At 34.7% G+C, this 115,343-nt stretch carries 116 protein-coding genes, 3 tRNA genes, 1 riboswitch and 1 other annotated feature (2 of these 121 running past the window's edge); of the genes, 76 read left to right on the top strand and 43 right to left on the bottom strand.

Annotation, left to right across the window (positions count from 1 at the left end; all coding sequences use genetic code 11):
* From RBQ61_RS03610 to RBQ61_RS03560, 11 genes are all read right to left on the bottom strand, one after another.
* Positions 1–113 carry the beginning of a hypothetical protein gene (locus RBQ61_RS03610; RefSeq protein ID WP_308139158.1) on the bottom strand. It extends 250 nt beyond the left edge of the window, so 113 of the gene's 363 nt are visible here — the first part of the coding sequence; its start codon is at positions 111–113; its stop codon lies beyond the left edge, outside the window.
* A complete protein-coding gene (locus RBQ61_RS03605; protein ID WP_308139157.1) occupies positions 113–1,642 on the bottom strand; it encodes a DUF1538 domain-containing protein in 1,530 nt (509 codons plus the stop codon). The genes RBQ61_RS03610 and RBQ61_RS03605 overlap by 1 nt, the downstream gene beginning before the upstream one ends.
* 105 nt (positions 1,643–1,747) lie before the next feature.
* The gene (gene hisIE, locus RBQ61_RS03600; RefSeq protein WP_308139156.1) at positions 1,748–2,371 is read right to left on the bottom strand and encodes a bifunctional phosphoribosyl-AMP cyclohydrolase/phosphoribosyl-ATP diphosphatase HisIE; all 624 of its coding nucleotides are present in this window, start codon (positions 2,369–2,371) and stop codon (positions 1,748–1,750) included.
* Between the two features lie 35 nt (positions 2,372–2,406).
* Positions 2,407–3,165 (bottom strand): imidazole glycerol phosphate synthase subunit HisF, encoded by a 759-nt coding sequence (hisF, locus tag RBQ61_RS03595; RefSeq protein WP_213924066.1) that lies wholly within the window; start codon positions 3,163–3,165, stop codon positions 2,407–2,409.
* Between the two features lie 18 nt (positions 3,166–3,183).
* Positions 3,184–3,900: a 1-(5-phosphoribosyl)-5-[(5-phosphoribosylamino)methylideneamino]imidazole-4-carboxamide isomerase gene (hisA, locus tag RBQ61_RS03590; RefSeq protein ID WP_308139155.1), complete on the bottom strand. Its 717-nt coding sequence runs from the start codon at positions 3,898–3,900 to the stop codon at positions 3,184–3,186.
* A 16-nt stretch (positions 3,901–3,916) separates the two neighbouring features.
* Positions 3,917–4,522: an imidazole glycerol phosphate synthase subunit HisH gene (hisH, locus tag RBQ61_RS03585; RefSeq protein WP_308139154.1), complete on the bottom strand. Its 606-nt coding sequence runs from the start codon at positions 4,520–4,522 to the stop codon at positions 3,917–3,919.
* On the bottom strand, positions 4,522–5,100 hold the full coding sequence (gene hisB, locus RBQ61_RS03580) for an imidazoleglycerol-phosphate dehydratase HisB (RefSeq protein ID WP_308139153.1): 579 nt from the start codon (positions 5,098–5,100) through the stop codon (positions 4,522–4,524). The genes hisH and hisB overlap by 1 nt, the downstream gene beginning before the upstream one ends.
* A complete protein-coding gene (hisC, locus tag RBQ61_RS03575) occupies positions 5,097–6,134 on the bottom strand; it encodes a histidinol-phosphate transaminase (protein WP_308139152.1) in 1,038 nt (345 codons plus the stop codon). The genes hisB and hisC overlap by 4 nt, the downstream gene beginning before the upstream one ends.
* Before the next feature lie 36 nt (positions 6,135–6,170).
* Complete coding sequence (hisD, locus tag RBQ61_RS03570) at positions 6,171–7,463, bottom strand: histidinol dehydrogenase (RefSeq protein WP_308139151.1); 1,293 nt, start codon at positions 7,461–7,463, stop codon at positions 6,171–6,173.
* Complete coding sequence (hisG, locus tag RBQ61_RS03565; RefSeq protein ID WP_213924072.1) at positions 7,444–8,085, bottom strand: ATP phosphoribosyltransferase; 642 nt, start codon at positions 8,083–8,085, stop codon at positions 7,444–7,446. Before hisG ends, hisD begins: the two co-directional genes overlap by 20 nt.
* The gene (locus RBQ61_RS03560; protein ID WP_308139150.1) at positions 8,082–9,032 is read right to left on the bottom strand and encodes an ATP phosphoribosyltransferase regulatory subunit; all 951 of its coding nucleotides are present in this window, start codon (positions 9,030–9,032) and stop codon (positions 8,082–8,084) included. Before RBQ61_RS03560 ends, hisG begins: the two co-directional genes overlap by 4 nt.
* A gap of 429 nt (positions 9,033–9,461) precedes the next feature.
* Between RBQ61_RS03560 and RBQ61_RS03555 the strand changes: the two genes are divergently transcribed.
* From RBQ61_RS03555 to RBQ61_RS03545, 3 genes are read left to right on the top strand one after another with little or no spacing between them, the layout of a single operon-like run.
* On the top strand, positions 9,462–10,229 hold the full coding sequence (locus tag RBQ61_RS03555; RefSeq protein WP_308139149.1) for a polyphosphate polymerase domain-containing protein: 768 nt from the start codon (positions 9,462–9,464) through the stop codon (positions 10,227–10,229).
* Positions 10,211–10,888, top strand: a complete 678-nt coding sequence (locus RBQ61_RS03550) for a DUF4956 domain-containing protein (protein WP_308139148.1) — start codon at positions 10,211–10,213, stop codon at positions 10,886–10,888. Before RBQ61_RS03555 ends, RBQ61_RS03550 begins: the two co-directional genes overlap by 19 nt.
* 8 nt (positions 10,889–10,896) lie before the next feature.
* Positions 10,897–12,756, top strand: a complete 1,860-nt coding sequence (locus RBQ61_RS03545; RefSeq protein ID WP_308139147.1) for a carbohydrate-binding domain-containing protein — start codon at positions 10,897–10,899, stop codon at positions 12,754–12,756.
* Positions 12,757–12,802: 46 nt separating this feature from the next.
* Here the strand turns inward: RBQ61_RS03545 and RBQ61_RS03540 are convergent, their stop codons facing one another.
* Positions 12,803–13,720 carry a DUF2156 domain-containing protein gene (locus tag RBQ61_RS03540; RefSeq protein WP_308139146.1) on the bottom strand — a complete coding sequence of 306 codons (918 nt, stop codon included), beginning with the start codon at positions 13,718–13,720 and terminating at the stop codon, positions 12,803–12,805.
* Positions 13,721–13,929: 209 nt separating this feature from the next.
* On the opposite strand from RBQ61_RS03540, the gene RBQ61_RS03535 reads away from it, so the two are divergent.
* From RBQ61_RS03535 to trxA, 4 genes are all read left to right on the top strand, one after another.
* Complete coding sequence (locus RBQ61_RS03535; RefSeq protein WP_308139145.1) at positions 13,930–14,631, top strand: cytochrome c biogenesis CcdA family protein; 702 nt, start codon at positions 13,930–13,932, stop codon at positions 14,629–14,631.
* An 80-nt stretch (positions 14,632–14,711) separates the two neighbouring features.
* Positions 14,712–15,143 (top strand): helix-turn-helix domain-containing protein, encoded by a 432-nt coding sequence (locus tag RBQ61_RS03530; RefSeq protein WP_308139144.1) that lies wholly within the window; start codon positions 14,712–14,714, stop codon positions 15,141–15,143.
* 13 nt (positions 15,144–15,156) lie between these two features.
* Positions 15,157–16,008: an NAD(P)/FAD-dependent oxidoreductase gene (locus RBQ61_RS03525; protein WP_308139143.1), complete on the top strand. Its 852-nt coding sequence runs from the start codon at positions 15,157–15,159 to the stop codon at positions 16,006–16,008.
* A gap of 1 nt (position 16,009) precedes the next feature.
* Positions 16,010–16,339, top strand: a complete 330-nt coding sequence (gene trxA, locus RBQ61_RS03520; protein ID WP_308139142.1) for a thioredoxin — start codon at positions 16,010–16,012, stop codon at positions 16,337–16,339.
* Positions 16,340–16,402: 63 nt separating this feature from the next.
* Here trxA and RBQ61_RS03515 read toward each other — a convergent pair whose 3' ends face one another.
* From RBQ61_RS03515 to RBQ61_RS03500, 4 genes are all read right to left on the bottom strand, one after another.
* A complete protein-coding gene (locus RBQ61_RS03515; protein WP_308139141.1) occupies positions 16,403–17,224 on the bottom strand; it encodes a methyl-accepting chemotaxis protein in 822 nt (273 codons plus the stop codon).
* Positions 17,225–17,328: 104 nt separating this feature from the next.
* Complete coding sequence (locus tag RBQ61_RS03510) at positions 17,329–17,889, bottom strand: GNAT family N-acetyltransferase (protein WP_308139140.1); 561 nt, start codon at positions 17,887–17,889, stop codon at positions 17,329–17,331.
* A gap of 334 nt (positions 17,890–18,223) precedes the next feature.
* Positions 18,224–18,646 (bottom strand): PPC domain-containing DNA-binding protein, encoded by a 423-nt coding sequence (locus RBQ61_RS03505; protein ID WP_308139139.1) that lies wholly within the window; start codon positions 18,644–18,646, stop codon positions 18,224–18,226.
* A gap of 11 nt (positions 18,647–18,657) precedes the next feature.
* Positions 18,658–19,026 carry a VOC family protein gene (locus RBQ61_RS03500; RefSeq protein ID WP_308139138.1) on the bottom strand — a complete coding sequence of 123 codons (369 nt, stop codon included), beginning with the start codon at positions 19,024–19,026 and terminating at the stop codon, positions 18,658–18,660.
* A 386-nt stretch (positions 19,027–19,412) separates the two neighbouring features.
* On the opposite strand from RBQ61_RS03500, the gene RBQ61_RS03495 reads away from it, so the two are divergent.
* The 3 genes from RBQ61_RS03495 to RBQ61_RS03485 all read left to right on the top strand — a co-directional run bounded on the left by RBQ61_RS03495 (position 19,413) and on the right by RBQ61_RS03485 (position 22,272).
* Positions 19,413–20,594 carry a GGDEF domain-containing protein gene (locus tag RBQ61_RS03495; RefSeq protein ID WP_308139137.1) on the top strand — a complete coding sequence of 394 codons (1,182 nt, stop codon included), beginning with the start codon at positions 19,413–19,415 and terminating at the stop codon, positions 20,592–20,594.
* A 225-nt stretch (positions 20,595–20,819) separates the two neighbouring features.
* Complete coding sequence (locus RBQ61_RS03490) at positions 20,820–21,368, top strand: RNA polymerase sigma factor (RefSeq protein WP_308139136.1); 549 nt, start codon at positions 20,820–20,822, stop codon at positions 21,366–21,368.
* Positions 21,352–22,272 (top strand): DUF3298 and DUF4163 domain-containing protein, encoded by a 921-nt coding sequence (locus RBQ61_RS03485; RefSeq protein WP_308139135.1) that lies wholly within the window; start codon positions 21,352–21,354, stop codon positions 22,270–22,272. Before RBQ61_RS03490 ends, RBQ61_RS03485 begins: the two co-directional genes overlap by 17 nt.
* A 195-nt stretch (positions 22,273–22,467) precedes the next feature.
* Here the strand turns inward: RBQ61_RS03485 and RBQ61_RS03480 are convergent, their stop codons facing one another.
* From RBQ61_RS03480 to dnaA, 10 genes are all read right to left on the bottom strand, one after another.
* A complete protein-coding gene (locus tag RBQ61_RS03480; protein ID WP_308139134.1) occupies positions 22,468–25,305 on the bottom strand; it encodes a UPF0182 family protein in 2,838 nt (945 codons plus the stop codon).
* 70 nt (positions 25,306–25,375) lie between these two features.
* Positions 25,376–26,137, bottom strand: coding sequence for a SigB/SigF/SigG family RNA polymerase sigma factor (locus tag RBQ61_RS03475; RefSeq protein ID WP_308139133.1), 762 nt, complete (start codon positions 26,135–26,137; stop codon positions 25,376–25,378).
* A 10-nt stretch (positions 26,138–26,147) separates the two neighbouring features.
* Positions 26,148–26,525: an ATP-binding protein gene (locus RBQ61_RS03470; RefSeq protein ID WP_308139132.1), complete on the bottom strand. Its 378-nt coding sequence runs from the start codon at positions 26,523–26,525 to the stop codon at positions 26,148–26,150.
* Positions 26,526–26,529: 4 nt separating this feature from the next.
* The gene (locus RBQ61_RS03465) at positions 26,530–26,844 is read right to left on the bottom strand and encodes an STAS domain-containing protein (RefSeq protein ID WP_213924092.1); all 315 of its coding nucleotides are present in this window, start codon (positions 26,842–26,844) and stop codon (positions 26,530–26,532) included.
* 17 nt (positions 26,845–26,861) lie between these two features.
* Complete coding sequence (gene gyrA / locus RBQ61_RS03460; protein WP_308139131.1) at positions 26,862–29,330, bottom strand: DNA gyrase subunit A; 2,469 nt, start codon at positions 29,328–29,330, stop codon at positions 26,862–26,864.
* Positions 29,331–29,346: 16 nt separating this feature from the next.
* Positions 29,347–31,257 carry a DNA topoisomerase (ATP-hydrolyzing) subunit B gene (gene gyrB / locus RBQ61_RS03455; RefSeq protein ID WP_308139130.1) on the bottom strand — a complete coding sequence of 637 codons (1,911 nt, stop codon included), beginning with the start codon at positions 31,255–31,257 and terminating at the stop codon, positions 29,347–29,349.
* An 11-nt stretch (positions 31,258–31,268) separates the two neighbouring features.
* Positions 31,269–32,390: a DNA replication/repair protein RecF gene (recF, locus tag RBQ61_RS03450; RefSeq protein ID WP_308139129.1), complete on the bottom strand. Its 1,122-nt coding sequence runs from the start codon at positions 32,388–32,390 to the stop codon at positions 31,269–31,271.
* The gene (locus RBQ61_RS03445; RefSeq protein WP_308139128.1) at positions 32,387–32,605 is read right to left on the bottom strand and encodes an RNA-binding S4 domain-containing protein; all 219 of its coding nucleotides are present in this window, start codon (positions 32,603–32,605) and stop codon (positions 32,387–32,389) included. The genes recF and RBQ61_RS03445 overlap by 4 nt, the downstream gene beginning before the upstream one ends.
* Before the next feature lie 47 nt (positions 32,606–32,652).
* The gene (dnaN, locus tag RBQ61_RS03440; RefSeq protein ID WP_308139127.1) at positions 32,653–33,753 is read right to left on the bottom strand and encodes a DNA polymerase III subunit beta; all 1,101 of its coding nucleotides are present in this window, start codon (positions 33,751–33,753) and stop codon (positions 32,653–32,655) included.
* 243 nt (positions 33,754–33,996) lie between these two features.
* A complete protein-coding gene (gene dnaA, locus RBQ61_RS03435; protein WP_308139126.1) occupies positions 33,997–35,337 on the bottom strand; it encodes a chromosomal replication initiator protein DnaA in 1,341 nt (446 codons plus the stop codon).
* 463 nt (positions 35,338–35,800) lie between these two features.
* Between dnaA and rpmH the strand changes: the two genes are divergently transcribed.
* The 15 genes from rpmH (at position 35,801) to RBQ61_RS03360 (ending at position 49,453) form a co-directional block, all read left to right on the top strand.
* Entirely contained in the window at positions 35,801–35,935 is a 135-nt protein-coding gene (gene rpmH, locus RBQ61_RS03430) for a 50S ribosomal protein L34 (RefSeq protein ID WP_308139125.1), read from the top strand.
* A 58-nt stretch (positions 35,936–35,993) separates the two neighbouring features.
* The gene (rnpA, locus tag RBQ61_RS03425) at positions 35,994–36,335 is read left to right on the top strand and encodes a ribonuclease P protein component (RefSeq protein WP_308139124.1); all 342 of its coding nucleotides are present in this window, start codon (positions 35,994–35,996) and stop codon (positions 36,333–36,335) included.
* Positions 36,328–36,537 carry a membrane protein insertion efficiency factor YidD gene (gene yidD, locus RBQ61_RS03420; RefSeq protein WP_213924111.1) on the top strand — a complete coding sequence of 70 codons (210 nt, stop codon included), beginning with the start codon at positions 36,328–36,330 and terminating at the stop codon, positions 36,535–36,537. The genes rnpA and yidD overlap by 8 nt, the downstream gene beginning before the upstream one ends.
* Before the next feature lie 12 nt (positions 36,538–36,549).
* Positions 36,550–37,368, top strand: coding sequence for a YidC/Oxa1 family membrane protein insertase (locus tag RBQ61_RS03415; RefSeq protein ID WP_308139123.1), 819 nt, complete (start codon positions 36,550–36,552; stop codon positions 37,366–37,368).
* Positions 37,369–37,995, top strand: a complete 627-nt coding sequence (jag, locus tag RBQ61_RS03410) for an RNA-binding cell elongation regulator Jag/EloR (protein ID WP_308139122.1) — start codon at positions 37,369–37,371, stop codon at positions 37,993–37,995.
* A 168-nt stretch (positions 37,996–38,163) separates the two neighbouring features.
* Positions 38,164–39,543 carry a tRNA uridine-5-carboxymethylaminomethyl(34) synthesis GTPase MnmE gene (mnmE, locus tag RBQ61_RS03405; protein ID WP_308139121.1) on the top strand — a complete coding sequence of 460 codons (1,380 nt, stop codon included), beginning with the start codon at positions 38,164–38,166 and terminating at the stop codon, positions 39,541–39,543.
* Positions 39,544–39,560: 17 nt separating this feature from the next.
* Complete coding sequence (mnmG, locus tag RBQ61_RS03400; protein WP_308139120.1) at positions 39,561–41,450, top strand: tRNA uridine-5-carboxymethylaminomethyl(34) synthesis enzyme MnmG; 1,890 nt, start codon at positions 39,561–39,563, stop codon at positions 41,448–41,450.
* Between the two features lie 14 nt (positions 41,451–41,464).
* Positions 41,465–42,178: a 16S rRNA (guanine(527)-N(7))-methyltransferase RsmG gene (gene rsmG, locus RBQ61_RS03395; protein ID WP_308139119.1), complete on the top strand. Its 714-nt coding sequence runs from the start codon at positions 41,465–41,467 to the stop codon at positions 42,176–42,178.
* A 13-nt stretch (positions 42,179–42,191) separates the two neighbouring features.
* The gene (gene noc, locus RBQ61_RS03390) at positions 42,192–42,980 is read left to right on the top strand and encodes a nucleoid occlusion protein (RefSeq protein ID WP_308139118.1); all 789 of its coding nucleotides are present in this window, start codon (positions 42,192–42,194) and stop codon (positions 42,978–42,980) included.
* 11 nt (positions 42,981–42,991) lie between these two features.
* The gene (locus RBQ61_RS03385; protein ID WP_308139117.1) at positions 42,992–43,753 is read left to right on the top strand and encodes a ParA family protein; all 762 of its coding nucleotides are present in this window, start codon (positions 42,992–42,994) and stop codon (positions 43,751–43,753) included.
* 10 nt (positions 43,754–43,763) lie between these two features.
* Positions 43,764–44,612: a ParB/RepB/Spo0J family partition protein gene (locus tag RBQ61_RS03380; RefSeq protein WP_308139116.1), complete on the top strand. Its 849-nt coding sequence runs from the start codon at positions 43,764–43,766 to the stop codon at positions 44,610–44,612.
* A 334-nt stretch (positions 44,613–44,946) separates the two neighbouring features.
* Positions 44,947–45,432 carry an NADH-quinone oxidoreductase subunit NuoE gene (nuoE, locus tag RBQ61_RS03375; RefSeq protein WP_374049907.1) on the top strand — a complete coding sequence of 162 codons (486 nt, stop codon included), beginning with the start codon at positions 44,947–44,949 and terminating at the stop codon, positions 45,430–45,432.
* 10 nt (positions 45,433–45,442) lie between these two features.
* Complete coding sequence (locus RBQ61_RS03370) at positions 45,443–45,805, top strand: ferredoxin (protein ID WP_213926060.1); 363 nt, start codon at positions 45,443–45,445, stop codon at positions 45,803–45,805.
* A gap of 27 nt (positions 45,806–45,832) precedes the next feature.
* The gene (nuoF, locus tag RBQ61_RS03365) at positions 45,833–47,623 is read left to right on the top strand and encodes an NADH-quinone oxidoreductase subunit NuoF (RefSeq protein ID WP_308139115.1); all 1,791 of its coding nucleotides are present in this window, start codon (positions 45,833–45,835) and stop codon (positions 47,621–47,623) included.
* An 18-nt stretch (positions 47,624–47,641) separates the two neighbouring features.
* Positions 47,642–49,453, top strand: a complete 1,812-nt coding sequence (locus RBQ61_RS03360; RefSeq protein ID WP_308139114.1) for an NADH-dependent [FeFe] hydrogenase, group A6 — start codon at positions 47,642–47,644, stop codon at positions 49,451–49,453.
* A gap of 93 nt (positions 49,454–49,546) precedes the next feature.
* On the opposite strand, the gene RBQ61_RS03355 is transcribed toward RBQ61_RS03360, so the two are convergent.
* Entirely contained in the window at positions 49,547–50,203 is a 657-nt protein-coding gene (locus tag RBQ61_RS03355; protein ID WP_308139113.1) for an HAD family hydrolase, read from the bottom strand.
* 417 nt (positions 50,204–50,620) lie between these two features.
* On the opposite strand from RBQ61_RS03355, the gene RBQ61_RS03350 reads away from it, so the two are divergent.
* The 16 genes from RBQ61_RS03350 to RBQ61_RS03275 all read left to right on the top strand — a co-directional run bounded on the left by RBQ61_RS03350 (position 50,621) and on the right by RBQ61_RS03275 (position 63,231).
* Positions 50,621–51,889: a dihydroorotase gene (locus tag RBQ61_RS03350; protein ID WP_308139112.1), complete on the top strand. Its 1,269-nt coding sequence runs from the start codon at positions 50,621–50,623 to the stop codon at positions 51,887–51,889.
* 57 nt (positions 51,890–51,946) lie between these two features.
* Positions 51,947–53,089 (top strand): aminotransferase class V-fold PLP-dependent enzyme, encoded by a 1,143-nt coding sequence (locus RBQ61_RS03345; RefSeq protein ID WP_308139111.1) that lies wholly within the window; start codon positions 51,947–51,949, stop codon positions 53,087–53,089.
* A 146-nt stretch (positions 53,090–53,235) separates the two neighbouring features.
* A complete protein-coding gene (locus RBQ61_RS03340; RefSeq protein ID WP_308139110.1) occupies positions 53,236–54,306 on the top strand; it encodes a DUF5711 family protein in 1,071 nt (356 codons plus the stop codon).
* A gap of 30 nt (positions 54,307–54,336) precedes the next feature.
* A complete protein-coding gene (locus tag RBQ61_RS03335; protein ID WP_308139109.1) occupies positions 54,337–55,002 on the top strand; it encodes a CvpA family protein in 666 nt (221 codons plus the stop codon).
* Positions 55,003–55,011: 9 nt separating this feature from the next.
* Positions 55,012–55,620: a sulfurtransferase-like selenium metabolism protein YedF gene (gene yedF / locus RBQ61_RS03330; RefSeq protein ID WP_308139108.1), complete on the top strand. Its 609-nt coding sequence runs from the start codon at positions 55,012–55,014 to the stop codon at positions 55,618–55,620.
* A gap of 11 nt (positions 55,621–55,631) precedes the next feature.
* Positions 55,632–55,853, top strand: a complete 222-nt coding sequence (locus tag RBQ61_RS03325) for a DUF951 domain-containing protein (RefSeq protein ID WP_308139107.1) — start codon at positions 55,632–55,634, stop codon at positions 55,851–55,853.
* 240 nt (positions 55,854–56,093) lie between these two features.
* The gene (pyrB, locus tag RBQ61_RS03320; protein WP_213926050.1) at positions 56,094–57,020 is read left to right on the top strand and encodes an aspartate carbamoyltransferase; all 927 of its coding nucleotides are present in this window, start codon (positions 56,094–56,096) and stop codon (positions 57,018–57,020) included.
* Positions 57,020–57,445 carry an aspartate carbamoyltransferase regulatory subunit gene (locus RBQ61_RS03315; RefSeq protein WP_308139106.1) on the top strand — a complete coding sequence of 142 codons (426 nt, stop codon included), beginning with the start codon at positions 57,020–57,022 and terminating at the stop codon, positions 57,443–57,445. The genes pyrB and RBQ61_RS03315 overlap by 1 nt, the downstream gene beginning before the upstream one ends.
* Before the next feature lie 17 nt (positions 57,446–57,462).
* Entirely contained in the window at positions 57,463–58,338 is an 876-nt protein-coding gene (gene pyrF, locus RBQ61_RS03310; protein ID WP_308139105.1) for an orotidine-5'-phosphate decarboxylase, read from the top strand.
* Positions 58,335–59,057 carry a dihydroorotate dehydrogenase electron transfer subunit gene (locus RBQ61_RS03305; RefSeq protein ID WP_308139104.1) on the top strand — a complete coding sequence of 241 codons (723 nt, stop codon included), beginning with the start codon at positions 58,335–58,337 and terminating at the stop codon, positions 59,055–59,057. The genes pyrF and RBQ61_RS03305 overlap by 4 nt, the downstream gene beginning before the upstream one ends.
* Before the next feature lie 10 nt (positions 59,058–59,067).
* Positions 59,068–59,970, top strand: coding sequence for a dihydroorotate dehydrogenase (locus RBQ61_RS03300; RefSeq protein ID WP_308139103.1), 903 nt, complete (start codon positions 59,068–59,070; stop codon positions 59,968–59,970).
* Between the two features lie 93 nt (positions 59,971–60,063).
* Positions 60,064–60,630, top strand: a complete 567-nt coding sequence (gene pyrE, locus RBQ61_RS03295) for an orotate phosphoribosyltransferase (RefSeq protein WP_308139102.1) — start codon at positions 60,064–60,066, stop codon at positions 60,628–60,630.
* Between the two features lie 92 nt (positions 60,631–60,722).
* The gene (locus RBQ61_RS03290) at positions 60,723–61,577 is read left to right on the top strand and encodes a polysaccharide deacetylase family protein (protein WP_308139101.1); all 855 of its coding nucleotides are present in this window, start codon (positions 60,723–60,725) and stop codon (positions 61,575–61,577) included.
* Positions 61,578–61,659: 82 nt separating this feature from the next.
* Positions 61,660–61,732, top strand: a tRNA-Thr gene (locus RBQ61_RS03285).
* A gap of 90 nt (positions 61,733–61,822) precedes the next feature.
* Entirely contained in the window at positions 61,823–62,389 is a 567-nt protein-coding gene (locus RBQ61_RS03280) for a helix-turn-helix domain-containing protein (RefSeq protein ID WP_308139100.1), read from the top strand.
* Entirely contained in the window at positions 62,296–63,231 is a 936-nt protein-coding gene (locus RBQ61_RS03275) for an IS3 family transposase (RefSeq protein ID WP_308140090.1), read from the top strand. The genes RBQ61_RS03280 and RBQ61_RS03275 overlap by 94 nt, the downstream gene beginning before the upstream one ends.
* A 143-nt stretch (positions 63,232–63,374) precedes the next feature.
* Here the strand turns inward: RBQ61_RS03275 and RBQ61_RS03270 are convergent, their stop codons facing one another.
* A complete protein-coding gene (locus RBQ61_RS03270) occupies positions 63,375–64,358 on the bottom strand; it encodes a YeiH family protein (protein ID WP_308139099.1) in 984 nt (327 codons plus the stop codon).
* Positions 64,359–64,488: 130 nt separating this feature from the next.
* Here RBQ61_RS03270 and RBQ61_RS03265 point away from each other — a divergent pair, with 130 nt between their 5' ends.
* Both RBQ61_RS03265 and RBQ61_RS03260 read left to right on the top strand, forming a co-directional pair.
* Positions 64,489–65,364, top strand: a complete 876-nt coding sequence (locus tag RBQ61_RS03265) for a LysR family transcriptional regulator (protein WP_308139098.1) — start codon at positions 64,489–64,491, stop codon at positions 65,362–65,364.
* Between the two features lie 279 nt (positions 65,365–65,643).
* Positions 65,644–65,714: transfer RNA gene (locus RBQ61_RS03260), tRNA-Gly, on the top strand.
* 67 nt (positions 65,715–65,781) lie between these two features.
* On the opposite strand, the gene RBQ61_RS03255 is transcribed toward RBQ61_RS03260, so the two are convergent.
* Entirely contained in the window at positions 65,782–68,016 is a 2,235-nt protein-coding gene (locus RBQ61_RS03255; RefSeq protein WP_308139097.1) for an AAA family ATPase, read from the bottom strand.
* A gap of 292 nt (positions 68,017–68,308) precedes the next feature.
* Between RBQ61_RS03255 and RBQ61_RS03250 the strand changes: the two genes are divergently transcribed.
* The 14 genes from RBQ61_RS03250 (at position 68,309) to RBQ61_RS03185 (ending at position 82,528) form a co-directional block, all read left to right on the top strand.
* Positions 68,309–68,866, top strand: coding sequence for a helix-turn-helix domain-containing protein (locus RBQ61_RS03250; protein ID WP_308139096.1), 558 nt, complete (start codon positions 68,309–68,311; stop codon positions 68,864–68,866).
* Positions 68,867–68,979: 113 nt separating this feature from the next.
* On the top strand, positions 68,980–70,254 hold the full coding sequence (serS, locus tag RBQ61_RS03245; RefSeq protein WP_308139095.1) for a serine--tRNA ligase: 1,275 nt from the start codon (positions 68,980–68,982) through the stop codon (positions 70,252–70,254).
* 14 nt (positions 70,255–70,268) lie between these two features.
* Positions 70,269–71,102 carry a deoxyribonuclease IV gene (locus tag RBQ61_RS03240; protein WP_308139094.1) on the top strand — a complete coding sequence of 278 codons (834 nt, stop codon included), beginning with the start codon at positions 70,269–70,271 and terminating at the stop codon, positions 71,100–71,102.
* Between the two features lie 232 nt (positions 71,103–71,334).
* Positions 71,335–72,495 (top strand): D-alanyl-D-alanine carboxypeptidase family protein, encoded by a 1,161-nt coding sequence (locus RBQ61_RS03235; RefSeq protein ID WP_308139093.1) that lies wholly within the window; start codon positions 71,335–71,337, stop codon positions 72,493–72,495.
* Positions 72,496–72,672: 177 nt separating this feature from the next.
* Positions 72,673–72,749 (top strand) — tRNA-Arg (locus tag RBQ61_RS03230).
* A gap of 85 nt (positions 72,750–72,834) precedes the next feature.
* Positions 72,835–74,745, top strand: a complete 1,911-nt coding sequence (locus RBQ61_RS03225) for a peptide ABC transporter substrate-binding protein (protein ID WP_308139092.1) — start codon at positions 72,835–72,837, stop codon at positions 74,743–74,745.
* Positions 74,746–74,846: 101 nt separating this feature from the next.
* Positions 74,847–75,788 carry an ABC transporter permease gene (locus tag RBQ61_RS03220; protein WP_308139091.1) on the top strand — a complete coding sequence of 314 codons (942 nt, stop codon included), beginning with the start codon at positions 74,847–74,849 and terminating at the stop codon, positions 75,786–75,788.
* The gene (locus RBQ61_RS03215; protein ID WP_308139090.1) at positions 75,788–76,759 is read left to right on the top strand and encodes an ABC transporter permease; all 972 of its coding nucleotides are present in this window, start codon (positions 75,788–75,790) and stop codon (positions 76,757–76,759) included. Before RBQ61_RS03220 ends, RBQ61_RS03215 begins: the two co-directional genes overlap by 1 nt.
* A gap of 8 nt (positions 76,760–76,767) precedes the next feature.
* A complete protein-coding gene (locus tag RBQ61_RS03210) occupies positions 76,768–77,847 on the top strand; it encodes an ABC transporter ATP-binding protein (protein WP_308139089.1) in 1,080 nt (359 codons plus the stop codon).
* Entirely contained in the window at positions 77,840–78,784 is a 945-nt protein-coding gene (locus RBQ61_RS03205) for an ATP-binding cassette domain-containing protein (protein ID WP_308139088.1), read from the top strand. The genes RBQ61_RS03210 and RBQ61_RS03205 overlap by 8 nt, the downstream gene beginning before the upstream one ends.
* 184 nt (positions 78,785–78,968) lie before the next feature.
* Positions 78,969–79,511, top strand: a complete 543-nt coding sequence (locus RBQ61_RS03200; RefSeq protein WP_308139087.1) for a hypothetical protein — start codon at positions 78,969–78,971, stop codon at positions 79,509–79,511.
* Between the two features lie 11 nt (positions 79,512–79,522).
* Positions 79,523–79,894, top strand: a complete 372-nt coding sequence (locus RBQ61_RS03195) for a GntR family transcriptional regulator (RefSeq protein ID WP_308139086.1) — start codon at positions 79,523–79,525, stop codon at positions 79,892–79,894.
* Between the two features lie 8 nt (positions 79,895–79,902).
* Positions 79,903–80,799: an ABC transporter ATP-binding protein gene (locus RBQ61_RS03190; protein WP_308139085.1), complete on the top strand. Its 897-nt coding sequence runs from the start codon at positions 79,903–79,905 to the stop codon at positions 80,797–80,799.
* The gene (locus tag RBQ61_RS03185; RefSeq protein WP_308139084.1) at positions 80,780–82,528 is read left to right on the top strand and encodes a hypothetical protein; all 1,749 of its coding nucleotides are present in this window, start codon (positions 80,780–80,782) and stop codon (positions 82,526–82,528) included. The genes RBQ61_RS03190 and RBQ61_RS03185 overlap by 20 nt, the downstream gene beginning before the upstream one ends.
* Before the next feature lie 39 nt (positions 82,529–82,567).
* On the opposite strand, the gene RBQ61_RS03180 is transcribed toward RBQ61_RS03185, so the two are convergent.
* The 3 genes from RBQ61_RS03180 to RBQ61_RS03170 form a co-directional block, all read right to left on the bottom strand.
* Complete coding sequence (locus RBQ61_RS03180; RefSeq protein WP_308139083.1) at positions 82,568–82,987, bottom strand: hypothetical protein; 420 nt, start codon at positions 82,985–82,987, stop codon at positions 82,568–82,570.
* Positions 82,988–83,106: 119 nt separating this feature from the next.
* Positions 83,107–83,814, bottom strand: coding sequence for a DUF4367 domain-containing protein (locus tag RBQ61_RS03175; RefSeq protein WP_308139082.1), 708 nt, complete (start codon positions 83,812–83,814; stop codon positions 83,107–83,109).
* Positions 83,807–84,367 (bottom strand): RNA polymerase sigma factor, encoded by a 561-nt coding sequence (locus RBQ61_RS03170; RefSeq protein ID WP_308139081.1) that lies wholly within the window; start codon positions 84,365–84,367, stop codon positions 83,807–83,809. The genes RBQ61_RS03175 and RBQ61_RS03170 overlap by 8 nt, the downstream gene beginning before the upstream one ends.
* Positions 84,368–84,511: 144 nt before the next feature.
* Positions 84,512–84,732: a binding site (T-box leader), on the top strand.
* Positions 84,733–84,774: 42 nt separating this feature from the next.
* Here RBQ61_RS03170 and ilvA point away from each other — a divergent pair.
* A complete protein-coding gene (gene ilvA / locus RBQ61_RS03165) occupies positions 84,775–86,010 on the top strand; it encodes a threonine ammonia-lyase (RefSeq protein WP_308139080.1) in 1,236 nt (411 codons plus the stop codon).
* A gap of 76 nt (positions 86,011–86,086) precedes the next feature.
* Here the strand turns inward: ilvA and RBQ61_RS03160 are convergent, their stop codons facing one another.
* Positions 86,087–86,353, bottom strand: coding sequence for a hypothetical protein (locus tag RBQ61_RS03160; protein WP_308139079.1), 267 nt, complete (start codon positions 86,351–86,353; stop codon positions 86,087–86,089).
* A 57-nt stretch (positions 86,354–86,410) separates the two neighbouring features.
* Complete coding sequence (locus tag RBQ61_RS03155) at positions 86,411–87,454, bottom strand: S-layer homology domain-containing protein (protein ID WP_308139078.1); 1,044 nt, start codon at positions 87,452–87,454, stop codon at positions 86,411–86,413.
* A 214-nt stretch (positions 87,455–87,668) separates the two neighbouring features.
* Between RBQ61_RS03155 and tadA the strand changes: the two genes are divergently transcribed.
* The 10 genes from tadA (at position 87,669) to RBQ61_RS03105 (ending at position 98,757) form a co-directional block, all read left to right on the top strand.
* Positions 87,669–89,231, top strand: coding sequence for a tRNA adenosine(34) deaminase TadA (tadA, locus tag RBQ61_RS03150; protein ID WP_308139077.1), 1,563 nt, complete (start codon positions 87,669–87,671; stop codon positions 89,229–89,231).
* 22 nt (positions 89,232–89,253) lie between these two features.
* The gene (locus tag RBQ61_RS03145) at positions 89,254–89,442 is read left to right on the top strand and encodes a 4-oxalocrotonate tautomerase (RefSeq protein WP_213926021.1); all 189 of its coding nucleotides are present in this window, start codon (positions 89,254–89,256) and stop codon (positions 89,440–89,442) included.
* A 116-nt stretch (positions 89,443–89,558) separates the two neighbouring features.
* On the top strand, positions 89,559–90,311 hold the full coding sequence (locus RBQ61_RS03140; protein WP_308139076.1) for an exodeoxyribonuclease III: 753 nt from the start codon (positions 89,559–89,561) through the stop codon (positions 90,309–90,311).
* Positions 90,312–90,424: 113 nt separating this feature from the next.
* A riboswitch (purine riboswitch) is annotated at positions 90,425–90,526 on the top strand.
* A gap of 127 nt (positions 90,527–90,653) precedes the next feature.
* Entirely contained in the window at positions 90,654–91,829 is a 1,176-nt protein-coding gene (locus tag RBQ61_RS03135) for a BMP family ABC transporter substrate-binding protein (protein ID WP_308139075.1), read from the top strand.
* A 136-nt stretch (positions 91,830–91,965) separates the two neighbouring features.
* Positions 91,966–93,495: an ABC transporter ATP-binding protein gene (locus RBQ61_RS03130; protein WP_308139074.1), complete on the top strand. Its 1,530-nt coding sequence runs from the start codon at positions 91,966–91,968 to the stop codon at positions 93,493–93,495.
* Entirely contained in the window at positions 93,488–94,582 is a 1,095-nt protein-coding gene (locus RBQ61_RS03125) for an ABC transporter permease (protein WP_308139073.1), read from the top strand. The genes RBQ61_RS03130 and RBQ61_RS03125 overlap by 8 nt, the downstream gene beginning before the upstream one ends.
* Entirely contained in the window at positions 94,582–95,538 is a 957-nt protein-coding gene (locus tag RBQ61_RS03120) for an ABC transporter permease (RefSeq protein ID WP_308139072.1), read from the top strand. Before RBQ61_RS03125 ends, RBQ61_RS03120 begins: the two co-directional genes overlap by 1 nt.
* Positions 95,539–95,761: 223 nt before the next feature.
* Positions 95,762–97,324 (top strand): M23 family metallopeptidase, encoded by a 1,563-nt coding sequence (locus RBQ61_RS03115; RefSeq protein ID WP_308139071.1) that lies wholly within the window; start codon positions 95,762–95,764, stop codon positions 97,322–97,324.
* Between the two features lie 64 nt (positions 97,325–97,388).
* Complete coding sequence (locus RBQ61_RS03110) at positions 97,389–97,820, top strand: NfeD family protein (protein WP_308139070.1); 432 nt, start codon at positions 97,389–97,391, stop codon at positions 97,818–97,820.
* Positions 97,821–97,833: 13 nt separating this feature from the next.
* Positions 97,834–98,757 carry an SPFH domain-containing protein gene (locus RBQ61_RS03105; RefSeq protein ID WP_308139069.1) on the top strand — a complete coding sequence of 308 codons (924 nt, stop codon included), beginning with the start codon at positions 97,834–97,836 and terminating at the stop codon, positions 98,755–98,757.
* Positions 98,758–98,792: 35 nt separating this feature from the next.
* Here RBQ61_RS03105 and RBQ61_RS03100 read toward each other — a convergent pair whose 3' ends face one another.
* Complete coding sequence (locus tag RBQ61_RS03100) at positions 98,793–99,371, bottom strand: DUF5317 family protein (RefSeq protein ID WP_308139068.1); 579 nt, start codon at positions 99,369–99,371, stop codon at positions 98,793–98,795.
* Positions 99,372–99,605: 234 nt separating this feature from the next.
* Between RBQ61_RS03100 and RBQ61_RS03095 the strand changes: the two genes are divergently transcribed.
* The 3 genes from RBQ61_RS03095 to RBQ61_RS03085 are packed head-to-tail and all read left to right on the top strand — an operon-like array spanning position 99,606 to position 102,151.
* The gene (locus tag RBQ61_RS03095; protein ID WP_308139067.1) at positions 99,606–100,907 is read left to right on the top strand and encodes a hemolysin family protein; all 1,302 of its coding nucleotides are present in this window, start codon (positions 99,606–99,608) and stop codon (positions 100,905–100,907) included.
* A gap of 47 nt (positions 100,908–100,954) precedes the next feature.
* Complete coding sequence (locus RBQ61_RS03090) at positions 100,955–101,572, top strand: site-2 protease family protein (protein ID WP_308139066.1); 618 nt, start codon at positions 100,955–100,957, stop codon at positions 101,570–101,572.
* Between the two features lie 9 nt (positions 101,573–101,581).
* Entirely contained in the window at positions 101,582–102,151 is a 570-nt protein-coding gene (locus RBQ61_RS03085) for a 5-formyltetrahydrofolate cyclo-ligase (protein ID WP_308139065.1), read from the top strand.
* 14 nt (positions 102,152–102,165) lie between these two features.
* Here RBQ61_RS03085 and RBQ61_RS03080 read toward each other — a convergent pair whose 3' ends face one another.
* Complete coding sequence (locus RBQ61_RS03080; RefSeq protein ID WP_308139064.1) at positions 102,166–102,882, bottom strand: ComF family protein; 717 nt, start codon at positions 102,880–102,882, stop codon at positions 102,166–102,168.
* Positions 102,879–105,125 carry an ATP-dependent RecD-like DNA helicase gene (locus RBQ61_RS03075; protein WP_308139063.1) on the bottom strand — a complete coding sequence of 749 codons (2,247 nt, stop codon included), beginning with the start codon at positions 105,123–105,125 and terminating at the stop codon, positions 102,879–102,881. Before RBQ61_RS03075 ends, RBQ61_RS03080 begins: the two co-directional genes overlap by 4 nt.
* Positions 105,126–105,417: 292 nt before the next feature.
* Between RBQ61_RS03075 and RBQ61_RS03070 the strand changes: the two genes are divergently transcribed.
* The 5 genes from RBQ61_RS03070 (at position 105,418) to RBQ61_RS03050 (ending at position 110,092) form a co-directional block, all read left to right on the top strand.
* Positions 105,418–107,046, top strand: a complete 1,629-nt coding sequence (locus RBQ61_RS03070) for a polysaccharide biosynthesis protein (protein WP_308139062.1) — start codon at positions 105,418–105,420, stop codon at positions 107,044–107,046.
* 1 nt (position 107,047) lies between these two features.
* Complete coding sequence (gene mazG / locus RBQ61_RS03065) at positions 107,048–108,481, top strand: nucleoside triphosphate pyrophosphohydrolase (protein ID WP_308139061.1); 1,434 nt, start codon at positions 107,048–107,050, stop codon at positions 108,479–108,481.
* Between the two features lie 43 nt (positions 108,482–108,524).
* Positions 108,525–108,800 carry an HU family DNA-binding protein gene (locus RBQ61_RS03060; RefSeq protein ID WP_213926005.1) on the top strand — a complete coding sequence of 92 codons (276 nt, stop codon included), beginning with the start codon at positions 108,525–108,527 and terminating at the stop codon, positions 108,798–108,800.
* Between the two features lie 116 nt (positions 108,801–108,916).
* The gene (locus tag RBQ61_RS03055; protein ID WP_308139060.1) at positions 108,917–109,441 is read left to right on the top strand and encodes an N-acetyltransferase; all 525 of its coding nucleotides are present in this window, start codon (positions 108,917–108,919) and stop codon (positions 109,439–109,441) included.
* A 216-nt stretch (positions 109,442–109,657) separates the two neighbouring features.
* Positions 109,658–110,092, top strand: a complete 435-nt coding sequence (locus RBQ61_RS03050; RefSeq protein ID WP_308139059.1) for a Fur family transcriptional regulator — start codon at positions 109,658–109,660, stop codon at positions 110,090–110,092.
* Positions 110,093–110,104: 12 nt separating this feature from the next.
* Here the strand turns inward: RBQ61_RS03050 and RBQ61_RS03045 are convergent, their stop codons facing one another.
* The 6 genes from RBQ61_RS03045 to glyA all read right to left on the bottom strand — a co-directional run.
* The gene (locus RBQ61_RS03045) at positions 110,105–110,812 is read right to left on the bottom strand and encodes an ABC transporter ATP-binding protein (protein ID WP_308139058.1); all 708 of its coding nucleotides are present in this window, start codon (positions 110,810–110,812) and stop codon (positions 110,105–110,107) included.
* Positions 110,805–111,575, bottom strand: coding sequence for an ABC transporter ATP-binding protein (locus tag RBQ61_RS03040; RefSeq protein ID WP_308139057.1), 771 nt, complete (start codon positions 111,573–111,575; stop codon positions 110,805–110,807). Before RBQ61_RS03040 ends, RBQ61_RS03045 begins: the two co-directional genes overlap by 8 nt.
* Positions 111,575–112,657: a branched-chain amino acid ABC transporter permease gene (locus tag RBQ61_RS03035; protein ID WP_374049906.1), complete on the bottom strand. Its 1,083-nt coding sequence runs from the start codon at positions 112,655–112,657 to the stop codon at positions 111,575–111,577. Before RBQ61_RS03035 ends, RBQ61_RS03040 begins: the two co-directional genes overlap by 1 nt.
* Positions 112,657–113,550 (bottom strand): branched-chain amino acid ABC transporter permease, encoded by an 894-nt coding sequence (locus tag RBQ61_RS03030; protein ID WP_213925999.1) that lies wholly within the window; start codon positions 113,548–113,550, stop codon positions 112,657–112,659. Before RBQ61_RS03030 ends, RBQ61_RS03035 begins: the two co-directional genes overlap by 1 nt.
* Before the next feature lie 177 nt (positions 113,551–113,727).
* A complete protein-coding gene (locus RBQ61_RS03025; RefSeq protein ID WP_308140089.1) occupies positions 113,728–114,867 on the bottom strand; it encodes an ABC transporter substrate-binding protein in 1,140 nt (379 codons plus the stop codon).
* Positions 114,868–115,136: 269 nt separating this feature from the next.
* Positions 115,137–115,343 carry the 3' end of a serine hydroxymethyltransferase gene (glyA, locus tag RBQ61_RS03020; RefSeq protein WP_308139055.1) on the bottom strand. Its footprint extends 1,017 nt past the window's final position, so only the last 207 of its 1,224 coding nucleotides appear in the window; its start codon lies off the right edge, out of view — the gene reads right to left on this strand; the stop codon is at positions 115,137–115,139.

Raw genomic sequence — 115,343 nt, 5'->3', positions numbered from 1 at the left:
ATATTATATGCAACTTTATTTTCTCTGAATAACTCCGCAAGCTTTTCGCCCTTACCTCTGTCAATTATCGTAACAAGTGTCTTAATTTTGCCGGGCACACATTTATCCTCCACTACTCTGCACCTCCTTCAAAGTCGATGATATCAGAATCGGCTTCTGCTGTTTCTATTATTTCTTCTTCTGCTCGTTTATTTCTGTTCATTTTTATTTTATAAATAACACCTAATATCTGAATCGTTATCAGCGGTGTCATTGCCACCATGGCCACAAGTCCGAATGCATCGGTAAGAACATTACCTCCTGATGCCTTGGATGCTCCCATTGCAAAAGGAAGCATAAACGTGGCCGTCATAGGACCTGATGCAACGCCTCCTGAATCAAAGGCAATTCCCGTAAAAATAGGCGGCACAATAAGAGTAAGAATTAAAGCAGCTGCATATCCCGGTATTATAAAATTCCAGATGCTTATTCCTTCTATAACCCTCAGCATTGCTATGCCCATTGATATACCAACACCGATTGATAAGGAAAACAGCATGACTTTTTTAGATATGGCTCCTCCCGTTACGTCTTCAACCTGCTTGTTAAGCACATGAACTGCAGGTTCAGCCGCAACAATAAAGAATCCGATTACTATTCCTATGGGAATAATGATCCAGTTGTTATCCATAGCCCCAAGCGCACTGCCCAGATAATTTCCTGCGGGCAGGAATCCAACATTTACCCCTGTTAAGAATATTACAAGCCCTATATATGTATATACGATACCTACGGTCATTTTAATCAACTGACTTTTTGGAAGCTTCAAGAATATTAGCTGAAAGATACTAAAAGCTACTACTATAGGTACAAGTGCTACTGCAACTTCTTTGGAATATTCGGGAAAAGCATGTGCAAATGCTTCCAAAGCCTCTCTTAAACTGTTTACATCCTTAACAACTACTTCCGTATAGCTCCCTGATGAATTGTAGACCAAGCCAAGAACTAATACAGACAGAATAGGTCCAACAGAGCAAAGGGCTACAAGACCGAAGCTGTCATCGTGAGCGCTTATTCCTCCACGAACCGCTGCAACACCAAGGCCGAGAGACATTATAAAAGGTACGGTTATAGGTCCCGTAGTCACTCCTCCCGAATCAAAGGCAACCGGTACAAAATCATTAGGTGCAAAATATGCAAGAATAAAAGCTATTGCATAAAAAACTATTAAAATATAAGACAACTTTATTTGAAAAACTATTCTGAGAATTGCAATAACTAAAAATATCCCTACTCCCAAAGCAACTGTGCCTATAATTACCATATTGGGAATGGAATGAACCTGCTCGGCAAGAATCTGAAGATCAGGCTCGGCCACAGTAATCATGAATCCCATAAAAAAGCTTATAATAATAAGTAAAAAAAGCTTTCGCGACTTTGTAAGTTCCGCTCCTATTCTTTCTCCCATTGGCATCATGGAAACATCAGCTCCAAGGGTAAAAAGACCCATACCAAAAATCAGCATAATTGAACCTATGGCAAACAAAATAAGCAATCCTCTTGGCATGGGTGACAATGCAAAATGCAGTATTATAACAATAGCCGTTATCGGAAGCACCGAAGACAGAGATTCTTTAATTTTTTCTAAAAGATTTCTGTTCAATTATCTTCCCCCTTTAAGTTTCAAAAACGTAAGTCTGTTATTAATTATAATTCTATATCAAATAAATTAAAGAGTCAAATAATTAAATTTGTAATTCATATAATATTATTTATGTCTTTTCGTCAATTCTTTTTTTAAATCGTCAATCACAACTCCTTCATTAACCATGAGAACCAATGAGTGATAAATTAAGTCACACATTTCATAAACAAGTTCATCCTTATTTTTATTTTTAGCTCCTATAATTACCTCGCTGGTTTCCTCTCCAACCTTCTTTAAAATTTTATCCAGACCCTTGTCGAACAGATAGTTTGTGTATGATCCTTCCTTGGGGTTATCTCTTCTGTTTATTATTTGGCCGTAAACTTTATTTAGAATAGCCTGATCTGTAACATTCTCCTCATAAACTTTATTGAAAAAACATGAGTACGCACCTGTATGGCACGCATTTCCAATCTGATCCACCTTCATGAGAATGGCATCTCCATCGCAGTCGTAGTAAATGCCCTTCAAATACTGTATGTTTCCAGATGTTTCTCCCTTTCTCCAGAGGCTTTTCCTGCTTCTGGAATAATAGCAGGTTCTTTTTTCCTTTAATGTTATTTCAAGCGCTTCCTTGTTCATATACGCAACCATAAGTACTTCATTTGTTTTATAATCTTGTGCTACAGCTACTACTAGACCGTTGTCGTCAAATTTTATTTCTTCTGATAATTTATTTGTATCCATTTTTCCACCTTATATTTTTGTAATTTAATTTTTATTTATAACCGAATTTCTACTCCGTTTTCCCTTAAATACTTCTTTAAATCCATAATCTTGATTTCACCGAAATGAAATACGGAAGCCGCCAATATACCGTCTGCATCTGAATATTTCACAGCATCAAGAAAATGCTCGTACTTTCCCGCTCCTCCGGAAGCAATAACCGGAACATTCACAGCGTCTGTTATTTTTTTTAAGAGCTCAAGGTCATACCCGCCCTTCATTCCATCTTCGTCAATGCTGTTAACCACAATTTCACCGGCTCCAAGCTCCACTCCTCTTTTTGCCCATTCTACAGCATCCAGCAAAGTTTTCTCTCTTCCGCCCTTAACGTATACGCTCCACGATCCTTCCTCATTCTTTTTCGCATCTATGGATAAGACAACGCACTGATTTCCGAAGCGCTCAGAAGCTTCTTTTATTAATTCGGGGTTTTTCACAGCTGATGAGTTGACAGAAACCTTATCTGCGCCGCTCCTCAAAATATATTTAAAATCTTCAAGGGTAGAAACTCCGCCCCCCACAGAAAAAGGGATGTTTATTTCATTTGCAACTTTTTTTACGAATTCCAGAGATGTTTTTCTTTCCTCATTTGATGCGGTTATATCATAAAATACAAGCTCATCGGCTCCTGAATCACTGTAAAACTTACCGAGCCTGGCCGGATCATCTACATCCTTAATATCTTTAAACTTCGTTCCTTTAACAACCCGTCCGTTTCGCACATCCAGACAGGGAATAATTCTTCTCGCAAGCATAATAATAGCTCCTTTCTGTTATATGTTTACGGCCTTTAATGCCTCTGCAAAGTCCATCCTGTTATCATACAGTGCCTTTCCTATTATGGCTCCGTACATGTTCATGCTGCTTAATTTTTCTATGTCAGCAATTGTGGTGACTCCGCCGGATGCAATTATGTCCAGACCTGTTTTTGATGATAGCTCTTCATACACTCCAAAATTCGGTCCTGAAAGCATTCCATCTTTTGAAATATCGGTATAGACTATAGTTTTAATTCCTATGGACTCCAAAAATTTGCATATATCCACAGAGTCAATATCTCCTACGGACTGCCACCCTCTAGTTGCAACTTTGCCGTTTAAAGCATCTATGGAAACCGCTAGATAATCCTTGTATTTGGCCGCAAGCTCTGTCAAAAGCTGCTGATTTTCTACTGCCATCGTTCCTACTATCACTCTTTTCACGCCCACATCCAGCAAATTTTTAATTCGTTCCTCATCTCTGATTCCCCCGCCGGTCTGCATTGGGATATTGACAGATTTAACAATTTTCTCTATTGATTTTCTGTTTTGAAAGCCTTCATTTTTAGCTCCGTCCAAATCCACAACATGGAGGTATTCGGCTCCCATAGACTCCCACTTTTTAGCCATTTCAACCGGGTCTGACGAATACACATTTACCATGTCGAATTTTCCTTGAGTAAGCCTTACACATTTATTATCCTTTATATCTATTGCGGGAAATAGTATCATAATTTTTCTCCAATCATTAATTTTCTATTATTTCTTTATATGCCTTCAAAATATTGTGACCTGTTTCTCCGCTTTTTTCAGGGTGAAACTGTATTCCGAAAACATTATTGTTTCTGACTATAGCAGGAACTTTCTTCCCGTATTCGGCATATGCAAGCACTTCTGAATTATCTGAAACAGCGTAGTAGGAGTGCACAAAGTAAACATACTCACCCTCATTTATATATTTCAGCACCGGATCCTCACGATTGAACTTCAGATTATTCCATCCCATGTGGGGTATTTTCAAATCTACATCCAGATACTGTATGCTTCCGCTTATTAATCCCAATCCATCATATGTTCCGTATTCATATCCTTTATCATACAGCAGCTGCATTCCCAGGCATATGCCAAGTATATACTTGCCTTTTGCAACCTCCTCCTTAATAACAGAACTTAAATTTGATTCATCAAGAAGTTTTATTGCATCTCTAAATGCACCCACACCCGGTAATATAAGGGATTTTGCATTTCTTATATCTTGCTCACTGCTGCTGATTTTTACATCCAATCCAAGCTTCTCAAAGGCTCTTTGAACTGAAGCTAGATTTCCCATTCCGTAATCTATTATCACATGCATTATAGTACTCCTTTCGTTGACTGCAATTTATCAGAAGTTAAAAATGACGCTTTTTTTAAAGCTCTGCCAAATGCTTTAAATACGGCCTCAATTATATGATGGTCATTTTCTCCGTACATCATCTCTATGTGCAGTGTTGTCAGCGAATTTCCGGAAAAACCTCTGAAAAATTCTTTGAAGTCTTCTGAAGCCATGGTTCCCAACCTGCTGTTATTAAATGCAACATTGTACACAAGGTAAGGCCTTCCGCTGAAATCCACAACCACTCTAGCCATTGCTTCATCCATGGGAACAAACATAAACCCGTACCTTTCAATTCCTTTTTTATCTCCCAGAGCATTTAAAAAAGCCTGCCCCAAAGCAATTCCTATATCTTCTGAGGTGTGATGAGTATCAACGTATAAATCGCCTTTGCACTTTATTTTAAGATCAAAGCTTCCGTGAAAAGCAAACAGCGTGAGCATGTGGTCCAAAAATCCTATGCCTGTATCAATTTCCGCAGTTCCATCGCCGTCAATATTAAGCGCTATTTCAATATCTGTTTCATTTGTTTTGCGTTTTATTGAACCTTTTCTCATTTGCTTCCTCCTGTCAGTTTTTTTATTTCTTCTATCAAAATTGAATTTTCTTCTTTAGTACCAACGGTTATACGATTAAAAACTCCGTTTTTATAATTGAATTTTCTGATTAATACTCCACAGTCCATAAGTTTTTCAAATAAATTATCCACAGGTGATTTAACGAACAAGAAATTTGAACCGGACGGATATACTGTAAAATTCAAGCTTCTTAATGATTCCGCAAGCTCTTCTCTCAAATTTCTAACACTGTTGATATATTCATTGACCCTGTCAATATTTTCTAGTGCCATCTCCGCTGCATATTGGGATAATATGTTGATATTGTACGGAACTTTAACTTTCCATATATATTTGATGGTTTCTGCATTTGCAATCATTGCTCCAACTCGCAGTCCGGCAAGTCCGAATGCTTTTGATAATGTCCTCATCACCACTAAATTTTCATATCTGTCTATTAAATCAATTACCGATATTTCCGAAAAATCTGCATATGCCTCATCTATGATTACAAGAGAATTTTTTACACTGTCCAAAAGTTTTATAATGTCCTCCCTTGAAGTAACATATCCCGTAGGGTTGTTTGGAGTGCAGAGTATCACGATTTTCGGCTTATATAAGTCAACAGTTTCTATTAACTTGTCTATATTCTGGGTATAGTCAATTTCTGTATCGATTCCCACATATTCTGTTCCGCATAAATCACAATATGTCTGATACATGCTGAACGAAGGAACAAAACTTACAACTCTGTCTCCCCTGTCACAGTAGGCATTTATTACAACATTAATCAGCTCGCTTGAACCGTTGCCTGCCATTATATTTTCCGCTCTGCATCCATAGTATGCTGCCATTTTTTCTCTTAGCAGCTTTGAATCGCTGTCGGGATATAAATTGGGCTTAAAATCATCCATTTTAAATCCGCCTTCCAGCAGATAGTTGCTTCCTTCATTTGCATCTAGTTTGACTCTGTAGGGTATGTCATTTACAAAGTATGCCTGTAACTTTTCTACGCTAGGTTTTAGCTTTATCATATTATATCCACCTTTACTTAATATCTGACTTAATTCTCATGACCATTTTTGTTTTCTTACTTTTATGGCGTTCGCATGTCCGGTAAGCCCTTCATTTTCTGCAAATCTCACTATATCATCGGCATTTTCCTTTAAGTCGTTCCTGCTGTAATAAATAAGCGATGTTTTTTTAATGAAATCATCAACGGAAAGAGCCGAAGAAAATTTAGCTGTTGAGCTTGTAGGCAGCGTGTGATTCGTACCCGCAAAGTAATCTCCAACAGGTTCCGGGCTGTATTCTCCTAAGAATATTGCTCCTGCATTTTTTATGCTTTTATATATTTCAAACGGGTTTGAAACAAGAAGCTCCAGATGCTCGGGAGCAATTTCATTTGCAATGTCAATGCACTGTTTTATGCTGTCTGTAACTATTATTGCCCCTTGGTTCTCAAGAGATTTTTTTATAATTTCATTTCTCTCTAATCTGCTTACCTGCTCATCCAGCTGCTGCTGAACCTTGTAAGCAAGGGAATAGGATGTAGTTATTAATATTGATGCTGCCATCTCATCATGCTCAGCCTGAGAAATCATATCTGCCGCAATAAATTCTGGATCTGCATTGCTATCTGCTATTATCAAAATTTCACTGGGGCCTGCAATCATATCTATCCCCACAAACCCAGATACTTTCCTTTTTGCCGCTGCCACATATATATTTCCGGGGCCGGTTATCTTATACACTTTGGGAATTGACTCCGTACCGTATGCCATAGCAGCTATTCCCTGAGCTCCACCAACCTTGAATATTCTGTCTACTCCCGAAATTCTTGCGGCAACAAGTATTGAATCTTTAACTTTACCGTCTTTCTGTGGAGGAGTTATCATTATTATTTCATTTACTCCGGCTATTTTTGCCGGCACGGCGTTCATCAGCACCGTTGAAGGATATGCCGCCTTTCCTCCGGGCACATATATACCTGCTTTTTCAATTGGATTTACCAATTGTCCTAGAATAATGTCCTTTCCTTCAGGTTTGAACTTATATCCTTTTATTTTTTGTTTCATATGATAGTCTTCAATATTTTTCTTTGCTTTTTCAATTGTTGCCATAAGGTCTCTATCAATTGTCTCAAAGGCTTCCGCAATTTCTTCCTGGGTGACTTCCAAATTATCCAAGCTCACATTATCAAATTCAAGGGTATATTTTTTAAGTGCCGCATCTCCGTTAATGCGAACATCTTCCAGTATACATTCAACTGAGCTATAAACATCATTATAATCCTGAGCATTACGGTTTCTTATTTCAGCCAGATAGTTTTCTATATACTTATCATCGATTATCCTTGTCATATACATCCTCTTTTCTTATTAATTCAATAATTTCTTTTATTTCTTTTCTTTTAAATTTATAACTTATTTTGTTGGAAATTATTACACCGCTTATGCCAAACATATCCTCAATCACTTCAAGCCCGTTAGCTTTCAATGTATTTCCCGTTTCTACTATGTCGACTATAACATCGGAAAGACCTAATATAGGTGCAAGTTCTATTGAACCGTTTAATTTAATAACTTTTATTTTTTGACCTCTGCTGTTAAAATATTTTTTGGCCGTATCCGGAAATTTTGTTGCAACTTTTATTATTGTATCGTCCTTAAAAACTTTTTTGCTCTTTATACCGGCAATGGACATTTTACATACTCCTATATTCATTTTATAAAGCTCATAAACGTTGCTTCCGCTTTCCATTATCATGTCCTTACCGGAAATTCCTATGTCGGCAACTCCATTTTCAACATATGTTGTAACGTCTGAATTTTTCAACAGTATAAAATCAATATCTCTTTTTTCGTCTCTGAAAACCAGCTTACGAGACTTTTCATCTATGGATTCTCCCACACCTGCTGACTTCAGCATTTCTATCGCCTGGCTGCCTAATCTTCCCTTGGGTATTGCTATTGTCAAGCTCATTGCTGCTCCTCCTTGTACAAAACCTTTATTAATTCATCAAGCTCCACAGTAAACCCGATTGCAGGTGTTTTGAACCCGTATTGTTCTGTAAATGAATCGTACCTGCCTCCCTTAATAATTTCCTTGTTAGAGCCGTATATATATCCTCTGAATATTATGCCGTCATAATAACTTAGTTCTGAAACCATTGAAAGATCATAGGTTATTTTGTCAGTTGTATTTTTAATATAATCATTTATTGTCCTAAGTTCTTCAATCCCCTGCTCCATAAGATCATTCAAATACAGTCCTTCAAGTTCCGCCATAACCTCGTCGAAGGTTCCTTCCAAATCAAATATATTTAAAAGAGTGCTCATAGGTTCCTTGTATGGCAACTTTGACAGATACTCCTTCAGCTCCTGCTTATTTTTTTGATACAGCAAGTCTAAAATATTATCGTAATCTTCTTTTTTAAAGGAACATGCCTGCATTATTCCCTTAAGAAACTTGCTGTTTCCTATTTCAATCAGGTAATCACTGCTGTACATGTTCATTATCTGTCTGGCTGTGCTTAGAACATATTGATCTGTGCTCTGATTTTTTTCCCCTATTATTTCAACGCCCATTTCTCTGTTTTCCTTTATTCCCGTTCCGTTGTGCTTATAAGTTTTTCCGTAGTAGAAAATTCTCAAATTCATCCCGTACTCCCATCTGGGCATAAATTTGTTTATTATACCTGTGGTTATGTCCGGAGACAGAATCAGAATATCACTGTTGTTGTCCAGCAGCTTCACTGTTGATTTTCTGTCAATTCTTGAATTTACTTCTGTAAATTCATCATATTCTTCAAATATGGATGGCTCTATGTTCATGTATCCTTCATTGAACAAGTAATCCTCTATTTCTTTTCTCAATACATACATTTTCTTAAAATATTTCATTTCATCTTCAATATTTAAAAAGTTCATTCTTTCCTCCCCGCAAATAAAAATCTCACGCAGCTGCATAATTAAAATGCTGCCGTATCATTGAAACCTTGTTATTTAACACTAAAAAAGCCATCTGACTTATATCAGATGGCTTCGCTCATATATTCACCACAGATACAAGTCTCTTTAAAAAACGACTAATAGAGCTTGTATCTGTGAATTTAATTTAAATTAAATCACTTACAAACCCTGCACCTATGATGATGATGTAATTGTACGCATAAAAATGAATTTTTCATAATACACCTCTTTGAATTAAATTGATTATACCCTCATTATTTTTTTATGTCAATAATAATTTTTCATGTTTCTTTATATTTTTTATTTTTTACTTTCACATTTATTTCATTTTACCTTCACTTTTCTAACACATTACAAAGTTAACTTAAATACATAAGGAGGTTTGCTATGAATACCAATTATGTTTTTAAAAGAACTGAGAAAAAATATTTAATCCCCGAAAAAAAGTTCAATTTATTCATAAAACGGATTGATTCGTACATGACAGTTGATAAATATGGAATTCACACAATATGTAATATCTACTACGACACCGATACTTTTGATTTAATACGAAAATCAATAGAAAAGCCTTCCTACAAGGAAAAACTGAGACTAAGAAGTTACGGCATTCCTAATGATAATGACAGTGTGTTTCTCGAACTGAAAAAAAAATATGATCACACCGTTTTTAAAAGAAGGGTCGAGCTTACACTTAAAGAAGCTGAAAACTATCTGGAGCACGGGATTATTCCTGTGGAAAAAAACCAAATACTCAAAGAAATTGATTATTTCACCAAGATGTACAAACCGGATAAAAAAATATTTATTGCATATGACAGAATGGCCTTGTTTGGAAAGGAAGATAAAACCTTAAGAATAACATTTGATATGGACATACGAAGCAGGCTGCACGATTTAAATTTAGGCAGTGGCGATTACGGAAATCCTCTGAAAATCAATGGATTCCTCATGGAAATAAAAATACCCGGTTCACTTCCATTATGGCTTGCAAATATACTTTCCCAGCTGAAAATATATCCGGTTTCATTTTCAAAATACGGAACAATTTACAAGGATATAGTAAAAGAAAACTATATAGAATTGTTTGACTACAACAAATCAAATAATTCAACAGATATACGGAGGAAAGATAAATGTTTACAAGTATCTTAAATACAACAACCATAGAAACACTTTCGGCATCTAATGCCATGATATGCACGGCAGTATCACTGATGCTGGGCTTAATAATTTCCCTTACATACATGTCAGGGAAATTATATTCAAAAAACTTTATAAGCACGCTGGTAATAATGCCGGTACTTGTACAAATAGTAATTATGCTGGTTAACGGCAATCTGGGAACAGGCGTTGCCGTAATGGGAGCATTCAGTCTCGTCAGGTTTCGATCCGTGCCGGGAAGCTCAAAAGAAATAATCTTTATATTTTTTGCAATGGCCGTAGGCATAGCCACAGGTATGGGATATATTACATTTTCCATAGCCGTCACGTTAATTGTATGCCTTGTTTTCCTAATTCTCAGCAAGACATCCTTCGGCGAAAGCAAAATATATGATAGAAACCTTAAAATTACAATACCTGAAGATTTAGATTACACACATGTATTTGATGATTTATTTGAAAAATATACAAAGACAGTAAATCTGGAAAAAGTAAAAACAACAAATTTAGGAAGCATGCTTGAACTTCATTACAATGTATCTATTAATAATCCTGATGAAGAGAAAAATTTCATCGATGATTTAAGATGCCGAAACGGAAACCTTACAATAGTTTTAAGCAGGTATTCATCTCAATATGACGAATTATAGGAGGAAGTATGAAAAAAATAATCGCGCTCATTCTTTGTACTGCACTGCTTGCATCCTGCAGCGCAAATCAAAGCACTGAAAGTGGTACGGCAAATAATGTTGAGAACTCAAATGTTCAACTTAACATAAAAACAATGTCCAATAACATTGTCGAATACGAAGAAAATGATTTTTACACTGATTGGGAGGATGAAAATCCAATTTATATTACTTTAAATGATTCATCGGCAGAAGTAGAAGGTAACGGTGCCGAAGTAAATGGAAATATAATAACCGTTAAATCACCCGGGACATTCGTTATAAGCGGAAAGCTTGATGACGGACAGATAATAGTTGATTCCGAAAGCGACAATGCAGTAAGGCTTGTATTGAACAGCGCCGAAATAAACTGTTCCGATAATTCTCCGGTTTATATAAAAAATTCCGGAAAAACAATTATATCTCTGGCGGAAAATACAGAAAACACCGTAACCGACGGCAGCACATACAACATATCTAGTGAAGAAGATGAGCCAGACGCTGCCATTTTCAGCAAAAGTGACCTTACAATCAACGGCCCTGGCTCATTGACAGTAAATGCTAATTACAATAACGGTATTAAAGGTAAAGATAACTTAATAATAACCGGCGGAAACATTGCTGTTAATTCAGTTGATGACGGACTTACAGGACGTGATCTGCTTGCAGTGTCAGATGCAGATATAACAATAACTTCACAGGGAGATGGAATTAAGTCTACAAATGATGAGGATGAAGCCCTGGGAAATATAGTCCTGCAAAGTGGAAATCTTGTTATTTCTTCAGGCGCTAAGGGTATGGAAGCAGAAAATATAATAACTGTAATTGAAGGTAAATTTACAATAACTTCAACAGATGATTCACTGCATTCAAATAAAAGTATCGATATATCAGGCGGCGAATTTGATATAACCTCTGAAGATGACGGAATACATGCAGATTCATCGATTAATATAGATGGAGGAACAATAAACATATTAAAGTCCTATGAGGGAATTGAAAGTGCAAATATAAATATTTCAGACGGTACAATAAAAATTAAGTCATCGGATGATGGCATAAATGTTGCTGGCGGAAACGACGGTTCTTCAATAAACGGCAGAACATCTCAGAGTTCATTTTCATCTGAAGAAAATTATAGTTTGAATATTTTAGGCGGATCAATTTATGTTGATGCCTCCGGAGATGGGCTGGATGCTAACGGTTCAATTTACATGAGCGGCGGAACAGTAATAGTAAACGGTCCGGTGTCAAACGGAAACGGTGCACTGGACTACGATCAGAAATTTGAAATTTCAGGAGGTCTGCTGATTGCAGCCGGAAGCGCTGGAATGGCTCAATCTCCATCAGATAGTTCTTCTCAAAGTTCCGTTATTATTAACTACTCGCAAATACAAAATGGCGGAACAATAGCTAATATTTCTGACGAAGACGGAAACAGCATAGTTACATTTGCGCCAAGCAAAAATTATCAGACATTCTTGGTAAGTTCGCCGGATATTGAACTGAATTCAGCGTACCAGCTGTATACGGGAGGCTCGTCCACTGAAACTGATGATTATGGTCTTTCTATAAACGGAACATATACAAACGGAACTAAATCAGCTGATTTTACAGTTTCTAAATCTGTGTTGTCTATAACAGAAACAGGAGAAGAATCCACAGGAACATTCATGCCCGGACAAAGAGGCGCAGGAGGAAAAGGAAGAGGTATGGGCCCTGAAATGAACGGCACAGGTGAAAATTACAGACCTGAAGCACCAGGCAACTTCGAAGGAGATATCCCTGAAATGCCTCAAAACATGCCTGACTTCGAAAACCAAATGCCTACTGACACAACAGAAAATTAAACATAATTAAAAACAGAAGTATACTCGATGTACTTCTGTTTTTTTATCAGCTCACTTTAATCAAATATTTCTTTACCATTTTTACGGGATGGTATGACCGCTTTGCTTTTCTAAGTCCTAAATTTCCCGTATCTTCCTGCCTGTTTACAAATTCTATGTCGCCAAAGCTCTCCATCAAGAATTGCCTGTTTAAAAATGCGTATACACCTTTATAAATCACTTCTCCTCTTTCCACATGTATAACAGCCATTTTGTCATTGACCTTTTCTCCTACAGCAAACCCTGCTAGATTTCCGTCCACATATATTGCAATTGATTTTAAATCAAAAAAATGCAACTCGCTGAACAAGTCCTTGATTGCATCAATTTCCATAAGCATTTCTTTATCAACTGTTACGGCCACTTCTTCGTGCCACCTATGCAAAAGCTCAAGACAATCTTTTATTACCTTTTCATTATCTATTTTTTTAATTTCATATTCGTATGATTTTCTAAAAGAATTGACATGATTCTTTTTTCCGTGATACTTCTTTCCTCTCAGCTCTATCAAGTCTGCTGTATTATACACATACTCAAAATCATTTACATCCTCAATTGCTTCTATTTTAAAATCTGTGTATTTTTTCAAATCCTCAATAAACTTTTCATCTACATCACCGAAAAGATAGTTTCTGTCTGTATAATTTTCATTTCTCTCAATAAGCTTATCTATAAGATCCGTTAAATTTTCTTTTTCATATTTTAATGGCTGGGCATAGAATGTACCCTTGCCTTCCTCATTTTTTTCTATAACCAATGCGTCATTAATTACTGCATATTTGACATTATTAAGCTTTCTCCACATATAAAGTGAAGAAAACAAGTACTCGTATGACTCAATGTTTTCCTTATCTATATATTGTTCAATTACATCTTTGTCATCAAGAAACAGACATTTAAAATTTATAATAACAATCACTCCCATTAATTAATAATATATATAGAATAACCATCAGCATTTAATATAATTACCCTTTATCCATTATTAATAAACATTTTTTATATATTATACTAACACATAATTATAAAGTTTCAACATCTTTATCACTAATAAACTTATTTTTTAAAGTTACTTGACAATTTAAAGTAACTATGCTATTTTATTTTTATACTAACTAACATATGGGGGATGCCATGAATTTTATACTTGTTTTTCTGGAAGGTTTTTTATCATTTTTCTCACCCTGCGTATTGCCTCTGATACCTGTCTACATAAGCTATCTTGCAGGCAACGGGAAAAAAATCAGTTCTGACGGGACTGTATTGTACGAAAGAAAAACTGTATTTACAAATACATTTGCTTTTGTTTTGGGAATCTCAAGTGTATTTTTTATTTTGGGATTGTCTTTTTCTGCTTTGGGAACATTTTTTAACAAAAACCGAATCTTATTCAGCCATATAGGAGGCATAGTAATCATTATTATGGGACTTGTTCAGCTGGATTTAATAAAACTTAATTTTCTTAAATCCGAAAGAAGATTTCACATGAATTTATCTGATATAAAAATGAATCCTGTCATAGCTTTTTTCATGGGATTCACATTCAGTTTTGCATGGACTCCGTGCGTAGGTCCGGCTCTATCCTCAGTGTTGATAATGGCATCAAATTCCGGCAGTGTTTTTTACGGTAACATGCTGGTATTATTATATACTCTGGGATTTATAATACCTTTTATAATGTTGGGGCTATTTACGTCTGAAGCATTGAATTTTTTCAAAAAGAAAAGGAATATGGTCAAATATACAATCAAAGCAGGAGGAATCATATTAATTATAATAGGTATTATGACATTTACCGGTTCACTCGCGGATATAAGCAAATTACTTGCTTTTTAATAAAATTTATTTTATTTGTTTATAATTAAAATTATCATATGAGCAAATAATAAATGTACTACGAATTACAAGGAGAAAAAATGAAAATTCAATATAATTTACCCTGTAATATAGCTCAGACGCTTAATATAATCGGCGATAAATGGTCGCTTCTCATACTACACAGAATATTTATAGGATGCGAAACATACAAAGATATACAAGAAGGACTTGAAGGAATCGCTACAAATTTGCTGTCAGAACGGCTTAAAAGCATGGAAGCTGATGATCTTATATCCAGAGAGCTTTACCAGGATCATCCTCCAAGATATAAATACACCCTGACAGAAAAAGGTATGGATTTAGTTGATGTCTTTAACAGTCTGATGCTGTGGGGAGAAAAACATCTGAACAAATGCTATAAAAAGCTGGTTCACAAAAATTGCGGAGGCAGTATAGAGCACAGATACTACTGCACCGAGTGTAATAAAAATGTTGATGCAATAGAACTGGACGTAACAGATCCAGAATAATAGGAGAAAATATATGGTAGATATTTTAATAGTAGGTGCCGGGCCGGCAGGTTTATCGGCAGCTGTAAATGCGGTAACAAGAGGAAAGACCGTACGCATTTTCAATAATAAAGAAAACTATTTGTCAAAGGCAGAAAGAGTTGACAACCACCTAGGATTTTACAACATCAGTGGAAAAGATTTAATGAATAAGTTTAACGAACACGCAGAAGCTATGAATATAAAAATCGAGGAAGGAAAAGTTGTAAACATCCTTCCAATGGGCGAAAGTTTCATGGTAAATATAAACGGAGAAATTGAAGAAGCAAAAAAAGTAATACTTGCAATGGGAATATCAAAAGTTAAAGAACTTCCCGGTGAAGGAAAACTGCTGGGCATGGGAGTAAGCTACTGTGCAACCTGCGACGGTATGCTTTACAGAAATAAAAATGCTGTCGTATGGGATCAATCCAAAGATGCCCTTGAAGAGGCAAATTATTTAAGCAGCATAGGTGTCAATGTTACATTTGTTTCAAAAAATCCACGTTCTGAACATTTAAATAAAAGCATAAAATATTATAATGGCGCTCTTACAAAAATTATAGGCGAAGATGTGGTGGAAGCCGTTATTGCAGGTCAAGAAAAAATAGCATCTGAAGCGGTATTTATGCTGCGAGATGCAGTTGCGCCTACAGCACTTATTGACGGATTAGAAACAGAAGGAAACTTTATAGCAGTTGACAGAAACATGGAAACAAACATAAGCGGTGTATATGCAACAGGGGATATAACAGGTAAGCCGCTGCAGCTTTCAAAGGCAGTGAGTGAGGGTTTAATCGCTGCACAGCATGCAGCTTTACAAATAGATAAAATTAAGGAGAATTAAAATGGCAGAACAAATAAAATACGTAAAAAACACTAAGGAATTTGATGATTTACTTGCAAAAGAAAAATATGTACTGGTAGATTTCTGGGCTACTTGGTGCGCACCATGCAGAATGATTGCACCGGTAATAGAAAAATTATCAGAACAATATGACGGAAAAATAACTGTTGCAAAGGTTGATGTGGATCAGCAGCAGGAGCTTTCAATCCGCTATGGAATTCAAAGCATTCCGACAGTGATTCTATATAAAGAAGGAAAAATAGCAGCAAAAGAAATAGGTGTCAAACCTATGGCTTCTTTCACAAAAATGCTTGACAGTCACATAGCTTAATAAAAAAGTGGAACGACATCATTAAAATATTGTCGTTCCTTATTTTTTTTACCAATAACTTTTTTATATTAAATTTTCAGCCATATCAACCAGTTCTTCGGACATTCCGGACAAGGATTGAATTGATGTGCTTATTTCCTCGGTTGATGCAGTTATTTGAGCCAGCGTTGAAGAAAGTTCTTGACTTTGTTTGCTGACCTTCTCATTTTCAGATTTTAGTTTTTCCAATATATCATTTATTTTTTTAGTAGAACTTGAGCTGTTTTCAGCCAACTGGCTGATTTCATTTGCCACTACATTGAAGCCTTTTCCCGCATCCCCTGCACGGGCAGCTTCAATTGCTGCATTAAGACCTAACAGCTTAGTCTGCCTTGATATATTGTAAACCGCATCAACAATTTTATCGGTTTCCTTAACGGATTGAAGGTTTACTTTAGAAATGCTTTCCATTTGGCAGCTTAATCCACCTACCTTCTCTAATCCTGATGCGTTGTCAGTTACAGATGTTGTAATTTGTTCTATAATTGAAGATAAATTCTGAGCCATACTGACCAGCTTTTCTTTAGAATCTAACGATTCTGCAACTACTACACATCCAATAACTACACTATCATCAAATAATGGTACTGCTCTTCCCATGTACGGTATGCCATATAATTCACGCGGAACCTGTCTTATAATAGGCCTTTTTAATTTCATAGCTTCAAAGGCAACTGCACCTTCTTTAAGTATGTCTCCTTCATATACATCAAACCTAATAGTCTTGCCAGGTTTTATTGCAATAATTTTTTCCGTGTCACATACAGTAATATTAAAATCCGCTGTCACTAATTTTTGAAAAATACCTATAAACTCTCCCAATATTTCTAAATGTTCTTTTTTCATTTACCCTCCCAAATACATTATATGTGTATACGTTTTCATGCATTAAATATCGACAGAAAATTATTTATTCATGATGTATTACCATAGTTATCAAAAATAAATATTTAAATCCATTCATATCTTAAAAGGCCATACATGTACAAATCATGCCATTTTCCATCCCTCAAAACAAACTGCCTTAAAACCCCCTCCTTTATAAAGCCTGACTTTTCATACAAAGCAATTGCGGCATGATTAAATTCCAGTACATTAAGTTGTATCCTATGAAAATTCAAATCATTAAATCCGTAACTCAGAAGCAGATCCAAAGATTCTCTGCCGTATCCTCTGCCTCTCGTATTTACATCACCGATGCCGATAAACAAGGTTGCAACTTTATTTTCCCAAATTATATCATCAAATCCCGCAATTCCTATTATTTCATTATTTTCTGCTAGCCTGACTGCAAACACAACAGACTCTTTATTTTTTTCATAACTCTCAAAAGTTTTATCAACATCTTCCTTTTTTTGCGGTATCGGAGGCATATAATCATAGAACTTCAAAAATTCAATGTCTGAAAACCATTTATAAATAACTTCCATATCCTCTTTTTCAATTTTGTTTAAAAAAACCCCCGGAGACGTTTTTTTTCGGAATTGTTTAACTTCATCAGTTGATTTCATAGATTTATCCTTGTGTTTTTATTTCACTAATCTATAAAATATTTTATAGATTAATAGACAAATTGTCAAATAAAAAGAAAGTTTCTTATATTTTAACAAATTTATCTATAAATTGGAAAACAAACTTTAAAAAAATAAAGTAAAAGGATACTTGGTTTCCGCTACTAGCTATTGACGGATCTTTATTTATTTTATACGGAGGCATGCAAAATCCATTGTTTATATATTACGCTTTATTTTGTATGTTAGTAATTGCAGCTGATCTATTATTTTATCAAAAGAATTTATCATTAAAAAAACTGCCTTAAATATTTTCAAAAGGCAGCTTTCATAACTAGTCAAATTTTAAAAGGTTTAGTCCAACCTCGTCATTAAACTCTCTGTCAACTGTACCATCAATTATATTTATAAACAATTCGCATGTTGCACTTACAACCGCTGAATTTAGATGTCCTCCACGAACACTGTATTCTTTGTCTCCCACACTCATATGCAAATGATTATAGAGCTGGCCTTCTTTTGTAGTAATACTTCCGGTTAGTGAAACAATTTCAAAATCTCCTGTGTATTTTTCAGAATGATATTTCTTTTCTTTTGTGTCAAATAATCCAATCACTATTTCACCCACTGCTCCCAGTGCATTGATATTGGCAAGCTTTATATCTTCTTTTGCACATATTTTCATTATTTCTGCAACAACTTCTTCACCCTTATCTATTCTTGCGATTATTGTATTGTTAAATCTCTTGTATTCCATAAAATCCTCTCTTATTTCTTTCTTACTATTTCCACCCAGTACCCATCAGGATCTATAATAAAGTAAATTCCCATTAATTCATTGACAAATTCAACACATCCCATTTCCTTATGCTTTTTATAAGCTTCATCATAGTTGTCAACTGCCATTGCAAGATGAAATTCCTGTTCTCCAAGGTCATATGGCTCTGTTCTGTCCTTCAACCATGTAAGCTCTAATGAAAAATCTGTTTCTCCATCTCCTAAAAAAACTAGAATATAGCTTCCGTCAGCCGATTCTTTTCTCCTTACCTCTTTTAGACCCAATGCTTCTTTATAAAAATTCTTACTTCTTTCTAAATCAAAAACATTGAAATTAAAATGATTAAATTCAAACTTCATATAAGCCTCCTTAATAATAAAAATTTTACTAATTTTGTATAGTTATTTACTCTCGCTTTGTTTTTTTATGATTAAATGCATTATATCATAAAAAAATAATATTATCCAAATCCTTTATTAATAGTGTAACTAAAGTACTTGTTATAAAATAAGCTCTAGACAAAATAATTCATATGTACCTTATCTTGTTTTGCAATAAGAATATATTTAAGAAATATTTTATAATTTTAGTATTTTAATGACATATGACGATTAAAATGATAAAATATATCAGTTGAGCATTAGATGACATTTTCATTTATCAATTCATAATGTCCATTCACGAAATTATAACTATATCAATATGTTTATCGCTATAAAATTTAGAAATTGCAGGAGAAAATGAAATGCAGCAAAGAAAAAATACCTCTAAAAGTAAAATTCAGCTAGAAAATGAAATACTGCAAGAGTATAACAAAATCGATAACAATTGGCTGTTACTGCATTATAAAATTTCAATTGCAACGGTTATTTTTGTGCTGACAGTAGAGTGTATGTTGAGCCCTATTTTTATTTATTCGGACATATTGACAACTACTGTTTCAAAATATGTTATAAAGTTTATTGCTGTGCCAAGTGGTATTAATTTTCTATGCATTGCAGTTGCTACAGCAGTAATGCGGTCTGATATAGTTTCGCAGAAGTTTAAAATATATTCAATATCAATCATTTATGCAATTATATGCTTTGTTTCTTATACGGCACACAGTGCATTCACAGTAACTTATTTTATTTTTTCAGGAGCAATTATACTCACAACAATTTATGCCAGTTACTCAGTTACTTTTTCCACAGCATTTATAAGCATAGGTTTATTTATTATTTCAGAAGTATTTGTTTCCTGGGATGTAGATAAGACCAGTATCTTCGAAAGTACACTTCGTTTAGGCAATTTTCTTGTTTCTCTTCTTATTATTTTTGGATTTTCTGCAGTATGCATGATAATTATTCAATATGAACAAAAAAAAAATACAGCCAGCATCAATATTGAAAAAGAAAGGATTATGCTTTATCACCGTCTTAAACTCGATGAGGTAACAGGCATATTTAACAGAAAAGCACTTCATGATGCAATGCGCGATTTAGAAGAAGATTCAAAAGGAAAATACATATTTGCAATTATTGATATAGACAATTTCAAAACAATTAATGATAGTTTCGGACATCAAATAGGTGATAAATGTTTGGTTGAATTTGCAAGTTTATTAAAAGAACATTCCGAAAAGGCTGTTCCATTCAGATATGGCGGCGATGAGTTTTGTCTGTTGTTTCATAATTCAAATATTGAAGAAGCAGTTAAAATTTGTGAACAAATTCAGTCTAAATTAAATAGCATTAACCTTTCAATAAATTCAGATTTAAAGGTGACTGCCAGTTTTGGTCTAACTGAATATGAAGATGAAATGAATGCAGCAAAATTATTTGTTTGCGCAGATCAGGCCTTATACAAGGCAAAAGTCGAACGCAACAGCATACAGGTTTTTAAAAAGGAATTAATGCTTATGAAAGGCGAAGTAATAAATATTTGACAATAAACTATATTTTTTATGAAATTATTACTATTTTATAAATAGTTTTACAATAAGTAAGAATTAAGCTTATTTAAAGGCTTCCTGTGATAAAATTAAAATCTCAGGAAGCTTTTTAATTAATTTAAATCAATTTATAGTATTAAACCAGAATTGCTATTATATATAATTTTATTTTTTATGAGACTTTTTATTATATTACCCCGTCTAATAAACGTAAGGAGAGTGAGAGAGGAAATGCCTGCAGGAGAAAAAGATACTTACCAAAACTTAGTTAACTTAATAGTTGAAAATCAAAATAGATTCTATTTATTTGCTTACAGTTATGTAAAAAACAAAGAAACCTCTCTAGATATGGTTCAAGAGGCAGTATATAAAGCATTAAAATCTTCAGATCAATTAAAAAATACAAATCAAATGAAAGCTTGGTTTTACCGTATTCTAGCCAATGTTTGTCTGGATGAAATTCGAAAAAGCAAGCATTCAATTGCAACTGATCCCGAAGTATTTATTGAACAGGACTTAAGGATCAATGACAAACAGGAAGATGTATCTCAAGCAGAGTTATTGGATCTGTACAAAGCACTTAATGAGCTGGAGCCGAAAACCAAATCAATAATAATACTGAGATACTTTGAAGACATGAAACTTGCCGATATAGCCAAAATACTTGGAATTAATCTCAGTACGGTTAAATCAACTCTTTATCGTGCTTTGGATTCACTGAAAATACAGTTGAAGGGAGATGTGTTTCAAAATGAATCAATGGGATAATGAGAATATGAGCAAAATCAACGAACTTAAAAAAATATATGAAAATCCGGAAATTCCTCAGGAACTTCCTCAGGTTATTCAAAACGTAATTAAAAAAGTAGAAAACGAAAGAAATGGGGTAATTAACATGACAATCAAAAATGAAAAATCAAAAAAACCTTACTGGAAAAAAATAGTTGCTATTGCAGCAGCAATTACAATCTTTGTTGGAGCTTTCGGAATAGGAGTATCTACAAATGAGGCTTTTGCAGCTTCCATGGAAAATGTACCTATATTAGGTGCTCTTGCGAGGATTTTTACTGCTGAGGAAATTCACGAAACTAACGATGTATCCACTGTAGATATTAAGATTCCTGAAATTGATGGACTTAAAGATAAAGATCTACAGGAACAAATAAATAAAGCTGTTCAGAACGATATGAATAAAGCAGTTGAAGAAACAAAAGTAGTACTTGAAGAATATAAACAGGCAAGAATAGAAACAGGAACTAAAGAGGAAGATATCGTGCTTCCTGAACTTGTTGCCGACTATGATGTAAAATGCAACAGCGAAGATTATATTTCTTTTAAAGTATGGGTTACACAAGATTTTGCCAGCGCATATTATCAAGAATTCTATTACAATTATGATCTTAATAAAAACAGTAAAGTGACATTGGAAGATTTGCTTGGCAAAGATTATGTTTCAGTTGCAAATGAGCAAATATCAGAAGAAATTGCAGAAAGATCAAAAGATGAAAACAATGTTTACTTTGGTGAAAATGATGGAGGCTTTAAATCAATTAAGGAAGATCAGACTTTCTATATCAATGAAAATGGCAACCCCGTTATAATATTTAATAAATATGAAATTGCACCTGGTTATATGGGAATGCTTGAATTTGAAATTAAAAAAGATAAGTAATAATTATTTGCAGTAAAAACACCATGTATTATTGAAATAACCCCTAAGATTAGGCATAAAAGTTTTGATCTTAGGGGTTATTATTATACATAAATTTCATTATTATGGTTTATAAAAAATTGAAGAGCATAAGAATGAAACTGTTTAATTTCATCCTAATTCGCTCTTCAATATTAAGACTTAGTTTAATTTTTTTTATTGCTGCTCTGTTCCTTTGTTCTCTGTAACATTTCCGTCAGGAGTATTGTTTTCATTCGTACTTTGAGCAGTGTTAGTCAGCAAGTTCAATCTTTCTAACACTTCTTCAAGATTTTCTAGGCTATCGCCATATGAAGACCAGTCTCCTTTTTGAGAAGCTTCTGTAGCCTCGTTAAAAAACTGTGTTGCTTGTTTTATCAAATCATTAATATTTGTATCATCATACTCATATTCTTCTTCGACAGGCTGCTCTTCTTCTGTGTAAATTCCAAATATCTTCTCTATTGCCTTTTCAAGTGTAGATTCCATTATGATTTTTTCATCATAATAAACAACTACCATTTTCATTTCAGGGAAATTGCTCTCTGTGTCAGACTTAAGATAAATAGGTTCCACGTAAAGCAGAGATTCTTCTATAGGCACTACCACTGTGTTTCCTCTGAGCACTGTTGAGCCTACCTGACTCCATAACGTCAGCTGAGAAGATATTACCGTATCCTGGTCAATTTTTGTTTCCATCATGCTAGGTCCAGGTATTGTCTTTGTTTTTGGAAACTCGTACAATACAAGATCACCGTAAGCTTCACCGTCATTTCTGGCTGCCAAAAGTGCTATCATATTATCTTTGTTTTGAGGAGTGTATTGAGTAGTCAAAAGAAATTCAACATCATCTTCCTCCGGAAGTTTAAACATTACGTAGTTTGAACCTATAGGTTGTTCTCCGTTATTCATATATTTCTCATTCGCTATATCCCAATAGTCTTCTCTTCCGAAAAATACTGTGGGATTTTCTATGTGATAAAGTCTGTACATATCTGACTGTACGTCAAAATATGCTTGAGAATATCTGATGTGACTTTTTAATCCTTCCGGCATTTCGCTCATAGGTTTAAATAAGTCAGTAAATATTTTACTATATGTTTTTATAATCGGATCGGTCTCGTCTGAAATATAGAAATCTACAGAACCATCATATGCATCTATTACCGCTTTAACTGAATTTCTTATATAGTTTACATTCCAACCTTCAATAAATTTATCTGTAGGCTGAGAATATGCAAATTTGTCGCTTACGGTAAATCCTTCAATTATCCAATAAAGTTTTCCGTCATCCTGGTTAATTACAATGTAGGCATCATTGTCAAAATACATAAATGATGCAATTTCATAAACTCTCTGCATTATGTTTCTGTTTAAAAGTATTCTGCTGTCAGAGTTTATGTTATTAGAAATAAATAGTCTGTAACTTGCTTCTCTCAAGCTGAAAAGCAGTTTGTTCACAAACGAAAGCTTTATACCTGCTTCTCCTTCATACAGTGTCTCAACATTATCTGAACCTGAAGGGTAGTCAAATTCTTTTTCATCAGAATTAACTATTATATAGTCATTTGTACTCTCACCAAAATAAATTTCAGGTCTTGTTATTTTTAAATCCGTGCTCGTAATAGGAGGTATATTTTTCATAAGCATTTCAGGCTGCCCCTGAGAAGTAACTTCATTCACCTGCGATAATGTTATTCCATACCCGTGTGTATATTTCAAGTACTGATTAACCCATGTCCTTGCCTGATCATTTAAACGGTTCTGATCAAGCTCTCTCGCCGATAGAAATACTTGCTTATAATCTCCGTTAATATTGTATCTATCAACATCTACATCATTAAAAACATAGTAGGGTCTGATACCCTGAAGCTGATTATAAACCTGAATTAAAGGTTCCTGATCGTTTATTCTTATATTATCAATAACTTCTTTATTATTGTTTATATCTTCTATAGTTAATTCATTAGTTGCCGGAAATTGAACTATTTTTACATCATCCAAAGCATATGCGCTCTGAGTGCTTTTTATGCTGTACTCCATATACTTCGTCTCTTTAGACAGCTGATCGGGTTCAACAACAAAGTTTTCGACTAATCCGGCTAATCCTGTTCCTGCAATTGAAATAACAATCAATGCAACGGGCATTGTCAATGCAAATTTAAGATTTCTTTTTCTTGCTCCCATGAAAAAAGTAACAGCTGAAATCAAACATCCTATTGCGAGTATTCTATATAAATTCAACGTTACATTTATATCGGTATAACCCGCGCCAAAAACTCTGCCCAATTGAGAATACAAAAGTTCATAACTTCTAAGTACAAATTTTACTCCCAATAGAACAAACACAAAAATTCCTATTACAGAAAGCTGGTTTATAATTTTAGATGCAAATTTTACATTTAAAACAGCACTGAAATCAAATTGGTAATTATTGAATTTCATCTCTGTAAATTGTTCAGTTACATTTTTAAGGCTGTCTTTAATTGTAAGATACCCATAAAACAATACTGTCACAACTATTAGCAAGAATAAAATGTTCATCACAAAATCAATTAATGTATTTATAAGTGGAAGTTTAAATATGTAAAAACTCATATCATTGTTGAAAATTGGATCTACTACGCCAAAGCTTTCACTGTTAAAAAACTGAAGAATCTGAAACCATGTTCCCGATACTACACTTACAGTAAACAAAAAGCTTATGGCCACAGAAATTATCTTCATCCACATTAATGACTTTTTTTTGGATTGCGTATCAATAACTCCCGATTCCAAGTCGTACTTTTTTTTCAGTTTCCTTATAAAAACATACAATAAAATACTTAATAAAAAAAATACAGGAATACCTATTGCAAACTGAGCTTTTATTTTAGTTAAAAAGGTTTCTGTATATCCTACTTCTTTAAACCACGAATAATCTGTTAAAAATTTAATGACACCACCAAATGAATTTACGGCCAAAAATACTATTATAATTAAACCAATAACAAAAAATCTTCCCCTATTTCTCATATTTCCTCCTTTAAGAATAATTTATGGTATATAAATAAACAGCACAATGTTTTTATTTTTAATTAAATTTCTATTTATTAAATTCAATTCTTAATTTTTCCAAAGATTTTTTTTCTATTCTTGATACGGTCATTTGAGAAATATTAAGTTCTTTTGCAATTTCACTTTGTGTCTTTCTTAAATAAAATCTCTTTATTATTATTTGTCTTTCCAAATCATTTAATTTATTCATGGATTTTTGAATAAAATCCTGATTTTCAATCTTTATAAAATGAGCATCCTCCTGCCCAACAACATCCATCAGAGACAAATCACTGTCATCGCCGCTGGAATCAAATTTTTCATCCAATGACTGGGAATTAAACATTTTTCCAGCTTCAAATGCCTCTAATACCTCTTCTTCTGTTACATTAAGATATTCTGCTATTTCTCCAACGGTGGGAGCTCTATTAAGCTGATTGCTTAAAGTGTTGTTTGCTTCATTAACTTTCTTTGATATTTCTTGAATTTTTCTAGGCACTTTAATAGCCCAGCCTTTATCCCTGAAGTACTTTTTAATTTCCCCCAGAATGGTCGGAGTAGCAAAGCTGGTAAATTCAAATCCCTTGGTAATGTCAAACCTCTCAATGGCATAAATTAATCCCATGCAGGCTATTTGAAAAATATCCTCATGTTCTATTCCCTTGTTAGTATATTTCCTAGAAATTATTTCTGCCATGTATCTGTATTTTTCAAAGATTTCATTTCTGGTTTCTAAGTCTTTATTATGCTTGTACTGCAAAAATAAATCCTGATTTTTAATATTTTTTTTATTTTGTATTGCTTCACCCATATATTAACGCCTACTCATAAATATTTATACTCTTTTCAAATACTATCTTTTTACTTTTCGCATCAAATTTATAATTGTCAGCCAGGCTTTCAATAATCATTATGCACATATCCCTATTTGTACTGTTTTCTTCAGAAATTTCACCTGTATTTAAATCAGTTACTTCAACATTCAATTTACCGTCTGTCATCTCATATCTTATATTTAAAGGTTCACTGTTATTTTTAACTATATTTATAAAAAGAGTGCAAACCTCTGATATAATAACTTTTATATCTTCTATTTCATCTACGTTAAACCCGTTCATATTTGACAAAGCAGATGTTGTAAGCCTGATTGTACTCATATATTCAGATTTTTTAGGAATAGTTAAATTTATTTTTTCCATTATATCACCTCTGAATACTAAAAATCTTATTTAATCCTGTTATATCGAATAATTTATATATATTAGGTTTTAGATTTATCACCTTTATGCTAAGATTCTTTTCCTGGAGCTTTTTGTAAATGCCCATTAAAATTCCAAGACCGGTTGAATCAATGTAATCAAGCTTTTCGCCATTAATTACTATATTGCTGTTTTTTTCTTCGATTAACTCAAAAATTTTATTTTTGAGTTCAGGAGAAGTATATATATCTACTTCTCCCACAGGAATTATTTCTAAATTATTTTCCGAAGTCAATTCATATTTAATTTCTAATGACATGATAACCTCCACTAATCTTATTCTTCTTCGTCTTCCAAACTACGGTCCTCTGAATAAATTTTTGCTACAGATACTACTCTATCGTCGCCATTTAATCTCATGGCAATTACTCCTTGAGTATCTCTTCCCATAATTGAAATTTCCGTTGCATGCATTCTTATAATTGACCCGTTGATGCTCAGCATCATTATGTCATCTTCCTTTTCAACAATCAAAGAACCTATTATCGGGCCTGTTTTATTATTTACATTATGTGCCTTCATTCCCTTTCCGCCTCTGTTCTGGCATCTGTATTCCTGAGACAAGGTTATTTTTGCATACCCGTTTTCCGTTACTGTTAAAATATATTTCTTTTCAGTGCTTTCATTGTTTTCATTAATTATGCTCATTGTAACAAGCTCATCTTCATCACTTATGGTTATTGCCTTAACACCCATAGAGTTTCTGCCTGTTGCTCTTACATCTTTTTCATTGAATTTTATTCCCTTACCGGATTTTGTAACTATAAATATATCCTTAGTGCCATCAGTTTTTGAAACATTTATAAGCTCATCATCATCGGCGATTTTTATTGCTACTAAACCTGTTTTTCTTGTTGTATCAAAATCGCTGAGTTTAGTCTTTTTAATAATCCCTTTTTTGGTTACAAATATTAGGTATTCATCGTCATTGAACTCTCTTATTGGAATTATTGATCTTACTTGCTCACCTGAATCTATGCTTATCAAATTTATAGCGGCTGTACCCTTGGCCTGACGTCTTGCTTCAGGAACTTCATATGCCTTAATTCTGAACATTCTTCCTTTGTTTGTCATAAACAGAAGATTATCATGAGTAGATGTTATAAATAAATCCTTTACAAAATCTTCTTCTCTTGTTTTGAGTGCTGTTATTCCCTTGCCCCCTCTATTCTGAGCCTTGTACGTGTCTTCAGGAAGTCTTTTGATGTATCCAAAATTAGTAAGAGTAATTGCAACATTTTCTTCTTCAATTAAATCTTCTACAGTTATTTCGCCTTCGTCTGCAATTATTTCTGTTCTTCTTTCATCATAAAAATTATTTTTAATATCTTTTAATTCATCTTTTATTATGTTGTCCACCAGGTGCTGGTTTGAAAGAATTTCTTTATATTTAGCAATCATTTCCATTAATTCTTTGTACTCTGCATCTAATTTTTCTCTTTCCAGGCCTTGCAGACGTCTAAGCCTCATATCAATGATTGCTCTTGCCTGAATTTCTGATAAATTAAATGCATCCATCAATTTTTTCTCTGCATCGTCATAAGAAGATCTTATTATTCTTATAACTTCATCAATATTATCAATGGCTATTCTCAAACCTTCAACAATATGAGCTCTTGCTTCAGCTTTATTCAAATCATACTTTGTTCTTCTTACTACAATTTCTCTTTGATGCTCAACGTAATAATGAACCATTTCCTTAAGTGTCAACACCTTAGGCTCATTATTTACAAGAGCTATCATAATAATGCTGAAATTATCTTGAAGCTGAGTATGCTTATATAAATTGTTAAGTACTATGTTAGGATTGTAGTCTCTCTTAATTTCAATAACAATCCTCATACCTTTTCTATCACTTTCATCCCTTAAATCGGAAATGCCGTCGATTTTCTTATCTTTTACAAGATTTGCTATTTTTTCAATCAACCTTGCTTTGTTTACCATGTAAGGAAGCTCGGATACAATTATTCTGCTTTTATTATTTTTTATTTCCTCTATTTCAACTCTTGATTTAACCTTTACGAATCCTCTTCCTGTCATATAGGCATTTTTGATATTTTCTTTTCCCTCTATAATTGCACCTGTAGGAAAATCAGGGCCTTTTATATATCTCATAAGCCCAGGAACATCTATGTCCGGATCATCAATGTATGCCATAACCCCATTTATTACCTCTCCTATGTTCTGAGGAGGGATAGAGCTTGCCATACCAACAGCTATACCCTGTGAGCCGTTAACAAGAAGATTCGGAAAACGGCTTGGAAGAACAACAGGCTCTTTCAATGTTTCATCAAAGTTAGGCCTGAAATCAACAGTATCTTTATTAAAATCCCTTAAAAGCTCCAATGCAATTTTTGACATTCTAGCTTCTGTATAACGCATTGCCGCAGCTTGGTCTCCATCAACAGAACCAAAATTCCCATGACCATCTATCAATGGATAACGCATAGAAAAGCTCTGAGCCAAACGTACCATTGCATCATATACAGCTGAATCTCCGTGAGGATGATACTTACCGAGAACGTCACCGACAATACGTGCACTTTTTTTATGAGGTTTATCAGGTGTCAATCCAAGTTCATTTGCGGAATAAAGAATTCTTCTATGAACAGGTTTAAGCCCATCTCTTACATCTGGCAGGGCTCTTGAAACAATAACCGTCATAGCATAATCTAAATAAGATTTTCTCATTTCCTCGGTAATATTTGTTTCTATAATCTTACTTTTATTTTCATTTTCGCTCATTTATAACCTCCAACAGCTATATATCTAAATTCTTTACATATCGTGCATTTTGTTCAATAAACTCTCTTCTGGGAGCAACTTTATCTCCCATGAGTATACTGAATGTTTCATCTGCAGCCATAGCGTCATCTTCATTGACTCTTAAAAGAATTCTGTCTGCCGGATTCATTGTAGTTTCCCAAAGCTGTTCGGGATCCATTTCTCCCAGACCTTTGTAACGCTGAATTTCAATCTTGTTGTCTCTTCCTATTTCTTCTAAAATATCGCTCAGCTCCGAATCGCTGTACACATATTTTTCGAATTTACCTTTTTTCACCCTGTATAAAGGAGGTTGAGCAGCATAAACATGCCCTTGAGTAATAAGCTCCTTCATATATCTGTAGAAAAATGTGAGCAAAAGAGTTCTTATATGTGCACCGTCCACATCGGCATCTGTCATTATAATTATCTTGTGATACCTTAGTTTTGTTACGTCAAAATCTTCTCCGATACCTGTACCAAAAGCTGTAATCATATTTTTAATTTCTTCAGAATTCAGTATTTTATCTATTCTCGATTTTTCTACATTTAAAATTTTTCCTCTCAAAGGAAGTATTGCCTGATACCTTCTGTCCCTTCCTTCTTTTGCAGACCCTCCTGCTGAATTACCCTCAACTATGCATATTTCACACAAAGTAGGATCCTTCTCAGAACAATCTGCTAATTTACCAGGCAGAGACATACTGTCAAGAGCACCCTTTCTTCTGGCAAGATCTCTTGCTTTTCTTGCCGCTTCTCTTGCTCTTGCCGATCTCAAAGATTTTTCAACAATTAATTTTGCTGTCTTTGGGTTTTCTTCGCAATATACGCTCAATGCTTCCCCTGTTATGTTATCAACTATACCTCTTACTTCGCTGTTTCCCAATTTTGTTTTTGTCTGTCCTTCAAACTGAGGATTAGGTATCTTAATGGAAAGAACAGCTGTAATACCTTCCCTTATATCCTCTCCTGTTATGGAAACATCATTTTCTTTTAATAAATTACTTTTTCTTGCATAATCATTAATAACACGAGTAAAAGCAGTTTTAAAACCTATTAGATGTGTACCGCCTTCTATTGTATTTATATTATTTACAAAAGAAAAAATATTCTCAGAATATGAATCCGTATACTGCATAGATAATTCAACTATAACTTTATCCTTTTTACCTTCAGCATAAATTATATCATCGTGTAAGGCATCCTTTTTTCTGTTTAAAAATTGAACAAATTCCTTTATTCCGCCTTCATAATGAAATTCTTCTTTTACATTTTCCCTCTTGTCTTCTAAAGTTATTTTTATTCCTCTGTTCAGGAATGCAAGCTCTCTCATACGATGCTTCAATGTCGTATAATTGTATTCTATAGCATCAAAAATAGTAGAATCGGGCAAAAATGTTATCGTAGTTCCGTTTTCTTCTGTATCAGATATGTATTTAACCTCTGATTTAGGAATGCCTCTTTCAAATTCCTGCCTATATTTCTTTCCGTCCCAGTTTACTTCCGCAACTAAATAACTAGACAGAGCATTAACACATGACACACCTACGCCGTGAAGTCCGCCTGATACCTTGTACGCATCATTATCAAATTTTCCCCCTGCATGCAGCACTGTCAGCACTGTCTCCAATGTAGATTTCCCTGTCTTATTATTTTTCTCTATAGGAATTCCTCTTCCGTTGTCTACAACCACTATTGAATTATCTTCATTAATGGTTACATTGATAGTATTGCAATATCCCGCCAACGCTTCATCAATGCTGTTATCAACAACTTCATAAACCAATTGGTGTAATCCTCTTTCACCGGTGGAGCCTATATACATTCCAGGTCTTTTCCTAACAGGTTCAAGACCTTCAAGCACCTGTATCTGCTCTGCTCCATAATGAATATTATTTCTATCAGTCATTTATATCTCCTCTAATTTGTAATGTTCCCAATTTTTCCTTCGTTTATATAAAATTTATTCTTATTGTAATTTTCAGTCAATACATTCAAATCGTGATCATCCGTTGTTGTGATGAACGTTTGAATTCCTTTGATATAATTTATTAAAAACCCTTTTCTTTTATTGTCAAGCTCTGAAAGAACGTCATCAAGAAGCAAGACGGGATATTCTCCTATCTCTTCTTTTATAATCTCTATTTCAGCAAGTTTTACAGCTAAAATTGCGGACCTTTGCTGCCCTTGAGAACCAAAATACTTACATTCTTTTTCATTTATTTTTATTATAATATCGTCTTTGTGAGGGCCGTACATTGTAGTTCCGTTTTGAATCTCCTGCTGTAAACCAGAATTAATTTTTTCATAAAACATTTTTTTAAAATCGTCTTTATCAATATTATTTAAATTCCCAACATTGCATAAATAATTTAATTCAAACTTTTCTTTGTTGCCTGAAATATTTGCATAAATATCCACAGAATATTTTTTAAGCTTACTTATGTAATCATATCTGTAGTATACTATTTCCGTTCCAATATTAACCAAGTAATCATTCCAAATATTAATAATATCCTTATTTTTCGATTTTGTATAGTAGTTTTTTAATAATATATTTCTTTCAGTACAGATTTTTTTGTATTTATTGAGCAGATATTTATATTTCGGCTTAATTTGAGAAATATCAATATTAACAAATTTGCGTCTTTCACTAGGACTTCCTTTAACGATTTTCATGTCATCAGGAGTAAATATAACATTATTTAAAATTCCTATCATTTCAGATGTCTTATCTAATTTAACGCCGTTGATTAAAACCTGTTTTCTTTTATTTTTCTCAAGCTGAAGCTGAATTTTCATTTCATAGTTGTTTTTTTGTATATTAACTTCAACAAAGCTTCTGTTTTCGTGAAATTTAATAAGCTCATTTTCACTGTTCAATCTAAACGTCCTGCCTATAGAAGTCAAATAAACTGATTCCATTAGGTTAGTTTTACCCTGGCCGTTATCTCCAACAAAAATATTAAGAGAATCATTTAATTCAATTTCTGCTTCCTCAAAATTCCTGTAATTTTTAATCTTTAGACTTTTTACTATCATTTTTCCTCTTTTGAAATGATATACCTTTCTCCGCCGAAATCAACAATATCTCCTTCTCTCAGCTTTTTGCCTCTTTGCAGCATAACTTCGCCGTTAACTTTTACAAGTCCATCAAGAATTACATTTTTGGCCATTCCGCCTCCCTCAACTGCATTGACAAATTTTAATAGCTGATCAAGTTTTATAAATTCTGTTGAAATGATCACTTTTTCCATAATAAATCCTTCTTTCAGACATTATTCTTAATTAAGAAAATACTTGCTTAGCTTATTCTTACAGGCAGCACCATGTACACATAATCTTGTTTGCCCTCTTCAGTTATAAAGCATGGATTATTAACCCCTATTAAATTTAGTGATATCTTTTCGCTGTCAATAATTTTTAGAAAGTCCAATAGATATTTTGAGTTAAATCCTATTTTTATATTTTCTCCTTCTTTTTCAACCGGTACATTTTCTTCTACATTTCCGTATTCGGAAGCAGAATTGATTTTCATACTGTTTTCTTTTACTTCTAAAATAATTAAATTGTTTTTATCATCTTTAGCAAGAAGTGAAGCCCTCTCCACACTATTTCTTATGTCTGAAGTTTCCGCTTTTACTACTGTTACATAATTATCTTTTATTATTCCCTGATAATCAATAAATTTTCCATCCAGAAGATTAGAAATAATAATTGTGTTTTCCATTTTGAAGCTTATATGGCTTTCGGATATAGTTATTTCTGTATTTTCTTCATTTTCTTCAATAACTCTCAAAATTTCCAACAAAGTCTTTGATGGAACAACTACAGAAACTTCTCCTTCAAAATTAATCTTTTCTTTTTTAACTGCCATTCTATAGCCATCCAAAGCCACGAATGTGCACATATTATTTTTAATCTCTACCAAGCACCCTGTAAAAATTGGCTTTATATTTTCCTGTGCAGCTGCAAAACACGTATGTTTAATTAAACTTTTCAATGATTCAAGTTTAATAGAAAATGATTTTCCTTCGTTATCAAATGTGTTATCCGGATATTCCGATGCCGAATTACCTAAAATATTAATTTCAGTATTAAGACACTTAATCTCCATATTGTTATTATCCATTGTTTCAATATGAACATAAGAATTAGCCGGAAGTTTTCTTACAAAATCACCTATAAGTCTTGCCTGTATTACAATAGAACCTTCTTCTTCAACTTCGCATGGAGAATATGTTTTTATACCTAAATCAAGATCTGTTGCCGTAAGTACAAGCATGTTATTTTTAGCTTCAATTAATATGCCTGACAAAATAGGAAGTGGTGTTCGGGATGTTACGGCTTTTTGTACAATATTAATGCTTTTATTAAGTTCATTTTGGTTTATTTTTATTTTCATCTTTTAGCTCCTTTTATAAAAAATGTGCACAACTAAAAAAGTGTAAAATCCTTAGTAGATATAAATAAAATATAATAGTAATTGTAGTAGGCAATGTTAATTTGTTGAAAAGTCATTTTTGCATTTAATTTCTAACTAACTAAGAAAGAAATTTCATGTGGATAGTTTTGAAAATATGAAAAAGTTATTAACTGCCTATATTTTTTTGTCAACAGCAACTAACTTTTTGTCAACAGGTTGTTCCTAATTATTAAGCATGGAAATCAAATCATCAATATTCTTTTTTACTTCCTGACTGTTTTCTATATCTTCTTCCACTTTATTGCATGCATGAAGAACAGTTGAGTGATCTCTGCCTCCAAATTCATCACCTAGTTTAGGAAGAGACAAGTTTGTGAGTTTTCTTCCTATATACATTGCAATTTGCCTTGGATAGGCTATGTTTTTTGTCTTTTTCTTTGATACTATGTCTTCCATCGATATATTATAGTAGTTTGAAACTACTTCTTTTATATCGTTAATAGTAATTTTTTTGTTATTTGAAATTAAATGTTTTAGAGCTTCCTGAGCCAGTTCCAGCGATACTTCCTTTTTATTTGTCAAAGAAGCATATGCGTATATTCTTATAAGAGCTCCTTCAAGTTTTCTTATGTTTGATTGAATATTTTGAGCGATATATGATATAACATCATCTGGAACATCATAATTTTCGGCTTCTGCCTTTTTCCTAAGAATGGCTGTTCTTGTTTCATAATCAGGTGGCTGAATATCAGCTATAAGTCCCCATTCAAAACGTGAACGAAGCCTGTCTTCCAATGTAGGTATCTCACTTGGAGGATTATCGCTGGATACTATTATCTGTTTATTAGCTTCATGGAGGGCATTGAATGTATGGAAAAATTCCTCCTGAGTACTTTCTTTTCCCGCAATAAACTGAATGTCGTCTACAAGAAGCACGTCAGCTCTCCTATAAGTATTTCTAAACTCCTCGTTTTTACCGTCTTTTATTGAGTTAATCAAATCGTTGGTAAATTTTTCAGATGTAACATAAAGTACGTATGCTTCAGGATTATTATCTAGTATATAATGTCCAATTGCATGCATTAAGTGAGTTTTACCAAGGCCTACACCCCCGTACAAAAATAGTGGGTTGTATGCTGTTGAAGGTGCTTCCGCAACAGCAAGTGAGGCAGCATGTGCAAATCGGTTACTGTTTCCTATTATAAAATTATCAAATCTGTATTTTGGATTTAATTTTCTTCCATTACTATTAATAGAATCAGAATCCTCGGTGGAGTTGTTTAAATTATTTTTTTTATTATCTTCCTTTTCAAGATTTTCTCCTGGCACCGTAAAAATAAGTTCAGTATCTTTTTTTAATACATATGTAAAAGCATTTTTCAGAAAGTTGTAATGTCTTTTTTTCAATGTATTTTTTAAAAATTCATCTGCTGTTTCCAAATAAATGGTGTTATTTTTATATGCAACTATTTTAAGGGGTTTGAACCAAGTATTAAAACTGACTTGATTAGTGTCCTCTTTGACAATCTCGAGGACTTCATTCCATAATTCTTCAAAGTTCATAATATCCTCCGGTTGTTGATAAAAAAAATTAACATTTTGTTAATAAAAAGTGATGCTTTTTGATAAAATATATGATATAAACAATTGTTTATAAAAAATATAAACAATCTAAATATATGATTAATCAATGTTTCTCATAATCTGTTAACAAGTTGTCCATAAATGAGCAACATAAAAAAAGTTATCCACAGGTATATATCATAGTAACATTTTTTATCCACAATTTCAATTTTATTTTTTTTATTTTAAAAAATATTTGCAATATTTATGAAAATATAGTATAGTACAATAGCTATAATTTAATTTATGCAAGTTTACTTGCAGTTAATGTGTAGACGTAACTTAATGCGGTAAATTATAATATTTTTAAGAGTTGACACAGTAATTTAAAAATATTATAATTTAAAAACATGAAAATTTAGGATATTGATATAGATATCTGTATTACAAGGAGGTGTTTCCGGTGAAAAGAACTTATCAGCCAAAAAGAAGACAAAGAAGCAGCGAACATGGATTTTTAAAAAGAATGAGCACAAAGTCTGGAAGAAATGTTTTAAAGAGAAGAAGGGCAAAAGGTAGAAAAAGATTGTCAGCATAAGGCCGCATTTGTGGCCTTTTATTCCAATTAGAAATATCTGGACATTTAAGGTAAATAAATGATAATAATAAAAAAAAATACAGAGTATAAAACAGTATACAATTGTAATAATTCGATTTCCGATTATAACCTTGTTCTATTTGTTAAAAAAAATAGTTTCGGAATCAGCAGATTTGGATTTACTGCTGCAAAAAAAATAAAGAAGGCAGTATCAAGAAATTTTATAAGAAGAAGGCTTAAGGAAATAGTCAGGTTAAATGAACAAACTATTAAACAAGGCTATGATATTGTTATAATGGCAAGAGTCAATGCAGTAGAATCGGATTACAGAAGTTTGGAAAAATCATTTAATAAGTTGATGAAAAGAAAAAATTTATTAAAGGGTGATTTAAATAAGTAGAATATTGATTTTTCTTATAAGGGTATATCAGAAATTTTCTTCGAATTACGGAGTCAGACATTGCAGGTTTTACCCGACATGTTCTCAATATTTTGTGGAGGCACTACAAAAATACGGTTTCATTAAGGGATCTTACTTAGGTATAAGAAGAATACTCAGATGCCATCCCTTTAACCCCGGAGGATACGATCCTTTGAAATAATACGGAGGAGTTATGAACTTAGATTTTATCGCAAAGCCCATGGGCATGCTTGTTAAATTATTATACAATATGGTATCCGGATTGGATACGGAGTTTGTTTCTGCATATGCAATTGCAATAATATTATCAACAATAATATTCAAGGCGATTATGCTGCCTCTTACGGTAAAGCAGACAAAATCAATGAAAAAAATGCAAGAAATGAATCCTAAAATAAAAGAGCTTCAAGAGAAATATGGAAAAGATCCTCAGACTCTTCAAAGAAAGCAAATGGAGTTATACAAAGAAGCAAACTACAGTCCTTTTTCGGGATGTTTGCCTATGCTTATTCAATTTCCAATAATTATTGCTTTCTTTTATGTAATAAGAGAGCCTGTGCAATTTGTTTTTCAAGATCAAGCATTTTTTGATTCAATAAACAAATCCTTTTTGTGGATAAAAGATTTAGGTTTTACTGAAAATCATGTCTTTGTTGCTGCAGATGTAGCAAAGGGTGTACATGAAAACTTAGTTGATATGGTTAACGGCTTATCTATGGGCGGTATGGCATTGCCTTTTGTAGGAGCAGCTGTTCCTATATTAGCAGCTGTTTCTGCTCTTACAACTTATTTCACCACAAAGATGACATCATCATCACAGCCTTCAGTTAATGAACAGCAGCAAGCGACACAAAAATCCATGAATATGATGATGCCTGTAATGATTTTTATATTTGGTATCCAGTTCCCTGCAGGTTTGGGTTTATATTGGGTTGTATCTAATGTGTTCCAATTGGCACAACAATATTTTATTATGAATTCGTCCAAAAATCCTAAGGAGGAATTAAAATAGATGAAAAGTATAACTATTGAAAAGGCTACTGTCGATGAAGCTGTTAAAGCTGCGTTAGAAGAACTCGGAGCTGAGAGTGATGAAGTCGAAGTTGATATAATCAACGAACCGTCAAAAGGTTTGTTTGGTTTAATAGGAAGCAAGAATGCAAAAATAAAAGTAACTATTACAAACGGTCCGGAAGAAAGAACAAAAAAGTTTTTTGAAGTGTTATTGAAAAAAATGGACATAGAAGCCGATTACAAGGTAGTTTTATCAGACAATGTATTGAAAGTTGATATAGTTAAAATTGATGAAGATGATAAAGGAATAATTATCGGAAAAAGAGGCAAAAATTTAGACGAAATTCAATTTCTTTTAAATTTAATTGTAAACAAGGGAAGACAAAATTACGTAAGAGTTATTTTTAATGTTGAAGACTATAGAGCAAAAAGAGAAGAAACATTAAAAAAACTGGCAAATAAGATGGCCGATAAATGCAGATACTATAAGCATAAGGTAAGATTGGAACCCATGAATCCATATGAAAGAAGAATTATTCATTCGACTTTACAGGATACGGCCGATATAATAACTTATTCGGAAGGTGAAGAACCTTACAGAAAAGTTGTTATAGATTTAAAATAGCAGAATTTTTAATAACCCGGACAAACCCGGGTTATATTTTTTAAGTAGCGTTTTAGCTTGTTAGCATGATTCTTTAAAAAAGTAATAAAGGAATATAAATACAAATTATTATGTACATTTATTGATTATTAATGTAAAATATATATGATTGAAAGAAGCGGTGGTAAAATGAATTCAGGTACAATAGCAGCAATTGCTACGTTTCCGGGCAATGCAGGCATTAATATCATAAGAATAAGCGGAAGTGATTCTTTAAATATTGCGCATAAAATATTTATGGGTAAAAACGATGAAATGAATAAAAAATTAGCCTTAAAACCAAGGTACCTTCATTATGGTTTTATTGTTGATAAGAACGGAAAGGTTATTGATGAGGTATTATTGTCATACATGAAAGCTCCTCATACTTATACCAGAGAAGATATTGTTGAAATTAACTGTCATGGGGGTATTATCTCCGCAAAGAAAATACTTGAAGTTGTTCTTGAGCAAGGGTGCAGACCTGCGGAAAGAGGAGAATTTACAAAGCGAGCTTTTCTGAACGGAAGAATAGATTTGACTCAGGCAGAAGCTGTTATTGATATTATAAATTCTAAGACAGACACCAGCCATGAAATTTCAGTTAACCATTTGGAAGGAAGACTTTCCAGGGAAATAAACGGACTTATAAGCATAATAATGGATCTTCTTGCAAATATAGAAGTAAATATCGATTTTCCGGAATATGATGAGGACGAAGTAACAATTTCAAAAGTAAAAAGTGAGAGTAAGATTATAATCGAAAAGCTTAAAAGACTCATTAATACTGCAGATACGGGTAAAATTTTCAGAGAGGGCATTAAGACAGTTATTTTAGGTAAGCCGAATGTTGGCAAATCTTCACTTATGAATTTTTTATTGAACGAAAACAGAGCAATAGTTACGGAAGTGCCGGGAACAACAAGAGATACAATTGAAGAGTATGTAAACATCAAGGGTGTTCCTTTGAGAATTATTGATACGGCAGGTATAAGAGAAACCGATGACAAGGTTGAAAGAATAGGTGTCGAAAAAGCGCTGCAAAAAGTTAATGAAGCTGATTTAGTAATAATGATTTTTGATTCTTCGAGAAAAATGGAAGAAGAAGATAAAAAAATACTGGATTATATTAAAAATAAAAAGGTTATATATATAAAAAATAAGACTGATCTGAAAAACATTATTGATTTTAGTGGTTATGAGGATATAGAAACAGAAGCAATAAATATATCAATTCTTAATAATCAGGGTTTGGACGATATAATTGATAAAATAGTACGAATGTTTTTTGAAGGAAGTATAGATGTAAGTGATGAACTTATTATAAACAACGCAAGACATAAAAACTTGCTCATAAATGCAAAAAACAGTCTGGAGGAAGTGTTAAAATCAATTGAAAATCATGTGACTATTGATTTTCTGGAAATTGATTTAAAACAATCTATGGAATATCTGGGTCTGATTGTAGGTAAGTCTGTAAGTGACGACTTAATGGATAAAATATTCAATGAATTTTGCATAGGCAAGTAATTAGAAAGAGGAATGAAATGGAAGACAGAGTAAAAAATTTTCTTGCTGAAAGTGTGGATGTTATAGTTATTGGGGCAGGTCATGCAGGGTGTGAGGCAGCGCTGGCAAGTGCACGTCTTGGAATGAATACTGTAGTTTTGACCATGAGCTTGGATTCTATAGCCATGATGCCTTGCAATCCAAATATAGGAGGCACGGCAAAAGGACATCTGGTAAGGGAAATAGACGCACTTGGCGGAGAAATGGCTTTAAATATTGATAAAACTATGATACAATGTAAGATGCTTAATCGTTCAAAGGGACCGGCAGTACATTCTTTAAGAGCTCAGGCTGACAAAAAAAAATATCATACTGAAATGAAAAAGGTTTTGGAAAACCAAGAAAATCTTAAAATTTTGCAGTCAGAGGCAATAAAAATTGAATTGCTGGAAGACGGGACCTTTAACGTATATACGAAACTGGGATCATATTACAATACTAAAGCCGTTATAGTAACAACGGGTACGTACTTAAAGGGAAAAATATATATAGGCGAACTGAACTATTCGTCGGGTCCTGACGGATTAGCCCCTGCAAATGACCTTTCACAATCATTGATGGATTTAGGAATAGATTTAAGAAAATTCAAAACAGGAACTCCGGCAAGAATACATTCTGATTCTATAAATTACGAAATAATGGAAATGCAGACAGGTGATAAAGAAATAATTCCATTTTCATTTATGAATGACAAAGTAGATATAGAACAGGTACCATGTTATATAACCTACACAACAGAAAAAACTCATAATATTATAAGAAATAATCTTGTCAGATCACCTCTTTACGAAGGTGTTATAAAAAGTGTCGGTCCTAGGTATTGCCCGTCAATTGAAGATAAGGTAGTGAAATTTGCAGATAAAGAAAGGCATCAGCTTTTTGTGGAACCTGAAGGGTTAGATACTAAGGAAATGTATATTCAGGGCATGTCGTCATCTTTGCCGTACGAAGTGCAGATTGCAATGTACAGATCTATGATTGGTCTTGAAAAATCAGAAATTATGAGACCGGCATATGCAATAGAATATGACTGTATAGATCCGACACAGCTTAAATTAAGTTTGGAACTGATTAGTATAAAAAATTTATTTTTTGCCGGACAGGTCAACGGAAGTTCCGGTTATGAGGAAGCGGCTGCTCAGGGATTAATTGCCGGAATTAACGCTTCTATGAGCCTTCAAGGGAGAGAACCTCTTATACTGGATCGTTCGGAAGCATATATAGGTGTATTGATAGATGACTTGGTTACAAAAGGAACGAATGAACCTTACCGAATGATGACGTCAAGGGCGGAATACAGGCTTTTATTAAGACAGGACAATGCTGACGAAAGACTTACTGAAAAGGGGCATAAAATAGGTCTTGTGACAGAAGAGAGATATAAAAAGTATGAAAATAAGAAAATGCAAATTGAAAGTGAAATTGGCAGGCTGAAGAGTATAAAAATAACTCCGAAGTCTGAAGTTAATAAAATATTAGAGAAAATAGGAAGTGTTCCGCTTAAAATGCCTACAACTCTGTATGAGCTTATAAAAAGAGTGGAATTGAACTATGATAATACATCTGAGCTTGATGAAGAAAGAATGCCGTTAAAGAAAGAAATTAAGGATTATGTAGAAACGGTCATAAAATATGAAGGATATATATCCAAGCAGATAAATCAGGTAGAACAGTTTAAAAAGCTTGAAAACAAGAGAATTCCAAAGAGTATTGACTATGACAATGTAAAGAGCCTGAGATTGGAAGCAAGGCAGAAGCTTAATAAAATCAGACCGGATTCAATCGGCCAGGCTTCAAGGATATCGGGAGTATCACCTTCAGATATTAATGTGCTTTTAATTTATTTAATGACTTACAATAACGATTAAATAAGGAGAATGCCTTGATAAAAACATTGGAAGAGGGATTTAAACAACTAAATATACCATACAACGATGAAATTGAAAATAAATTTGTAAAGTATAGAGATCTTTTGAAAGAATGGAACCAGAAAATTAATATAACATCCATAGATGATGATGAAGAAATTTATGTTAAACATTTTTTAGACAGTATTTTACTGTTGGAAAACAACCGCAAAAATGAAATAAAAAGCCTTATAGATGTAGGTACAGGCGGTGGTTTTCCTGGATTTCCTTTAAAAATTGTCAATGATGGCTACAAAGTCACTCTTTTAGACAGTTTGAGAAAAAGAATAGACTTTCTTGATGAAGTAAAAACAGAACTTATGCTTGAAAATGTTGAACTGATACACGGAAGAGCTGAAGATTACGGCCAAAGCAAAAAATACAGAGAGAAATTTGATATCTGCGTATCCCGTGCTGTTGCACCTTTAAACATACTTTGTGAATATTGCCTTCCGTTTGTTAATGTAGGTGGTTACTTTGCCGCATACAAAAGTGAAAATATTTCCTCGGAAATTTCTGATTCTGAAAATGCCATAAAAAAATTGGGGGGAAGAATAAAAGAAGTAAGGGAAGTCAGTTTGCCGACCACAGATATTGTCAGAAAGATAGTTATAATTGAAAAGTATGAACAAACAAACGCAAAATACCCGAGAAAAGCGGGAAAACCAAGTAAAGATCCATTAGTGTAAGGGGGAGAGTTATTTGATAAGCAATATAGTCAATATAGATGTTAATAAAATAATTCCTAACAAGAATCAACCAAGAAAAATTTTTGATGGTAAAGCCTTGGAGGAGTTGAGCCAATCTATAAAAAACTATGGTATTATACAACCTATAACTGTCAGAAAAATTTATGATGATATTTATGAAGTAGTAGCCGGTGAAAGACGCTTGAAAGCTGTAAAACTGTTAAGTATGGAAACAATTCCCGCAGTAGTTATTGAGGTAAAGGAAGAGGAATCTGCTGCTATGGCACTTATTGAGAATCTTCAGAGAGAAGATCTTGATTTTATTGAGGAAGCAATGGCATTTGAAAGACTTATCGATGATTTTAACTTAAACCAGACTAAGCTGGCGGAAAAGCTGGGCAAATCACAATCGACTATTGCAAATAAAATGAGAATTTTAAAGCTGCCGGAATCGGTTAAACAAAAAATCAGGCAGGGGGGCTTAAGCGAGCGTCATGCTAGGGCTCTTCTAAAATTAAACGATGAAGAACTTCTTTTAGATATAGTAGATAAAATTATAAATAAGGATCTAAACGTAAGTGAAACTGAAAAGCTTGTAAATTCAATTTCAGAAGATATTAATAAAAAAAAGATGAGGGACAAGCGTTACGTACGGAACTTTATAAATTATAAAATATATATCAATACTATAAAAAATGCTTATAATGAAATTGTCAAAACCGGTATAGACGCAAAATTCGAACAGGGGGAGTCGGAAGACTTCATAGAAATAAAGGTTAAAATTCCTAAAAAAAGTTTGTAGAAGGTGATTAAGTGGCTAAAGTGATAAGTGTATTCAACCAAAAAGGCGGTGTGGGTAAGACAACGACAAATGTAAATCTATGTACTGCGTTGGCTCTCAAGGGTAAGAAAGTTCTCAGCATTGATATAGATCCGCAGGGTAACTCAACAAGCGGTTTTGGCGTAGATAAAAACAGTCTTGAAAATACGATTTATGATGTGTTGATTGAGAATTTTGACATAAATAAGATAGTGTATGCCACAGAAGTAGAAAATCTTGATTTAATTCCATCGAACATACAACTTGCCGGAGCGGAAATAGAGCTTACGAATACGAAGTACAGAGAAAAAACATTAAAAGAAAAAATAAATTTAATTGATAAAAGTTATGATTTTATAATTATAGACTGCCCTCCGTCACTTGGTTTATTATCATTGAATGCACTTACAGCTTCAAACACAGTACTTATACCAATTCAATGTGAATATTACTCATTGGAAGGTGTAGGACAGCTTATAGATACAGTGAAACTTGTCAGAAAAACATTAAATCCAAAACTTGATATAGAAGGAGTTCTTCTTAATATGTATGACGGAAGAACAAACTTATCTGCTCAGGTAGTGGAAGAAGTGAAGAAATATTTTAAAAATAAAGTATACAAAACTGTGATACCAAGAAATGTAAGGTTAGCTGAAGCACCAAGCTTTGGTCAGCCCATAATGCTCTATGATGTAAATTCAAAGGGAAGCGAAGCATATATAAAGCTATCTGAAGAATTAATTAAAAACAATTAGGGAGGACAATATGGCAGCAGCAAAAAGAAAAGCCTTGGGCAGAGGTTTGTCGGCATTGATACCGGAAGATCTGGAAAAAGAAGATAATCAGAGAATTAAAGAAATTGATACGAACTTAATATGTCCGAATCCAAATCAGCCCAGAAAAATATTTGAACAAGACAAGCTTGATGAGCTGACAGAGTCCATTAAAAAGTATGGAATTATACAGCCTATAATTGTTAGAAAAGACGGAGATTTTTATGCCATCATTGCAGGAGAAAGAAGATGGAGAGCATGTAAAAATGCCGGTATTAAAAATATACCCTGCATTGTGAGAGATATAGAAAATAAAAATGCTTCAGAAATTGCGCTGATTGAAAATATACAGCGAGAGGATTTAAACCCAATTGATGAGGCAAATGCATATGAATTTGTTATGCAGCACTATGGTATAACACAAGAAGAAGTTTCAAATATTGTTGGAAAGTCAAGAGTGTATGTTACCAATATAATGAGGCTGTCAAAACTTGATGAATATGTAAAAAATAAAATTGTATCAAATGAAATTTCAGCGGGTCACGGCAGGGCAATGCTGAGTCTTTCTCCTGATAAGCAAGTAGCAATGACAGATAAAATAATAAAAGATAACCTAAGTGTCAGGGAAGTTGAAAATTTAGTAAGGAATTCTAAAAAAACAAGACGAAAAGTTTATCCTGAAAAGGATAAATACATTGTTTATGTTGAAGAAATGTTGACTGAACGGTTTTCTTCTAAAGTTAATATAAAAAAAGCTAAAAATAAAGGGAAAATAGAGATAGAGTACATAAACAACGACGATTTAAACAGAATACTTGATCTATTAAAAATAGAAGAATAATCACTGCATGAGAGCAGTGGTTTTTTTATATGCCAAATTTTAATTATAAATATTTAATGCATAAAGAGATGGAATGTGATATAATATTTGAAAACGATAACACGAGAAGCTGTTTTACAAAAAATACTAAAAATTGAAGAAAATTTAACAATTTAAGTATGATAAAAATAATTATATATGTGGTACAACATATGGAATATTAACAAAAATTTGAATTAGCGATTTTGTTAAAAACTTGTATTAATATTAATTAAGATTAATGATTGACATTATGTTAACAATTTTATATAATGTTGTATATATTTGCGTAAAATGTAGGGAGGTTATTATTTTGATTAAAGGTCTTGATGTAAAAGCCAACGAAAAACAGTTTATAATGCTTAAAGAGTGTATTGATTCAATTAGAGACACTCAAGGTGTTTTAATGCAAACGTTGCATGAGGCACAGAAAATTTTTGGTTATCTGCCAATTGAAGTTCAAAAGTTTATATCACATGAGCTTGATATTCCCCTAGCAGAGGTTTTTGGTGTTGCGACCTTCTATACGCAGTTTTCCATTGAACCCAAAGGCAAGCATACAATAGGTGTATGTCTCGGGACAGCATGTTATGTAAAGGGTGCGCAACAGGTTTTGGACAAGTTATCTAAAGAACTGGATGTGGCTGTAGGAGGAACGACATCAGACAATTTATTTACGCTTGAAGCTACAAGGTGCTTGGGGTGCTGCGGCCTTGCTCCTGTAATGATGATAGACGGTGATGTGTACGGCAAGCTTGAACCTAAAAAAATACCTGAAATATTATCTAAATACAAGGCATAGGAGGCATATTATGAAATCTTTAGAAGAATTAAAAAAGTTAAGAGAAGAAGCGATTAAAAATGTTGAAATGCGAAATTCAGATAAGGATATCAGGGTTGTTGTAGGAATGGCAACTTGCGGTATTTCCGCAGGAGCAAGGCCTGTTTTGACAACACTGGTTGAAGAAGTTGCTAAAAGAAATCTAAAAAACGTGCAGGTAGTTCAGACAGGCTGTATAGGCATGTGCACATATGAGCCGATAGTTGAAGTTTATGCTCCGGGTAAGGAAAAGGTAACATACATTCATGTAAATCCTGAAAAAGCAAAGAGAATTGTATCAGAGCATTTAGCAAACAACAACATTGTACGTGAATATACAATAGGTGCTGAATAGCAGTTCTTAAGAAATGGAGGAGAAACTATGAAAATTTTCAGATCACATGTCTTGGTTTGCGGCGGAACAGGATGCAGTTCTTCTAAATCAGCTTTAATTAGAGAGAGATTTGAAGAAAAAATAAAAGAAGTTAATTTAGATAACGAAGTGCAGGTTGTAGTTACCGGATGTTTCGGACTTTGTGAAGAAGGACCGGTTGTTATTATTTATCCAGAAGGTACTTTTTATGCAAGAATGACGGTTGACAGAGTTGATGAAATAGTTGAAGAACATTTGTTAAAAGGAAGGATTGTCCGTAAGTACCTGTTTGATGAAAGTGCTAAAAATGAGCAAATTACACCTCTTAGTGAGGTTGGATTTTATAAAAAACAAAAAAGAGTGGCATTGAGAAACTGCGGATTAATAAATCCGGAAAATGTTCAGGAGTATATTGCAAGGGATGGTTATATGGCACTTGGTAAGGTGCTCACCGAAATGACTCCTGAAGAAGTTGTTAAACTTGTAAAAGATTCAGGGCTAAAAGGAAGAGGAGGAGCAGGGTTCTCCACGGGGATGAAATGGAGTTTTGCTGCACCTAATAAAGCTGATCAAAAATATGTTATATGTAATGCTGATGAAGGTGATCCTGGAGCATTTATGGACAGAAGCGTTTTGGAGGGCGACCCTCATGCAGTATTGGAAGCAATGGCAATAGCCGGATATGCAATAGGTGCTACAAAAGGATTTATATATGTGAGAGCAGAATATCCCATAGCCGTTCACAGGTTAGAAGTTGCAATTAAACAGGCAAAAGAACTTGGACTTTTAGGAAAAAATCTATTTGGAACAGATTTTGATTTTGATATAGAAATAAGACTTGGCGCAGGAGCGTTTGTCTGTGGGGAAGAAACTGCATTAATGCAGTCTATTGAAGGAAAAAGAGGAATGTCAAGAAATAAGCCTCCTTTCCCGGCTAATAAAGGATTGTGGGGAAAACCTACAATTATAAACAATGTAGAAACGTTGGCAAATGTACCTCAGATAGTTCTTAACGGACCTGAATGGTTCAGAAGCTTCGGTACAGAAAAATCGCCAGGGACGAAAGTATTTGCCCTGGGAGGAAAAATTAATAATACCGGCCTTGTTGAAGTTCCTATGGGAACAACTTTAAAAGAAGTTATATATGATATTGGAGGCGGTTGTCCAAACGGTAAAGAATTTAAGGCAGTTCAGACTGGAGGACCTTCAGGCGGATGCTTGACGAAAGATCACTTGGATATACCTATAGATTATGACAATTTAATCGCTGTGGGCTCAATGATGGGCTCCGGAGGTATGATTGTTATGGATGAAGATAATTGTATGGTTGATATAGCCAGGTTTTTCCTTGATTTCACAGTCGACGAATCATGCGGCAAATGTACACCGTGCCGAGAAGGAACAAAGCGAATGCTTGAAATTCTTGATAAAATTACAGAAGGAAAAGGAACAATGGAGGATTTAGACAGACTGGAAAAGCTTGCAATGAACATTAAAGAAACATCTCTTTGCGGCTTGGGACAGACTGCTCCAAATCCGGTGCTTTCAACATTGAAATATTTCAGAGATGAATATGAAGCACATGTAGTTGAGAAAAGATGTCCTTCAGGTGTATGTCAATCACTGTTAAAATATATTATAACAATGGATTGCAGAGGCTGTACAAAATGTTCAAGAATTTGTCCGGTTGGAGCAATTGAAGGTAAGGTTAAAGAAGTTCATGTTATCGATCAGGATAAATGTATTAAATGCGGTTCATGTATGGATGCTTGTACATTCCATGCCATCATCAAGAAATAAGAAAGGCTGGTGTTAAATATGGATAAAGTGAATGTAACTATAAACGGGATACAGGTAAGTGTACCTAAGGACTACACTGTATTAATGGCAGCCAAAGAGGCTGGAATAGATATACCTACACTGTGTTTCTTGAAAGACATAAATGAAGTAGCTGCATGCAGAGTATGCGTGGTAGAAGTTGATATAAAAGGAGTTCCAATGAGGAATCTTCCTGCTTCTTGTGTTCTGAAGGTACAGGATGGAATGAACGTTAGAACAAATACTGCAAAGGTTAGAAATGCAGTTAGAATGAATGTTGAATTAATTCTTGCAAATCACAACAGAGAATGTCTGACATGCTTGAGAAACGGAACTTGTGAACTTCAAAAATTATGTGATGAGCTGGGGATTAAAGACATAGAATTCCAGGGAGAAAAAAGAGAATCTAAAATTGATAATCTTTCACATTCAATCATCAGAGATGCATCAAAGTGCATACTTTGCGGAAGGTGTGTAAGCACATGCAGAGACGTTCAGGGAATAGGGATTCTTGATTTTACAAAAAGAGGATTTAATACTGAAGTTGCCCCGGCATTTGGATATAGCATGAAAGATGTGCCATGCGTATATTGCGGACAGTGCATACAGGCATGTCCGGTTGCGGCGCTTCGTGAAAGAACCTATATAGATGATGTGTGGGATGCAATAGATAATCCTGATAAATACGTTGTTGTACAGACAGCTCCGGGTGTAAGAGCATCTTTGGGCGAAGAGTTTGGGTATCCTGTGGGAACAGACGTTACGGGTAAAATGGTTGCGGCCTTGAGAAGACTTGGATATGACAAGGTATTTGATACTAACTTTTCTGCAGACCTTACAATATTGGAGGAAGGAACAGAGCTTTTAAGCAGAGTTAAAAACGGCGGAAAACTTCCTATGATAACGTCATGCTCACCGGGATGGATTCGTTTCTGTGAAATAAATTATCCTGATTTTCTTGATAATCTTTCAACTTGCAAATCGCCTCAGCAAATGTTTGGTGCTATTGTAAAATCGTATTATGCAGAAAAAATGGGAATTGATCCGGAAAAAATGGTATGTGTATCTATAATGCCTTGTACTTCAAAGAAAACTGAGGCTAACAGGCCTGAAATGGAAGTCGACGGTGTTCGAGATGTAGATTTTTCTCTTACAACAAGAGAACTGGGAGATATGATAAAACAGGCAAGAATTAACTTTAAAAATCTTCCAGATGAGCAGCCTGACAGCATATTGGGCGAATATACAGGTGCCGGTGCGATATTTGGAGCAACAGGTGGAGTAATGGAAGCAGCACTTAGAACTGTTGCGGATATATTGACAGGAAAAGATTTAGATGACATTGAATATAAAGGTGTAAGAGGTATCGAAGGAGTGAAGGAAGCATCAGTGGTTCTTCCTATAGACGGAAAAGATACAGAGGTGAAAGTTGCTGTTGCACATGGAACTGCAAATGCGGCAAAAGTTCTGGAATCAGTAAAATCCGGCGAAAAGCAGTATCATTTCATAGAGGTAATGGCATGTCCGGGAGGATGCGTCCACGGAGGCGGCCAGTCTCACGTATCTGCTAAGGAAAGACTTGAAGTAAATCCAAAAATAAAAAGAGCAGATGCACTGTACGAGCTTGATAAATCACTTCCTCTCAGAAAATCACATAAAAATCCTGAAGTGATGAAGCTGTACGAAGAATTCCTTAAAGAACCAAACGGACATTTATCTCATAAACTGCTTCATACGCACTATGCTAAGAGAGATGCGTATGTTGTAGAACAAGAAGAAGAATTTGAAAAAATGCTTGAAAAAATAAAATAAATGTTAAACGTCTTTCTTTCAGTATTCCGAAAGAAAGACGTTTTTTTAATTATGATTATATCTGTGTTAAGCTAGGTTGTTAGGTATTTGGAGCTATGATAGGATAATGTCGGTCATTTCAGAGATATCAGAAGCAATATAATCAGCTTCTTCACGTTCTAAAGATTCGCGCGATCTAAAGCCCCATGTAACACCCAATGATTTTGTGCCTGCATTTTTAGCTGTATTTATATCAACTTCAGTGTCACCAATGTAAATGCACTCTTCTTTTTTTAATCCAAGGTCATTTATTATTTCAATCAAAGATGCAGGGTCAGGCTTTGCTTTATAACCTTCTTTTAGTCCGGATACAAGCTGGATTTTATTGCCAAAAAAATGCTTACAAAGCTTTAAGGTAAAATTATGCGGTTTATTTGACAAAATAGCCGTTATAATATTACTAGAATTTAATTTGTCCAACATTTCAATAACACCATTAAAGGGTTTTGTGTTGTCCATCATATGAACATCATAAAATTTATTGAAGTATATAAGAAATTTTTTGACTATTTCATCCTGTTCAGATCCAAAAAATTCATTTACTATTATTTCAATTGATTTAACTCGTCCTAAACCAAGCATTAACATATACTTTTGAGAATCAATCTTTGGAAGGTTAAATTTAGATAAGGCATAGTTACAGGACCTTTCTAAATCTTTAGCCGAATTCATTAATGTACCGTCCAGATCAAATATTGCAGCTTTAAACATTTTAGCCTCCATAAATTTAGTAATTACATATTAACATATTTTAAAAAGGATTATCATCCTTTTATTAAAAATATATGCTAAAATACTGAGTTTCCATCTGATTCAAACTGAGAATTTAATTTATACGGGAGCTGATTTGACTAATGATTTTTTTATATATTTAGAATTTGTATTTATTATAAAAATGAAATATTTTTATAGAAGCCACAAAGCAATAACTTTATGCATTGTTTTAAGCATAATGAAAAAAGCTGAAACACACGTATTTCAATGCATTCAAGCCTTATTTGTTTTTAAAGCGGCCAAAGAAAGGATTATGTGTTAATACGTATCAAAAAGGATTATTAACAATAGTTCTTTTACTAAATAAACGGATATGATATAATAATTGCAAATAAATTAACAGGGAAGAATTGTATGATGCTCATAAAAAACGGTAGAATAATAGATCCTGAGTCTAGAAGAGATGAAGTGGCAGACATCTTGATTGAAGATAAAATTATAAAAAAAATAGATAAAAACATCAATGAAGAAGGTATTGATTGTATTATTGATGCAGAAGGAATGGTAGTTTCTCCCGGTCTGATAGATGTGCATGTGCATTTCAGGGATCCAGGATTAACGTATAAGGAAGATATCACAACCGGTTCAAGAGCTGCAGCTAAAGGCGGATTTACAACAGTAGTGTGTATGGCTAATACTAAACCTGCAATTGATAACATTGATACTATGGAATACGTTTTAAAAAAAGCTGAAGAATCTCCTATTAATGTGCTTCAGACGGCAGCAATAACTAAAGGATTAAAGGGCGTAGAGCTTACTGATATGAGTACTTTGTCAAGGTCAGGAGCAGCAGGATTTACAGATGACGGCTTCCCTTTGATGAATTCAGAAATTGTTTTGAAAGCTATGGAGGCAGCAAAAAAACTAAATGTTCCTGTAAGTTTTCATGAAGAAGATCCAAATTTGGTCATTAATGCCGGGATTAATGAAGGAAAAATCTCAAAGGCTTTAAATATAAAGGGCGCTTCACATCTTGCGGAAGATGTTATGATTGCAAGGGATTGTTTGCTTGCTTTGAAAACAAAAGCAAAAGTTAATATTCAACATGTGAGTTCAGGTGAAGCAGTTGATATTATAAGATATGCAAAATCAAAAGGTGCAGATATTTATGCCGAGGCCTGCCCGCATCATTTTGTTTTGACCGAGGAAGATGTGCTAAAATACGGTACAAATGCAAAGATGAATCCACCCTTAAGAACTGAGACGGATAAGTCAGCTCTTATTGAAGGATTGAAGGATGGAACCATAAATATTATTGCGACAGACCATGCGCCTCACAGCTTTGATGAGAAGCAGGCTGAATTCACAAGCGCGCCAAGCGGAATTATCGGGTTAGAAACGGCATTGGCACTTGGAATAACCTACTTGGTTAGAAATAATAAACTGACACTTATGGAACTGTTGGAAAAAATGACAGTTAATCCGGCTAATCTATACAATTTAACATCTGGGAGAATTAAGGAAGGATTAGCAGCCGATTTGTTAATATTTGATTTTAATGAAAAGTGGGTTGCTGATAATTTTTATTCCAAATCAAAAAATTCTCCGTTTATTGGATGGGAGCTTTACGGAAAGGTTAAATATACTATTTGCGCAGGTGAAACAGTATATGCGGATAAATGATTATCAAACACTTAATTTAAAACATATAATATAATAAAAATATAAGCAGGTGATAGTATGATTTATTTTGACAATGCAGCAACAACGTATCCTAAGCCAAGAACTGTATATCAGAGCGTTATGGCAGCAATGACGGAATATGGAGCAAATCCGGGAAGAGGAAGTCACGCGATGGCCATAGAAGGAGCTAGAGTTATTTATGAAACTCGGGAACTGTTGGCTCAACTGTTTAATTTGGATGACCCTATGAGAGTTATATTTACTTTTAATGCTACAGATGCTTTGAACCAGGCAATAAAGGGAGTATTGAATCCGGGAGATCATGTGGTAACCACAACTATGGAACACAATTCGGTGCTGCGCCCTATTAAGGAGATTGAGAAACAAGGTGTGGAAAATACAATCATCCAATGTGCAAGCGACGGTAGGGTAAATGTAAAGGATATTGAAGCAGCTGTAAAGGAAAATACAAAATTGGTTGTTACCACTCATGTATCAAATTTAACTGGAACAATAATGCCCATAGAGGAAATCGGACAGATGTGCAAGAGAAAAAATTTGCTATATCTTGTTGACGGTTCTCAGAGCGCAGGAGTTCTTGATATTGATATGAAAAAATATAATATAGATTTGTTGGCTGTGCCAGGTCACAAAGGATTACTTGGACCTCAGGGAACAGGCGCTCTTCTTATTAACTGTGATTCTGTAATCAGACAGTTAAAGGAAGGGGGGACAGGCAGTGAATCCAGCAGCATGATACAGCCTGACTTTTATCCTGATAAACTTGAATCAGGTACTCACAATCTTCCGGGTATTGCAGGGTTGAATGCAGGAATAAAGTATATATTAAACAAGGGCACAAAATCGATTTACAGCCACGAAAAAAAACTTATAGACCTATTCATCAATGAAATAAAAAAGAACCCTAAAATTAAAATATACGGCCCTGAAGACATTGACTACAGATGCGGCGTTGTTCCTATAAATATTGAAGGGATAGATTCATCGGATGTAGCTTATAGATTGGATACTGAGTACGGCATAGCAGTAAGGCCGGGACTTCATTGTGCACCTCTTGCTCATAAGACTATAGGAACTGATAAAATTGGCGCTGTGAGATTTGGGGTAGGGCCTTTTAATAAAAAGTCTGAAATTTTAGCAGCAGCAAAAGCTTTAAATGAAATTTCTGCTAATCAATAATTTATCAGAAAAATGGATATTTTAAAAAAATTAAAAACAAGAAAATTTTATTTTGATTTTCTTGTTTTTATTTATTTAATTAATTTTTAATGCAATGTTATAATAAATTTGATATAATATGGTAAATTAATATTTAGGATAAAAATATGAAGAAACTGATTTCATCAATAGTATTTCTTTTTATACTTCTTTTCGTAATAATATTTTTTATATATGGAAAAAAAATATTATATTTATTAGATGAAAAAAAGGTGTATCGTGTAAAAGATATAGAGAACGTCAATATAGAAACTCTTAGTGATAATAAATTTTTTAATAATGGTATTATAACATATAATAATCAAAAAATATTTCACTTTGATTATAGCGGAAATTTAGTATGGTCAAATGAAGATTCAGAATTTTTAAAGCAAGTTTTTGTTATTGAAAATGGGATTTTTATAAATGTAAAGAATACAATAGAGATTCTTGACAAGAACAATCAAAAGTATGTAATACCTGAAATTGATGGAGATATTGTAAATGTTTCACGTGAAAATCATAAAACATTTATGATTACAAAAAATGGCTCAGGGCAAAATTCCCTTTATATTATGAATGAAAACAATGAGCTGGAAGTAGATAACAAAAACTTTGAAGATAATATAACCGGTGTATCCATAAGTGATAAGTCTGAGGCGTATTCAATTATAACCTTGAAATTTAACGATGGAGTGATAAGTAATTCGATATATTTTAATTTACTGGATGATGTTGAACTTTGGAGCGCTGACATAGATGGCGAAATTTTGATAAAAACTAAAATTGTTAATAACAATGTTATTGCAATAGGCACAAAAAATGTTTATTATTTTAATACTAACGGAAAATTGATGTGGAAGAACAGTATATATAATAAAATAACTGACTGTGCTGTAAGCAAGGAAAATAAAAGAATATACATACTGTATGAAAAGGATGGTAGTACTGAATTAATATCGTATAATTTTGAAGGGAAAATATCATCTATATATAAGACACCGGCAGAGGTGAAAAAAATAAAAGCATATAAAGATATGCTGTTTGTGTATAATGATAAAAATATTTACTTGGCGCATGGAACAAAGATAGACAAAGTATATGAGGACTCGCAAAGTGGCATTTTTGATTTCATTACTGAAGACAAAAATATTCGTATCTTATCTAAAAATAAGCTTGTTACCGGACAATTAAAATAAACTATGTACCAATGATAAAAGGAGGTTAAAATGAATTATATTGATATATTGATAATTATTTTCGTGGGTTTTGCATGCTTTCAAGGTTATAGAAGAGGTTTTATAAAGACACTGTTTGATACATTAGGGGTAATAATATCATTCTTCTTAAGCAAGCAGTTCTATTATATAGTTGAGGAATTTCTGCTAAACAACACAAAGCTTTTTGTAAAGGTGCATAATTTTTTAGAAAGCAAAATGTCAGAAAGACTTATGGAGTCATTTCAGGAAAATTCACACATACCTTTGGAACTTAAAAATGTAATCAGTAATATTATTAGTTCAGGAAATGCAGCCGGTACTGATACATTTGCTGTTTATGTAGATAATATAAGCATTATATTGATAAGATCTATAAGCTTTGTAGTAACATTTCTGATAATATATGCAATATTGGTGCTTCTTTCAAACATAATTAATGTTTTATTTAAACTTCCTATTTTAAATATGGCAAACCGGTTTTTCGGAGCTGGAACAGGACTTTTAAAAAGTGCTATAATATTATATATAGTTTTTGCTCTGAGTTCTCCATTGATTGGTTTTATGCAGGAAAGTGCCTTGTCAAAGAGTATTCTAAATTCTGAATCAAGCAAAATATTTTACGATAATAATATAATATTAAATTATTTATCATATAAAGGATTTTATAATAACTAGGAGGTAAAGATGAAAATAGTAGATGCAAGAGGGAAAGCATGCCCACAGCCTGTATTAATGACAAAAAAAGAGGCAGATGCAGGAGAAGTTGAACTAACAGTAATTGTTGATAATGAAACAGCTAGGGAGAATATATTGAAACTTGGAAGCAAACTTCAATTTACCAGCTCGGTTGAGAAAAAAGATGATGGTATCTATATACAATTTGCAAAGGGTAGTTCCGGTTTGCCAGAGGGCTCTGCTACGAACTCAGTAGGTTCAAAGCAGGTTAACATGGCTGGTGAAAAAAAAGGATTTGTCGTTGGCAGTGATAAATTGGGTAAAGGATCAGATGAATTGGGAAAAATATTAATGAAAAGTTTTCTTTACACAATATCAGAAACAAAACCATATCCTGAATTTATTATATTTTTAAACTCAGGAGTTAAGCTTACGGTGTCTGGGTCGGAATCATTGGATGATTTAAGAAAGATTGAACAGGCAGGAGTAAAAATTGTTTCATGTGGAACATGTTTAGATTTCTTTGAAATTAAGGACAAATTAGAGGTCGGTAGCATATCAAATATGTATGATATTGTTGAACTGATTACTGAATCAGATAATGCCGTAATGGTATAAGGAGTTAAATTATGCCAATGCAATTAAATGTAGGTGACATTGTAAAACTAAAAAAGAAGCATCCGTGTGGCGGATATGATTGGGAAATACTCAGAGTTGGAGCTGATTTCAGAATAAAATGCACCACTTGCGAAAGACAAATCTGGTTACCAAGGCGTGAGGTTGAAAGAAGAATAACTAAAATAGTCAGTCAGGCACCGTCGGAACAAGATGATAATGATGCAAACAACTAAATATTCTATTGACATGCTCAGGGAAATAGTATAATATGATTAAAAAGTAAATAACCTTTAATCCGGCACAGAGAGGCTGGGAAGGACAAACAATTATGTAAGATTTTAAAGTCTTCCTTGCTGAGTGCGGAAGACTTTTTTCAATTCAATGTGATTTATGATTAAATTAAATACTGTGAATTAGAATTAATGATATGGTAATACTTTAAAGTAGTCCTGAGAGGCTAAAAAGGAGGATATATGTTAAAAGGAAGAAGCTTGATAGAACCATTAGATTTATCATTAGAAGAATTAGATGAAATATTAAATTTAGCGGATTCAATAGCATCAAATCCGGTTGAGTTTTCCGATGTTTGCAAGGGGAAGGTGCTTGCAACAATGTTTTATGAGCCAAGTACAAGAACCAGGTTAAGTTTTGAAGCGGCAATGATCAGGCTTGGAGGCAGGGTTTTGGGATTTTCATCGGCGGAATCAAGTTCAGCTGCAAAAGGAGAAAGTGTTGCGGATACTATAAGGACAGTTGCATGTTATGCCGATATCGCAGCAATGAGACATCCTAAGGAAGGAGCGCCCAAAGTTGCGGCAATGAGTACAGACATGCCGGTTATAAACGCAGGTGACGGAGGTCATCAGCATCCTACCCAAACATTAACAGACCTATTAACCATCAGATCTTTAAAAGGAAGACTAAATAATTTTACCATCGGTCTTTGCGGAGACTTGAAATTTGGAAGAACAGTCCACTCACTTATAAAAGCATTATCAAGATTCAAAAATATCAAATTTATATTAATTTCACCTGAAGAGCTTAAAATTCCCGATTATATAAGAGAAGAAATCTTAATTAAAAACAATATTGAGTTTGAAGAAGTTGAAAGAATAGAAAATGTTCTGGAAGACTTAGACGTACTTTATATGACAAGGGTGCAAAAGGAAAGATTTTTTAATGAAGCTGATTATGTAAGATTAAAGGACAGCTATATATTAAATGCGGAGAAGCTGGAGAAAGCTAAAAGTGACATGATAATTCTTCATCCTCTTCCAAGGGTAAACGAAATATCTGTAGAAGTGGATAAAGATCCAAGAGCGGTATATTTTAAGCAAATGAAGTTTGGTATGTTTGTAAGGATGGCACTTATAATGAAATTATTGGGGGTGGAGAAATAATGTTAAAAATAGACAGCGTTGAAAAAGGCCTGGTACTTGACCACATTCAGGCAGGCAAGGCAATGGAAATTTATAAATATTTAAATCTTGATAAGATGGATTGTAGTGTTGCAATAATTAAAAATGCTAAAAGTAATAAAATGGTTAAAAAAGATATAATAAAAATTGAAAATAATATTAATATGGATCTTAAAGTTCTTGGGTTTATTGATCCTAATATTACTGTAAATGTAATTGAGCATGGAGAAATTATTGACAAAATAAACTTAGAGCTTCCTGAAGAAGTCGATAATATTGCAAAATGCAAGAATCCACGATGTATTACATCAGTAGAGCGGGGAATTGTTCATAAATTCAAATTAACTGACAAATCAAAGGTAGTATATCGATGCGTTTACTGCGATACAGCGTATGAACAGAATTAATTGATATGGAGGAATAGATGTTAGCAGATAAATTATTTGAACAGGTTTCGGAAAAAGGTCATGTTTGTGTGGGGCTGGATACGGATTACAGTTATTTGCCTAGAAGTTTCGCAGAAAAATTTAAGTCGAAGGGCGAGGCTGTTTTAAGCTTTAATAAAGAAATAATTGATTCTACCGGCGATGTAGCTGCTTGTTTTAAGGTTCAGATAGCATACTATGAAGCTCTGGGATTAGAAGGAATGAAAGCTTATTCGGAAACGCTGAAGTATATAAAGGAAAAAAAATATATTTCGATAGCTGACATAAAAAGAGGAGATATATCTAAGACTGCGGAAATGTATGCAAAGGCTCATTTTTCAGGTGATTTTGAAGCAGATATTGTTACTTTAAATCCATATATGGGCATAAATGACAGCTTGGAACCATTTATTAAGTACATTAAGGAAGGAAGCAAGGGAATTTTCGTATTGGTAAGAACATCTAATAAGGGTGCTAAAGATTTTCAATATATATCAAATAGTGAGAAAACTCCTTTATATGAAACTGTTGCAGAAAAAGTTGAAGAACTGGCTGCGAAAAATTTGGGCAAGCACGGATTCAGCTCAATAGGAGCAGTTGTAGGAGCTACAAATGTTGAAGAAAGTTCAGTTTTGAGAGAAAAGTTAAAGTCAGCCTTCCTGTTGATACCAGGGTATGGAGCGCAGGGAGGAAAAGCTGAAGACATTGCAGCGTATCTTATAAAAGGAAATGGTGCTGTTGTTAATTCATCAAGAGGAATTCTGTTGGCATACAAAAAACAAGAAAACGGAGACAAAAATTTTAGTTTATGTGCTAGGAACGAAGCAATAAGGATGAGAGATGATATAAAATCATTTATCCGGGAGGAGAAATGAAAGTAGTTAGGAGCAAAATAGCGGAGAATCAAGCCATAGCAGATAAAATATTTAGATTATCAGTAGAATTTGAAGGGGAAATTAACCCAGGACAATTTTTTATGCTCAAAACAACTGATAATGCATTTTTATTGCCAAGGCCGATAAGTGTTCATGACAACTGTGAAAGCAGAGCAGTATTTTTGTACAGGGCAGAAGGTTCTGGTACAACTAAAATAAGTACAATGAAAGCCGGAGATGAATTGCAGTTGTTCGGCCCTCTGGGAAATGGATTTGATTTAGGTAAATTGAATGGCAGGATTGCAGTTGTCGGTGGCGGTATTGGAGCAGCACCGCTTTTGTATCTGACAAAAAAGCTAGGAAATAATGCGGATGTTTATCTTGGATTTAAAGATTGTGTGTATACTGTGGAAGAATTCAAAAAATTTGCAAGTAATATGTTGATAACTACAGAAGACGGAAGCTATGGTGAAAAAGGTTATGTGACAGATTATATTGATTATGGTGCTTATGATGTTGTTGTAACCTGTGGGCCGGAGATAATGATGAATAAAATTATGGCCGAGTGCAAAAAAAATAATATTGCATGCTATGTTTCGCTAGAAAGAAGAATGGCCTGTGGCATAGGAGCTTGCCTTGGATGTGTCGTTATGACTAAGAACGGAAATAAAAGGGCATGCAAGGACGGCCCGGTATTTTTTTCAGAAGAACTGATATGAGGGTAAAGAAATGGCTGATTTAAAAACTAAAGTAATGGGCGTTGAGTTTAAAAATCCTGTATTGACAGCTTCAGGAACATTCGGTTTTGGGGAAGAATACTCTGAGCTTTACGATTTGTCTGTACTAGGAGGTATCTGCAGCAAGGGACTTACATTGAATAAAAGAGATGGAAACACCGGTATAAGGGTATGGGAAACTCCTATGGGTTTAATTAATAGCATAGGATTACAAAACCCTGGTGTTGACAGTTTTATTAAAGATGAGCTTCCGAGGATGAAAACATACAATACGGCAATAATTGCAAACTTGGGCGGACATTGTGAAGAAGATTACTTTGAAGGCATTTATAAACTTAACGATTCAGATGTGGATATTATAGAGCTTAATATTTCCTGCCCAAATGTAAAGTCAGGTGGAATGGCATTTGGAATTAAAGCATCAATTGCATACAACATAGTTTCAAAAATAAAAAAAATATGCAAAAAGCCGTTAATGGTAAAATTATCTCCTAATGCCGAAAGTATTTCAGAAATGTCAATTGCATGTGAGGAAGCAGGAGCAGACGGATTGTCGCTCATAAATACAATACAGGCTATGGCAATAGATATAAGAAAAAGAAGAGCTGTGTTTAATAATACCTACGCAGGGCTATCAGGTCCGTGTGTAAAGCCTATAGCTCTTAGAATGGTCCATGAAGCGGTTAAATCAGTTAAAATACCTGTTTGTGGACTAGGAGGCATAATGACTGCAGAGGATGCGGTTGAATTCATAATGGCAGGTGCCTCATTAATTCAAATAGGAACAGCAAATTTTGTAAAACCTGATATTGCAGTAGATATAATTAAGGGTCTTACAGAGTATATGGATAGAGAAGGAATAAAGAATCTTGATGAAATAAGAGGAATAGTATAACAGAATTAGAAAATGTTTATAAATTTGATTATTATTCGCGGTAGCGATGTGATGTAATGTAAAAAATATTAAAATAACAGTGCGGAGGTAGCAATGAATATAGATGTTGTTCAAATATTAAAAGACAGTGAAGCTTTGCTTGAAGGGCATTTTCTTTTGTCATCGGGTAAACACAGCAACAGGTACTGCCAATGTGCAAAACTTATGCAATATCCTGACAGAACAGAAAAAGTAGTAGCCCTGGTAGCAGATAAGGTGAAGAACCTAGGAATAGACGTTGTGGTAGGGCCGGCAATGGGAGGCATAACAGCAGCCTATGAACTTGGCAGACAGATGGGAATAAGAGCTATTTTTACTGAGAGAGAAAATAATGTAATGACACTTCGCCGGGGATTTGAGATTAAGCCGGGAGAAAAAATACTGATTATGGAAGATGTAGTCACTACAGGCAAATCATCTATGGAAACTGCAAAAGTATTAGAAAACCTTGGTGGAAAGGTTGTTGGAATAGGATGTATTGTCGACAGAAAGTCAAGTGAAATTGATCTGCCAATTTATAGTGCTATAGAGCTTGAATTTGAAGTGTTTGATGCTGGTAGCTGCCCGATGTGTGCTCAAGGCACTGAGCCTGTTAAGCCGGGAAGTAGAAAAATGCAGTAGTTTTTAGTAATGATATAAGTATTGAAATGAAAAGTGTTATAAATAGATAAATCACCTCATATTATTAATATTATACTATATGAGGTGATTTTTTGTTATCAATTCGAATTAAGAATATAGTAATTGCAGTTTTATGCTTAATATTAGCTGTATCGGCATTTAAATTGCCAATTGAGAGTGTTATTTCGACGGCTGCTAAGCCGTCGGTAAGTATGCCTATAATTATGTATCATCACGTGTTAAAGGATAAAAAAAAGCTGGGGAAATATACGGTGTCTCCAAAGGAAATTGAAAATGACTTAATTTATATAAAGCAGCAAGGGTATACCACAGTTGATATGGAAGATGTTATAGATTATGTGTATAACAAGGCGGAATTCCCAGAGAAGCCAATAATGCTCACATTTGATGACGGCCATTACAGCAACTACACATATGTGCTTCCGCTTTTAAAAAAATATAATTGCAAGGCTGTAATTTCTATTGTTGGTGAATTTGTCGACAGAAGCACTGAAGAAGGAGAATTAAATACTTCATATTCTTATTTATCATGGGACCTAGTAAATGAGCTGATAGGATCTCCCTATGTGGAAATTCAAAATCATTCATACGGAATGCATGATATTTGTGAAAGAAAAGGATGTATGATAATGAAGGGAGAGGATTACGAAGAATATACAAAGCAAATGGAAAATGATGTGGGTAAGTTGCAGGAAATAATTGAAGAGAAAACAGGATACAGACCAACAACATTCACATATCCATATGGTTTTGTTTGCGTAGAATGCAATCAGATACTAAAAGAACTGGGATTTAAAGCTACATTATCCTGTTATGAAGGTATTAATGTATTAACGGGCAAAGAAAGCGAACTGTTTGAATTGAAGCGTTTCAACAGGCCCAGCGGCATAGACTCAAAAAAATTTTTTAGTAAATTTGAAGAATAAAATGTTTACAACAGGCTGAGAAAGTATTATCATATATATGTTAGCCTGACGAGAGCAGGCTGGCATATATAATGTACCGTGTGCTACTGTGGCGCAGCTGGTAGCGCAACTGATTCGTAATCAGTAGGTCAGCGGTTCAAATCCGCTCAGTAGCTCTATTAAAAAATACAAAAAAGCCCATATCAAATGAACCGACCCCCAAAAGTTAGACCTAAAAATCTAACTGATGGGAGGTCGGTTTTTGAATGGCAAAATATAGTTATGAATTTAAGATGAAAGTTGTGCAAGAATATTTAGCTGGAAAGGGCGGATTCGCTTTTCTATCTAAAGAATATAATATCTCTTCTACGAGGGACTTACAAAAATGGGTTTCTGCATACAATGAATTTGGCTCTGATGGCTTAATGAGAAAACGAAAAAATCAAACTTACTCTTTCGAATTTAAGCTTCATGTGGTAGAGTTGTATCTAACTACAGAGGTTTCTTATCAGGATTTAGCGCTTTCGGTTGGAATTAATAATCCACCATTAATAAGCAAATGGGTTAATGATTATCGTATTGCTGGACCTGATGCCTTGAAACCTAAACAGAAGGGGCGGCGACCAAAAGTGGATAAACCAAAAGATACTAATCTTGATAAGAGTAAAAAAATAAATGTAGAAACGGAGTATCTTAAACAACTTGAAGATGAAAATCTTAAACTACGAATTGAGAATGCATATTTAAAAGAATTGAGGAGGCTGCGTTTAGAGGGAACACCTCAGAACAAAAAGCGAGAATCATCCACAACCTCCGAGGATCCTTCAAATTAAAAGATGTTCTCGCAGTTACAGGTTTCCCAAAATCAACATATATGTATTGGCAAAAGCGCTTTGAAATGGAGAATCCAGATCAGGAGATAGAACAGAAAATTTTAGATATACGTAAGGAACATAAGGATTTTGGCTATCGCCGGATTCATGGCGATTTAAGAAAGCAAGGACTGCTCATCAACAAGAAGAAGGTTCAGCGTATTGTGCAAAAGCTAAATATTCAGGTGACTGCTTTCACTCGCAAAAGTCGTAAGTACAGCTCATACAAAGGGAATGTTGGTAAGATTTCACCTAACAGAATTAATAGACGTTTTGATACAAATATTCCTCACCAGAAGATTACAACTGATACGTCGGAATTCAAATATTATGAGGTGGATCAAAAAGGGAGAATGCTTATCAAAAAGCTCTACCTGGATCCATTTATGGATTTATGCAATAGAGAAATCCTAAGTCATAGCATTTCTCTAAGACCATCAGGCCAAAATGTAATGCAAGCCTTAAATGAGGCAATAGAGATTACCTCAGATTGTAAATACAGGAGAACATTCCATTCTGATAGAGGTTGGGCATATCAGATGAAAGCATATAGTCGTGTACTTGAATCAAACAGAATATTTCAGAGTATGTCGCGTAAAGGAAACTGCATTGATAATTCTCCTATGGAAAACTTCTTTGGAATTATGAAACAGGAAATGTATTATGGTATGGTTTACTACAGTTATGAAGAACTTAAAAATTCGATAGAAAAATATATTAAGTATTACAACGAGAAAAGGATTAAAGAGAAGCTTGGATGGATGAGTCCTGTAGAATACAGACTTAGCCTTTCGGCTGCATAAAAAATAGCGTAGCAGTTCACAAAACTACTACGCTACAAAGTCTAACTTATTGGGGTCACATCAAAATATATGTGCTTTTTTGTTTTATTTAGTTCTTTGGATTAACCAAGGCTTCTGCCTAAAAAGCGTTATAAAATCAACTTTTATACATTCAAAATCAAATACTGAACCGCAATTGAGGTAACCGATAAAGCTATCCAGCAACATAAGCCAAGGAAAATCGGCTTCCATCCGTTTTTGACCAATTTTATGAGGTTTGTATTAAGCCCAATTGCAGACATAGCCATAATAATAACATACTTGCCTGTTTTTACTAGTAAATCAGATATTTCCCCGGGAATAGGAGTGAATGTACAAAGTATTGAAGCTACTAAAAATCCAACTACAAACCATGGAAAAATCTTTGAAAATTGATAATTGGATTTGGCTTGTCCTCGAGATGTTGTAAAAGCAAGTACAAGAGTGACAGGAATAATCATGAGTGTTCTTGTAAGTTTTACTATTACAGCCAAGTTTCCGGCTGCATCGCTAAAAGTATACCCGGCTGCAACTACAGAAGATGTGTCATTTATTGCTGTTCCTGCCCAAAGACCAAAGCTGTAATCGCTCATATGTAATATATGGCCGAGGAAAGGAAAAAGAAAAGCAGCTATTACATTAAAAAGGAATATTGTTGAAATTGACACAGCAACCTCCTCATCTCGGGCACGTATTACGGGAGCTGTTGCAGCAATGGCAGAGCCTCCACATATGGCAGTTCCCACGCCTATAAGTATATTTGTGTTTTTTTGAACTGACAGGCTTTTACCTGCAATATAGGCCGTAAGAAATGCAGCTGTGAGTGTAAAAGCCATAAGAGAAAGGGTTTGCTTTCCTACAGAGAAAACATTGAATAGGTTCATGTTAAATCCAAGCAGTATTATAGAATATTGAAGCATTTTTTTTGAAGTGTACTTTATTCCTTTTTCAAGTACGGCAGGTCGTTTAAAAAAAGCAAGAATCATTCCAAAAAGTATTCCCAAAACCGGGCCACCTACAACAGGAAACATCTTTCCTAGTTTCCATGCGGGAAGAGCTATAGCAAATGCAACTATGACTCCAGGCACATTATCAATTATTTTTTTCATTAACTACTCCTCATTTCTTGTGGAAGAATGACTTCCTTAATATTATTTAAAGTATAAATCTTGACATAGTATAAGTAAAATATTATTATCTTATATAAGTAATAAGTAAATACTTATAGGAGGAAAAAATTTGACACTTCGGCACTATCAAATCTTTGTAACGGTATGCGATGAAATGAGTATGACTTCAGCTGCTGAAATTCTCTTTGTGTCTCAATCTGCTGTAAGTCAAGCAATTGCGGAAATGGAAAAGCACTACGGAGTAAAATTGTTTGAAAGGTTATCAAGGAAATTATATATTACCTATGCAGGTAAAAAGCTTTTAAATTATGCAAGGCATATTATAAGCCTTAATAAAAATGTAGAAAATGATATGGCTTCTTTAAATGAAAGGTCACTTATAAGAATAGGTGCAAGTGTGACAATAGGAGCATGTATTTTGCCAGGTCTCGTGTCTTCATTTGCTTCATATTACCCTAAAATTCAAGTTAAAGTAGTAGAAGATAATACTTCAAAAATACAGCAGCTTATAGCACAGGACAAAATTGATATGGGAATTGTTGAGGGGGAGGTTTCGTTGCCGGATATTGTAAACAGACCATTTGCAAAAGATTATCTGATATTGATATGCGGAAAAAACCATCGTTTTTGTACGCTTAAATCTATTAAGCCTTCCGAATTAAAAAATGAAAAATTTATACTGCGTGAGACTGGGAGCGGAACTAGAAAAACATTTGAAAATGCCATGTTAGAAAGAGGACTGAGTTGGACAGAAATCTGGACATGTAATAATGCTGATACTATAAAAGCAGCAGTTGCGGAAGGTCTTGGAGTATCAGTTATTTCTCAACGAGCAGTAGCAAAAGAAATTGAAGATGGGAGACTTTTCAGTATTCCTATAGAAGGAATTTCTTTTGTTCGTGATTTCAAAATAATATACCATAAGAATAAGTATATAACAGAATCCATGCATAAGTTCTGGGATGCTTGCTTTAAAATAAAGTAGATAATATTTATGTATAAAAATTGGCATACGGGAGAGAGTCCCGTATTTCTATTTATATTCTTTGCGGAAGCACATAAACCAATCAAGACAATATTGATCATTACTTTGATTATTCATTCTTTCCTTTGCAGTGTGTCAATTTTTTTTTTGAAATTTTTTTTAAAAATTTTTGCCCGCATATTGATATATAGCTGTAATAGTGCTATAATGTGACAGTATTAAGTAAACTTTATATAAATGTTGTAGATATGCTGTAAAGGATAGGTTTTATATATTAATGCGGGTGTAGCTTAGTGGTAGAGTTCCGGCTTCCCAAGCCGGCTGTGTGGGTTCGATTCCCATCACCCGCTTACGGTTTTATTTAAAAGTGAGCATTAAAAAACCATCAATTATGAAAGCTCATAATTGATGGTTTTATTATTTTAAAAGTTTGCTGATTTTTCCTGTATAGTATAGTGATAGTCTGTGCAACGCTCGGGAGCACGCAACATATAACAAATTTTTATCAAAACTGGTTAAATAGTTTTTGTTATCAGTTCCATATACGATTACGGCATCAAACTCTAAACCTTTTGCCAGGTACACGGGAACAATTATTGAACCACTTAGGTTTTGTTCACCTTGATAATCAACTAATTTAATGTTTATCTTTCCTTTTATTTTAAAATATAGATCAGATGCCTGCTTTCTGTTTTTGCATATTATCGCTATAGAATTATAACCTTGAGACGAATATTCGTTAACTTTGTTGATTAATTTATTTTCAAGGGTTTCTTCATCTTTACAGCATACTACTTCAGGGGCTTCTTCGCTTCTTTTGAAGTATTCGGTATGAATATCTTCCTTCAAAAACTTTTCACAAAATTTACTTATTTCGTAGGAGTTGCGATAACTCTTATTCAAAAATATTTTATTATATTTTTCAAAATTTAGTATAGAAACAATGTCATCGTAAAGAGACAGATCACTTTTCTTTTCAACTGCTTGATTAATATCACCTACGATTGTGAATCTAGCTTCTCTAAAAAGATTTTTCAACAAATAGTAATGTATAGGATAATAATCCTGAGCTTCATCTACAATTACCTGCTTAATGTCGCTGAATGAATCAGCACCTTCGGCAATAATTTTTAGATACATCATTGCGATACCGTCAGAATAAGGAATATTGTACGAATCGGTAATATTTTCTTGTGTATATCTAATGATTTCATCTATATTTTTAGGAAGTTCTAAACCTTTAGCTAAATTTAAGATTAATTTCTTATCACTGAACAGTTTCTTGTACAGCTCATAAGAGTCTAATTCGGTAAATTTTCGTATTCTGTTTATAAATGAAGAAGTTTCTTTTGCAGCCAGCACCCTTGTAAAAGCTTTAATCTCAAATTCATGCTCCTTTGACATATTGACTGCGGTTTCAATTTTTTCTCTTCTGGCAAATTTCTTGTCATGAACTTTATCTAATAGTCTGTTTTCAATAATTTTTAATTTTTTTGCTGTCGGCATATTCAATTTATTACTTAGCAAAAAAGCCCTTAAAAGTTGGCGGTTTTCAATTATTTCTCCATCAAAATATACATCTTCAAACGGAATGATTTTTCGCTCGAAAAATTTTACGAATCTTTCTAAAATTTTAATAAATGTCTTTGAGCCCTTAAATTCATCGCATGATCTTAAAAAGCTTCGTTTTTCTTCGGTTTCGGCACATATAATTTTTTCAAAGTTTTCGCTTTTGCTTTTAACGGATAAATTATTGTCAAAAAGTTTTAAAAATATATTTTCAAATGTATATTCTCTAATGTTATCTTCACCAAGTTCTGGCAGTACATTAGATATATACTTTGAAAATAAAGAGTTTGGTGAAATTACAATAACATTGTTGGCACTTAATTTCAAATTTAGCCCTCTGTACAGTAGAAATGCAATCCTATGCAGGGCAACCGATGATTTTCCGCTTCCTGCCACTCCCTGAACTACAAGCAGATCATTATCTAAATCTCTGATAATTAAATCCTGCTGCTTTTGAATTGTCTCAACAATGGTTTTCATTTTAGGAGCCATGTTTTTAGAAAGTGCTTCCATAAGCATTTCATCAACAATATTTACGTTGCTGTCAAAAAAATATTCTAGCTTGCCTTTTGTAATTTTATACTGTCTTTTTAAAGATATGGAACCTTTTATTATGCCGGACGGTGCTTTATATTCAGCAGGGCCGAGTTCGGATCTGTAATAAACACTTGAAATAGGTGCTCGCCAGTCATAGACCTTGATATCATGAGTATCCTCATCCATCAGATTAAAAAGTCCGATATAAATTTTTTCGGTATCATCATATCCATCTTCAGTAAAATCTATTCTTGAGAAATACGGGCTTTCAACCATTCTTTCATATTTAGCTATGCGTTTCTCAATCTCTGTATAGCTAAATGTCTGCGAATTAAGCGCACTTAAATACTGGTTTAAATCAGATAGTTTATCAAAATCAGAAGATGAATGAGTTGTGTTTTCCCACATTTCTTTTCTTGCGGCTATAAGATCAGCTTTCTGCTCAGCCAGTTTTTCGGTCTCTACATCCAATCTATATTTTAATAGTCCGATAATTTCTTCAAGATAGTTAACTTCTTCTCTATATTTGTCCTTATATTCTGCCATTTTAAATCCCCTTTTACACTCAACATAAAAATATATTTAATTGATTATTATATCATAGTATGCATTATATGAAAAGATAAAAATAAACTTGCATACTACTATAAAATTAAATTAATTTAATATAAATTTTTTAAAAGCAATTTTAAAATATTAATTAATCGAATTAATTAAGTAAATCATTAATTATAATTAAATTATTGCTTAATTTTAATTTATTTTACAAATAATATGATGACATTAATCGTATTTGTTGTATAATATTTACATAGTATTATATGGTGAGGGGATAAAATTGATTGGTGAAAAGATACGAAACATAAGAAAAAGTAAAAATTTAACGATTGTTGAGCTTTCAGAGCAAATTAATGTGACTTCCGGCTACATATCACAGATTGAAAGAGATCTTATTTCTCCTTCTTTATCTGTTCTGAAAAGGTTGTCGGATGCCTTAAATGTACCATTATCTTCGCTGTTCACGGAAAGTAATGACCAAGATGTGATAACTATACAGCACAACGAAAGAACGAAGGTAAGATTCGGAAATATTAATGTTGATCTTGAATTTATTACGCCTATATTAAAGAATAACGACAAAAAAAGCAATGTTGAAGCATTTTTATTTAAACTAAATCCAAATACATGGATGAGTGATAAACCTTTACTCCATGATTCAAAGCTGTATCTTTATGTATTAGCAGGAGAGCTTCAATGTCATATTGGAAATAATATTTACAGTCTTGCAAGTGGAGACAGCATTTGTGTGCCAGAAAGGAATGCACATATAATTTATAATAATTATGACGAGGAATCAGAGGCTTTATGTATAATTTCCCCGGCAATACATAATTAGAATTGCACCGGTAACTTCTCTCGTTCTATAAGAACGGGAGTTTTTATATACCAAGGAAGTTCTTTTCCAAGCATATAAGAGGATTAAGAGCTCAACGATGACAGGAGAATAAAATGTTAGATATAAAAAAAATAAGAAAAAACCCTATTAAAGTTGAAGAATTGCTGAAAAGAAGGAACGTTGATATAAGTTTAGCTAAAGTGCTGCAATTGGACAAATTGAGACGAGAAAAAATTGTTGAAATAGAAAATATGAAAGCAGAGCATAACAGAGTTTCAAAGAGTGTGCCTCAAATGAAAAAGGAAGGCAGAGATATATCGGAAGTTCTTGTTAATATGAAAAATTTATCAGAAAAAATAAAGAATTTGGAATTAAAAATCAAAGAAATTGATATTAATATTGAGCAAGAGCTTCTTATAATTCCCAACACTCCAAATCCTAATATTGTAGTAGGAAGCTCAGAGGATGATAATAAGGAAGTAAGAAGATTTGGTGATCCAAAAAAATTTGATTTTGGACCGAAGGCTCATTGGGATTTGGGAAAGGATCTCAATATACTGGATTTTGAAAGAGCAACAAAAATTACAGGAGCTAGGTTTGCGTTATTTAAGGGAGACGGTGCAAGACTGGAGAGAGCAATTATAACGTATATGCTTGATAAGCATACGACGGAGCACGGTTTTACGGAAATGTCACCGCCGTCTATAGTTAACCGTGACAGCATGCTTGGTACGGGACAGATTCCAAAGTTTGAAGATGATATGTTTAAATTAAATAAAAAAGATTATTATTTAATTCCTACAGCAGAGGTGCCTCTGACAAATATTTATAGAGATGAAGTATTGGAAGAATCAGATCTCCCAATGTATATGACTGGATATACGCCATGCTTTAGAGCGGAAGTAGGATCTTCCGGAAGAGATACTAAAGGTTTGATTAGGAATCATCAATTTGATAAGGTTGAAATGGTAATATATTCAACGCCTGAAAATTCTTATATGCAGCTTGAATTATTAACAAAGTTTGCGGAAAAAATATTAACAGAGCTAAAATTGCCTTACAGAGTAGTTGAACTATGTACCGGAGATATAGGTTTCAGCTCGGCTAAAACCTATGACTTGGAAGTATGGATGCCAAGCTATGGAAAATACGTTGAAATTTCGTCTTGTTCAAACTTAGAAGATTTTCAGGCAAGAAGGTCTAATATTAGGTTCAGGGCCAAGGGAAAATCCAGACCGGAATTCATACATACTTTAAACGGTTCAGGTTTGGCTGTTGGCAGAACATTTGCCGCAATATTAGAAAATTATCAAAATGAAGATGGTTCAATAACAATACCGGAAGTTTTAAGGCCTTATATGAGAGGCGATGAAAAGATAACTATATAATAAATGGAGGATAAATGTTAGTAATAGGATGCCATTTATCAGTATCAAAAGGATTTGAAGCAATGGGAAAAGATGCGTTAAGCATCGGTGCAAATACATTTCAGTTTTTTACCCGAAACCCAAGGGGCAGCAAAGCTAAGGATATTGATACAGAGGATGTAAAAGGTTTACTTAAAATAATCGAAAATAATAAATTTGGGAAAGTTATAGGGCATGCTCCGTATACATTAAATATATGCTCTTCAGATGAACATACACGGGAATTTGGGCTGGAGGTAATGAGGGATGATTTAAACAGGATGGAACTTTTACCGTTTAATTTTTATAATTTTCATCCTGGAAGCCATACAAAGCAAGGAACAGAAACAGGGATAAGGCAAATAATAAGTGCTCTTAATAAAATATTAAAACCTGAACAGACGACAACAGTCTTGCTTGAGACCATGTCTGGAAAGGGAACGGAGATAGGTAGAACATTTGAAGAACTGCAGTGCATTATTTCAGGTGTTGAATTAAATGAAAAGCTAGGAGTATGCCTTGATACATGTCACATATTCGATTACGGATATGACATTGTAAATGATTTGGACGGTGTGCTTGCTAAATTTGATAAAGTAATAGGTCTTGATAGATTGCATGCAGTACATCTGAATGACAGTAAAAATCCGTTAGGAAGCCACAAGGATCGTCATGAAAACATTGGAAAGGGACATATAGGGCTGGAAGCAATGGGAAGAATAATAAATCATTCAAAACTTTGCAAATTGCCTTTTTTCCTCGAAACACCAAATGATTTGAAGGGCCATTCGCAAGAAATAAAAATTTTGAAGGAATTGTATAAAAACTAAAAACCAGATGCTGATTTACTTTGTTACAAATGATGAAGTAAATCAGTTTTTTATATGCAGGACGGCGCTGTATTCAAGTTACACAGCAGTGCATTAATTGTGCAGAAGGTTCATAAAGCATGGAAAAAATAATGGCATAAGTAATTTATTGACATAATTATTTGCATATTTATATAATGCATTTTGTCGAATTTTATTATATAATAGTAGCAATAATGATTGGAGGAAACTTATGAAAAAATTCAATAAGGTACTGTCCTTATGTCTTTTAATTATAATTTTAGCAAATACTGCGGCATTTGGTGAAATAAACGTTAATCAAAATATTAATTCTGCATTGTTGGGAGATCTTGAAACAGGGGAAATCCTTTATAGCTACAACATAAATGAACAATTAGCAATGGCAAGTATATCAAAGCTTATGACCTACCTTGTTATGATGGATGCCATAACAGATGGGAAGGCATCGCTGGATGACGATGTTGTGATTAGTGGACATGCTGCCGCTACAGAGGGAAGTAAGTTTGGATTGTTATCAGGAGAAACGGTTAAACTGAGCTTTCTTGTAAAGGGAATGCTTGTGGTTTCAGGAAATGACTGCGCGACGGCAATAGCTGAACATATTGGAACAACAGTAGATAATTTTGTAAAAATGATGAACGAAAAAGCGTCTGAATTAGGACTTTTGTCTGCAAGCTTTATTAATCCTCACGGATTGCCTATAAATGACGAAGAGACAGGACAAAACCATATGTCTGTGTCAGATATATACAAGCTTACGAGACACATACTTGAAAAATATCCACAAATATTAGAGGTTACCAAGCTTAAAGAGCTTGCCGTACCTGAAAAAAATTACAGAAAAGAGGCAACTAACCCTGCCCTTGGCGTGATTGAAGGTGTTGATGGGTTAAAAACTGGCTATACGGATAAAGCAGGGATCTGTCTGGTTTCAACTATGCCTGTGACAGGACAGGGACAGGATTTTAGGCTTATAGCAATTATTATGGGGGCTCAGACTCATGAGGAAAGACTAAGCAAGACGCAGGAGCTTTTGGAGTACGGGAAAAACAATTTTAAATATGATAAGCTCGCTGACAAGACGAAACCGGCAGATAAGGTGTATATAGAGAATTCAAAAAATGGTATTGTTAAGGTGTATCCTGCATCAGACTATAATAAAATAATTAAAAATGGAGATATAATCAGCACAAAGGCTTCATATAATGATACTGTAAAGGCACCTTTAAAACAGGGAGATAAAATTGGCTCAATAAGCGTTTTTGTAAACGGTGAAGAAGTGGGACAGGTAGATGCTATCGTAACCGAAGATATAGGAAAGGCAAATATTTTTGTAAGAGTAGTAAGATTTTTCCAAAATATATTTGAATAAAATTTGTTTTGAATCAGTTGATATTTTAAACGTAAAAATATCAACTGTTTTAAAAAATAAGAACTAATACTTCATAAGTACATATGCAAATTGCGAATATATATAAATGCTGTTAAAAAATGATATTTAAGTATATTGACAAATGTGTAAAATTGGTGTAATATTTCTAAATATAGTGCACCTGTAGCTCAGTAGGATAGAGCAGTGCCCTCCTAAGGCATGTGCCGGGGGTTCGACTCCTCTCAGGTGCACCATTTTTATAATTGGGGGAAAACGAATTCATAGATGATGAGATTGGCTTTTGCCAATTTTATTATATATCAATATTGGAGGGGGAAAATGAAAAAATTAATATCACTTTCATTGATTTTAATGCTGATTTTAACAGCATGTACTGGAGGGACAACGCAAGAACCTGTAGATAATCAGCCAGGTGCGGAGGAACCTGCAGAAGTTGGGGATATAGCTGAAGACGGGAAATATGCAAGTGAGCAGGTATACAAATATGCTTATGCAGAAGAGATAACCACTCTGAACTATCTTGTAAATACAACCTGGGTGGATATGAGTGTATCGGCTAACCTTGTAGATACACTGGCTCAGTACGACAAATACGGAGTTCTTCAACCAGCTCTTGCAGAATCGTGGGAAGTGTCAGATGACGGGCTTGAATGGACATTCCACTTGAGAAAGGGAGCTAAGTGGGTTGATTTCGAAGGAAATGAAGTGGCGGAAACTACTGCTTATGATTTTGTTTCATCTGCCAAGTACATATTAACTAAAAAAAATGAATCTGAATCGGCCAACATTGTTTATTCTGTAATAAAAAATGCCGAGGCATATTACAACGAAGAAATAACTGATTTTGAACAAGTAGGTGTTAAGGCTGTAGATGAATACACACTGGTATACACGCTGAAAGACCCTGTTCCTTACTTTGAATCTATGCTTACTTACGTGAGTTTCTTCCCTGTTTATGGACCATTCCTTGAAGAAATGGGAGAAGACTTTGGGATTGCAAACTCTGCAATATTATATAACGGGCCGTATTTATTAACCGAATTTGAGCCTCAGATGCAGAGAATACTTACGAAAAACAATACATATTGGGATAAAGACAATATTTTTGTAACAGAGCTTAATTATAAATATAATAAAGAATCTATGGCTTTAGGAGGAGAGCTGTTTAGGAGAGGAGAGGTTTTACATGCCATTATTCCTCCTTCTAATCTTGATGAATGGATGAATAATCCTGAACTTAAGGATAAGGTGTCTCCTGACAGGCTGGGAACCTACACATATTTTTATGCATTTAACTTTGATCCAAAGTTTGATTCTGAATATGAACCAGAGAATTGGAAAATAGCGGTGAATAACAGCAGCTTCAGAAATTCTATTATGGCTGCATTTAACAGAATAGCAACAATGACAACCGAAGACCCTTATAATCCCGAGTACAGGATAATAAATACCATAACACCTCCGAACTTTGCTTCGCAGAATGGTTTAGATTACACGGCTACAAGTGATTTGGCAGCTTTAAGGGATACGGAGTTCTTTAATGAAACAGATGCTTTGGCTTTCAAGGAAAAAGCAGTTGAGGAGCTTACACAGGCCGGAGCTAAATTTCCTGTAAAAATATTGATGCCATATAATACGAACAGTTCATACTGGGCACTTGAAGCCCAGGTTGCAAAACAGCAGTTGGAAACATTGCTGGGAACAGACTATATTCAAATTGCACTTCTTCCTCATGCCCCAACGGGATTCCTTGACGGAACAAGGAGAGCAGGAAATTATTCACTTATGAAATGCAACTGGGGTCCTGACTACGCTGACCCTCAGACATATACAGATCCGTTCAGACGCGGCGGAAACTATAATTTCCCTGAGTATACGACAGAAGTAGATGCGGAAGGAAAAAACTTATATGATGTCTATGAGGGAATGGTTAATGAAGCCAAGGCTGAATTGGTTGATTTAACTGCAAGATACGAAATGTTTGCAGATGCGGAAGCATATTTAATAAATAATGCCTTTGTGATCCCGTACAATGTAAGCGGAGGAGACGGATATGTTGCATCATATGTACTTCCGTTTGAAAGGCCTTATGCGCCGTTTGGTATTGCTACAGTGACATGGAAAGGAGCCAGACTCCTCGCTGAGCCTATAAGCATGGATGAATTCAATAAATTTCAGGAAGAATGGCAGGCAGCTCGTGATGATGCCTTAAAGAGCGCAGCAAAATAGTTCCTGTAAATGAGGGCTTTTAGCCCTCATTTGTTTTAACAGACATTATTATTCAGCCGGTTAAAGCATTAATTTGAATATATCTAAAGCGAGGTGTTACAATGAAGTACTATGCAACAAGGCTTGTAAGATCCTTGTTAACATTGATTATTGTTGTTACTATAGTATTTTTGCTCATGCGTCTTATGCCTGTCGAAGGCTATTTCGGAACAAGCTTTGATAAGCTGGACGAGGCCCAGATAGAAGCAAAGCTGCAGAATCTGGGGCTTTTGGATCCATGGTATATACAATTAAAGAATTTTTACGGCGGTTTGCTGAAGGGAGATTTAGGCAAATCAATTACTTACAGACCGAGAGTAGATATAACAAAAATATTGGGAGATAAATTAATAACATCATTGCGCTTCGGGCTTGCATCATTGACGGTTTCATTGTTAGTGGGGCTTAGCTTAGGTGTTTTAATGGCCAGACATAAAGGTAAATTTTGGGATAAATTCGGAACATGCTATGTTGTGGGAGCTAACGCAGTACCTGCGGTAATTTATTACCTGCTGATTCAGGTGTTTTTTACGGACATATTTAATCTCCCTCTGCTTTACGAGAGATCAGATCCAAAGAGCTGGATACTTCCTGTTATATGCCTGTCTTTGGTCAATATTGCCTACTATGCAATGTGGATCAGGCGTTACATGGTCGATGAACTAAATAAGGATTACGTAAGGCTTGCCAGAGCAAAAGGTTTAAAAAGCAAAGAAATTATGGTAAGGCATGTAATGAGAAATGCATTTGTTCCAATGGCTCAATACCTGCCTGCATCAATTTTATATACCGTATCAGGCTCAATATATGTTGAATCGCTGTTTTCAATTCCAGGAACAGGAGGGCTTTTAGTTACTGCAATACAGAGACAGGATAACACCCTGGTTCAGGCGCTTGTTTTACTGTATTCATCTATAGGAATAGTAGGGCTGCTGCTTGGAGATATTTTGATGGCTACTTTTGATCCGAGAATAAAATTAGGAAGTGAAGGAGGGGCCAGATAATGACAAGAAAAAAGATAACTACTAAAATGGCGGAAAAAATAGATTCATCCTTATTTGAATTTGCTGATTACGATGAGTCCAAAAGCGAGTTGACCGGATATTCTAATTATTCATTTTGGAAGTCAACATTTCAGGTGTTCATGAAAAATAAAGTTGCTGTAATACTTTTAATATTAATTGCAGTTGTTGTTTTATTTACATTAATTCAGCCATACCTTCCAAATCAAAAAAGCCCTACTCAGATATATATTAATCCTGAAACAAACCTTCAGTACAGAAATGTTCAGCCTAATGCCGAGTTTTGGTTCGGCTCAAATTCAATAGGACAGGATTTATGGGCACGTATTTGGAGCGGAGCGAGGACATCGTTGTTCATAGGAGTTTCTGTGGGATTGTTTGAAGCATTTGTGGGAATAACAATAGGAGCACTCTGGGGGTATGTCAGGAAGTTAGATGCGATTATAACCGAAGTATACAATGTATGGGATAATATACCTACTACGGTTGTTCTAATAATTCTGACATACATTATGAAACCCAGTATACCTACAATTATTTTTGCAATGTGTATGACAGGATGGCTCCAGATGGCCAGGTTTGTAAGAAACCTTATAATAATTATAAGAGACAGAGAATATAATTTAGCATCAAGATGTCTTGGAACACCTACATCAAGAATAATTACTAAAAATTTACTGCCGTACTTAGTATCAGTTATTATGCTCAGAATGGCTTTGGCAATACCTGCGGCTATAGGCAATGAGGTGTTTCTTTCATACATCGGTATGGGGTTGCCGCTTGATGTTCCGTCGCTTGGAAATCTTGTAAATGAGGGAAGAGCTTTGGTTATGGACCCAAATCAAAGATATCAGCTGTTTTTTCCGGCTGCGGTTATATCTATTGTAACAATATCTTTCTATGTAATCGGCAATGTTTTTGCAGATTCAGCTGATCCGAGAAATCATGTTTAGGAGGCAGTATGGTGCGAAAATCTATTACAGATATAATAAACAGTGAAATCATTTTATCTGCCGAAAATTTAGTTATAAAATTTAACCTTCGGGGGCAAGAACTCACGGCAATAAGAGGAGCTTCTCTCGAACTCCACAAGGGTGAAAGCCTGGCAATAGTAGGTGAGTCAGGATCAGGGAAGTCGGTTTTCACAAAATCTTTTATGGGATTACTGGATTCTAACGGCAGAATTGAATCAGGTTCCATAATTTACAAAGGAAAAAATCTTGCCGAATATAAAACAGAGGACCAATGGATTAAAATAAGAGGAAAAGAAATAGCAATGGTATTTCAGGATCCAATGACATCGTTAAATCCTTTGAAGACTGTTGGTAAGCAGGTTCAGGAATCAATTGAGCTTCATCAAAACCTTAAGGGAGAGGAAGCTAGAAGGATTGCTATTGAAATTTTAAAAGATGTAGGAATATCGGATTCTGAAAGAAGATATAAGCAGTATCCCCATGAATTTTCAGGAGGAATGAGGCAGAGAGTTGTTATAGCCACAGCTGTTGCATGTAATCCAAATATATTAATATGCGATGAACCCACAACAGCTCTTGATGTTACTATTCAGGCTCAGATACTTCAATTGCTTAAAAATTTGCAGGACAAATATGACCTTACAATTATATATATAACCCATGATCTTGGAGTTGTCGCAAATGTTGCCGACAGAATAGCTGTTATGTATGCAGGAGATTTAATTGAGCTTGGCTCATCTGAAGAAGTATTTTTTGACCCAAAGCATCCATATACATGGGCACTTTTGTCATCGCTTCCGCAGCTGGGAGTTAAAGGAGAAGAATTGTATTCAATAAAAGGAACACCTCCTAATTTATTCAAGGAGATAAAAGGAGATGCATTTGCTCCGAGAAATCCCCATGCATTGAAAATAGATTTTGAAAAAAGACCTCCTTATTTTGAAGTAACGTCTACTCATAAAGCACGTACATGGCTTCTGGACCCGAGAGCCCCTAAGGTTGAACCTCCTCCTCTGATAAAGAAGATGAGGGAAATGTATGTGAAAAGAGGTGACGCAGTTGAATAATAAGGTAAAGCTTTTAGAGGTTAAAAATTTAAGTGTAGAGTTTGGTAAGGGAAATAAAAAGTTTGTTGCGGTTAATGATGTGAGCTTTAATATTTATAAGGGAGAAACTTTTGGACTTGTAGGCGAATCGGGATCAGGCAAGACTACCATAGGAAGGGCTGTTATCAGAATAAACTCCGCTGCAGCAGGAGAGATAATTTACAATGGAAAGAAGATAAGCGGACGAATTGATAAAGGGCTGGACAAAGAGCTTACAAGAAAAATTCAGATGATATTTCAAGATCCCATGGCTTCTCTTAATGAGAGGGCAAAGGTTGACTATATTGTTTCAGAGGGACTCTATAATTTAAATAACTACGGAACAGAAAAAGACAGAAAGAATAAGGTAGAGCAGGCACTGCTGGATGTTGGGCTGCTGCCGGAATTTGCCAGCAGATTTCCTCACGAATTTTCCGGGGGCCAAAGACAGCGTATAGGAATAGCAAGGGTACTTGTTATGGAGCCTGAGCTTGTAATAGCCGATGAACCTATATCTGCACTGGATGTTTCAATTCGTGCACAGGTAATAAACCTGCTTTCTAAGCTTCAAAAACAAAAAGGGTTGACATACTTGTTTATTGCACACGATTTATCTGTTGTCAGATTTATTTCTGACAGAATAGCAGTAATTCATAAGGGAAAAATAGTTGAATTAGCTGAAGCGGAGAAGCTGTTTGCAAACCCGCTTCACCCATATACAAAATCTCTTCTGTCGGCAATACCGACTCCTAATCCAAGAGTGGAAAGAAATAAAAAGCCTGAAGTATACAATCCCGGCAAAAACCATTATGATTATGACAAAAATCCACCAATATGGACAGAAATAGAATCCGAGCATTTTGTACTGGCAAACGGAAGAGAATTAGATGAATACAAAAAAATAATCCTACCAGCTTGATAATTATATTATTAATATAATATCATCCCAGCAACCCCTTAAATTATAAGGGATTTAGCTGAGGATGATTTTTTTGATGCTATTAAAAAAATATATTGACAGATTGTGTACTATTATGTATAATACAGTTACTGTACTAAGTGTATTAATACATATAGTACCATCTATGTAATTGGAGACTAAAATGAAACAGATCAATATAGTACTTACACAAACTAATACGGTTATTTCAAGGACATTAAGGGCAGTATCAAAAAAGCCTTACAATCATATTTCTATATCCTTTGACGATGACTGTAAAACAATGTTTAGCTTTGGAAGAAAGATAACATGGTTCCCGCTGATAGGAGGATTTGTAAAGGAGAATCCGGATAGCGGAGTATTTAAAATGCATCCTAATACAAAATGTAAAATATACAAGCTTGATGTTACAGATGCCGACTATAATATAATTCTTAGAAGGCTGGAGAAATTTTTATCTGAACCGGACAGTTTTAGATACAGTTTTTTAAACTTATTTTTAATTTATATGAATATACCTTTTCAAAGGCACTACTACTATGTTTGTTCAAGTTTTGTGACGTACTTGCTTTGGGGTATTGTACCATTCAATAAAGAAATATCTCTTGTGATACCTGATGACTACAATAACCTTGAGCTTAACGAAGTATATGAAGGAAAACTCATGGAATATGTTAATGGTAAACTGGCATGTAATAATATTTAAGGAGGTGTGAGATGATACAAATAGATAACAACAGCTCAAAGGCTTTGTATGAGCAAATATATGAAGAAATAAAAAGACTCATATTATCAAAAGCACTGAAATCTGATGAAAAACTGCCCTCAGTGAGAGAGCTGGCTTCTATGGTAAAAATCAATCCGAACACAATACAAAAAGCGTATAAGAGCTTAGAAGAAGACAATTATATTTATACTGTCAAAGGTAAAGGAAACTTTGTAAAAAATTCAGAAGAGCTAAGGAGTGTACATATAAAAATTATGGAAGAAAAATTGAGTGAAGCACTTAAAACCTTAAAAAGTATGGGCATGAGCGATGAGTATATAATTGAAATGGTTAAAAAGATGCTGAATCCGGACATGAAATAGGAGGTAGTATGTTAAAAATAGATAATCTAAGTAAAAAATTCGGAGATTTTCAAGTTTTAAGCAATATAAACATAAATGCTGAAAAAAGTCAGATATACGGGCTGGTTGGTTCCAATGGGTGCGGCAAAACAACTTTGCTTAAACATATAATGATGATTTACAGACAGGATAAAGGAAATATTTTTTATGATGATGTACAGGTGAAAGAAGATTCGGAAATTCTAAAGGATTTTTATTATGTGCAGGACAGTCTGTTTTTTCCGTATCAAAGCACACTTGGCAAGCTGTTTGAATATGAAAAACTTATGTACGATAGAATGTCAGAAGAAAAATTTAATGAGCTTGTAAGTTATTTTAATATTGATAAGAATAAAAGTCTGAATAAAATGTCCAAGGGTCAGAAAAAGCAGGCTGCTTTTGTTTTGGCCATTTCATCGAAACCGAGGCTTTTGCTTCTGGACGAAATAGTTGACGGGCTGGATGCCGTAATTAAGAGAAAGTTCTGGGATATTTTGATTAGGGAAGTAATAGACAACGAAATGACGGTTGTAATTTCGTCACATGATTTAAAAGAACTGGATAATATATGTGATAAAGTAGGCATAATGCATGAAGGGAAAATTTTAAGGGAAGAAAATCTTGAAAAAATGAAAGATGAAATAAAAAGAGTCCAGTTTGCTGTGGATGGCGAATTTGATGCGGCGGAATTTGCTGAATACAATATAATCAGGTCCGTTAAAATAGGCAGTATTAATATTTGTACATTGACCGGAGATGTGGACGAATTTGAGAAGAAACTGGAAAGTAAATTTAATGTTCTTTTATTTGATAAACTTTCAATGAGCCTTGAGGAGATATTTATTACAGAGCTGGGAGGTGCAGGTTATGGAACAGAAAAAAAATAATTTGTTCAGCAAACTGTTTTTGAACGCACTAAGCAACAAGAAAAATTGGTTCTTTCTGTCAACGGTAATAATTTTTGTTACAACAATGCTGATTCCATTTATATTGGGATCGGAGAAAGAGTTTTTTATATTTTTCGGTATATTTGAGATTTTTGTATTGCTGTTTGTTAATTGTCTGGTTGATAACAGCTTTTTGCACAATGATTCTAAGCTGGCATATTACAAATCAAAGCCTGCTTCATTTAGAGAGCAGATCTTAGTAAACGTAGCAATAAATTTGATTTTTGCTGCATACATGCTCCTTTTGATTGTTTTGTCAGTAGTCTTCCAAGGACTGGATTACGAGATATTAGAATCTTTTAAACTCATAATTCCATGGCTTTCTACGGGAATATTTTTGGTTTCCTTATCTTCAATACTGGCAGGAAATACTTTGGTTGCAGGGGCAATGACAATATTTAACTTTGCTTTGCCGGGTATAATTTATCTTATAATTCAGTTTATGTTTTCTATATTGGAAAATATAGTTGCCGGGTTCAGCGCAAGAGTTCTTATGAATTACTTCGTAGACTCCTTTTACAAGCTGGAATACATATACTTTGCAGAATATGCTGACAAACCGGTAGATTATATATATTTTCTGTTGCTTGGAATTATACTTGTGGGCATAACACTTTTAATATTTAAGATGTTAAGTAGAAGAAAAAATGAAAACACCGGTAATTTTATAGTGTTTGACGGCTATAAGTACTTTGTATCAGTGCTTGCGTGTTTAATAGTTCCGGCGTTTTTCTCGTTTACATCTTTAAATGAAAATATAATGAACGCAATTATAGTTTCATTGCTCATGGCAGCTCTGACATATTATCTTATAATTGCTGTTATAGAAAAATCTTTTAGAGTTTCAAAGCTTTCTTTAAAAGTATTTGCAGTAAGCATGGTTGTCTTTATCGCCTTGACCGGAGGAACGGTCTTATTTGCCAATCAATACAAAGAAGCCGTTCCTGAAGCAGAGGACGTACGAGCTGTTTATATAGGGAATTCTACATGGGCTCACAAAGAGATAGTGAAATACATGGAGGATGGCGAGTTAAGTGACAGTGATATTTCTGATATATGGAAAAAACAATATGTAATATTGTTTTCAGACAAGGAGAATATTCAGGTTGCAATTGACCTTCATAAGGAAATTCTTGCAAATCAGAATTACAACAAGGATAATTCCTATATGAGTAATATAGTAATAGCATATTATATGAATGACGGCAAATACCTTGTCAGAGATTATAAGATTCAAGATGGTGCAGATGAGGATAATAAAGCAAAAGACGAAATTGCGTATAGGCTGTTAAATTCACAGGAATTAAAAGCTAAAAAGTATTTCTACTTGTATGATGAAAAATATTACTCAGGAAATAAATATGATATAGATGTTGAAATAAGTAAATACGGAATAAATTCAGAAAGTTTTTCTGCAGATATTAGTATAGAGGATATACGTCCGTATCTGATTGAGGATATTGATGGGCAGATCATGGATGTGAAAAATTCATTTACGGCAATGACTGATTACAATTATGAGAAAGACATATCAAGCAAAGAAAGAGAATACTATTTGGAAATAACCGTAGAAGAAAATAACAATGATGAAGACTTAAAACCTTTTATCTATAACATTGAACTAAGTGACGATTTTGAAAAAACAACAGAATACCTGAATATAAAATAAAAAACGGGACGATCTGAGGATCGTCCTTGGTTTTTGAGTTTAGTATGTTTTTGTTGGAGAATATACAGTTGCAGATTCTACGAAATTTCCTGATGAATCATAAACTTTACCTATTACGTAAAGTCTGTATGTTCCACTTGAGACAGCTCTAAGCTTTGTATTTTCACAAGTGTATGCACCTTCTTTTGACCAAGTTGCTATGGTGCTCCAACTGCCAGAATTTGATTTTTGAAGTTTCATAGTTAATTCGCATGAACCGTCACTCGATCTATGTGACATATTAGCTTTGCATTCAGCTATACCTAGGCTATCAATATCAAGCCCTGAGGCTATGCTCATTAAGCTAATGTACCTTGGAGAAATTTCTCCTGAAGTGATTTCATTAACTGTAGCAAATGACTGCACTCCCATCGATAATAAAATAGACATTACGATAATTAAGCTTAGTATTTTTTTCATTTTATTCTCCTTTGTTTTATGATAATTTATATATAAGACAATATAAAATGATAAAATGTAACATTATTTTTAATTTTTCTACGTTTTTTTACTTATACAATAATTTAAAAGGAAACCAATTATCTTATAGATTCGGCTATTTTTATTAATTCTTCGTTAGTTAAGAGGTCATCATTGCTATTAATTACAACTAAGTTTTCATGAAATTTAAAAATTAATGTAATAAAACCAGACTTTCTGTAAATATAACTGTTTTTGTTTTTAATATTTACATTGTATTTTTTGCAGTTTTCGGTATCTATGTTAAATGAAAATGCATTATCGTAATGAGAAATATAGATATAATTATTTTCGTAATTATAATAGGTTAATGTATAAAAACTACCAGATTTATATTTATCGCTTTCAATATATCTTTCAGGAATATACTCTACTGTAATCTCCTCAAGATGCTCAACCTCTTCCTCAGGCGTAAAGGTAGCGTGTGTATCGAAATTTTCTATATAAAAATTTAAGACTTTTTCTCTGAAAGCATCAACAGTGACAAAGGGAATTATAAAACCGGACAACAATATTAAAACAAATGCGGCAGCTTTGAACATTATGCTTTTAAACTTCTTCTTTCTTGCTATTCTGGCGCTGTCCTTACCTAGATGATTATTAATCAGGGCATATATTTTTTTATCCAGCTCATCCTGATTGGGATTAATAATTGATTCGTCTTTTTCAAACATGTCATACAGTTCGTTGTCTTTTTCAGCCAGTGATATGGCAGCTTTTTTAATAAGAAAATCAAAATCATAATTATTGAAATCGCTTTCATTCATTGCACTGTTCACCGCCTTTCAATCTTTGCTTCAGCATATTTACAGCCCTTTGTTTGTATACCCTAATACTTTTTACATTTATATCCAAAGCAGTTGCTATTTCTTCGTAAGAAAGTTCATCATATCCATACCGATATTGTAAAATCGATTTATACGGCTCAGGCATATGTTTCAGTGCTTCTTCAATTTCTGAACCGTAGATTTCTTCGATAATGTCACCATCATTGCTGTGGTAGGCATGTTCAGGTACGCGGCTAAGGTCAACATTTAATTTTTCTTTTTTGACATAATTAATGTAGTTATTCTTGATCATACTCATTAAATATGACTTTATTTTGTAGATATGAATTTTTTGTATCATTTCTATACATTCAACAACCTTGAGAAACGTTGTTGACACAAGATCATTTGCGATATCAGGGCTTTTAGACAGGGTAAAAGCATATTTCCAAAGGGTTTTATTGTACTTTTTATATAAAAATACTGCATATTCGTAATTAGTCATTTCTAAATCGGATTCTTCTGCATCCGATACTGCTAATAAGAAAAACATAGATTATCCTCTCCTGCGGCTGATAAAGCAATTATAACATATTTTGGACAAAGATATACATAATAATTTAAATTTTAGTTAATATTTAATAAAAAAATGCTTGACAAGCTGTTTTGAGGCCTGTATTATTGTAATAATTTAAAATTAATTTCAATGAAGGAGATATGTATGTAATTACCGGCTTGAAGAGAGCTGCTGGTTGGTGTGAAGCGGCAGGCGGATTATATATAAATCACTCCCGAGAACTTTTCTGAAAATAAGTAGGAAAAGCGGCAGACCCCGTTAGAAGGTCTCATTTATTATAATGTAAAGAGAGGTGCTTTTGGCACAATTAAGGTGGTACCGCGGGTTTTCTCGTCCTTTGAGAGAACCTGCTTTTTGTTTGCCAAAAGTAGGAGGAGAATGATATGAAAAAAGAAAATCTAGCAAGTTACACACTTAGTCAGCATGGCGAAGAAATAATACGGGCTTCGAAAAATCTTAAAGGAATTATTCAGAAGACAGATGTTATTTACAGTGAATTTTTTAGCCGCGAGTATGGAAACAATGTTTACATTAAGCCTGAAAATTTGCAGCTTACAGGTTCATTTAAGATAAGAGGAGCGTATAATAAAATATTTGGTTTGAGTGAAGAGGAAAAAAAGAGGGGAATAATAGCTGCTTCTGCCGGAAATCATGCTCAGGGTGTGGCTTTTTCAGCTCAAAAGCTAAATATATCTTCTGTAATAGTAATGCCTAAAATAACTCCTTTAATTAAGATTGCATCCACAAGATCATATGGTTCGGAAGTGTTTCTTCACGGAAATGTTTATGACGAGTCCTATAAAAAAGCGGTTGAAATGTCCTTGGAAAATGGATATACATTTATCCATCCATTTGATGATTACGGTGTTATATACGGACAAGGGACAGTAGGCCTTGAAATACTTCGTGAGTTGAAGGACACAAATGCAATTCTTGTTCCGGTGGGAGGCGGAGGTCTTATTAGCGGAATTGCTCTTATTGCAAAGAGCATTAATCCAAAGATCAAAGTGATAGGAGTGGAACCGGTTGGTGCTATGGCTATGAAGCTTTCGTTGGAAAAAGGCAGTGTTTTTGAAATCGACTCCTGCAGCACAAATGCTGAAGGGGTGGCTGTTAAACGTCCTGGTAACATCACATATGACATAACAAGCAAATATGTAGATAATATTATATCTGTTACGGAAGAAGATATTACGGAGGCATTGCTCTTGCTGGTTGAAAAACATAAGCTCATATGTGAAACTTCGGCTGTGCTCACTGTTGCAGCATTAAAAAAACTTAACATTAAAAATAAAAATGTTGTAAGTGTGCTTAGCGGAGGTAATATAGATGTGCTTACCATATCTTCATTAATTAATAAAGGATTGGTCTCCAGAGGAAGGATCTTTTGCTTTTCTGTAGATTTACCGGATATACCGGGGCAGCTTATGAAAATTTCAAGAATTATTGCCGAATTAAACGGTAACGTAATAAAGCTTGATCATAACCAGTTTAAGGCAAGTGACAGATTCACAAAGGTTCAGCTTGAAATAACAGTAGAGACAACTGGAAACGAGCATATACAAAAAATAATCGCCAGTCTTGCGAAGGAAGGATTTTCTGTCAGAAAGGTGTATTAAGTTTTTTGTTTAATGAGATTGTTTTTTACAATTTAAAAATTATTAATAAATTTTTAAAAAATGTTACGTTTTTGGACTATGAATTGTCTATATAATAAAGGGATAAATAATTAGGGGGAATATCCCTTTCGATAACATTTGATGCCAAGGGGGAAGCATCAGGTGTAAAATACTGAACAGCAGGTATTGAACAGCTGAAAAGTTGTCGGCGCAGGTATGTTGGAGGCAAAGTGTGCGGGGAATCATGCTTAACAGGGGAATTCTTTAAGCTGTAACATGTAATTGGAATTTTTGATGCAATGGCAGTTAAAAGGGGTATTGGAACAAGCTTTAATAAATTCATATAACTCTTCCGGAGGCAGCGCAAAATTTTATAACTGTACTGTCTCCGGAGAATATTTTATATACTTACATTGCTCCCAATACGCTGAACAATAACAACAGGGGGAAGCTGAGTCCTAGCTATTGCAATATTATCGTTGCACACTATTTTTACGGGGTTGTTTTCATCAACAACTATAATATTTCTTGCTGTTACGTCCGTAAGCTGTACGGATTTTACTTGTGAGGCAGAAATAACTATATCGCCAAGGACCACAACATTCTTTATATAAACATTGCCTGTTCCAACGGAATCTAAAATATTCAGGTCGCCTACTACGACCGCACTTGAATAGGTTTCTTCATAATTTGTTATATTAAAGCCTCTCTCAATATTTTCATTATCAATTATTTCATAAATTATTTTAACTGCTTCTGCACGTGTCAACGCTTTTGCAGGTAGGTACAGCCCTTCGGGATATCCCAAGATATATCCCTTGTTGTAAACTGAATTAACACTTGGTTTTGCCCATTCCTGTATTGTTCCATAGTCAGAAAGCAATGCAGCACCGTCACCGTAGGCTTCTCCGGTTGTTATGGCAGAGCTTACAACTTTTGCGACCTCTTCTCTTTTTATAGGGTTGTTCGGCCTGAAGGTGTTGTTTTCATAGCCTGAGAAAAATCCTGATGCAATTGATTTTTGAACTTCTTCGTAAAACCATTCATTATTGCTTACATCAGAAAATCCAAGATCAGTTGTTTTTTCTGTATGCATGGCGCTGTTTAATAATTTTGAAAATTCTGCTCGTGTAATTGTTCTGTCAGGTTTGAATGTTCCGTCTTCGTATCCTGAAACAAACCCAAGATTAACAGCCTTTTCAATCCAGTCTTTTGCCCAGTGGTCTTCTATATCGGAAAAAGCAGCTTTTGGCTTTGCTTCATCATTTATAGTATCCGTTTTCGGTTCTTCTGCTTCAGTATCTAAATTTTCAATGGTTGTGTTTTTTTCTTCCGTAGTTTCTGTATCAGTTATAGCATCAAGCACACCGGCATAAGCAAATGAATTAATGCTTAATATAAGGCACAGACCGGTAACGGATATTTTTTTTATTATTTCTTTCAATTTGTCCTCCTTTTAGACTTTGTGTACTAACGTCACAAATTATAATGCTTCAATTAATCAGACGTGTTTTTAAGACAAAATGTTCCCTGTTTCGTATCTCAATTATAGAATTGTCCTGATAAAAAGTAAATAGGTAATAAAAGACATATGTATGTATTGACTTATGAGCAAAAAATAAATTATAATAGTATAAATGATGTAAGGAAATCGCTGGATGGATGAATTATTTATGAAAGAAGCCTTGAAGGAGGCTCAAAAAGCTTATGATATCAATGAGGTTCCAATAGGAGCCGTAATAGTTCGGGATGGTGAAATAGTAGGAAGAGGCTACAACCAGAAAGAAACGCTTAAAGATGCAACTTTGCATGCAGAGATAGCAGCAATCAAAGAAGCTTGCAGAAAATTGGGAGGCTGGAGGCTGCCCGGGTGCACTATGTACGTTACGCTGGAGCCATGCTCCATGTGCGCTGGTGCTCTTGTAAACGCAAGAATTGAGAAGCTTGTTATAGGCGCTGCAGACTTAAAAACAGGAGCTTGCGGCTCCGTGTTGAATATAGCTCAAACAGATAAGCTGAATCATCAGATAGATGTGAAATTCGGGATTATGGAGGACAGTTGTTCAGATATTCTGAAGAAATTTTTTTCTGAGCTTAGAATATCAAAAAAATCTAAGGAGAGAGCCATGGTTAAATATCCGGTACTTGAAATTAATGTTGACAAACTCAGGGCTAACACAAAAATTGTTACAAAACTCTGCGGCAGCAGCGGTATTGAGGTTGCCGGGATAGTAAAAGTGTTTGGAGGAATCATTCCGGGCGTTCGCGCTATGATTGAAGGTGGGTGCAGGCAAATCGGAAGTTCCAGAATTGAGCAGCTTAAGCAAATAAAAATCCAGGGAATTGAAATTCCTTTGCTTCTTGTGAGAATCCCTATGCTGTGCGAAATAGAGGATGTTGTAAGATACAGCGATATATGCCTTGTTTCTGAGGAGAAAATGTTAACAGCATTAAACAAAGAAGCAGAAAGACAAAATAAAAAATATGGCGTAGTGCTAATGTATGATCTGGGAGATTTGAGGGAAGGCGTATTTACACGAAATGAACTTACTGAGCTGGCAAAGATGACGGAAAATAAATTGGATAGTCTTGTTTTGGAAGGTGTTGGAACAAATCTGAGCTGCTACGGATCGGTGGCACCAACAAATAAAAATCTATTAGAGCTTGCTGAAGCTGCGGCAGAAATTGAAAAAATAATCGGAAGAGAACTGCATATTGTTTCAGGAGGTGGAACTACCACACTTCCTCTTTTGGTCAAAGGTGAAGTCCCAGAAAAAATAAACCATCTTCGCTTAGGTGAAGGAATTATAAATACTCAGGATCTTCCACTTTATTGGAATACAAATATAGAAGGACTTGATAAAGATACATTTATATTAAAGGCTCAGATAATAGAGCTAAACGAAAAGCCTACACACCCTATTGGAGAGCTGACAGTTAACGCTTTTGGAGAGCAGGCTTACTACGAAGATAGAGGTATCCGAAAAAGGGCAATAATTGCATTGGGCAACCAAGATGTTGGAGATTCGTCAAAGCTCGTGCCGAAGGACAAGGATATAATTGTAATGGGCGCAAGCAGCGACCACACAATTTTGGATATACACGATTGCAAGAGAGAATATAAACTGGGCGATGTTGTGGAATTCAATGTATTATATCAGGCGATGTTGTTTACATCACTGTCTGAATATATATGTAAAAAAATAATCAGCAACGATTAAATTATTATTGGAGGAGGAAATTATGCCTATTATTCAAGTTGAAATGCTAAAAGGAAGAACTGTGGAGCAGAAAAGGGCTCTTGCTGAAAGGGTAACTCAGGCAGTTATGGAAACGGCTAATTGCCCGAAAGAAGCTGTAAAGATTATAATAAGAGAAATGGAATTTGAGAATTACGCCCAGGGAGGAGTGCTTAAGTGCGACGATAAATAGCATTGGGGCGATTAATTTTTTGAATAACATAAAAGGGTGCTATAATTTTCAAGATGACAGTGTCATTAATTTGAAAAATATAAGCCCTTTTTACATATAAGTATAAAGGAGTTTTTATGAAATTAATATCATGGAATGTCAACGGGTTAAGAGCATGCGTGAACAAAGGATTTATGGATTCATTTAAGGAACTGGATGCAGATATTTTCTGTCTGCAAGAGATAAAACTTCAGGAAGGACAAATTGAGCTTGAATTAGAAGGATACCATGATTTTTGGAATTATGCCGAAAAGAAAGGTTATTCGGGAACAGCGGTATTAACGCGGGAACAGCCGTTGTCTGAGGCGTATGGAATCGGTATAGGGGAACATGATAACGAAGGAAGGGTTATAACTCTTGAATTTGATAAATTTTACTTGGTTAATGTATATACGCCAAATTCTAAAAGAGCCCTTGAAAGGCTTGAGTACAGGATGAAATGGGAGGATGATTTCAGAAATTACCTTCTTAAGCTCAATGAGCATAAGCCTGTAGTAATGTGCGGAGATTTAAATGTTGCACATAAGGAAATAGATTTAAAAAATCCTAAAACAAACAAAAAAAGTGCCGGATTCACAAATGAAGAAAGAAGCAAGATGACGGAACTGATTGAAGCAGGGTTTATTGATACATTTAGATATTTTTATCCTGACAAGGAGGAAGCATACTCATGGTGGTCTAATTTTGCCAAGTCAAGAGAAAGGAACGTAGGCTGGAGAATTGACTACTTTATAACATCAAAAGAGTTTGAAAATGAACTTTTAGATGCATTCATATACCCTGAATACTATGGAAGCGACCATTGTCCTGTGGGCCTGCTCATAAAATAAACACGAAGTTTATTTACTAATAAATTAAAAATAGTATTTATTATTACGAAAATTAATAAAAAAAAATTATTGCTTATTCTTTAGTTTCTGCTATAATAAAAATGTAAAATGATATGAAATTGAATATGCGCATCAATATAATAGGGATAATATGGTTCCGTAGTTTCTACCAAACAACCGTAAATTGTTTGACTATTGATTTTTTGTATTTGAATTTTATTTATATGATGCGTCTGAATTAACAGGCGCATTTTGTGTTTTATACACTAAATTTTACGAAAGATATAAAAAGCAAACGTCTATTTCTTGCTTTTTAAATATTAAAAAAATTAGGAGAATAAAATGAAAAAATTTCTTAGCATTATTTTATCACTTGTAATGATCTTTTCACTTGCAGCGTGCGCTCAGAAGCCTGCGGCTGAGGAACCTCAATCGGAAGCACCGGCATCAGAGGGAACTGAACAGAGCGGTTCTGGATTATTTCCTGCAATAGCAAAGGAAGATATAAAAGTGGCAGTTATCCATATAGGAAACCCTGCTGACGGATCTGGCTATACATACGCTCATGACCAGGGAATAGTTGGAATGCAGGAAGCACTGGGACTTGATGACAGCCAAATTATTCGCAAGAACAATGTAAATGATACTGATCCTACTGCTACGGAGACGGCAATACTTGAAGCAATAGAAGAAGGAGCTAACATTATTTTTGGTACAAGCTGGGGTTACATGGACATAATGGAAGCTTTAGCAGAAGAATATCCTGAAGTGATTTTTTCACATGGTACAGGATACAAGAGCAACGATACAAACTTTAATAATTATTTCGGAAGAATTTATCAGGCAAGATATTTAACAGGTATTGCTGCAGGCTTAAAAACAGAGAGCAATTTAGTAGGATATGTTGCGGCAATGGGACAGCAAAACTCTGAGGTTACAGGCGGAATTGATGCATTTGCAATGGGAGTGTACTCAGTAAACCCTGATGCAAAAGTATATGTAAAGGTAACTAACAGCTGGTATTCGCCTGAGGAAGAGACTAATGCAGCAAAAGCGTTGCTTGCTGAAGGTTGCGATGTTATTGCACAGCACTGCGATACTCCTAACCCTCAACTTGAAGCTGAAAAAGCTGGTAAGTGGGGAATCGGTTATAACTCAGACATGTCTAAGGATGCTCCTAAAGCAACAATTACATCTGCAGTTTGGGATTGGTCTGCATATTATACTACAGCCGTTGAAAATGTTATAAACGGAACATGGACAAATGAAAATTACTTTGGAGGAATGGAAGAAGGACTGGTTGGTATTTCTCCACTTAATGAAAGTGTAGTTGCAGAAGGAACAGCTGATGCAATTGCTGAAGCAGAACAATCAATTCTTGACGGAAGCTTCAATATCTTTGACGGAGTTATTGAAACAAATGACGGAAGTACTGTTGGAGAAGAAGGCAAGACATTGGACGATGCAACAATTACCGGAGGAATTAACTGGTATTTTAAAACAGTGGAAGTTAAATAATTAATTAAATCCTCTTATTTTCTGTCATTCTGAACAAGAGGTGCAATTATTATATTGCACCTCCTCAGAATGACATTATAATTTATTGCAATTGTCTTGTATTAAAAATATACCGGACATAGATGGGAGTAAACTAATGTCAAACGAATCAAATTATGCTATAGAGCTTAATGGCATTTCAAAAGTGTTCGGCAATGTGGTTGCCAATGACAACATAAATTTAAATATTAAATACGGAGAAATTTTGGCTTTGCTTGGAGAAAACGGATCCGGAAAAACAACTCTGATGAATATGCTGGCAGGTATATACTATCCAGATGCAGGGTCCGTATCAATTGCGGGAAATGAGGCTGCAATCGGATCTCCAAAAGATGCCATAGATTATGGAATAGGAATGATTCATCAGCATTTTAAGCTGGTTGAGATTTTTAATGCTATGGATAATATAGTGTTGGGCACTGATGGAAGGTATGAAAAACCAAAATTACTAAAAGATAAAATTCTAAACATAAGCAATAAATTCGGACTTGAAATTGAACCTGAGAAAAAAATCTACAATATGTCTGTAAGTGAAAAGCAGACTGTGGAAATAATGAAGGTACTATACAGAGGGGCAAAGATTCTTATACTGGATGAACCGACAGCGGTTTTGACTCCTCAGGAAACTGAAAAGCTGTTTACTATCCTTCGTAAAATGAAGGAACAGGGAAGTGCAATAATAATTATTACTCATAAGCTTCATGAGGTCTTAAATATAAGCGATCGTGTCGCAATATTGAGGAAGGGAAAACTTGTTGATACGGTTGAAACTAAAAAAACAAATGAGAACAAGCTTACAGAGCTTATGGTCGGCAGGCCTGTCAGTCTTAAAATAAAGCGGCCTGAAACAACAAACAACAAGACTGTTCTTAATGTTGTGGAGCTGTCGGTAGAAAACGCCGACGGTACGTTAGCAATAAAAGATGTAAACTTTAAACTTAAAAGTGGAGAAATCCTGGGCGTAGCAGGAATAGCGGGAAGTGGTCAAAAGGAACTGTGCGAGGCTATTGCCGGCCTGGTTAAAATAAAAAGCGGAGCAGTGCTCTGTCATAAGGAAAATATTATAGGCAAGACGCCTGATGAAATTATTAAATTAGGAATAAGCATGAGCTTTGTGCCTGAGGACAGGCTTGGAATGGGGCTCGTTGGTTCCATGGGAATGGTAGAAAACATCATGCTTAAATCTTATAAAAACAACAAAGGCCTTTTCATAGATAAAAAACCGGCAAAAAAACTTTCAGAAGAATTAGTTGAAAAATTGGATATAGTAACTCAAAATATTTATATGCCGGTCAGAATGATGTCTGGCGGAAATGTGCAAAAAGTATTGCTTGGAAGAGAGATTGAATCAAATCCAAATGTACTTATAACTGCATATCCTGTGAGAGGGCTTGATATCAATTCTTCATATGTTATATATGACCTTCTTAACGAGCAAAAGAAAAAAGATGTAGCTATTTTATTTATCGGAGAGGATCTTGATGTTTTATTGGAGCTTTCTGACAGAATAATGGTACTGTGTCACGGAAAAGTTCAAGGGATTGTGGATGCAAAAACAACTACAAAGGAAGAAATCGGACTTATGATGACAGGAATGAATTTAACAGGGGGCGGCCATAATGAATAAAGCAAAAATTAGAGAACCTTTATTTCGTACCGTGAAAAGGGCAGAACGTTCAAAGGCGGAGATATTAAGACTCAGAATTATGGCATTTATATTGGCTCTGGCTGCAGGAGGATTGTTTATACTGTGCCTTGGGTTTAATCCTGTAGAGCTTTACGGTACCATTGTATCAGGTGCTTTTAGAAGCAAAATGGCAATACAGGCAACTGTTAAAATTATGATTCCGCTGCTGATTACCTCTCTTGGAGTTATACTGGCATTTAAAATGAGATTCTGGAACATCGGAGCAGAGGGACAAATAATAATGGGTGCGGTATTTTCATCATATTTTGCATTGTTTTACAGTAATTTACCTCACTTTGCGCTCCTTGCTTTAATGTTTGTTGCAGGAGCTATTGGAGGAGGTTTGTGGGGGGCAATTCCAGCATATTTTAAAACGAAATTTAATACTAACGAAACATTGTTTACACTGATGCTGAATTATATAGCTTTGCATGTTATATCATACCTTCGCGACGGCCCGTGGAAGGACCCAGGCTCGTCAGGGTTCCCGAAAATTGCGCGGTTTGCTTCAAATGCTCAAATTGATAAGGTGTTGGGAGTGCAGTTCGGATGGATAATAGCCCTGATACTTGTGGTGGTTGTTTTCGTATATATGAGATATACCAAACATGGATACGAAATAAGTGTTGTGGGAGAAAGCCAATCAACTGCACAGTATGCGGGAATGAATGTCAAAAAGGTAGTTATCAGAACGATGCTAATAAGCGGAGGAATATGTGGACTGTCAGGTGTGATTCAGTCTGCCGGTTCTGACATGACACTGGCTTCTTCTGTTGCCGGCGGAGTAGGGTTTACAGCAATAATAGTTGCGTGGCTGGCTAATTTAAATCCTCTGGGAATATTTCTTGTTTCATTTTTGTTCAGCATTCTTGAAAAGGGAAGCAGCGTAATGCAGTCAACCTACGGATTATCCACATACTCTGCTGCAGTATTGCAGGGAATAATATTGTTCTTTATTTTAGGAAGTGAATTTTTCATAAGGTATAAATTTGCATTGGGACAAAGATACAAAGGAGGGGCTAAGTAATGAACTTATTCATAAATTTTTTAATTGCCGCAGTATTTGCGGGAACGCCTCTTTTGTTCGGTACTATAGGAGAAATCTTGAATGAAAAGGCAGGACATTTGAATCTCGGTGTTGAAGGAATGATGATGATGGGAGCCTGCGCCGGATTTATGGCGGGATATATGAGTGACAGCCTGTTTATTGCACTTATAGCGGCGTTTATGGCAGGGATGTTGGGAGCTTTAATATATGCTGTACTGACCATAACTTTTATGGCAGATCAAAATGTTACAGGGCTTACTCTAACCATATTTGGAACAGGAATTTCGAATTTTGCAGGAGAGTATATGATAGTGAATTCACATACGACTTCACTTAAGCTTCCAGCACAGATTACAATGCAGCTTAACAATTTAAACATACCGGGGTTAAGCGACTTGCCAGTTTTAGGGAAGCTGCTGTTCAACTATAATCCTTTTGTATATTTGGGAATTGTGGTAGCAATTATTTGTGGTTTGTATTTAAATCACACTAAGTCCGGTCTCAACATGAGAGCCATAGGTGAGAATCCTGCAGCGGCGGATGCTGCCGGAATAAAAGTTACGAAGCTTAAGTATATTAATGTGCTTCTGGGCGGAGGAATATGTGGAATAGGAGGAGCATACTGCTCAATGATTATCAACGGAGGAGTGTGGATGAGCAACAGTGTTAACGGCCTTGGCTGGATAGCAGTAGCGCTTGTTATATTTGCTTCGTGGAGCCCTGTAAAAGCAATCTTTGGTTCGTTTATTTTTGGAGCGTTCAATGTTCTAAAATATTATTTTCCAAAAACAATAATTACAATACCAAATGCATTTTACGATATGCTTCCATTTGTAATAACTGCCCTTGTTCTTGTAATAACATCAATTAAAAAATCAAAAGAAAACTCTCAACCTGCCGGCTGCGGAGTGAACTATTACAGAGAAGAAAGATAAATATAATAAATTTTATATGAATTTAAGTGACCTGCCGCATCATTCTCAGACAGTAAAGTATTTCTATATTTAAGAAACTTTAGTTTTGTATCGGAATGATGCGGAGGTCTTTTTTATTTGCAGCTGGGTACATGATGTACAGAATATATTTATGTGCGTTAAATACAATGTATAAAACGGGATTTAAAACAAAAACTAGAAAATGAAGTATGAAGGAGGTATTATGAGGAAGGTATATTTAACGGTTTTATTGACTTTTACACTTTTTTTTGCAAGCTGCAGCATGGCTGGGGGTGTTTCTGAAATTGAAATAATTAATTTAAAAAACGGTGAAAAAACATCTGTTTCCGGTGACAGCGAAATTGCAAAGACAATTTTAAAGGCGGTAAAATCAAAAGATAAGGATTACGATGAAGCAGAAGATTTAATATCCTACGAGCTTATTATAAACAAAGCTTCCGGTGCCGATTATTATAATATACATTTTGATTTAAACAACGAAGAGGCATATATTTCACATGACGAAAGCACATACAAAATTGATGACAAAACAGCATCTGAATTATTTTTAGATGAAAACTTTGCTTACACATACATAGCATCCACATTGTATAATTCTTTTTTGGATTATAATGAAAGCAGGTTAAATCCTAACATTAAGTATGATTGGACATACAAAGATATTGATGGGATATTTGCAAAGAAAAAAGGAGAGATAAGAGGAGATATAAACACAAGTCCCGTAAAAATAGGGGCAAATGATGAGCTGGACATTGCTTATGAAAAGGTTCCGGACAGTCAGGTGGTTCGTGTATATTCTCAGGGAAATATTATAAGCACAGGTACAGATATACAAAGTGCTGTTAGCAGCCTTACTGATGACGGAGAATATACAGTTGAAAGTCATGCTCAGTGGCTGCAGAAGGAGGGCTCAGAATTTTACGGAAGTCAGACGTTAAGCTTTACTGTTGATGTAGACAATCCAGCAAGTATAGAGATTGTTACAAAGGAAAATTACCCGGGGAATATTCTGCTTGTCTATATTCAAAATTTAAATGGTGATGAAAAATTATCCTTATCGACAGAAGCCGTAAAAACAGAGACGGAAATGTACAGCTACAAGGAAAAAAGTATATTCATCTGCCCCATTGATCTATATGCTCAGCCGGGAGAATATGATGTTAATGTTGATATAGTAGGAAAGGCAGGGGATGCTTATACTATTTCAAAGAGCTTTACTGTAATAAGTAAATCTTTTAAAACTCAGTATCTTACGGTCTCTGACGATATGAACGATACAAATAATGATGATACTGCAATCTATGAGTTTTTACAGCTTGTCAAGCCTGCGAGAACAGAGTCTGCTTCGGAAAAGCTTTGGGAGGGTACATTTATTATGCCTGTTGAAGGAGAGCTCACGACCGATTTTGCCGAAATAAGGTATGTGAACAACGAACAGTCTTCATCAAGACATTCGGGGATTGATATCGCTGCTCCTTTGGGAACTGAGGTAAAGGCTCCCAACAGCGGAATTGTAACATTTGCAATGGAAGGGCTTTTGTCTCCGGGAAACACAGTTGTAATTGATCACGGTATGGGAATTTTTACATCTTATTATCATTTTGATACCATTGCAGTTAAAAAAGGGCAGAAAGTATCAAAAGGAGATATTATAGGGACAGTGGGTACGACTGGATTTTCAACAGGCCCGCACCTTCATTATGCAGTAAGCATTTATAATACTTATGTTAATCCATACCAGGTGCTTAGCGGAATAATAGATTAATAATTGTTTACCTTTACTGAATTGTGGTATATACTTAATACAAGTAAATTAATTAGGAGGCGCTATGGATTTTATAGGTTGGGCGTGGCTTGTGGTAATTGCTGCGTGCGTAATTATTGAAGCTTCCACAATGGGTCTTACAACTATTTGGTTTGCTATTGGAGCCTTAGTTGCATGGTTTGTTTATTTAATGAATTTTGACCTTCATGTACAGATCGTGGTTTTTTTGATTGTGTCTTTTGCAAGTCTGCTTCTTACAAGGCCTATAGCTGTTAAAAAGCTGCAGGTAGGTAAAACCAGGACTAATATTGACAGCTTAATCGGAGAGACGGCAAAGGTGGAATCAACAATAAGCAACATAAACGGTGAAGGCCATGTAAAACTAAAGGGACAAATATGGTCTGCAAGATCGATGGATGATGAAATAATTGAAAAAGACGAACTTGTAGTCGTAAAAGAAATAGTAGGAACAAAAGTTATAGTAAAAAGAAAATAGCAGGAGGTAAAGAATGGGATTTATAGGTACAATAATTTTAGTTGTTATTGTTATAGCATTGATTGCAACAAATATCAGAATAGTGCCGCAGGCACATGCTTTTGTGGTAGAGCGCCTTGGCGCATACCAAACAACATGGAGTGTAGGGATACACGTAAAGATGCCATTACTAGATAAAATTGCAAAAAAAGTTATATTGAAAGAGCAGGTTATTGACTTTGCTCCTCAACCGGTTATTACAAAGGATAATGTTACGATGCAGATTGATACTGTAGTGTTTTTTCAGATAACAGATCCAAAATTCTATACTTACGGTGTAGATAGGCCTATGTCGGCAATAGAAAATCTCTCAGCAACCACATTGAGAAATATAATAGGAGATCTGGAGCTTGATCAAACTTTGACATCCAGAGAGATAATAAATACAAAAATGCGTCAGGTTTTGGATGATGCCACAGACCCATGGGGCATTAAAATAAACCGTGTTGAGGTTAAAAATATTATTCCTCCAAAAGAAATTCAGAATGCCATGGAAAAGCAGATGAAAGCAGAGAGAGAAAAAAGGGAATCTATACTTATCGCCGAAGGACAAAAAAATGCTGCTATTCTGGTTTCACAGGGTAAAAAGGAATCACTTATACTTGAAGCTGAAGCAGAGAAGCAAGCTGCCATATTAAAAGCAGAGGCTAAAAAGGAAGCTTCAATAAGAGAAGCCGAAGGTGAAGCTGAAGCAATTCTGAACATTCAGAAGGCAACGGCAGAGGGCTTGAAGATGATAAAGGGTGTACAACTTGACAAGGAAGTTTTAACGTTAAAGAGCTTTGAAGCATTTGAAAAGGCTGCAAACGGTAATGCAACAAAAATTATCGTGCCATCTGAGATTCAGGGGCTGGCCGGACTTGCAAGTGCACTAAGCGAAGTAAGTAAGGAAAAGTAAGTAAAATAAAATGCGTCCAAGTAGACGCATTTATTTTATTTGAAAATATCTTTTGAAAAGGTAATTCTGTTTCTGGTTTGTATAAATTTATCTGATATAACTGCCTGAACAACCAATACAACGCCAATAGCGGAAATAATATCTCCCACACTGACAATAATCCAGTTTCCGATAGTTATTATGTTTCCTAAAAAATGTAATGATGCACCATCGGCAGGAGTAAAGAACAATATCTTTCCGCTGATTAAAAGGTCATGCATTTCAGTTCCGTACAGTCTTGCTGCTGCATCTGCAGCCAGTGGAAATTTAAATCGGTTTGCTAAAAAAACCAGTAAATTAAGGCCTAATCCAACCAAGGGTATAACCATAAATTTCATGCTGATATTTGAAATTAAAAACAATGCTGATAAAATATAAGCCAATAAAAGGAAGACGGAATATAACGATGAATTATAATCAAAGAGGCCAAGATTCATAACTATAATCGCAAGATATAAGAGTGCTGCTATGTATATAAAAGGTTTTCCGCTAAAACTCACATAATTCAGCCTTGAAATTTTTCCTCTTCGTATTAAACCCACAACTATTCCCAAAATTAAGGCTTCAAGAAACATTTTTACCTCCGTTTTTATAAATTAATTTAATTCTACAATATATGTGTAAATATATCAACTTTTTATTGAAAAAGTTTAGTTTATTTAAAGAAAAACATAATAAAATAGCTTGAAACGTTCAATAATAAATGAATATTGACTGGTTATAATAAGTATGTTATTATTTTTGTAATATTTTAAATTACTTGGGAGGTTCTTACAGTGCTAGAAGAAGGCTCGATATGGAGTCCAATAATGTTACAGGTAATTCTGATTCTTGTAAATGCGATTTTTGCATCTGCCGAAATAGCGGTTATATCTATGAATGATAACAGAATGGCAAAAATGGCACTTGAGGGAGACAAGCGCGCTATTAAGCTTACAAAGCTGACTTTACAGCCATCTTATTTCCTTTCTGTAATACAGGTTGGAATTACATTGGCCGGGTTTTTTGGAAGCGCATTTGCGGCAGATAACTTTGCCAGCAGATTGACAAATTTGCTTTTGAGAATGGGTGTAAATTTACCGGCTTCAACATTAAACACATTGTCAGTTGTTATAATCACCTTGATTTTATCTTACTTTACGCTTGTATTCGGTGAGCTTGTACCGAAAAGAGTCGGAATGAAGAATGCGGAGAAACTTGCTTTACTTATGTCAGGGATGCTATTTTCCATATCTAAGTTTTTTTCGCCTCTTGTTTGGCTGTTAACTGCTTCAACTAACGGAGTATTAAGGCTTATCGGTATAGATCCGAATTCTGAAGATGAAGAAGTTACAGAAGAGGATATAAGAATGATGGTTGATGTTGGGAGTGAAAAAGGCTCCATTAATGCCAACGAAAAAGAAATGATTCAAAATGTATTTGAATTTGATAATAAAACAGCTGAAGAAGTAATGACACACAGAACCGAAGTAGATATTTTATGGCTTGATGAAACTGATGAAGAGTGGGCGCAAAAAATTACAAAGAGCAGGCATACAAGGTATCCTGTTTGCGATGGGAGTGCTGACAACATTATAGGTGTCGCTAATGTAAAGGATTATTTCAGATTAGCAGACAAATCCAGGGAAAATGTTATGGACAAAGCTGTTAAAGCAGCTTACTATGTACCTGAAACTGTTAGGACAGACGTACTGTTTCAGAACATGAAAAAGACTAGGAATCATTTTGCGGTTGTATTTGATGAATATGGAGGGATGAGTGGGGTTATTACAATGAATGACCTTTTGGAGCAGATAGTTGGAAACTTTGATGATGATTATTTAAACCCAGAACCTCCGTCAATAGAAAAACTAGATAATGACACATGGAAAATAAAGGGATCTGCTTACTTGGAGGATGTTTCAAAGCAACTTGGAATAAGGCTTCCAGATGAGGATTTTGACACTTTTGGAGGACTAGTGTTCGGCGTGCTTGGAATAATTCCCGAAGATGGGAGCACAATGGAGCTTGACGAATACGGGCTCAAAATAAAGGTTACTGAAATTAAGGGAAGAAGGCTTGAAACTGCAATAGTATATAAATCTCCGGATTCTACCGACTATGAAGATTGATTGAAATTTTCAAGTTAAACCCACATTTAATAATATAAGGGGGCTTTATGAATTATTTATTGACAAAATTATTGATTTTACCGGGTATTCTACTTGGAATTTCAATACATGAATTTTCACACGGGTATGCTGCTGTGCTTATGGGAGATGATACCCCTATCACGCAGGGCCGGTTGACGCTTAATCCTATTAAGCACATAGACCCCTTGGGATTTTTGTGTTTGCTCTTGTTTGGGTTCGGGTGGGCAAAGCCTGTTATGATAAACAGAAGAAATTTTAAAGATCCAAGAAGAGACGATGCCTTGGTGGCGCTTGCAGGACCTGCTGCTAATTTATTGGTGGCCTTCTTGTTTGTTGGACTTATGAAGGTTACTGATATGTTTATGCCATATACTGTTACAACTCAAATATTGTGGGAGATACTTAGGAGTACAGTTTCAATTAATCTTGTGCTTATGGCGTTTAACCTGATACCCATACCTCCTCTTGACGGCCATCATATTTTAGGGAGCATAGGCGGAGCAAGAGTCTGGAATTTTTATTATAAATATTATGATCAGCTGAGATTTGCTATGCTTTTGCTGATAATATTCAGGGGTATAGGATTTGTTATAGGCCCTGTCATAAATTTTATGTATAGCTTTTTAATATCAATATTTTTTTAGGAATGTGAAATGGAAAATAAAAACGAATTTAGAAAAAGAATTTTAAAAATAAGAAACAACATGGACCATGAGGATGCATCTGTTAAAAGTACAGTAATTATGAACAAGCTTATGGCAACAGATGAGTATAAGAACAGCAAGGTTGTATTTGTGTATATGAGCTTTAAAAATGAAGTTATGACATATGATTTGATAAATAAAATGCTTGCTGAAAACAAAAGAGTCATAATACCATATACAGACGTAAAAAACACTGTAATTATTCCCTCGGAAATTAAAAGCATGGATGATCTTGTTTTGAGTCCGTTCGGATATTATGAGCCGGTGTATGAAAAAATCAGGCTCGTAGAGCCGGAGGAATTTGACTTGATAGTTGTTCCGGGAGTTGTGTTTGACAAGCAGCATAATCGCATCGGATTCGGTAAGGGCTACTATGACAGAATTCTGTGCCGAAAAAAAAGAGGTTCTGCAGCTGTGGCTGTGGCATATGAATTTCAGGTACTTGACAAAGTTCCGTCGGAGCCTCATGATGTCAAAATGGATATGATTATTACTGAAGAAAATATATATAAACGTTAGATTTGCGATAAATATTATCTGGCTATTGTAATTATATAGACTTTTTCTGCTCCGTACTTAATTAGAGCTTTAGAGCATTCATCAACAGTGGATCCGGTTGTGTATATGTCATCAACCAATAGAATCGTACTGTTGATAATTTTTTGTGCGGATTTTTTGACGGTAAAGGCATTTCTAAGGTTTTTTCTTCTGTCTTCCTTTTTTTGCCCGCTTTGCTTCAATGTCTTTTTAGTGCGTTTTAGCGCATCCACATAGGGTATGCATAGTCTGGAAGCTATGTATCTTGCTATTAGTTCTGACTGATTGTATCCTCGTTTCCTCATTTTAGACGGATGGATAGGAACAGAAGCAATAAAATCAAAATAGGCGTAATTTGTATCTTTCATGTAATCTACGAGGCAATTTCCAAAGAATTTAAAAAAATATGATTTATTGTAGTATTTATAGCTGTATATGGCTTTTTTTATAATACCTTCATATGCGTAGGGAGAACGTGACGTTTCAAAATATCTGTCTGAGTTTCGGCACTCTCTGCACAGCCCGTCAAAAGAGTCAAAATCAATAGGCTTGCAACATTTACTGCATGCAGGATGAATTATTTTCTTAATTTTTTTTTCGCAGTCTGAGCAAATGTATTTGTCATTTATCTTCTCATCGTATGTTTCACAGATAAAACACGTGTTTTTTTCTGGATAAATAAGCTCTAAGAAGGATTCTGCGTATGAGTTCATATTTCAATAATACCCTCCGATAACAGATTGTATGTTTCTAATGAAGAATGAAGTCTGTAATCTAGTGCCGAATAACGCTTGTCAATTTTACTGTTGTTAATCATTTCTTGCATGTATTTTTCAATGCCTACCAACACTACAAGCTTTTTTGCTCTTGTAATTGCTGTATAAAATAAATTTCGTGTCAGAAGCATTGGAGGGCCCCAAACAACAGGCATTATTACAACTGGGAACTCACTTCCCTGGCTTTTATGAACCGTAGTGGCATAGGCAAGTATTAGCTCATCCAGCTGATTGAACGGGTAAACAACTTCTTTTTCTTCATCAAATTGAACTGTTAATTCCTGATTGTCTTCATCAATAAAAATTATGTACCCTATGTCGCCATTATAAACTCCTTCACCTGTTATTTCCCTGCCGTCGCTGCAAATTTTCCATTCGGACTGATAGTTGTTTTTTATCTGCATAACCTTGTCTCCGACACGAAAAGTATATGTTCCAAAAGCTTTTTCTTTTTTAAACTTCGATGGAGGATTTACGTTCGCTTGTATTTTTTTGTTCAGCTCAATTACACCTACATCTCCTTTTTTCATGGGAGAAAGAATCTGAATGTCTTTTAAGGAGTCCAGATTGTACTTTATAGGAAGCCTGTTACTGTATAAATCAACAATCAGTTCTGCTATATCAATGCGGCTTTTTTCTCTCATAAAGAAAAAGTCAGTGTCCTTTTTATTATAAATAGGCATAAGGCCTTTGTTGATTGCGTGAGCGTTTTGAACAATCATGCTTCCTGCGGATTGTCTGAATATTGTATCAAGACGTATAAATTTAATGGTGTTGGAATTTATTATATCTGACAAAACGTTGCCCGCACCCACAGATGGCAACTGATCTACATCACCCACAAGAACCAGTCTTGTTTTTCTTTTGAGTGCTTTCAGAAGGTTGTTCATCAAAAGAATATCCACCATGGACATCTCGTCTACAATAACTACGTCACAATCAAGGGGAGAATCTTCGTTTTTATTGAATGAAAGGCTACTCTCATCTTCACCGTATGCATATTCCAGCATTCGGTGTATTGTCTTGGCTTCTCTGTCTGTTGACTCCGTGATTCTTTTTGCGGCTCTTCCTGTAGGGGCACAAAGCATAACCTTTTTGTTCATTCTTTCGAATATTTTTATCATTGATCTGATAATGGTTGTTTTTCCGGTTCCAGGGCCGCCAGTTACTACTGTCACACCGTTAATAACAGACTGTATTACCGCTTCACGCTGTTTCTCAGAAAGTACTATGGATGATTCATCCTCGATGCTGTTTAAATATGAAAAAGCATCCCCCTCTGTCAAGTTAAAATCCGCTCTAGATAATGTGATCAGATCTTTACATACACTGACTTCTGCCGTGTGGTAGGGAATGTAATATACAACACGTTCATTGTTAATTGTTTCTATGTGTATTTTACCTGTAAACGCCATGTTGCGAATTTCATCCTCCACTAAATCACAACTGATTCCCAGTAAACTTGCGGTGTTGTTGAGAAACATATTGTATGGTGCATATGTGTGTCCTCTCGAAGCAAAATCCATGAGCACATATCTTGCTCCGGAAGATATTCTAAACGGGGAAATTTTTTCTACGCCCAGAGATTCCGCAATTTTATCTGCCAGTTTGAAACCTATGCCGTAAATGTCCTCTGATAATCTGTAAGGGTTTTCTCTGATTACATTAATTGTGTTTTTGCCGTATTGCTTATATATTTTAATGCTATAGCTTGTGCTTATATCATGATCTTGTAAAAACATCATTATTTCTTTTATATCTGATTGTTCGGCAAAGCTTTTTGCAATCATGTCCGCTTTTTTTTCGCCTATTCCGTCTATTTCAGTCAGCCTGCCGGGGTTATTTTGTATTATATTAAAAGTATCTTCTTTAAATGCTTCAACTATTTTTTTGGCAGTGTAACTGCCTATACCCTTAATTAACCCAGAGCTCAGGTAATTTTCAATTTTATCCAAGTCAGATGGCAGAAGAGCGGTGTACATATCAACTTGAAATTGCTCGCCATATTTTGGGTGAGTTACTCTTTTCCCGTATATTTCTAACATTTCTCCCGCAATGTCAGTTCCGAAAATTCCTGTTATTGTAATAACTTCGTTTTCGCACTCCATCATTGCAACTGTATATCCGTTTTCATCATTGCGAAAAATTGTCTCTGCTATTGTTCCCTTTAGTGTTTCCATTAAATGCTCCTTGCATTGTACTATTAAAATTATACCATAGATTCGTATATTCCAAATAATAAAAAATAAAAAGATTACAAATTTTTCTTTCAAAGGTTGAAAAACTGTGATAAACTTTATTTCAGCATTGGTGTTTGAAATTAAGGAAAAATAAACATTAATAGGTCATAATATATTTGTTAATATTTTTCATACACTAGAAAGAGAACTTACCTGGTAAAAAAGGAGTATTATATAAGAATGGGTGTTCTGGCGCTTTTTACCGAAGACTACAGGTTCTTAAGCCTGAATATTGAATTATAAATCATTGAGCAAGAAAGGAATAATCATGTCAAAGGAAAACTTCATTAAAGGGGCTGCAATTCTTGGAGTTGCAGGATTACTTGTAAAAATTTTGGGGGCAATTTACAGAATACCGCTGACAAATTTGATAGGAACTGAAGGCATAGGCTATTATCAGCCTGCTTATAACATATATAACCTTTTGCTTGTTGTATCTTTATCAGGATTTCCAACGGCAATTGCAAAATTGGTTTCAGAAAAAAGGGCATTAAAGAATTTTGAGGGAGCATATCAAGTATACAAAGTGTCGCGATGGGGATTGTTTCTTATAGGCTTAATTTCTTCGCTACTAGTACTAATTTTTGCAAAAAATCTTGTTTCCTTAATAGGATTCCCGGGAGCATACTACTCAATGCTAGCTCTGGTTCCTGCATTGTTTGCTGTACCTCTTTTATCGGCTTACAGAGGATTTTTTCAAGGAAGTCAGAATATGGCTCCCATTGCTTTATCACAGATTATAGAGCAGGTGTTCAGAGTATCGGTTGGACTTTATCTGGCGTATGCGCTGGTAGGAAGAGGGCTGGAAGAAGCTGCGGCAGGTGCCACGTTTGGCGCGTCTGCAGGAGGTGTTGCGGCATTAATACTTATTTATCTGATGTTCCTTTTCACAAAAAAATCAATTAAAGAAGAAATAAAATTATCATCACATAATAGAACGGAACCTGTAAAAAATATTGTTAAGAGTCTTTTGTATATAGCAATACCAATAACAATTGGGGCTTCAATTGCACCGTTGATGGGAATTATGGATTCGTACATTGTATCTAACAGGCTTACTGCAATAGGATATACAAATGTTCAGATAGCTGATATGTTTGGTGAGTTAAGCGGTACTGCACAAACATTAATAAATTTTCCGCAAGTTTTTTCAACTGCTGTTGCCATGAGCTTAGTACCTGCAATCACTGATGCGTTTACAAAAAAGCAGAATGTAAAATTAAATGTAACGGCAAATGCAGGTGTAAAAATGTCTCTGATAATAGGGTTGCCTTGCGGTATAGGTCTGTTTATGCTTGCAGAGCCGGTTATTGCCTTGCTGTATTCTTCGCTGGGACCGGAAAAACATGCAAGTTCCGGAGCATTGTTGGAAATTTTGGCAATAGGCGTTATTTTCCTTACATTGGTGCAGGCATTTACAGCGATTCTTCAATCTATTAATAAGCAGTTTCATCCGGTTAAAAACTTGATTGCCGGACTTATAGTTAAAGTAATTTTATCGTACATACTTATCGGAATGCCATCAATTAATATAAAAGGGGCGGCCATAAGCACTACAATATCTTATTTTGTAGTTGCGCTTCTGAACTGGTATGATATAAATAATACAAGCATAAAAATTAAATTGATACAGGTGTCCTCAAGATCACTTCTTTCGGTTGCAATAATGGCAGCAGCAACAGGTGTTTCATTTAGATTTTTTAAATCTGTGCTTCATAGTCAGAATTTGGCGACACTTGGTTCAATAACAATAGCTGTTATAGTGTATGTTATATGCCTGTTTGCAACGGGGGCAATTACGAAGGCAGATTTAGAGTTAATACCCAAAGGAGAAAAACTAGCAAGGTTTGTGAGGAAATAAAATGAATACTATTCAAATTATAGGACTAGGCGCAGGAAGCCGTGATGATTTGACTGTGAAGGCATATAAGGCATTAAACGAGAACATACCAACATTTGCAAGGACAGAAAGGCATCCGACGGTAAAAGAGCTTAAAAAAGAAATAAATATAGAATGTTTTGATAATTTTTTTGAAAAATATGAAACTTTTGATGAAGTTTATGAAAAAATGGCCGATAAATTAATAGAGTTTGCAAATACCTACGGCAAAATTAATTATTGCACCGCAGGAAGTCCATATTATGGAGATATAGTAACAAAAAAGCTTTTGAATGAATATAAAGACCAAATAAGTATAATAATAATTGATGGAATGAGTTTTCTTGATAAATGCATAAAGCTGTCGGGGTTTTCAGATTACAAATCTATTAAAGTTCTGGATTGTCTTGAGGCGGATGAGTTTTCTTTCGATATAAATTCCTTAAATATAGTAACTCAGGTATATGATCATGAAATGGCTTCACAGTTGAAACTTATCCTTATGGAAACATATTCTGATGATTCATATATTTTAAATATTGATGTTTTAAAAGAAAATGTCGAAAAAACTCCTTTGTACATGCTGGATCAAGAAAAAAAATACGGATTTTCAACATATTTTTGTGTTCTACCTATTGAAATTTCGAAAAATACAGTGTATAATGTTACTAATCTATGCAGAATTGTGAAAATATTGAGAGGGCCTGACGGATGCCCTTGGGACAGGAAACAGACCCATGAATCTATAAGACAGCATGTTGTGGAAGAAGCTTATGAAGTGGTGGATGCCATAGATAATGATGATATAGATAATCTCATTGAAGAGCTCGGAGATTTATTGTTTCAGGTAGTTTTTCACGCAGAGATTGGCAGTGAAGAAGGTTACTTCAATTTAAATGACATCATAACAAATTTGTGCAAAAAAATGTATTTTAGGCATCCTCATGTATTTGGGGATATCAAGGCCGGCAACGTGGATGAAGCTCTTCAAAGCTGGGAAACATCAAAGCATAAGGAAAAAAATTTAAATACGTATACAGATAATTTGAAGAACGTACCAAAAGCATTATCGCCTCTTAGCAGAAGCTATAAAATTCAAAAAAGAGCAGCTGAGGTAGGATTTGATTGGCCGGATGCAGATGGAGCTGTTTTGAAAATTAAAGAAGAACTCTTGGAATTTCTTGAGGAGTACGATAAAAATGATTCTGAGAAGATGGAAGAAGAGTTTGGAGATTTATTATTTGCGCTTGTTAATTTATCAAGATTTGTAAAAATTAATCCTGATATTGCTCTTAACAGGACTATAAATAAATTTATTGAAAGATTTAAATACATAGAGACTCATGCAGGGAGAGACTTAAAAGATATGACACTTGAAGAAATGGATGAGCTATGGGAAAAATCAAAGTTCCAATAAGGAATTTAGATAAAAAAACAAAAGAATTTAAGGAGGGTTTTTTATGAATAAAGCTGAATTAATTGCTAGTGTTGCAGAAAAAACTGGATTTACAAAAAAAGATGCAGAGAAAGCTTTAAATGGATTCATGGAAACAATAAAAGAAGAACTCGTAGCAGGCGGCAAAGTTCAATTAGTTGGATTTGGAACTTTTGAAGTTAGAGACAGAAAAGAAAGACAAGGTAGAAATCCAAGAAATCCTGGCGAAACAATATCAATACCAGCTTCAAAAGCACCAGTATTTAAAGCTGGCAAGTCTTTGAAAGAAGCAGTTAATTAGTAAAGAATTTGAAGATATAAATAAAAAGGTCGTAGGTGCGGCCTTTTTCATTTTATTAAAATAAAAAAATTGGGCATTATTATTTTTAGATAATAAAAATAAAAGGAGAGGTGTTTATGCAACTAGACAAAGTAAAAAACTTACCTAAAAAGGTGGTAGACAGCCTGGAGAATATTGACGGATTAACAGTATTTCTCGTGCAGGACTACAATAATCAGTTTTTAAGGAGACTAGTTGATTTTGGCGAAGAAATTTTTGGAGAATTAGGCATGGATGAGTGGGGGCTCGTGCCGCAAATACGTCACGGAAATGTGTATGTTTTAAAAGAGGAAGGCAAGAGGAACATTTCTGGTTTGGCCATTCTGATGAGAGATTGGGAAGACTCGGAAAAGGTATACTTGTTTGATTTTGCAATAGCGGATGAACTCCAGGGCAACAGGCTTGGATATCATTTTTTAAAAATTATTATAGGAAATATTAAAGAACAGGAATTTAAAAGAATGTCTCTTACTGTAGACACTGAAAATGAGCCTGCAATAAGGCTCTATGAAAAATTAGGATTTAAGATAACTGAAACAAGCATGGACGAATATGGGAAGTCACATGACCGATACATAATGGTTATGGAATTTCAAGAATAGAAATCATATCATTTGAGGTGTATTGACAAATAATAATAAGTAAAGTATAATTGCAAATGCCAATATATTGCAATTAAATGTGTAAATGATGTTTTAATGATATAAATTATTTGTTTGCTGAGATCGCTTCCTTGTATATTTACTGTGCATTTTGTACAGGTGATGTGTCATTATTTAATTTTGGCATAAATTTATATTCTTTATTAGAGGTGAATTATGATTGAAGAACTTCTAAAAAAATCTTCGTTGAAAAATACGAAGCAAAGGCATATTATACTTTCGGTAATAGAATCTGCAAAAGAGCCTATTACTGCGGAGGAAATTTTTAAGACTCTAGTAATGGATGATCATAAAATTAATCTTTCAACGGTGTACAGAACGCTGCATGTTCTTACTGAGAAAAATGTTCTGTTAAAAATACTTAAGGGAGACGGTACGGCATCCTATGAACTGAATGAGCTGTCCCACAGCCATTATATAACCTGCAGTAAGTGCAACAATTCCATATTGATTGAAAATTGCCCGTTAAAGGATTTGAACGAGTCAATAGGCAGGAAGACAGGATTTAAAGTGACGGGACACAGCCTGCAATTTACAGGAATATGTGCTGAATGTCTAAAAAAGCAAAGAAATAAAAATAAAGAGGAGTAACTCTCTTTATTTTTATTTCTTTGAAGTTCCAAGATATGCATCTTTTACTTTTTCGTTCTGTAAAAGCTCATTGCCCTTTCCTTCCATTGTTATATTACCTGTTTCGAGTACGTAACCGTAGTCGGCAACTTTTAGAGCCTTATTTGCATTTTGCTCTATAAGCAATATGGTAGTACCTAATTTATTTATTTCTTTAATAATATCAAATATATTGTTTACTATCAAAGGAGCTAGGCCGAGAGATGGCTCATCCATCATTATAAGTTTAGGCTTAGCCATGAGAGCTCTTCCTACAGCAAGCATTTGTTGTTCGCCTCCGGATAGCGTCCCTGCAAGTTGCCATGAGCGTTCCTTAAGTCTGGGGAATAGATCGTAAACTTCAGCTATGCTTTCATTGATTCCGCTTTTCTGAAGATAGGCACCTATTTTTAAGTTCTCCAGTACAGTTAAATTTGCAAATACTCTTCTTCCTTCAGGAACCAGAGTAATACCTTTTGCAACAATATTTATTGTATCCATGCCTATAATATTTTCACCTAGAAAATTAATTTCTCCTTCGCTGGGTTTGACAAGACCTGCAATTGTCCTGAGAGTGGTGCTTTTTCCGGCGCCGTTTGCTCCAATAAGTGTAACAATGGACTTCTCTGGAACGCTGATATTAATTCCCTTTACTGCCGAAATACCACCGTAATTTACATGCAGATTATTAATTTCAAGCATCTTCTTCCACCCCCAAGTAAGCTTCTATAACCCTCTGGTTATTTTTAACTTCGTTTGCTGTGCCTTGAGCAATAAGCTGACCAAAGTCAAGTACATAGATTTTATCTGAAATTTCCATAACGAGATCCATATGGTGTTCAATCATAAAAATAGTAAGTTCAAATTCATCTCTTATAGTATGAATAAACCTGGAAAGCTGCATGGTTTCGCTAGGATTCATGCCTGCTGCCGGCTCGTCAAGCAACAACAGTTTTGCATCCGTTGCCAATGCTCTAGCTATTTCTAATTTTCGCTGTTCACCGTAAGGAAGTGAGCTTGCCGTTTCATTTTTTAATTTTAGAAGCCCAAGCTTATCCAAAAGCATTTCTGATTTTTGTTTCATGTTTTTTTCTTCTGATCTTGACCAAGGCATTCTCATAGCGTATGACAAAAAATTGCTTTTTACATGAAGATGATTCGCAATTAGAATATTATCCAAAACAGTCAGTTCTTTAAATAATCGTATATTCTGAAATGTTCTTGCAATACCCATCTTTGTTATCTTATCGGGAGATAGTCCGGTAATTTTGGTATCATTGTAATAAACATTTCCTTTTGTGGGAGTATAAACGCCGGTAATTACATTGAATGCTGTCGTTTTTCCAGCTCCGTTTGGCCCGATCAGGGCTTCTATGTGGCCTTTTTTAACATCTATATTGAGGTCATTAACCGCGATAACACCACCGAATTGCATCACTGCATTTTTTATGCTTAAAACGCTCATTATGCGGTACCTCCTTTTTTAGCTTTTTTATGAAGGTTCTTTTTGCTAAATATATTTTTTATGAAGCCCCAGGATAATTCTTTTTGCCCCATGATACCATTTCTGAAGAAAAGCACCAAAACCATAAGTAATGCAGAAAAAATTACCATTCTAAATCCAGCTCTGAATATAGGAATATTATATCCAAACAAAGTAAGCGGGTCATCAAAGAATCTTAGGACTTCAAGCCCAATGGTAACTATAAAGGAAGCTATAACAGTACCTGAAATGCTGCCCATGCCGCCAAGGACTATAATCAGCAGAAAGTTGTAGGTTGCTACAAAGTAGAACTGCTTAGGATCCACAGTACCAAGTAAAGTAGCTAAGAGACCTCCTCCTATTCCTGCAAAAAACGCACCTATGGCAAAAGACATTACTTTGTGTTTAAATAGATTTATACCCATGGCCTCTGCTGCTATATCATCTTCTCTTATGGCCTTAAAGGCTCTCCCGTAGCTTGAATTTATCAGCAGTATAATAAAAGTTACGGATAATATCATTATCCCGAAAAAAACCCACATAGTTGGCATTTTAGGTATACTTTTAATTCCAAGTGCGCCGTTTGTAATTGTTTTTGCATTAGTAAAGACAATACGTATTATTTCTGAAAAACCTAGTGTAGCTATGGCTAAGTAATCGCTTTTTAATCGGAGTACCGGAATACCTATTAGTATTGCAACTAAAGCAGCCAGCAGACCTCCGAGTAAAAGTGCCACTACAAACGGAAGCTCTATTCCGGCAAGGAAGGTGTTTTGAGGTATAACATAAAAAATCGCAGCACGTTTATCAATGGGAACAGTTAAAATTGCGACTGTATAAGCTCCTATAGCCATAAAGCCTGCCTGACCGAGGGAAAACAATCCGGTAAATCCGTTAACAAGGTTCATGGAAACACTTACTATTGTGTAGATTGCAGCCAGATTCAATACACGTCTTACATAGTCATCACCAATATACTTCAAATCTAAAAGTGTAATAAGAAAAGCAAATATTGCAAATGCAACTAGATATATTTTATAATTATGATTTTCATTGTTCTTTATCATACTTTATCAGTCACCTTCTCTCCAAGCAGTCCGGTTGGTTTAACCAGCAGCACTATAATCAGTATTATAAAAGCTATTGCATCTCTGTAACCTGTTAATGAAGGAAGGAAAGAAACCAGCATTATTTCTGCCATCCCCAAGATAAAACCTCCAATAACAGCTCCTGTGGTATTACCTATTCCTCCAAGAACTGCTGCTATAAAGCACTTTAAGCCAGGCATTACTCCCACGAGAGGATATACAGAAGGATACTTTGACCCCCATAATACAGCACCTATTGCTGCCAGGCCGGAGCCGATTACAAATGTAGTTGATATAACTCTGTTAATGTTGATACCCATAAGCCGTGCAGTTTCAAAATCTTTTGCGGCAGCTCTCATTGCCATGCCTATTTTTGTTTTGTTTGTTATAAAAAGTACTACATATAATAAAACAATTGTTATTACGGGAGTCACAACTGTAACAACGGATAAAGAAACATTTCCGAAACTTATGGCTTTTGTGAGAATTGGTATATCCGGGAACCCTTTAGGTACACCGGTAAACAAATATGTTGCAAGGTTTTCCAATAAAAATGATACACCTATTGCGGAAATCATTATTGACATACGAGGAGCACTTCTTAGAGGCTTGTACGCTGCTTTTTCAATTAATACTCCGAGCAATATTGTTGCTATAACAACCAAAATCATGGATACATACCACGGCAGTCCGAAGTTTACCATGCTGAAAACCATAAAATAAGCTGCCATCATGAAAATATCACCGTGGGCGAAGTTTATTAGTCTTAATATTCCATAAACCATTGTGTAGCCGATGGCTATGAGGGCGTAAAGACTTCCTATGGATATTCCGTTTGCCAGCTGTTGCATAAATATTTCAAAAGTCATTTTTATTCCTCCAAAATAGTTAAATAACTAGAAAAGGCGAACGGTATGTTCGCCTTAGTCTGCTGCTACCGTTTAGACAGCTTAATCCAGACGTATGTTTGATACGTTGCGGTTTTCTGCCCTTAGGTGTTGCAGTATAATTTTTCATCAGTCTGCTATCTTGATGATAAAGGCAGATTATTTAACTTCAACTGTATCGATGTATACAAATTTACCGTCTTCAACTGTTTTGATAACAGCAATATTTTTATCGGCATCTCCTTCTTCGGTAAAGTTAATAACTCCAGTAACACCTTCAAAGTCCTTAGTAGATTGTATAGCTTCTTTAATAGCATCTCCGTCAGTTGAGCCTGCACGTTCAATAGCGTCCCTTACTAAAAGGTATGCATCATATCCTAATGCTGCAACTGCAGGTATTATAGGCTCTTTATCGCCTAGTTCTTTTTTGTATCCTTCTACAAATACTTTTGCTTCTTCTGTAGCGGGATCGTTTTCGTCAAAGAATGTTGAAAGAACAATACCTTTTGCATCATCTCCGGCAACATCTATAACGGCAGGGTTTTCCCAAGTGTCTCCGCCCATTATTAAGCTGTTCATACCTAGGGCCCTTGCCTGCTTAATAATCAGAGGAGCTGTTGTTGCCGAGCTTGGAGCAAATATAACATCAGGGTTTTTAGCTTTGATATTTGTTAGGATTGCATTAAAATCAGTATCGTTTACCTGGAATTCAGATACATCTACTACACTGTTTTCATCGCCCGTCAATTCTTTAAAAGCATTAATAAAGAAATTGCCCAGGCCTATGGAATAGTCGTCACCGTTTTGCATAATAACAGCTGCAGTTTTTGCACCCTGCCCTAAAGCATAATTTGCCATTACCCTTCCTTGGAACGGGTCAAGAAAGCATGCTCTGAAGTAATATTCATTTCCTTGTGTAACCATAGGATTAGTACAGGAAGCTCCCATTGCAGGAATTTTGGCATTTTGTATAATATCTCCGGCAGCAATTGAAACTCCCGAACCGTAAGAGCCTATTATCGCTACAACCTTTTCCTTCTCAATAAGCCTTGTAACTGCTGTAGTTGCTTCACCTTTATCACTCTTATTATCAACTATTACCAGCTCAATTTTTTTGCCTAGGACTTCGGGATACATTTTATTTGCATATTTTATTCCGTCAAGCTCTTGAAGTCCGCCGCCTCCGTTTTCACCTGTCAGCGGTTCAAACACACCAATTTTTATCACATCGCTGTCTGAGTCTGCATCGGTGCTTGTCCCCTGGTCTTTTGCACATGCAGTGAACATTGAAAATATCATTAGTAAACTTAACAATAAAGATAGTTTTCTTTTCATAACCTTCTCCTCAAATTATTGATAAAATTTCTATGATTATAACACTCAGCAAGTATTATTGCAAGATAAATTTCCGTGTTATAAATACAATATTCTTTGAAACACATACAATTATTTATTGTTGTTTATATATATTAAACTGAAACTTTATTAAAGCAATATAATTAAAATAAATAAAATAAAAAAACAAGGCTTAATATATTATATTAATACCTTGTTTTTTTATAACCTTATTAATTAAATTTTGATGTTAGTTCCAGCACTTTATTTCTTAAAGCTTTTTCATCTTCAGTCTTGCTCAGCAAACCGTCAATTATTGAAGCGAGCTCAACCATTTCAGGTTCTTTCATTCCTCGTGTTGTAACAGCAGGGGTTCCTATTCTCAATCCGCTTGTAACAAATGGGCTTTGAGGGTCATACGGAATAGTGTTTTTGTTTGT

It is taken from the genome of Sedimentibacter sp. MB35-C1 (assembly GCF_030913635.1).
In the GTDB taxonomy this organism is placed as follows: domain Bacteria; phylum Bacillota; class Clostridia; order Tissierellales; family Sedimentibacteraceae; genus Sedimentibacter.
Note: the sequence above shows the minus strand (reverse complement) of the source record. Positions and strands in the feature narration are given on the sequence as shown.

Excerpts from the sequence above, each read along its gene's own strand:
- RBQ61_RS03355 (WP_308139113.1), bottom strand. The coding sequence starts at position 50,203 with ATGTTTAAAGCTGCAATATTTGATCTGGACGGTACATTAATGAATTCG.
- RBQ61_RS03350 (WP_308139112.1), top strand. The coding sequence starts at position 50,621 with ATGATGCTCATAAAAAACGGTAGAATAATAGATCCTGAGTCTAGAAGA.
- RBQ61_RS03240 (WP_308139094.1), top strand. The coding sequence starts at position 70,269 with ATGTTAGTAATAGGATGCCATTTATCAGTATCAAAAGGATTTGAAGCA.
- dnaA (WP_308139126.1), bottom strand. The coding sequence starts at position 35,337 with ATGAACTTTGAAGAATTATGGAATGAAGTCCTCGAGATTGTCAAAGAG.
- trxA (WP_308139142.1), top strand. The coding sequence starts at position 16,010 with ATGGCAGAACAAATAAAATACGTAAAAAACACTAAGGAATTTGATGAT.
- RBQ61_RS03545 (WP_308139147.1), top strand. The coding sequence starts at position 10,897 with ATGAAAAAAATAATCGCGCTCATTCTTTGTACTGCACTGCTTGCATCC.
- mnmE (WP_308139121.1), top strand. The coding sequence starts at position 38,164 with ATGAATTCAGGTACAATAGCAGCAATTGCTACGTTTCCGGGCAATGCA.
- RBQ61_RS03085 (WP_308139065.1), top strand. The coding sequence starts at position 101,582 with ATGGAAAATAAAAACGAATTTAGAAAAAGAATTTTAAAAATAAGAAAC.
- RBQ61_RS03095 (WP_308139067.1), top strand. The coding sequence starts at position 99,606 with ATGTTACAGGTAATTCTGATTCTTGTAAATGCGATTTTTGCATCTGCC.
- RBQ61_RS03340 (WP_308139110.1), top strand. The coding sequence starts at position 53,236 with ATGAAGAAACTGATTTCATCAATAGTATTTCTTTTTATACTTCTTTTC.
- pyrF (WP_308139105.1), top strand. The coding sequence starts at position 57,463 with ATGTTAGCAGATAAATTATTTGAACAGGTTTCGGAAAAAGGTCATGTT.
- RBQ61_RS03345 (WP_308139111.1), top strand. The coding sequence starts at position 51,947 with ATGATTTATTTTGACAATGCAGCAACAACGTATCCTAAGCCAAGAACT.
- ilvA (WP_308139080.1), top strand. The coding sequence starts at position 84,775 with ATGAAAAAAGAAAATCTAGCAAGTTACACACTTAGTCAGCATGGCGAA.
- serS (WP_308139095.1), top strand. The coding sequence starts at position 68,980 with ATGTTAGATATAAAAAAAATAAGAAAAAACCCTATTAAAGTTGAAGAA.
- RBQ61_RS03090 (WP_308139066.1), top strand. The coding sequence starts at position 100,955 with ATGAATTATTTATTGACAAAATTATTGATTTTACCGGGTATTCTACTT.
- gyrA (WP_308139131.1), bottom strand. The coding sequence starts at position 29,330 with ATGAGCGAAAATGAAAATAAAAGTAAGATTATAGAAACAAATATTACC.
- RBQ61_RS03305 (WP_308139104.1), top strand. The coding sequence starts at position 58,335 with ATGAAAGTAGTTAGGAGCAAAATAGCGGAGAATCAAGCCATAGCAGAT.
- RBQ61_RS03220 (WP_308139091.1), top strand. The coding sequence starts at position 74,847 with ATGAAGTACTATGCAACAAGGCTTGTAAGATCCTTGTTAACATTGATT.
- RBQ61_RS03560 (WP_308139150.1), bottom strand. The coding sequence starts at position 9,032 with ATGAACTTTTTAAATATTGAAGATGAAATGAAATATTTTAAGAAAATG.
- RBQ61_RS03255 (WP_308139097.1), bottom strand. The coding sequence starts at position 68,016 with ATGGCAGAATATAAGGACAAATATAGAGAAGAAGTTAACTATCTTGAA.
- RBQ61_RS03505 (WP_308139139.1), bottom strand. The coding sequence starts at position 18,646 with ATGGAATACAAGAGATTTAACAATACAATAATCGCAAGAATAGATAAG.
- gyrB (WP_308139130.1), bottom strand. The coding sequence starts at position 31,257 with ATGACTGATAGAAATAATATTCATTATGGAGCAGAGCAGATACAGGTG.
- yedF (WP_308139108.1), top strand. The coding sequence starts at position 55,012 with ATGAAAATAGTAGATGCAAGAGGGAAAGCATGCCCACAGCCTGTATTA.
- RBQ61_RS03040 (WP_308139057.1), bottom strand. The coding sequence starts at position 111,575 with ATGAGCGTTTTAAGCATAAAAAATGCAGTGATGCAATTCGGTGGTGTT.
- RBQ61_RS03125 (WP_308139073.1), top strand. The coding sequence starts at position 93,488 with ATGAATAAAGCAAAAATTAGAGAACCTTTATTTCGTACCGTGAAAAGG.
- hisIE (WP_308139156.1), bottom strand. The coding sequence starts at position 2,371 with ATGGATACAAATAAATTATCAGAAGAAATAAAATTTGACGACAACGGT.
- RBQ61_RS03280 (WP_308139100.1), top strand. The coding sequence starts at position 61,823 with ATGGCAAAATATAGTTATGAATTTAAGATGAAAGTTGTGCAAGAATAT.
- RBQ61_RS03525 (WP_308139143.1), top strand. The coding sequence starts at position 15,157 with ATGGTAGATATTTTAATAGTAGGTGCCGGGCCGGCAGGTTTATCGGCA.
- RBQ61_RS03535 (WP_308139145.1), top strand. The coding sequence starts at position 13,930 with ATGAATTTTATACTTGTTTTTCTGGAAGGTTTTTTATCATTTTTCTCA.
- RBQ61_RS03115 (WP_308139071.1), top strand. The coding sequence starts at position 95,762 with ATGAGGAAGGTATATTTAACGGTTTTATTGACTTTTACACTTTTTTTT.
- RBQ61_RS03235 (WP_308139093.1), top strand. The coding sequence starts at position 71,335 with ATGAAAAAATTCAATAAGGTACTGTCCTTATGTCTTTTAATTATAATT.
- hisG (WP_213924072.1), bottom strand. The coding sequence starts at position 8,085 with ATGAGCTTGACAATAGCAATACCCAAGGGAAGATTAGGCAGCCAGGCG.
- mnmG (WP_308139120.1), top strand. The coding sequence starts at position 39,561 with ATGGAAGACAGAGTAAAAAATTTTCTTGCTGAAAGTGTGGATGTTATA.
- RBQ61_RS03555 (WP_308139149.1), top strand. The coding sequence starts at position 9,462 with ATGAATACCAATTATGTTTTTAAAAGAACTGAGAAAAAATATTTAATC.
- RBQ61_RS03480 (WP_308139134.1), bottom strand. The coding sequence starts at position 25,305 with ATGAGAAATAGGGGAAGATTTTTTGTTATTGGTTTAATTATAATAGTA.
- RBQ61_RS03140 (WP_308139076.1), top strand. The coding sequence starts at position 89,559 with ATGAAATTAATATCATGGAATGTCAACGGGTTAAGAGCATGCGTGAAC.
- hisB (WP_308139153.1), bottom strand. The coding sequence starts at position 5,100 with ATGAGAAAAGGTTCAATAAAACGCAAAACAAATGAAACAGATATTGAA.
- RBQ61_RS03025 (WP_308140089.1), bottom strand. The coding sequence starts at position 114,867 with ATGATATTTTCAATGTTCACTGCATGTGCAAAAGACCAGGGGACAAGC.
- RBQ61_RS03360 (WP_308139114.1), top strand. The coding sequence starts at position 47,642 with ATGGATAAAGTGAATGTAACTATAAACGGGATACAGGTAAGTGTACCT.
- RBQ61_RS03055 (WP_308139060.1), top strand. The coding sequence starts at position 108,917 with ATGCAACTAGACAAAGTAAAAAACTTACCTAAAAAGGTGGTAGACAGC.
- RBQ61_RS03145 (WP_213926021.1), top strand. The coding sequence starts at position 89,254 with ATGCCTATTATTCAAGTTGAAATGCTAAAAGGAAGAACTGTGGAGCAG.
- RBQ61_RS03225 (WP_308139092.1), top strand. The coding sequence starts at position 72,835 with ATGAAAAAATTAATATCACTTTCATTGATTTTAATGCTGATTTTAACA.
- RBQ61_RS03475 (WP_308139133.1), bottom strand. The coding sequence starts at position 26,137 with ATGGGTGAAGCAATACAAAATAAAAAAAATATTAAAAATCAGGATTTA.
- nuoF (WP_308139115.1), top strand. The coding sequence starts at position 45,833 with ATGAAAATTTTCAGATCACATGTCTTGGTTTGCGGCGGAACAGGATGC.
- tadA (WP_308139077.1), top strand. The coding sequence starts at position 87,669 with ATGGATGAATTATTTATGAAAGAAGCCTTGAAGGAGGCTCAAAAAGCT.
- RBQ61_RS03325 (WP_308139107.1), top strand. The coding sequence starts at position 55,632 with ATGCCAATGCAATTAAATGTAGGTGACATTGTAAAACTAAAAAAGAAG.
- RBQ61_RS03470 (WP_308139132.1), bottom strand. The coding sequence starts at position 26,525 with ATGGAAAAAATAAATTTAACTATTCCTAAAAAATCTGAATATATGAGT.
- RBQ61_RS03110 (WP_308139070.1), top strand. The coding sequence starts at position 97,389 with ATGGATTTTATAGGTTGGGCGTGGCTTGTGGTAATTGCTGCGTGCGTA.
- RBQ61_RS03550 (WP_308139148.1), top strand. The coding sequence starts at position 10,211 with ATGTTTACAAGTATCTTAAATACAACAACCATAGAAACACTTTCGGCA.
- hisD (WP_308139151.1), bottom strand. The coding sequence starts at position 7,463 with ATGACAAGGATAATCGATGATAAGTATATAGAAAACTATCTGGCTGAA.
- RBQ61_RS03530 (WP_308139144.1), top strand. The coding sequence starts at position 14,712 with ATGAAAATTCAATATAATTTACCCTGTAATATAGCTCAGACGCTTAAT.
- RBQ61_RS03495 (WP_308139137.1), top strand. The coding sequence starts at position 19,413 with ATGCAGCAAAGAAAAAATACCTCTAAAAGTAAAATTCAGCTAGAAAAT.
- RBQ61_RS03215 (WP_308139090.1), top strand. The coding sequence starts at position 75,788 with ATGACAAGAAAAAAGATAACTACTAAAATGGCGGAAAAAATAGATTCA.
- jag (WP_308139122.1), top strand. The coding sequence starts at position 37,369 with ATGAAAAGTATAACTATTGAAAAGGCTACTGTCGATGAAGCTGTTAAA.
- RBQ61_RS03380 (WP_308139116.1), top strand. The coding sequence starts at position 43,764 with ATGGCAGCAGCAAAAAGAAAAGCCTTGGGCAGAGGTTTGTCGGCATTG.
- RBQ61_RS03050 (WP_308139059.1), top strand. The coding sequence starts at position 109,658 with ATGATTGAAGAACTTCTAAAAAAATCTTCGTTGAAAAATACGAAGCAA.
- RBQ61_RS03300 (WP_308139103.1), top strand. The coding sequence starts at position 59,068 with ATGGCTGATTTAAAAACTAAAGTAATGGGCGTTGAGTTTAAAAATCCT.
- RBQ61_RS03135 (WP_308139075.1), top strand. The coding sequence starts at position 90,654 with ATGAAAAAATTTCTTAGCATTATTTTATCACTTGTAATGATCTTTTCA.
- hisC (WP_308139152.1), bottom strand. The coding sequence starts at position 6,134 with ATGATAAAGCTAAAACCTAGCGTAGAAAAGTTACAGGCATACTTTGTA.
- RBQ61_RS03485 (WP_308139135.1), top strand. The coding sequence starts at position 21,352 with ATGAATCAATGGGATAATGAGAATATGAGCAAAATCAACGAACTTAAA.
- pyrE (WP_308139102.1), top strand. The coding sequence starts at position 60,064 with ATGAATATAGATGTTGTTCAAATATTAAAAGACAGTGAAGCTTTGCTT.
- RBQ61_RS03180 (WP_308139083.1), bottom strand. The coding sequence starts at position 82,987 with ATGAAAAAAATACTAAGCTTAATTATCGTAATGTCTATTTTATTATCG.
- RBQ61_RS03075 (WP_308139063.1), bottom strand. The coding sequence starts at position 105,125 with ATGGAAACACTAAAGGGAACAATAGCAGAGACAATTTTTCGCAATGAT.
- RBQ61_RS03160 (WP_308139079.1), bottom strand. The coding sequence starts at position 86,353 with ATGAATTTATTAAAGCTTGTTCCAATACCCCTTTTAACTGCCATTGCA.
- RBQ61_RS03195 (WP_308139086.1), top strand. The coding sequence starts at position 79,523 with ATGATACAAATAGATAACAACAGCTCAAAGGCTTTGTATGAGCAAATA.
- RBQ61_RS03130 (WP_308139074.1), top strand. The coding sequence starts at position 91,966 with ATGTCAAACGAATCAAATTATGCTATAGAGCTTAATGGCATTTCAAAA.
- RBQ61_RS03030 (WP_213925999.1), bottom strand. The coding sequence starts at position 113,550 with ATGACTTTTGAAATATTTATGCAACAGCTGGCAAACGGAATATCCATA.
- RBQ61_RS03465 (WP_213924092.1), bottom strand. The coding sequence starts at position 26,844 with ATGTCATTAGAAATTAAATATGAATTGACTTCGGAAAATAATTTAGAA.
- RBQ61_RS03045 (WP_308139058.1), bottom strand. The coding sequence starts at position 110,812 with ATGCTTGAAATTAATAATCTGCATGTAAATTACGGTGGTATTTCGGCA.
- RBQ61_RS03170 (WP_308139081.1), bottom strand. The coding sequence starts at position 84,367 with ATGTTTTTCTTATTAGCAGTATCGGATGCAGAAGAATCCGATTTAGAA.
- RBQ61_RS03540 (WP_308139146.1), bottom strand. The coding sequence starts at position 13,720 with ATGGGAGTGATTGTTATTATAAATTTTAAATGTCTGTTTCTTGATGAC.
- RBQ61_RS03515 (WP_308139141.1), bottom strand. The coding sequence starts at position 17,224 with ATGAAAAAAGAACATTTAGAAATATTGGGAGAGTTTATAGGTATTTTT.
- hisH (WP_308139154.1), bottom strand. The coding sequence starts at position 4,522 with ATGCATGTGATAATAGATTACGGAATGGGAAATCTAGCTTCAGTTCAA.
- recF (WP_308139129.1), bottom strand. The coding sequence starts at position 32,390 with ATGATAGTAAAAAGTCTAAAGATTAAAAATTACAGGAATTTTGAGGAA.
- RBQ61_RS03210 (WP_308139089.1), top strand. The coding sequence starts at position 76,768 with ATGGTGCGAAAATCTATTACAGATATAATAAACAGTGAAATCATTTTA.
- hisA (WP_308139155.1), bottom strand. The coding sequence starts at position 3,900 with ATGATACTATTTCCCGCAATAGATATAAAGGATAATAAATGTGTAAGG.
- dnaN (WP_308139127.1), bottom strand. The coding sequence starts at position 33,753 with ATGAAAATAAAAATAAACCAAAATGAACTTAATAAAAGCATTAATATT.
- RBQ61_RS03105 (WP_308139069.1), top strand. The coding sequence starts at position 97,834 with ATGGGATTTATAGGTACAATAATTTTAGTTGTTATTGTTATAGCATTG.
- RBQ61_RS03445 (WP_308139128.1), bottom strand. The coding sequence starts at position 32,605 with ATGGAAAAAGTGATCATTTCAACAGAATTTATAAAACTTGATCAGCTA.
- RBQ61_RS03270 (WP_308139099.1), bottom strand. The coding sequence starts at position 64,358 with ATGAAAAAAATAATTGATAATGTGCCTGGAGTCATAGTTGCATTTGCT.
- RBQ61_RS03190 (WP_308139085.1), top strand. The coding sequence starts at position 79,903 with ATGTTAAAAATAGATAATCTAAGTAAAAAATTCGGAGATTTTCAAGTT.
- RBQ61_RS03175 (WP_308139082.1), bottom strand. The coding sequence starts at position 83,814 with ATGAATGAAAGCGATTTCAATAATTATGATTTTGATTTTCTTATTAAA.
- RBQ61_RS03200 (WP_308139087.1), top strand. The coding sequence starts at position 78,969 with ATGAAACAGATCAATATAGTACTTACACAAACTAATACGGTTATTTCA.
- RBQ61_RS03370 (WP_213926060.1), top strand. The coding sequence starts at position 45,443 with ATGAAATCTTTAGAAGAATTAAAAAAGTTAAGAGAAGAAGCGATTAAA.
- hisF (WP_213924066.1), bottom strand. The coding sequence starts at position 3,165 with ATGCTTGCGAGAAGAATTATTCCCTGTCTGGATGTGCGAAACGGACGG.
- pyrB (WP_213926050.1), top strand. The coding sequence starts at position 56,094 with ATGTTAAAAGGAAGAAGCTTGATAGAACCATTAGATTTATCATTAGAA.
- RBQ61_RS03100 (WP_308139068.1), bottom strand. The coding sequence starts at position 99,371 with ATGTTTCTTGAAGCCTTAATTTTGGGAATAGTTGTGGGTTTAATACGA.
- rnpA (WP_308139124.1), top strand. The coding sequence starts at position 35,994 with ATGATAATAATAAAAAAAAATACAGAGTATAAAACAGTATACAATTGT.
- RBQ61_RS03415 (WP_308139123.1), top strand. The coding sequence starts at position 36,550 with ATGAACTTAGATTTTATCGCAAAGCCCATGGGCATGCTTGTTAAATTA.
- mazG (WP_308139061.1), top strand. The coding sequence starts at position 107,048 with ATGAATACTATTCAAATTATAGGACTAGGCGCAGGAAGCCGTGATGAT.
- RBQ61_RS03080 (WP_308139064.1), bottom strand. The coding sequence starts at position 102,882 with ATGAACTCATACGCAGAATCCTTCTTAGAGCTTATTTATCCAGAAAAA.
- RBQ61_RS03335 (WP_308139109.1), top strand. The coding sequence starts at position 54,337 with ATGAATTATATTGATATATTGATAATTATTTTCGTGGGTTTTGCATGC.
- RBQ61_RS03315 (WP_308139106.1), top strand. The coding sequence starts at position 57,020 with ATGTTAAAAATAGACAGCGTTGAAAAAGGCCTGGTACTTGACCACATT.
- RBQ61_RS03060 (WP_213926005.1), top strand. The coding sequence starts at position 108,525 with ATGAATAAAGCTGAATTAATTGCTAGTGTTGCAGAAAAAACTGGATTT.
- RBQ61_RS03185 (WP_308139084.1), top strand. The coding sequence starts at position 80,780 with ATGGAACAGAAAAAAAATAATTTGTTCAGCAAACTGTTTTTGAACGCA.
- RBQ61_RS03500 (WP_308139138.1), bottom strand. The coding sequence starts at position 19,026 with ATGAAGTTTGAATTTAATCATTTTAATTTCAATGTTTTTGATTTAGAA.
- RBQ61_RS03120 (WP_308139072.1), top strand. The coding sequence starts at position 94,582 with ATGAACTTATTCATAAATTTTTTAATTGCCGCAGTATTTGCGGGAACG.
- RBQ61_RS03510 (WP_308139140.1), bottom strand. The coding sequence starts at position 17,889 with ATGAAATCAACTGATGAAGTTAAACAATTCCGAAAAAAAACGTCTCCG.